Consider the following 115,343-nt stretch of genomic DNA (forward strand, 5'->3'; position numbering starts at 1 on the left):
TAACATGCTTCGCAAAGAGAATCTTGAAAGAATTGTAAGTGAAGAAGGATGCCAGTTAAGAATGAATCGGAGCATTCAAGCTGAAGGTTCTTTTGCAGAAATCAAACAAGATATGAGATTTCGTAGATATCTAAGTAAAGGTAAAAGAAATGTTTTGGCTGAAAGTATGCTATTAGCAATGGCACATAACATAAATAAGCTACATAATAAGATTCAGTCAGATAGAACTGGAACACACCTTTTTTCACTAAAAAAAGGTGCCTAATTTTAAAATATTAAAACTCTACAAGTCAAAAAAGCCTTAATACTAAAGGCTTATTAAAGTGCGACATTTTTAAATTATTAATCTTATAGAAGGTAAAATATTATTAAATTTTCTATAAAACACAAAAAAACGCTGCCGCGTTAGTATAAATTTTTATGCTAATGCGACAGCCCCTTTTTGTTATTTAAATGTCATTTTTCAATAGACGATTAAAATCTTTTAATTTAAGTAATATTTTATTTTTTACAGTATTAAGAGTGTTATCTGAAGCATCAAGCTTTAATTCATATAATAATTTTAGGCAATCTTCTATGTTTTCAATAGAATATATATGAAATAAGTTTTTTTCTATAGCGTCTAAAACTTCATTTTTTAATACTAAATTTTCTAAGTTGCCTTTGGGAATAATAACTCCTTGCATACCGTTTAATCCAAATAGATTACATGTATCAAAAAAACCTTCTATTTTTTCGTTTACTCCCCCTATAGGTTGAATTTGGCCATATTGATTTATAGAACCTGTTATAGCTAAATTTTGTTTAATTGGTATATCTGCAAGAGATGAAAGTAAAGCAACTAATTCCGCACATGAAGCACTATCACCTTCTATACCAGAATATAATTGTTCAAAAACTATACTAGCATTAAAAGAAAGATAAGTCTCTTGTCCTAATAAGTTTCCAATAAATCCAGATAAGATCATAACACTTTTATTGTGTATATTTCCACTCATTTTACTTTCTCTTTCTATATTTACAATACCTTTTCTCCCTGCATAAGTAGTAACGGTTATTTTATGAACCATTCCAAGAGAAATGTCACCAAAATCACATACGGAAAGTCCATTAATTTGGCCTATTTTACTACCATTAATATCAATTAAATATTGATTTTTTTTATACATTTCAAGAATTTTATATTTAATTAAACTATGCATTTCTTGTTCATCATGTAAAGCTCTTAAAACATGAACTTTCTTTATATAGGTACAATTCTCCTTCTTAGCTAAATAATTAGAAATATCTATGATATCTAATAATTTTCCTATAGAGGATGAAAAATAAAATTTATTTTCAGAAAGACGGCAAGAGTAAAGTAATATTTCTTTAATACCAGCTTTTTCAATGTGCAAGAATTTTTTGTTATTTATATAGTTAGTCATGTAGCCTATAACTTCATTTAAATTTTTTTCATTTAACTTAATATTTGAGTCAAATTCTGCCTTAACCTTAAAAAATCTTTGAAAATCTGGATCATGGGCTAAAAGTAGAGAATAAATTAAATCAGAACCTATTAGTATGATTTTTAGATTTATAGGAATAGATTCAGGTTTTAAACTAGCTATTGGCAAGAGCTCTATGGAGTTTTTAACATTTTCTATAGTGATTTCTTTTGTTTTGAGACATCTTTTTAAGTTTTCATATATGTCCATATTTGTTATAAAATCATTAGCATTTAATATTAAGAATCCACCATTAGCCTTGTGAATATTTCCAGAACGAATATGAGTAAAATCAGTAATAAGGTTTCCCATTGAATTTTCATAGTCTATTTGTCCAAATAAATCATAGTATTCAGAGGAATCTTGAAAAATAACAGGAGCACCAGAGTTTTCTTTATTGCTCACAATAACGTTTATACTATAACGTCTATATATGGGATCATCTAAAAAGCCTTCAAATAATTTAGTATTTTTAAGATTTTTTTCTTTATTATTAAGGTTGGAATCTATGTCCCCAAGAAAATAATTTATGTTAGAAATTAAATCTTCTTTTAAATTAATAATATAATTATTAATTTTTTCGCTGAAATTATATTTATCTAAAAGAAGCTTAATTTTTTTAGTAAGAAGTTTGTTTGCTATTTTATTTTCTAATTTACAAAGTTCTTCATCCATTTTTTTCTCTAATATTTTAGTTTCTTTTAGTATTTCAATAGATACAAGTCTGAGATCACTAGCATTTTTATTTATTAGATCTTTTTTTGCTTGAGGTAGTTTATTATACTCTTCCGAATCCATTTCTTTATCATTTAGCATGGGAATAAAGACTATACCTTCAGAAGAATCTTCTTCTATGATTAAATTTTTTTCTAAAGCTAGAGCATTCAATTCATCATTTAAACCTATAATTTGTTCTTCGTATTTATTAATAATTGTATTGCGTTTTTTTTCATAGGTATTAGAGGTGAAATGGATAGGTGCTTCTTCGATTATAAATTTAAGCAAATTGGTTATATCTTTTTTAAACTCTGTTCCTTTATTAGGGGGAAGAGAAAGAGCTACGGGATTATTTTCATCTTTAAAATTATAAGCATAGCACCAATCATTAGGGGTGGATAATGTTTTGGCGTAATTTTCTATTTTTTCTAATATATAAGTGGTTTTACCAGTTCCTCTATGCCCTGAAATATAGATATTATATTCTTTTTTATTAATTTCTAATCCCATTTCAATGAATTTTTTAGCAGTTTCTTGTCCTATAATACCTTTGAAAGGAATTATATCTTCAGTTGTTTTGAAATCGGGAAGATTAAGATTTAATTTGATATTTTCTATAGAAATTTCCTTATTCATATAATATTTTCTCCAATAAAAATGTTTATAAAACATTATATGCTAGATATAAAAATAATATATAAATTACATATTTTTAGTGGTATAATATATACAATATATGCAAAATCTTAAAAAAAATCTAATTACTTAGAAAGTTTGTCTTATCTTTTATTTTGGGGGTACGAGGATGGATATAAAAACTAAACTTCCATTAAGCATGGTTATTTTATTGGTCACTCCACTGATATTATTAGGAATAATATCTTACACATATGCATCTAGTAATCTTATAAAAATAAGTAAGGATAATATGACTCATATAATTAAAATGGGTTCTGGAGAGTTGCAAAATGTAATAAAAAAACAACATATTGAAACTAAACTTATGTCAGAAAAAAAAGAAGTAGTTGATTTCTTTTTTAAATGCAATAATAAAATGTTTAATGAAGAGTTTTATAATAAGCAGACAAAAGCTATTAAATCTATTTTATATGGATCTAAAATAGTATCATATGATTTATTGAATAGTCTAATTATAAATAAAGATGGAAAAGTTGTTTTTAATACGTTACAAAGAGAATATGCTTTTAATTTTAATAGTGTGTTTAAAGAAAATGCTAATATGTTATATGATACTAATATAATAACTAACTTGAAAATCTTATCTAAGTTAGAAGGAAAAGATAGTTATATTATTACAAATCCTATTATAAACGAAGATGGAAAGTTTCTAGGTGTATTTGCTAATGTATATAATTATAAGTACTTAGAAAATTCTTTGAAACAAGTTAAATTAGGTAAATCAGGATGTATAATTTGTTCTAATTTAGATAAAAATTTATTGTTAGAATCAAATAATAAAGGTGCAAAGATTATTAAAAATCCTTCTATAGAAAAACTAATAAATAAATTAGGTAAAGGGAAAACTAGTTCTTTTAACGGTTTTATAAAAATCAAAGAAGGACAAGAAGAAATTTTAATTAGGTATAATTATATTCCAAGATATAAGGAAATTTTAATGGTATGTCAAAGCATGAAAGATATCAAAGAGCCGGCTATGAATATAGCTAAAATGATAATAATAGTAACAATTATTTTTTTGATTATAGGTATAACTCTAACTATATATCTTTCTAATTGTTTAACAAAACCTATAACAAATTTAATGCATGTTATGGAACGGGCATCTAATGGAGACCTAAATGTAAAACATAATTATAATAGAAAAAATGAATTAGGAAGGCTTTCTCAAAGTTTTAATAAGATGATAAGAATTTTAAAAAATAATTATGATGAACTTTCAGAAGTCTATGGAAAATTAAGTATTGCTCAAAATGAATTAAAAGATAAGTATCTGCAGCTTCAAAACAATGAGAAGGAATTGAAAAGAATAAAAGATATATATACTATTGCCGTTAATGGGTCAAATGAGGCCATATGGGAGTATAATAATACTACTAACAAGTTCTATTATTCAGAAAAATGGAATACAATAGTTGGAATTGATATTAATGGAGGATTAAAATTTGAGGAAATTTTAGCCCTTCTTTGTAATGAAGAGGATAAAGAAGATTTTCAGAGAAGTTATTTAAATTATATTAATAATGATGAGGAATTTTTTAAATATGAGTTTAAGTTAAGGGATAGTACAGATCAATGGATTTTGTTAAAGGGAAGTGTAAATAAAGATAAGTTTGGAAATATAGATAGAGTAGTAGGATCAGTTAGTGATATTTCAGAAAGAAAAATAGCAGAAGAACAGATAAGGTTTTTTGCTTATAATGATCCTTTGACGGAACTTCCTAATAAAACATCTTTTAATAGTGACATGAGTAAAATACTGAAAAATTGTAATAGCTGTAAAGGCGAAGGTGGAGTAATTTTCATAGATATAGATGATTTTAATAAGATTAATGATGATTTAGGACATAATTTTGGTGATGATCTTTTAAAATGTGTTGCTAGTAGGTTGAGACACAAATTAAGTAATGAATTAGGATTATATAGATTTGCGGGAGATGAATTCATAGTTACTATACCTCACATTGAGAGTGAAGAATATTTTAGAAAATTTTGTTATGATTTGCTAAGTTACATGAATGGTGAAGTGTGTATACATGGAAAACAAATTTATTTATCGGCTAGTATGGGGGTTTCTAGGTTCCCAAGGGATGGAAATAACATTGATCTTATATTAAAAAATACTCATACCGCCATGTATAGGGCGAAACATTTGGGCAAAAATCAAATTGAATTTTATAGTAAAGTTATGTCTACGGAGTTAAAACGACATAATGAAATAGAAAGTATTCTAAGAAAGTGTATAGATAAAGATAAATTTATTGTTAAATATCAACCACAGATTAATTGTAATAATGGAGAAATTTATGGCTTTGAAGCTCTTCTAAGACTAGATAATAATGATTGTGGGTTTATTTCTCCAGGTGAATTTATTCCTATTGCAGAAGAATCGGGACTTATTATACCGATAGGTAATTTAGTTATGAAAAAGGTATGTAAACAAAATAAAATATGGAAAGATAAAGGGTATAATTATAAAAAAATAGCAGTTAATATTTCTGCAAAACAATTAAAAGATGAAAGATTTTTAGATAGTGTAAAACAAATTTTAAAGGAAACAGATTTAGAACCTAAATATTTAGAATTTGAAATTACAGAAACCTCTGTTTTGGATTCTATGGATAGTAAGGTAGGAATTTTAAGAAAACTTAAGAATATGGGAATTTCTATATCTTTAGATGACTTTGGAACAGGATATTCATCTTTAAATTATTTGAGAATTTTACCAGTAGATAATATAAAAATAGACAAGTCTTTTGTTGATGATATCTGTGACGATAAGGTTAAATCATCAATTATAGATGGATTAATAGTAGTAGCTAAAAATATGAATTTATCTATTATAGCAGAAGGGGTAGAAGAACCTAAACAGTATTCTATGCTAAAAAATAAAAAGTGTGATTTTGTACAAGGATATTTATTCAGTAAACCTATTATGCCTAATGAAGCCGAAGAACTTTTGAAAAAGGGTACTAAACTTAAATTATAAATAGTTTTATTATAAAAAAGGAATTATCTATATTAAAATTTTAATATAGATAATTCCTTTATATATTATTACTTTTTTTAGTAATTATTTAGTGTAGAAATTTCTTATTGTTTGACAAACAAAATCTACTTCTTCTTCCGTAATTTCAGGATATATAGGAAGAGCAAGAACTCTTTCACAAGCTTTTTCAGCTACAGGGAAATCACCTTTTTTATAACCTAAATACTCAAAACATTTTTGAGTATGTAATGGTTTTGGATAGTAGATACTAAATTGTACTTCATTCTGTCTCAAATAATCAACAAGTTCATCACGTTTTTCAGCGAAGATGTTAAATACATAGTAAACAGGTTTTTGATCACCTTTTATTACAGGTAATTTTATTTGTTCAATATCTTTTAATCTATCCATATACCAACCAGCTATGATTTCTCTCTTTTTAATAGATTCTTCCATGTGTCTTAATTTAACTAAAAGAACAGCAGCTTGAATTGTATCTAATCTAGAATTATATCCTAAATGATCATAATGATATTTTTTGCTAGCACCATGAACTCTATAAGATTTAGCAAGTTCAGCTAAGTTATCATCATTAGTTACGATCATACCACCATCACCATAACCACCTAAAGTTTTAGTAGGGAAGAATGAGAATATACCCATGTCACCAATAGTTCCAGCATGTTTATATTCAGAACCATTTCCTTTCCATCTCATACCAAAGGCTTCAGCAGCATCTTCTAATACTCTTAAATCATGTTTATTTGCAATGTTCATAATTTTATCCATATCGGCTACTTGAGCAAATAAATGAATTGGAAGAATTCCTACTGTATTCTCATTGATTTTTTCTTCTATTAAATCAGTATTGATGTTAAATGTTTCTTCATCTATATCAACAAAAACAGGTTTTCCACCATGTCTTGCTATACAAGATGTTGATGCTAAAAATGTGAATGGAGAAGTAATGACTTCTTTACCATCTTTAAATCCTAAGATATCAGAAGATAATACTAATGCATCAGTACCAGAAGCTACACCTATAGCATGTTTTGCTCCAGTAAATTTTTTTATTTCTTCTTCAAATTCCTTAACTTCAGGTCCTAAAGTTGATATACCTCTTGTTATAACATCAAATATAGCCTTATTAAATTCTTCTTTTCTATTTTCATATTCTCTTAAAGATGTATAAAAGTTAACTTTCATAATTAACTATCCTTTCTTTATATCATAAATATTATTTTATATTAGATTATACAATAAGTTATTAAACTTAGATATAAAATTAAAATTTTAAAAGTATTTTAATTTTTTATTTTAAAACTTCTTTTATGCATTTTACTATTTCTGTAGCTACTATTTCAGCATTTTCTAGAGAAAGAGTTGAATAAACAGGTAAAGAAATTTCATTTGCATATTGGTTATAAGCATTAGGATAATCTTCGATTTTATATCCTAAGTTTTTATATAAAGTGAATAATGGTAATGGAATGAAGTGTACATTTGTTGCAATACCCATTTCAGCCATCATTTCTATAACTTTAGTTCTTTGATTTTCTGTCATTCCTTTCACTCTTAAAGGATATAGGTGATAAGAAGTTTCTCTAATTTCATCTTTTATAAATGGAAGAATAGCAAAATCTTCTTTGCTTAAAATATTATTATAGATTTCAAATATTTTACTTCTATGTTTTAACATGTCTTCGTATCTTTCAAGTTGAACAAGACCTATAGCTGCTTGCATATCTGTCATATTACATTTAAATCCATCCGTTACTATGTCATATTTCCAAGCACCAGCTTTCATTTTAGATAATGCATCCTTAGTTTGACCATGAAGAGAAGTAATTTTTAATTCTTTATATAAATCTTCTTTTCCTAGGAAATTATTATCATTAAAAGTTACAGCTCCGCCTTCAGCAGTAGTTAAATTTTTAACTGCATGGAATGAGAATGTATGGAAATCAAATTGACCACCAACTCTTTTACCCTTATATTTCGCACCAAAAGAATGGGCAGAATCAGAAAGTAAAATAATATCTTCCCTATTCATTTCTTTTAGCATATTTTTTATAACATCATAATCTACAGGAACACCGGCAAAATCCACAGTGAATATAGCTTTAGTTTTTGGAGTAATAGCCTTTTTTATTTCTTCTTCATCAATTAAGAAAGAATCCTTTTTTGTGTCTACAAATATTGGTTTAATGCCTCTATGAACTATAACACTAGCAGTAGCTGTATAAGTATAAGGAGTTGTTATAACTTCATCTCCTTCTTTTATATCATAAACTTTTAATATAAGTTCCATAGCAGCTGTAGCACTTGATACGGCAACAGAATGGTTTGCATCACTATATTTTGCTACATTGTCTTCAAATTCTTTTACCTTTGGTCCAGAAGTTATCCATCCAGATTTTAATACTTCAACTACATTTTCAATTTCTCTTTCTGTTACATCTGGAGGTGAAAAAGGTATATTATATTTTTTCATAAAAGTTACATCCTTTCAAAATTTATTTGTTACATCTAAAATAACCAGTATCTTTAGTTATTATAATGTTTTTATTTTTATCTATAATGCTCTCTATATAGTTTACCAATTTAGTGTAAATTTTTTCATCTAAGTTATTTTTTATATTTTCTGGCATAGATAAAATATAATGAGTAAGAGGTAAAGCCTTATTTATAATAAGAGCATCTTCGTAGCGTTTTAAATATATATTTTTAAAATGTTTAGATAAAATGTTTTTACCACTTTCTAGGTTGAAATTACGAGTATTTATAATCCCTTCCCATTTTAAACTTTTACAATTAACACCATTTATAATATTACTAAGTTCCTTCATATGATTTTCACCTACAGTAGAAGCAAAGAAGTATCCATTGGGTTTTAATATATTTTTTATATTTAAAAGTGCCTTATCAAGATTTGTTAAATGATATAGCATATGATTTGCAATTACAATATCATATGTACTTTCTTCAAAAGGAATTTCTAAAGCATCAACTAATTTAAAATTAAAGTTATTAGTATAGTCTTTTAAATTTTTCTTTGCATCTTCCAGCATACCGGGAGAAAAATCAGTAAGTGTTATGTTAAAGTTATTTTTCATAAGGTGTATATTTTTAGCCCAAAGAGAACCATCTCCGCATCCTAGTTCAAGAATTTTAATCTCTTTATCTTTAGGATAAGAATCTGTAATGTTAAGAAGTTCATTAAAAAACCAAGGCATCCATCCCTCTTTATTTTTACTAAATTTATCATGTATAGATATTCTTTTTCGTAAATTAGTAGCATTTTCATATTGTTCTAGCCATTTCGTATGTTTATTAACGATATTCATAATACTAAACATTTCATCCCAATGGGGTTTATCATTTAATGGAATATTTTCTATCATTTCATCTATAGCTTTTGTTACCATATTTAATTGAGCAACTCTATTTTCTATAACTTTTTTTTGGAGTTCTAGAGAATATCTTAGATCATCGTCATTACCTTCATAAATCATAATTCTTTTAATATCTTGAAGCGAAAGACCTATAAATTTTAAGGTTAATATTTTTTGAAGTCTTATAAAATCATCCATACAATATAGCCTGTGACCTTTATCATTAAGTTTAGAAGGTTTTAGTAATCCGATTTTATCATAATATCTTAATGTTCTAATAGTTACTCCAGCTTTACTAGCAAATTCACCAGTTGAAATAAATTTATCCAAAGTAAAATTCACCTCGCTTTATATATATATTAATACATGACGTAAGGTAATGGTCAATAGCTTTATAAAAAATATTCTTAAAGTTTTAAGATATTTATAATATTTATATAAAATTTTAAAATAAAACTATATAAGGTAACAATATTGTTACCTTATATAGTTTTATTTTAATGTATAATAAGGGCAGTAGAAATAGATTATATTTATATATAGAAAATTAAGTTTAGAGGAGTTTAAAATATGGAAAACAAGGTTTTAATAGTTGAGGATGAGGCAAATATAAGAAGTTTTGTTAAAATATTTTTAAAGAATAATGGATTTAATGTTTTTGAATGTGAAAGAGGAGAAGATGCTCTTAAAATAGTTACATTGGAAAAACCTAATATAGTTATTTTAGATGTGATGTTACCTGGTATAGATGGATTTAAAGTTTGTGAAGAATTAAGAAAACAGAATAAAAATATAGGAATTATAATGCTTACAGCTAGAGGACAGGATAATGATAAAATAGAAGGATTTGAAACTGGAGCTGATGATTATATGGTAAAACCATTTAATCCCAAGGAATTATTGTTAAGAATAAAATCTTTATTAAGAAGAGTATCCGAAGAAAATAAGGAACAAGAGGATGCTTGCATAATTTCAGAGCCATTTAAATTAGATATTTATGCTCAAAAATTATTTAAAAATGATACAGAAATTGATATGACCCCAAGAGAATTTTTGCTTATGAAAACTTTTATGGAAAATCCAGGGAAAGCTTTTAGTAGAGAAGAACTTCTAAGTACTGTTTGGGGTTGGGATTTTTATGGGGAATCAAAAATTGTTGATGTAAATATGAGAAGATTAAGAACTAAAATAGAAGATAATCCTTCAGAACCGAAGTTTATAGAAACCGTATGGGGTAAAGGATATAGATGGGTATCTAATATTTAATAAAGTGGTGAGCTTATGAAAAGTATAAGAAAAAAATTGACTAAAAGTTATGTGAAAGTTATTCTTTTTAGTATTGTTGTATTAGAAATAATATTGTTTAGTTTTATTAGATTTTATTTTTATAATAATCTTGAAGAAAATCTTTTAAGTCAAATTAAGACTTCGGCAGAGTTTTATAATAGGTATTTTTCTTCATCTACTCTGGAGGAAAATATTATATCTAATGTAGATATTTTTTGGAAACAGACTCCTGCACAAGTTCAAATTATTGATACAAAAGGGAAAATACTTATGGATTCCATAGGTGTTAGAAATTATGAAAAATTAGATACTACTGATTATAAAAAAGCATTACATAATCAATATGGAGTTTGGACTGGTAAGGTTTCTTATTATGATAAAGGTGTTATGGCCTTATCATATCCTTTAAAATCAGAAAATAATGTTATAGGTGTTTTGAGGTTTGTTACTTCTTTAGAAGAAGTTAATAAAAATATTTTAGGTATAATGATACTATTTTTAATTATAGGGGCTATAGTTATTTTTGTAGGTTCTTTGGTTAGTTTAGTTGTTGCAAATTCAATTGTAGAACCTATAAAAGGGCTTACAGTAGTTGCAGAAAAAATGGCTAATGGTGATTTCAAGGCTAGAAGTGAAGTGAATTGTGAAGATGAGATTGGAAAGCTTTCTCATACCCTTAATTATATGGCAGAAGAAATAGAGAAAAAGGATAATCTTAAAAATAATTTTATTTCCTCTGTATCTCATGAACTTAGAACACCACTGACAGCTATAAAAGGATGGGCTGTAGTCTTAAATTCCGATGGTATGGATAAAGATACTTTAGGTGAGGGCTTGAATATTATAGAAAAGGAAAGCGATAGACTTTCTAATATGGTGGAGGAACTGTTAGATTTTTCTAGGTTCGTTTCTAATAAAGTTACGATTAAGAAAGAAGAGTTCTCGGTGGAAGCTTTGGCTAAGTATTTAGAAACATATCTGAAACCTAGGGCAAATAGAGAAAAGATAAATTTTAAAGTAATATGTGAACATAATTTGCCAACAATAATGGTAGATAAAAACAGATTAAAACAAGTTTGTATTAACATAATAGATAATGCTTTCAAATTTACGCCTGAAAATGGTGAGGTAGCATTTAAAGCATATAAGAAAAATAATGAATTAGTAATAGAAGTTCAAGATACAGGATGTGGTATAAGTGAAGAAGAATTGCCTAAAGTAAAGGAGAAATTTTACAAAGGTAAAAGTAGCAAGTCACAGAATGGTATAGGACTTTCAATTTGTGATGAAATAATTAAATTACATAATGGAGAATTTATTATTGAAAGTGAATTAGGAAAAGGTACTAAAGTACTTGTTAAATTAAAATTAAGTTAAAGAATGTATTATAAGGAGTTGGATTATGAGAAAAAAATATAATTTAAGAAATAAAGTACTTATTTTCCTATTGATATCTATTTTTTTAACTCTTTTAAGTGGTTGTTCTACTAATATAGAGTTAAGTGAAAAAGAAAAAATATTAGCTCCTAGTAATGAAAAAATACCTATTACAGGAATTTGGAAAATAGAATCTTATAAAAATTGGAATAGCAAAATAACAGAAAAGGAATTGAAAAGAATTTTAAAAAATAAAATTGAATTTAATGAGGACGTAGTAAGAGTAGGAAAAGAAGTTTGCAATAATCCTCAATTTAAAATAAAAACAGTAGATGCAGATCAGTATTTAATATATGCATATAAAAGAACTAGACAGGAATTACAAATAAAAAATAAAAATTTGAATATAATATCTGTAACATCAAATGAAAAACATTTTTATGATTTTATGGAAATAGATTCTGATAATATGATATTATATGCATATGATACATTTTTATATTTAAAAAAGGTAAGCGAAAATGAGATAAAAAATTCTAATAGAAAAGAAACTAATGGAAATACAGAGCAATTTAGTAAAATTCACAAAGATGAAAAGGAATTACTAAGGAGTACCTTAGTATTAGGATTAAGAAGTGAAAATAAGATAAAGGTACCTTTAGACAATGATACTAAAAAAGAAATAGTTTCTCAAAAATATAGAACTTTTACTATATATTCTAGAAATAAAAAAATAGAAAATGTAATAGAAACAGATAAAATTTTAATACCTAGGAATATTGGTTTTTGGGGATTAAATAATAATTTGTATACTGAAAATGGAAAAATAATAGAAGAATTAAATGCCTATAATGTGGATCAAAAACTTGAAGAGTTAAATGCCCATAATGTGAATCAAAAATTTAAAGAAAGTAATATAAAATATGATCAAAATAAATCTTATTTTGATCAATTAGCTAATAATGAAAATTTATTATGTAGAGTTAACTTTATAAGCGATAACTATGTTGGAATTGAATATGATACTAAGAAAAATATAAATGCTATAAAATATGATAAATTTGCGGTACTACCTTTAGATAACTTCAATTATGGCAAGTTAGGAATATGGCATGTTATGAGTGGTGGAGAAGAGGGGAATCTTCAGAATTTAGAAAAAGATCTAGATAAACAAGGATATAAATTTGATGATACCAATTTTACCCTTAAAAGAAAAAATGGGTATTGGGCTATGATAGGAAGGGCAGTTGAAAAAGAAGACGAAAATAGGTATAAAGATTATATGATAAATACAATTCCTTCACGAGGAATTGTAAATTATGATACCTTGAATATATCTTGGAATGATATTAAGGCAAAAATCCCAGAGGCTAGAGATGCTTACACATCTCCTAATAAAGATTTATTAGTTATACTAACTAATAAAGAAATATTAATTTATACTGTTACATCAGGAAAAATAGCTCAAAGACAAAGTGTAACAATTCCTTTAAAAGAAGGTGAAACCGCTGTTATGGCAGAATGGGCAACAGGAGAATATGCATTAAGATGGAAAAAAATAAGTGAATATAATGGACAAAATAAAAAATAATCTCTTTTTAGAGATTATTTTTTATTTTATATTTAAAGAGTTTTACAATATCCTAATACTTTTTTTACATAATTACGAGTTTCACTAGGTAGATTTACTATGCCGTCTACTGAAGTGACTCCTCTTCTATGTAAAGTTCCAGGACCTGCATTGTATGCGGCAAGTCCTAATGCTATATTTCCCTTTTGACCTCTAATCATGTCTTTTAGATGGCGGACGCCAGCATCTACATTTTGTTCAATGTTATATGGGTTACTAACGCCATAATCAGTACAATTTTCTGGCATAAGTTGCATAAGTCCCATAGCACCAGCCCAAGATTTACAATTTGGGTTAAAGTCTGATTCCTGTTTGATAACAGATAAGACTAAATTTTTATCCATATTGTATTTTCTGCAAGCCAAATCTACAGCCTGCATTATTCTAGGATTTTTAACTGAAATTTTTTCCATGCCTTTTACGGAACCATTTAAGTAAGTATTTATACCATAATTTTTATTATTGTAACTTTTATAAGTATTTTTTAAATCTAAAGTTGAAATAGTATCAGAAAATCCATTAGCTAAATCTTGTAATTTTACACCAGTAAGACTAGAATTTAATTCTTCACCTAATTGATCACCATTTTTTTCAAGCATTGATGACATAATAGATTGTAAAATCATAGAAAAAGATGAATTGTTTTTAAATGAATTTTCAAATACTTTTTGAATTAAACCTACCTCAACAATTTTTTTTAAAGAGTCTTGATTTATATTGTTGGGTTCTAATTGTTTTTTTACACCTTGTGTATTTAAAGGCATGTTTAAAATATTTTCTATTTTCATAATAGATAAGTTACCTCCTATATTTAATTAAAGTTATAATGTTTAATTAAAATTATATGATAATTCTCAGTAAATATCTTTTTATACTAAAAAATCAAAAATAAATATAATCTAAATAAAATTATCGTCTATTTAGAGAAAAAACTTAAATTTATTTTTTAAAAATTAATTATTGACGTAGATAAAAAATTGATGTATAGTATAACAAGAAACAAAGACAAGTAGTAAACAACAAAATAAATAACCTTTAAAAATAGATCCAGAGAGGTCTAAAAGGAAGAGAAAAGTTCGGATATAGGTGTTCTATATCTATGGCTAAAAAAGAAAATTTTACATTTATGGCGCACATAAATCTTCCTTTAAAAGGAAGATTTTTTTTATGCCTTTAAATCTAGTCCAGCGAGACTAAAAAGGGGGAGTATTAATAATGTTAAAAGGAAGACATTTAATTGATCCAATGGATTTTACAGTAGAGGAGTTAAATGAAGTTTTAGAATATGCTCAGAAAATTATAGAAAAACCTGAAGCATATGCCCATGTATGTGATGGAAAAATTTTAGCAACTCTATTCTATGAACCAAGTACAAGAACTAGACTAAGTTTCGAAGCTGCTATGCTAAGATTAGGAGGACAAGTATTAGGGTTCTCTGAAGCAAAATCTTCTTCAGCAGCAAAGGGAGAAAGCGTAGCAGATACGATTAGAACTATAGAATGTTATGCAGATATAGCTGCTATGAGACATCCTAAGGAAGGCGCTCCAAAAATTGCTTCAATGTATTCACAAATGCCAGTTATTAATGCTGGAGATGGTGGACATCAACATCCAACTCAAACCTTAACAGATTTACTTACAATTCGTTCTATTAAGGGAACTCTTTCAAATTTAACCTTAACTTTCTGTGGAGATTTAAAATTTGGAAGGACAGTACATTCCTTAATAAAAGCCATGTCAAGATATGAAAATAATAAATTTATCTTAGTATCTCCCAAAGAATTAAAAGTTCCAGATTATATTAGAGAAGAAGTTTTAAGAAAAAATAATATAGAATTTAAAGAAGTAGAAAGATTAGAAGACGTAATAGATGAAGCAGACATTCTTTATATGACAAGGGTACAAAGAGAAAGATTTTTTAATGAACAAGATTATATAAGATTAAAGGATAGTTATATTATAAATGCTGATAAAATGAATTTAGCTAAAAAAGATATGATTGTAATGCATCCTTTACCAAGAGTAAATGAAATATCTATAGAAGTGGATAAAGATCCACGAGCAAGTTATTTTAAACAAGCTAAATATGGTATGTATGTAAGAATGGCTTTAATAGCAAAACTTTTGGGGGTGGATAAATAATGTTATCAATAAATGCAATCAAAAAAGGAATAGTTATAGATCACATAAAAGCAGGACTTGGTATGAAAATTTTCTACTATTTAGGCTTAGATAAAGTTGAATATCCAGTTGCTTTAATTATGAATGTTAATAGTGATAAAAATGGTAAAAAAGATATTATTAAAATTGAAAATACAATTAATATAGATCTAGCGGCATTAGGATTCATAGATCCAGGCATTACTATAGACATTATAGAAAATGAAAAAGTTTCTAAAAAACTTCAATTAAACTTACCTGAAAAGATCGAAAATGTAATTCAATGTAAAAATCCAAGATGTATAACTTCAATAGAACAAGAAATTACTCATAGTTTTTATCTTGTAGACAGTGAAAAAGGAACTTATAGATGTCAATATTGTGATGAAGTTTATAAATTTTAATTATATTAGACCATGGGTGTTATAGCTCATGGTCAACTTTTAAATAAATATATGTAAAGTGTTAATATAATTGTAGAGGAGATTAAATTGAATGGAACTTTTGATAAAAAATGTAGAGATTATTGACTGTAATAGTAGGTTTCAGGGAGATATATATATTAATGAAGGAATTATAAAAGAAATAGGAATTAATTTAGATAAAAAGTGCCAAGTTATTCATGGAAATAATAAAATTTTAATGCCAAGTTTTGTTGATTTGCATTGTCACTTTAGAGATCCAGGTTTTACGATTAAAGAAGATTTAAAGTCGGGATCTATGGCAGCATTACACGGAGGATATACAACTGTAAATCTAATGGCTAACACCAATCCAAGATGTAGTGATATGGATACATTTTATAATGTAATGAATAGAGGTAAAGATTTAAATCTTGTTAATATAAATCAAATTGTTACCATAACTAAGGATATGAAGGGACAATCTATAGAACATTTAGATTCTTTAACAGAAGAGGTTGAATTTATATCTGATGATGGAGTGGGAGTAACATCTGATGAAGTAATGTATAAAGCCATGTTAAAAGCTAAAGAAAGAGATATGACTATAATATCTCATGCAGAAACTAAAGAGTTCTCTGAAATAGATATGAGAGTTGCAGAGAATTTAATGACATTTCGTGATATAGCACTATGTGAAAATACAGGTGCAAAACTTCATATGGCTCATGTCAGCACAAAAGAGGCTATGGAAGCAGTTATAAATGCAAAAAGAAGAAATGCAAATTTAACTTGTGAGGTAACACCTCATCATATAGGCCTTATCAATTATGATTACAGAGTAAATCCACCTATAAGAGGCAAAGAAGATGTACAGTATCTAATAGATGCTATAAAAAATGGTTATGTAGATGCAATTGCAACAGATCATGCTCCACATACAGAGGAAGATAAAAAAAATGGAGCACCTGGAATATCAGGTATTGAAACAGCTTTTTCAGTTTGTTACACAAAGTTAGTTAAAGAAGGTTATATAAGCTTAAATAAATTATCAGAAATAATGAGTAAAAATCCATCTAAAATTATGGGATTAAATAGTGGAGAAATAAGACCGGGATTCAATGGAGATTTGGTTTTAGTTGATATAGATAAGAAATATAAAATAGACAGTAAAGAGTTTTTCTCAAAAGGGAAGAATACACCTTTTGACGGACAAGAAGTTTATGGAGAAATTTTAATGACTATAAAAAGTGGAGAAATCAAATATAGAAAATAACTTTATGCCAATATTTAGGAGGAATAAAGATGATAATAGATAAATTATTTAAAGTGGTAGAGGAAAAAGGACATGTATGTCTTGGATTAGATACAGATGTAACTTATCTGCCAACAGGGTATTTAAAGAAATTTGCAAGTATAAGTGATGCAATATTTAATTTCAATAAAGAGATAATAGATAGTACATTTGATGTGGTAGCGTGTTATAAGGTTCAAATTGCTTATTATGAGGCGTATGGAATAGAAGGATTAAAAGCATATTCAAAAACCTTAAAATATATAAGAGAAAAAAATGTAATAAGTATTGCAGATATAAAAAGAGGGGATATTGCTAAAACAGCTGAAATGTATGCTAAGGCTCATTTTACTGGAGCATTTGAAAGTGATTTTATAACTTTAAATCCTTATATGGGATTAGATAGTATAGAACCTTATTTAGAATATGTAAAAAACAAAGAAAAAGGAATTTTTGTACTAATAAGAACATCTAATAGAGGTGCTGAAGATATAGAGTATATAGAAACAAAGGAATGTAGTAGAGTATATAAAAGGGTTGGAGAAAAGATTAAAAATTTAGGTAAGGAATATTTAGGAACATGTGGATATAGTTCCATAGGTGGTGTAATGGGATGTACTCATGCTGATGAAGGTATTGAGATGAGAAAATTATTAAATGATACATTTTTCTTAATACCAGGTTATGGTGCTCAAGGTGGCGGAGCAAAAGATGTTATACCTTATTTAAAAAATGGTAATGGTGGAGTAGTAAATTCTTCAAGAGGTATATTACTTGCTTATAGAAAAAAAGAAAATGGAGAAAAAGAATTTGCCAATTGTGCAAGAGAGGCAGCTATTGCTATGAAAAATGCAATATTAAACGAAATAAATAAGTAAAGGAGAGAATACCTTTGATATGTTCTATAGAAAAAGTTATAAAAAATAAAAAAATACAAGAGGGAATATATGAAATTCATATAGAAGGAAATTTTCAGGGAATACCAGGTCAATTCTATATGTTAAAGCCTTTACAAGGAAATATATTATTACCAAGACCCATTAGTATTTATGATGTTAAAGATAATTATATAAGTTTTTTATATCAAGTAGTTGGAGAAGGTACTGACCTTATGAAAAATTTGAATAAAGGTGATGAAATTCAAATAATGGGGCCTTTGGGTAATGGATTTAATATTGAGGATATTAGTGGAAAAGTGGCATTAGTTGCAGGGGGAATAGGTATAGCACCGATGGTATATCTAAGCCAAAAACTAGGAAAATGTGAAGTAGATTTCTATGCTGGATTTAGAACTGTGGATTATTCTGTGGATAATGTGGAAAAAAATGTAAACAAAGTAGAAATAGCTACAGAACAAGGGATAAAAGGACATAAAGGATATGTTACAGATTTATTGAAACCAGAAAAATATGACATAGTTATAACTTGTGGACCAACGGTTATGATGAAAAAAGTTGTAAAAATGTGCATGGAACAAGAAACAAAGGTATTGGTATCTATGGAAAATAGAATGGCATGTGGATTAGGCGCTTGTCTTGGATGTACATGTAAAACGAAGGAAGGAAATAAGACAGTCTGCAAAACTGGGCCTGTATTTATAGGAGAGGATTTGATATGGAATGATTAAGGTAGATATGTGTGGAATAGAATTTAAAAACCCTGTAATAACAGCTTCTGGAACATTTGGTTTTGGAGGAGAATATGAACCTATTTATGATGTATCAAAACTAGGAGGAATATGTACCAAAGGACTTACTATTAATAAAAAAGATGGAAATGATGGAGTAAGAGTGTGGGAAACTACATCGGGAATGTTAAATAGTGTAGGTCTTCAAAATCCAGGAATACATGGATTTATACAAGACTATTTACCTCATATGGAGAAGTTAGGCAATGTAATCATAGCTAACTTAGGAGGGGCAACTTTGGAAGACTATATTGAGGGAATAAAAATTTTAAATAATACATCGGTTCAAATGATCGAGTTAAATATATCTTGTCCTAATGTAAAAAATGGCGGAATGGCTTTTGGAATAAAATCAAAAGTGGCACATGAAATAGTAAGAGAAGTAAAAAGAGTCTGTAAGAAGCCATTAATGGTTAAATTATCACCTAATGCAGAGGATATTGTAGATATGGCACAAGCATGTTGTGCCGCAGGAGCAGATGCGTTATCTCTTGTAAATACATTTAAAGGGTTGGCTGTAGATATAAAAAGAAGAAAACTAGTTTTCAATAATGGATGTGCAGGTTTTTCAGGGCCGGCTATAAAACCTATTGCCCTAAGAATGGTTTATGAAGTTTGTAAAAATGTAGATGTTCCAGTTGTAGGATTAGGGGGAATAATGACTGCAGAGGATGCAATAGAGTTTATAATGGCAGGAGCTACGGCGATTCAAATTGGAACAGTAAACTTTGTAAATCCTAAAGCTGGAATTGACATAATAGAAGGAATAGAAAATTTTATGATAAAAGAAGGTATAAAAGATTTATCTGAAATAAGAGGGATCTTATAATATAAAGCTGAGTGTTAGATTAAGTAAAGGAAAATATAAATAAAAAAATATAAAAATAATGATAATAAACTAAAAATACAAAAAAAATTAGGAGGATTTAAATAATGAATAAAATTAATGTGATTGATATATTGAAGGAAAGTGAAGCTTTATTAGAAGGACATTTTTTATTATCATCAGGAAGACATAGTGATAAGTATTGTCAATGTGCTAAGTTGCTCCAATATCCTGATAAGGCAGAAAAAGTTTTAAGTGTGGTTTGTGATAAAGTAAAAGACTTAGATTTTGATATGGTTGTAGGACCAGCTATGGGTGGAGTCATAGTTGCATATGAAATGGGAAGACAATTAGGTAAACCAGCTATATTTACTGAAAGAGTTAATGGAGAAATGCAATTAAGAAGAGGATTTGAAATTCAAAAAGGACAAAAGGTTATAATTACAGAAGATGTTGTAACAACAGGAAAATCTTCCATGGAAACAGCTAAGATTTTAAAGGAATTAGGAGCGGAAGTTATAGGAATAACTTGTATAGTAAATAGAGGTGGAGCTAATGTTGAATTACCAATATATAGCTGTATAGATCTTAATATAGAAAGTTTTGAAAAAGAAGAATGTCCATTATGTAAACAAGGAATGGAATATATAAAACCAGGAAGTAGAAATATTAAATAGATTATAGAAAAATTTAAAAATATAATACACCAATGTGGAGAACACTCTACTAAGTATAAACAGTTGAAAATATTGTTGTGAAAACTACTTAGTAGGGTGTTTTTATATTAAGTTCCAAAAAAATTATTAAAAATCATGCAAATAAATTTTTGCTATGTGGAGGTAAAAACTAAAGGTTAATGGGAAAATATATGTATTGTAATAGTGTGTGTTAAAGAGAATAAGAGTACTAAAAAGAAAAATTTAATTTATATTTTTAAATAGTTAATTTAAAAGTTAACAAAAAATTCATATCATGTTCTGAAAATTCACAGTATAATAAAATAAACAATATAAGAAAGACTTAAATCCAAATTATAATATAACTTAAAATTAATTTGAAATTTAAGTCGAAAAATGAGGGGGAATAAATTTGGGTAAAAATTTAAAGGTGCTAATGTCCATTATTGAAAATCAAAGTGGTGCCAGAAAAAAAATTCAAAAAACAGCTCTTGTAACATGTATGACTACAACCATGGTTTTAAATAGTGCAATAGGAGTTATGGCTTTTCCTCAAACAAAAGAAATACCGAATGAAAGGATTGAATGTAATAATAAATCAAAACAAATAACTACAGAAAATGTAGAGGCACTAAAAACTAACAATGAAATAGAAAAAACAAAATCAACTGTTACTTTAATAAATGAACCAGGAAAAATTACAAATAAGATTATAAAGAAATCTTCTAGAGGTTCAGAACAAAAATATACCTTAGAACAACTTTCTAATATGAATTACAAGGAAATGTCAGAAGCAGTTGCAGGTACAACATGGAGCAATATTGAAGGATTATTTAAATATAGTACAGAAAGTTATAAATTCTATTCAAATAAAGAGCGTATACAATATTTATTAAATGATTTAGCACAAAGATCGAAAACGTTTTCTAATACTGATAATAAAGGTATTCCTACAATCATAGAAGTTTTAAGATCAGGATTTTATTTAGCATACTATAATGATTCATTGAGCTATCTTAATAGTTATGATTTTAAGAAAAAATGTTTTATATCTATGAATTCATTATTGGATAATCCTAACTTTCACTTTGGAACTAAAGTTCAAAATGGGGTTATTGCATCCTTAGGTATGCTTATCGGTAATACGGCTTGTGACTCCAATATAATGAATAAGTGTGTTCCTTTAATTAGAGATTATAAAGAAAATCTTAATGAATATAGTAAAGATTCATCAAAGGGAAATGCAATGTATGAGATTATTAAAGGTATACGCTATTATGTAAATACCTGTTCTTATAGTAAGGAAGCTAAGGATATGGAATGGTATGGAAAAATTTCTGGTTTCTTAGATGAACTTAAAAATATAAGTTTAATTAATAATGGTAATGGAAAGTGGCTTATAGATAATGCAATATCTGATTTTAAAGATTGGGCAATATATTATGGAGATGATAAAAAGGCTATAGAAGGTTTAACTGAAATTATGGATAATTCACCTAAGTATTCTGAAAAGTTTTTTTCTATAGCTAGTAAAATATATAGTAATTATAATGGTAAAGATGCTCATGGAAATACTATAGACTACAATAAATTAAAAGAAGAAGGTCTTAAACATCATCTTCCTAAAACATACACTTTTGATAATGGTACCATAATAATGGATGTAGGAGAAAAGGTTTCAGAAGAAAAAGTTAAAAGACTTTATTGGGCAGCTAAAGAAGTTGAATCTCAATTTTTTAGAGTAGTAGGTAATGATAAAGCGTTAGAACCAGGAAATCCAGATGATATTTTAAGAATAAAAATATATAATTCACCACAAGATTATAAGGTAAATTGGTATTTAAGCAATGTAAGTACAGATAATGGAGGTATTTATATCGAGCCTAGAGGAACTTTCTATACATTTGAAAGAACTGCGGAAGAAAATATTTATAGTGTGGAAGAACTATTTAGACATGAATTTACTCATTATCTTCAAAGTAGATATTTAGTTCATGGAATGTGGGGACAAGGTCCTTTATATAATAATAGTAATATGAACTGGTATGATGAAGGAACAGCAGAATTTTTTGCAGGGTCAACTCGTGTAGAAAATATAAAACCAAGAAGTGCAATAATAAATCAATTGTCATCAAATAAAGAAAAAAGATTTAGTATAAAACAAGTACTGGAGTCTACTTATAGTAGTGGATGGGAATTCTATAATTATGGATGTGTTTTTGCAAGTTATCTATATAATCATGATATAGAAACATTTAATAAAATAAATGAAGCTATAAATAAAGAAGATTATAAGGAATATAATAGTATTCTTTCAAGCTTAAAAAATGATACAGAGAAAAATAATAGATATCAAAAATATATGCAAGAATTAATAGATAATAGGCAGAATATAGGAACACCACTAGTATCAGATGAATATATAAAAAATCATGCAAAAAGGTCACTTTCTGAAATTTCTTCTGATATAGTTAATGTTAGTGAGATTAAAGAAGTGAAAAATGAAGCTTTAAAATCCGATAATGTAAATTCTTTTAAGATCTCAGGAATTTATACAGGAGAAAATTCTGTTGATAAATTAACTGATTGGAATAAAATGAATAAAAAAGCTAATGAAATTTTAAGAACTCTTGAAAACAAAGGATGGTCAGGATATAAAACAGTTACATGTTATTTCACTGATTATAAAGTTGTGAATGGTAAGTATCAATTTAATTTAGTATTTAAAGGCTTGTTAAATGATTTAACCTCAATAAAAGAAGATAATAAAAAACCTATAGCTAAAATAAATATAGCTAAAAATAATGTTAAACTAAATGAGGATATACAGTTTAATGGAGATGAATCAACTGATACAGATGGAAATATAGTATCTTATTTATGGGATTTTGGAGATGGAAAAACAAGTAATGAAGTTAATCCTAACCATAAATATAGTAAGGAAGGTTGCTATGATGTCAAACTTAAAGTAACTGATGATAAAGGTGCAATTGGAGAAGAAACAATAAAAATATCAGTAGTAAATAATATTATAACAAAAGAACAAGAACCTAATGATAAGTTTAACGACGCTAATGGTCCTATATATAATAATATGCCAGTAGAGGGAACATTAGAAAGGGAGGATCAAGATACATTTTATTTTAATGTAGATAAGAAAGGGAAAGTTAGTATAAATATAGATAGTGATAATTTATATTATACTTGGGTAGTTTATAAGGCAAATGATACTAGTAAGTATGTTTGTTGGAAACAGCGTACAGAGGGAAACACAACTAAAGGTGAGTTTGATGCTAATGAAGGAAAGTATTATTTAAAGTTATATCCTACGCATAATTTCAATGGTGATATAAATTATAAAATAAGTTTAAAAGGAGTTAAAGAAAATCAGAATAAACAGTTTAAAGGAGATAAACCTATTGATGAGGAATTAGGTTATGATGTCAAAGCTAAAGTAACTGGTGATAAAGGTATAACTAAAAGAGAAATCATAGAAATACCTGTGTTAAAGGATAAACATGATTTTATAGTAAGAGAAGAAGAACCTAATGATGGTTTTAATAATGCTAATGGTCCTATATATAATAATATTTCAGTAGAGGGAATGTTGCAAAAAGAAGATCAAGATACATTTTGTTTCTATGCAGATAAAAAAGGAAAAGTTAACATAAATATAGATAGCAATAATTCCAATTATACTTGGGTAGTTTATAAGGCAAATGATACTAGTAAGTATGTTTGTTGGAAACAGCGTATAGAGGGAAATACAACTAAAGGTGAGTTTGATGCTAATGAAGGAAAGTATTATTTAAAATTATATACTATTCATAATTGTAAAGATAATATACATTATAAAATTAATTTAAAAGGGGTCAGAGCAAATAATTAAGCTATATCAAAAGATAAATATAGGATATTACAATTAATAAACTAAAAAAATAACAGTACTTTTGTAACTAACCTTTTAATTTATGTTAAAGATAAGGGGTGAAAGTTACAGAAGTACTGTTTTATATGTTATTTGATATATTTAAAGTTATATGTTTAATTTCTTATATAAGTAATTTTCAAGTTCTTTAGTCTTTATTTTATCCATAGGAGGTACATTTTCAAGTTTATAAGGAATATTTAAATTTGTATATTTATGTGTACCTATAGTGTGATAGGGTAGTAATTCTATTTTCTCTACATTATCAATGGTCCTTATTATTGTAGCAAGTTTATCAATATGTTCTATAGAATCTGTAATGCCAGGTACTATGACATGTCGTATCCAAACTTTATTTTTATTTCTTTTTATAGCATCTAAAAATATATAAAATTGTTTCATACTTTGACAAGTAAGTTTTTTAAAATTTTCTTCATCTATATGTTTTATATCTAAAAGGACTAGATCTGTATATTTTAAAATTTGATCATAGTATTTAGAAATTCCTATTCCAGATGTATCTATAGTGGTATGAATATTGTTTTCTTTACATAGTTTTAAACAATCTATTAAAAATTCAGGTTGCATAATGGGATCTCCTCCTGAAAAGGTAACTCCTCCACCTGATTTATCAAAATATGGTTTGAATCTTATAAGTTTTTTTAAAAGTGCTCCTGGAGTATATTCTGTTCCGCCAGAAAAATTCCAAGTATCAGGATTGTGGCAATAAGCACATCTGAGAGCACATCCTTGAAAAAATACTACTGTTCTAATCCCAGGACCATCTACAAGTCCCATACTTTCAAAAGAATGAATAAATCCTATGTTCATTATATCCTCCTAAACAAGTGAGAATAGCTTATAAGTATAAGCTATTCTCTAAGGTTATTTATTAAAACTGCATTTAAATTACATACAATCGTGGAAAGTTCTACTAATTACTTCTAATTGTTGTTCATGAGTTAATCTAACAAAATGAACAGCATATCCAGAAACTCTAATAGTTAAAGTAGGGTATTTTTCAGGATTTTCCATAGCATCTAATAATGTTTCTCTATTTAAAACATTAACATTTAAATGGAAAGCACTTTGAGAAAAATATCCATCTAATACTGAAACTAAATTATTTATTTTTGTTTCATCATCTTTGCCAAGAGATTCAGGTACTATAGAGAATGTATTAGATATACCATCTTGACAGAAGTTTCTGTAAGGTATTTTAGCAACTGAATTTAATGAAGCTAAAGCACCATTTTCATCTCTACCATGCATTGGATTAGCACCAGGCGCTAGTGGCTCACCGAATTTTCTTCCATCTGGAGTTGAACCTGTTTTTTTACCATATACTACATTTGAAGTAATAGTAAGCGCTGATAAGGTATGTTCAGCATTTCTATAAGTTGGATGTTTTTTTAATTCATCAGAGAAATGTTGAACTAAATATACAGCTAAATCATCAACTCTATCATCATCATTTCCGAATTTAGGGAAATCACCCTCTATTTCGAAATCAGTAGTTATTCCATCTTCATTTCTAATAGGTTTAACTTTAGCATATTTAATAGCACTTAATGAATCAGCAGCTACAGATAATCCGGCAATACCAAATGCCATGAATCTTTTTATACTTGTGTCATGAAGAGCCATTTGACCTGCTTCATAAGCATATTTATCATGCATGAAATGAATTGTATTCATAGTATTAACATAAAGTTCAGCCACATATGCAAGAACTTTTTTGTAATTTTCCATAACCTTATTATAGTCTAAAACATCATCTTCCATTTTTGAAATATTAGGTATTACCTCGATTAAATCACCATTTTTAGCTCTTTTAACTTCATCTATACCACCATTAATAGCATACAATAATGATTTTGCAAGGTTTGCTCTAGCTCCGAAAAATTGCATTCTCTTTCCAAGTTCCATAGCAGATACACAACATGCAATACCGTAATCATCACCATAAATAGGTCTCATTATATCATCATTTTCATATTGAACTGCATCTGTTGTTATAGACATTTTCGCACAATATTTCTTGAAATTTTCAGGTAATTTTTCTGACCAAAGAATAGTTATATTTGGTTCAGGAGAAGAACCTAAGTTATTTAATGAATGAAGGAATCTAAAAGAACTTTTAGTAACCAATGGTTTACCATTTAAACTAACACCACCAACAGATTCAGTAATCCATGTTGGATCGCCTGCAAATAATTCATTATATTCAGGTGTTCTAAGGTGTCTCACAAGTCTTAATTTTATTACGAATTGATCAATAAGCTCTTGAGCTTCTTCTTCAGTTAGTATACCTGATCTTAGGTCTCTTTCTATAAAACAATCTAAGAAAGTAGTAGTTCTTCCTATAGAAGTAGCTGCACCATTATTTTCTTTAACAGCGGCTAAGTATCCTAAATATACAAATTGAACAGCTTCTCTTGCATTTTTAGCGGGTTCAGAAATATCTATACCATAAGATAAAGCCATTTCTTTAATATCATTCATAGCTCTTATTTGCTCAGATACTTCTTCTCTGCATCTTATTAATTCATCAGTAGCAGGACCTTGAAAAGAATTTAAATCTTTTTTCTTTTGAGCTATTAAAAAGTTCATACCATATAAGGCTATTCTTCTATAATCACCTATAATTCTTCCTCTACCGTATGCATCAGGAAGTCCTGTTAATAAACCAACATGTCTAGCCACTCTAGTTTCTTCAGTATAAGCATCAAAAACACCCTGATTATGAGTTTTTCTAAATTTATTAAAATATTTTTCTATATCTTTATTAAGTTCATAACCATATGCTTTTAGAGATTGTTCTACCATTCTCATTCCACCATATGGATTTACTATTCTTTTTAATGGAGCATCTGTTTGAAGTCCTAAAATTACTTCGTTATCTTTGTCAATGTAGCCAGGTGAAAAATTATTTATACCAGAAACTTCATTAGTTTCAATATCAATAACCCCTTTTTTTATCTCTTCAATAATTAAACTATGTGCTTTATCCCAAACTTTGGTTGTCTTTTCGGTAGGTTTAGATAAGAAAGTATCATCACCTTCATAAAGAGTATAGTTTTTTTGAATGAAATCTCTAACATTGATTTCATCTTTCCAAAGTTGGCCTTTAAAATTTTCCCATTGTTTAAACATTAACATTCCTCCTGACAAATAAATTTATGAAAATAATATACATATAAATTTAAGGTGTAAAATATATGTAAATGAATAATAAATATAAAATGTTAATATAGAATAATTTGTTAAAAAAATATTAAATTTGAAAGCAAAAATTTTTTTGATTTATTTTTTATATAATTATTTTCACAAAAATATTATACACTACTTTAAACAAATTGTTAATAAGTAATTAAAATTTATACTAAAGATACAAAAAATTAAAATGATTTGAAAAAGTTACAGAAAGTTTATGGTATTTATATTAAAACTTATAATCGTGTTGATAAAAATATTGTTAATAAAATAACACTCAAAATCAATGTAATATGATCTAGTAACATCAATAAATATAATACAATAGTATATTATTTTGAATATGCAAAAAATAACTGCTATTTTAAAAAATTTGAGGTATAATAAAAAAGATAATGAAATTTTACAAGGAGGGAGAAAAACAATTGAAAAAACCAGATATTTTTAGTAAAGATTATGAAAAAAAGATGCAACAATTTAAAAGAAGAAAAATAATATATAGTGTATTGGTCATAATTTTAGTGTTTTTAATTGTAATGTCTTTCTTTGATAATTCATATATAGGGAGATATGTGAAAATTGGAATTAATAAAACTAAAAATTTATTTATATCTTCTAATAATGATAATAATAAGGAAGAAAAATTACAAAGTAAAATAGAAGTAAAAGAAAAAACAACTGAAGAAAAATTAAAAGAAGAAAAAGAAAGTAATAAATTAGAGAAAGAAATAAAGAAAAAAGAAGAAAATCAAATTGAAAAATTTAACATACAATTAAAACCACAGGTTGAAATATCAGGAGAAATACAAAAAGAAGATAATAAAAATAAGTTTATTAAAAGTTTAAATATAAAAGAAGGAATGAGTTATGAATTAGTAGAAGATAAAAAGAGTGCACTAATTTTCATTCCTAAGACTAGTGAAATGTTTTTAATTAATGTAAAAAAAGAAGTAGAAGATATATCTAACAATATATTTTATACTAAAAATAAAATGAAAATAGAAAGAAAGGTTAAACTTTCACAAGATCAAAGTTTTATTTGGACAGAAAAACCTCAGTTATATAAAAATAAAGTTTTTTATTTGAGTAAGTTACCTAATCTAAATAATAATAATAAATATTTTGTATGGATATATGATATAAAAAGCAAACAACATAAATGTATATATGATAATAGAATAAGAGGAAATGGTGTTGAATTTGGAGAAAAAACAAGTAAAGGAATCCAAGTGATATTAGATGGAAAATTATATTATTTAAATGAAGAGGGAAGAGTAATTTAAAAATTTACTTTATAGTAATTTAAAAGGCTTTTAGTATTATCGATAAAAGGAGAATTTTATGAAGGTAGGGGTATCATCTGCATGTTTTTATCCAGTAGTAAACACAGAAGATAGTATTGAACTTATGAAAAAGTTGGGGTTTGAGTTTGGTGAACTTTTTATTAATGCTCCATCAGAATATGAAGATGACTTTTTACAAATATTAAAAGAAGAAAAAGAAAAATATAATTTTGATATAGTATCATTACATGCCTTTTCTACGTTTTTTGAAATTTATCTTTTTGATTTACATGAAAAAAGAAGAAAAGATATGATGAAATATTTTAAAACTCATTGCAAGTTTGCTAAAACATTAGGCGCCCAATATTATACTTTTCATGGTGTGAGATGCGAAAAATTAACAAATCAAAGATTAAAGTTTTTAAAAGAAATATATGAAGAGTTAGCGTATATAGCTTTGGAGAATGGAGTAAAACTAGCACAAGAAAATGTATGTTGGTGCCAAAGTAAAGAAATAGATTTTCTATCTTTTTTAAAAGAAGAAATAAAATCACCTATATATTTTACTTTAGATTTAAAACAAGCTTATAGGGCAAAAATTTCATTGAATCAATATCTTAAAGTAATGGGGGATAGACTTGTAAATATTCATATAAATGACTATAAAGAAGATGAAACATGTTTATTGCCAGGTAACGGAAATGTTGATTATAAAAAATTATTCAAAAGTTTACAAAAACAAGGATATTGTGGAAGGACTATTATAGAGGTATATGGAAATAATTATAAGACATATAATGAACTTTCACAGGCTAAGAAGTTCTTAGAAAAAATTTAATATGTTCTAAAATATCACTAATTATAATATTTTATTACAAAATTTATATTTTTAAACTTTTTCAATTGTAAATTGTTGAAAAGTTAGTATATAATGAATTAAGTATATATAGTTAAGCATATATAATAAAATAGTGTATTTGTATATCTTAATAGGGTTATTATCCAAAAGGCTTATAAGGTTGTATGAATTTTATACCTATGGTATAATAACCTAGTTAGAATATGGATTCAGATCTAATAGGAGGAATAAAGGATGAACGTTAAAGTTGAACAAAAAGAGAAAAATATTATAGAACTTGAAATTACAGTAGAAGCAGAAAAATTTAATGAAGGTTTAAAGAAAGCTTATGCTAAAAATGCAAAGAAATTTAATATACCAGGATTTAGAAAAGGAAAAGCTCCTATACATATAATTAAGAAATTTTATGGTGAAGGAGTATTCTTTGAAGATGCTATAAATTATTGCTGTGATGCAACTTACCCACAAGCAATTAGTGAAAACAACATAAAACCAGTTGATTATCCAAAAATCGATATCGTTCAAATAGGTGAAGGAAAAGAATTTATCTATAAGGCAGAGGTTACAGTTTATCCAGAAGTTGAATTAGGAAAATATAAAGGTGTAGAAGCTAAAAAAGTTTCTTATGAAGTAACAGAAGAAGAAATAGACTCTAGATTAAAAGCAACTCAAGAAAGAAATGCTAGAGTTGAAGAAAAGAAAGATGGAGCTGTTGAAAAAGGTGATATAGCTGTAATCGATTTTAAAGGATTTATAGATGGTGTTGCTTTTGAAGGTGGAGAAGGTACTGATTTTGAATTAGAAATTGGTTCAGGAACATTTATTGATAACTTTGAAGATCAATTAGTTGGTTTAAAAGTTGGAGAAAAGAAAGATGTAAATGTTACTTTCCCAGAGGAATATGGCAGAGAAGAATTAAATGGTAAAGCTGCTAAATTTGAAGTAACTGTTAAAAATCTTAAATTCAAAGAATTACCAGAGCTTAATGATGAATTTGCAAAAGAAGTTTCAGAATTCGAAACTTTAAAAGCATATAAAGAAGATTTAAAGAAACAAATGGAAGAAGCAAATGCACAAAGAGCAGAAAGAGAATTCGAAGAAGCTATAATAGCTAAAGTTTGTGAAGATGCAAAAATTGATATCCCAGAAGTTATGGTAGAAAAAGAAATCAACATGATGTTAAGAGATCTTGAAATGAGATTAAAATATCAAGGATTAGATTTAGAATCTTATTATAAATACACAAACAATACAGAAGAAACTGTAAAAGAGTATATGAAAGAGAATGCTGAAAAGAGAGTAAAAACAGATCTTGTAATAAGTAAAATTGCTGAAGTTGAGAAAGTTGAAGCAACTGAAGAAGAAGTAAAAACAAAAGCAATGGAAATGGCTAAACAATATGGAGATAAAGATATTGAAAAAACAGCTGAAAAAATTGCTCAATCTCAAGGTGCTTATTTAAAAATAGATATAGTTAACCAAAAAGTTATAGATATGTTAGTTAAAGAAAGCAAAACTATAGCATAGTATATAATATAGATTAATTTTAAAAGTTGCCAGAGGAATTTGGCAACTTTTAAAAAACCTAAAAAAATTTTAAAAAATTAGTAATTTTATAATAAAATTCTAACTTTTGGTCAATAATTTAATTATTAACCTAATATGTAATTAAATTAAAGGAGGGGAATAAATTGAGTTTAGTCCCAATGGTAGTAGAACAAACAAACAGAGGAGAAAGATCTTACGATATTTACTCTAGACTTTTAAAAGATAGAATAATATTCTTAGGAGAGGAAGTTAATGATGTCTCCGCTAATTTAATAGTTGCTCAATTATTATTCTTAGAATCAGAAGACCCAGATAAGGATATTTATTTATACATAAATAGTCCTGGTGGTTCAATTACTGCTGGTATGGCTATTTATGATACAATGCAATATATTAAACCAGATGTTTCAACTATATGTATAGGTATGGCAGCTTCAATGGGTGCATTTTTACTAACAGCTGGTGCTAAAGGTAAAAGATTTGCACTTCCAAATAGTGAAATAATGATTCATCAACCTTTAGGAGGATTCCAAGGTCAAGCAACAGATATAGATATTCATGCTAAGAGAATATTAAGAATAAAAGATCAGTTAAATGAAATTTTAAGTGAGAGATCTGGTCAGCCATTAGAAAAAATTAAGGCAGACGTAGAAAGAGATAATTTCATGAGTGCAGAGGAAGCAAAAAACTATGGTTTAATAGATGATGTTATATTAAAAAAGAAATAAGCCTAGCGAGGTGTTGAAATGCCAAAATTTGATGATAAGAAACAACTAAAATGTTCTTTTTGTGGTAAAAATCAAGAACAAGTAAAAAGATTGATAGCAGGACCAGGTGTATATATTTGTGATGAGTGTATAGAACTATGCTCAGAAATAATAGCAGATGAATTAGATGAAGATGTAGAAATAGATCTTAAAAATTTACCAAAACCTATAGAAATAAAAGAATATTTAGATCAATATGTAGTAGGACAAGAAACAGCAAAAAAATCTTTAGCTGTAGCAGTATATAATCATTATAAGAGAATTAATTCAAATGTAAACGTAGAAGATGTAGAACTGCAAAAAAGTAATATTTTATTATTAGGTCCTACTGGTTCAGGAAAAACATTACTTGCTCAAACTCTTGCTAAGGTTTTAAATGTTCCATTTGCAATTGCAGATGCTACCACTTTAACTGAAGCGGGATATGTAGGAGAAGATGTAGAAAATATATTATTAAAATTAATCCAAAATGCTGATTATGATATTGAAAGAGCTGAAAAAGGAATAATATATATTGATGAAATTGATAAAATAGCTAGAAAATCTGAAAATCCATCTATTACAAGAGATGTGTCTGGAGAAGGAGTTCAACAAGCATTATTAAAGATTTTAGAAGGTACTGTAGCTTCAGTGCCACCTCAAGGGGGAAGAAAACATCCACATCAAGAATTTATGCAAATAAATACTTCTAATATATTATTTATTTGTGGTGGTGCCTTTGATGGTATAGATAAAATAATAGAGAAAAGAACTATAAAATCCTCTATAGGATTTGGTTCAGAGGTTCTTTCAAAACAAACAAAAGATATTGGTGAATATTTAAAACAAATAATGCCAGGAGACCTTTTGAAATTTGGGTTAATACCAGAATTTGTAGGTAGATTGCCTATAATAGTTACTTTAGAATCTTTAAAAGAGGAATCACTTGTTAGAATTTTAAGAGAACCAAAAAATTCATTAGTAAAACAATATACAAAATTGTTTGAAATGGATGATGTAGAGTTAGAATTTGATGAGACAGCTCTAAAAGCTATTGCAAAAGAAGCTATAGATAGAAATACTGGAGCTAGAGGACTTAGAGCTATTATAGAAGAAACTATGAAGGAAATAATGTTTGATATTCCATCAGATGAACGTATCGAAAAAGTTATAATAGAAGAGGATACTATAAATACGAAGAATCCAAAACTTATTATGGCAGAAAGCGGTGTAAGAACTCCATTAAAAAAAGTTAAAAAGAAAAAACAATTAGAAGGACCAGAAACGGCTTAGAATAGATTTTTATGAGTGAGGTATTTTTACCTCACTTTTTTTATATATTTTTATAAAGGTCCACATATTAATTAAGTAGTTTTGTTTATACCCTTTAAAGTTTGTCAATAATAGAAAATAACATATAAAATTATAAAGGGTGATAACATGCAAACAAATGTTTTGATATTAATAGAATTATTTGTTACTATGATTATAGGAATATATTTTTTTTCAGCGTTAAAAAATCAACAACTTTCTAAGTTTAGTAGTGTAAAAGAAGGGAAAAAAGAAATGGATAAGTTAAAGGAAATGAGAAATGTTTCCTTAACTCAACCATTGTCAGAAAAAAGTAGACCAACTAAATTTGAAGAAATAATAGGTCAGGAAGAAGGTATAAAAGTTTTAAAAGCGGCTTTGTGTAGTTCAAATCCTCAGCACGTTTTAATATATGGACCACCCGGAGTGGGAAAAACAGCTGCAGCAAGATTGGTTTTAGAGTATACAAAATCAATAAAAAACTCTCCTTTTAGAAGCAATGCTAAATTCATAGAAGTAGATAGTACAACTATAAGGTTTGATGAAAGAGGTATAGCAGATCCTTTAATTGGTTCAGTACATGATCCTATATATCAAGGTTCAGGGGCATATGGAAATTTGGGAGTGCCACAACCTAAGATAGGTGCAGTTACAAGAGCTCATGGAGGTATCTTATTTTTAGACGAAATAGGAGAATTACATCCAGTCGAACTTAACAGGCTTTTAAAAGTAATGGAAGATAGAAAGGTTTTCTTAGAAAGTTCTTATTATAATTCGGAAGATTCTAATATACCACAGTATATAAAAGAAATTTTTGAAAATGGACTTCCAGCAGATTTCAGGTTGGTAGGGGCTACTACTAGAAGTCCAGAAGAAATTAATCCAGCTATAAGATCAAGATGTGTAGAGATATTTTTTAAACCACTTATGGAGAATGATGTTAAACTTATAGCCCAAAATGTTCTTGAGAAGATTAATATGAAAATTGATGAAAGTGCACTGAAACTAGTAGGAGAATATTGTAATAATGGAAGAGAGACTGTAAATCTAGTACAATTATCATCTGGTTTAGCAAATGAACAAAATAAGGATAGAATAACAAAAGAGCAAATAGAGTGGGTAATAAATAATGGACAATATGTTAAAAGACCTGAAAAGAAAATCTTAGATATACCTAAAGTTGGATATGTAAATGGATTAGGGGTATATGGGTCTAATATAGGGGCATTGATGGATATAGAAGCCACAGCAATCAAGGCTAAAGTTGGTAAAGGAAATATAAATGTAACAGGTGTGGTGGAAGAAGAAGAAATTTCAACATCAAATAGTAAGCTTATTAGAAAAAGTAATGCAAAATGTTCTGTAGAAAATGTAGTTACAGCACTTAAAAATCTGGTTGGTGTAAATATAAAAGATTATGATATACATGTTAATTTTCCAGGAGGCATGCCAGTAGATGGACCTTCAGCAGGTATAAGTATTGCAACAGCTATATATAGTGCTATAACAGATAAAGTAGTAGATAATAAATTAGCTATGACAGGAGAAGTATCAATTTTAGGAGATGTTAAACCAGTAGGTGGAGTCAAAGAAAAAATAGAAGCTGCCCAAAAAGGAGGGGCTACTAGAGTTTTAATACCTATAGACAACTTTATGGAGGCTTATAAAGAAATGGATATAGAAGTTATACCAGTTAAAAGATTAAAACAGGTTTTAGATTTTGCTATAATGGATTATGGCAGTAAAAATAATATAGAAACTGCAGAAGGCATTATAGAGAAAGAAAAGGATTACGAAATTATATCTGCTAAATCTAGGGGAAAAGATAGAATATAGTTACTTTATCATATATATATAAAGTTAATTGAAAAAAATATTTTTTATAGGTATAATATATTAGGCGTAGTATTTAGTTGTTGAGACAATGTATGAAAAAGATTTAAATATACTCTTCAATATAGATAAATAGTTTAGTTAATATAAATTAACTTAAAGTTAGGGGGAAGAGAATTGGATAAAGAACAAGTAAATGTAGAACAAAATGTGAATGAAAAAATTATAGCTATGATTCCTTTGAGAGGAATCACGGTATTTCCTAATATGGTTATTCATTTTGATGTAGGAAGAGATAAGTCTATAGCAGCTTTGGAAGATGCAATGATTAATGATCAAGAGATCTTCTTAGCTTCTCAAAAAAAGGCAAAAACAGAAAGTCCTGAAGAGAAAGATATATATAAGGTTGGGACAGTTTGTAGCATTAAACAACTTTTAAAATTACCAGGTGAAACTGTTAGGGTTTTGGTAGAAGGTAAATATAGAGCTAAAATTATCAAATATGAAAGCAATGAAGAGTTTTTTAAAGTACAAATAGAGCAAATAGAAGAAGAAATTTTAAAAGAAGAAAAAGACATGGAGGGAATTTTACGTTCGGTACAAGATGCTTTTGAGGAATACGTAAAATTATCAAGCTCAGTGTCTGTTGAATCTCTATTAAGTTTAGAAGAAATAGATGATCCTTCTAGATTTGCTGATAGTATAGCTTCTTATTTAGTATTAAAAGGTGAGGAAAAACAAGAGATTTTACAATTAAATAATGTATATAAAAGACTTGAAAAATTACTTTTAATAATTTTAAAGGAAAATGAAATTTTAAAGGTAGAAAAGAAAATAGGTCTTAAGGTAAAAAGTAAAATAGATAAATCTCAAAAAGAATATTTTTTAAGAGAACAACTTAAAGCCATTCAAGAAGAATTAGGTGAAGATGACGAAGAGAAAAAAGAAATTGAAGAGTATAATAAAAAAATCTCTAAAGGTAAGTTGCCAGCGGAAGTAAAGGAAAAAGCATTATATGAACTTAATAGATTAAAAAGTGCCGGAGGATATTCTTCAGAATCCGCTATTATTAAAACTTATTTAGATTGGGTCTTAGATCTTCCATGGAATAAACTTACTAAGGATAATCTAGAGATTAAAAAGGCAAGGGAAATATTAGATAAAGAACATTATGGACTTGAAGATGTTAAAGAAAGAGTTATTGAGTATTTAGCGGTCAAGAAAAAAAGTCCTAAATTAAGTGGTCCTATTCTATGTTTTGTTGGACCTCCAGGGGTAGGAAAAACTTCTATAGCTAAATCTATAGCTAAAGCCTTAAATAGAAACTTTATTAGAATGTCTTTAGGTGGAGTAAAAGATGAGGCCGAAATAAGAGGTCATAGAAGAACTTATGTAGGTGCAATACCAGGTAGAATTATATATGGTATGAAACAAGCTAAATCTAAAAATCCTTTATTTTTATTAGATGAAATAGATAAAATGAGTAGTGATTTTAGAGGAAATCCTGCAGATGCTTTATTAGAAGTTTTAGATGGAGAACAAAATGATACTTTTAGAGATCATTTCTTAGAATTAGATTTTGATCTTTCAAAAGTTATGTTTGTAACTACTGCTAATTCATTAGATACTATTCCAAGACCACTTTTGGATAGAATGGAAATAATAGAAGTTTCCGGATATACCTTTGATGAAAAGTTCTTTATAGCAAATAAACATTTAATTCCTAAAAAATTAGAGGAACATAGTGTTAATGATGGAAGTATAACATTTTCTAATGCATCTATTAGAACTATTATCGAAAATTATACAAGGGAATCTGGAGTTAGAACACTAGAAAGACAAATTGCCTCTATTATTAGAAAAGCTATTACAGAATTAATTGAAAAAGATAAAAAGAAAATAAGTATTACTGTAAATCATATTAAGAAATATCTAGGACCTGAAATTTTTAAATATGATGAGATAGATAAAGAAGATAAAGTTGGAGTTGTTACAGGACTTGCATGGACTGCTTATGGTGGAGATACCCTACCAATTGAAGTTAGTGTAATGGAGGGTAATGGAAAACTACAGTTAACAGGACAATTAGGGGATGTAATGCAAGAATCTGCAAAAACAGCCTATAGTTATGTTAGGGCACATGCAAAAGATTTTGATATAAAACAAGAATTTTATAAAGATAAGGATATTCACGTTCATGTACCTGAAGGTGCTGTTCCTAAAGATGGACCATCAGCAGGTGTTACTATGGTTACGGCTTTAGTATCTGCATTAAGTGGCAAAAAGGTTAAACATAATGTTGCTATGACAGGAGAAGTAACTTTAGTAGGTAGAGTTTTACCTATAGGTGGATTAAAAGAAAAGTCCCTTGCTGCATACAGAATGGGTATAGAGACTATAATAATTCCTAAAGATAATGAAAAGGATCTTAAAAAGATTCCGGCTTGTGTAAAAAATAGGATAGAATTTATAGTAGCAAGTGATGTGCATGATGTTATAAAAAATGCATTAGTTGGAGAGATGAAAAATGAGAATTAAACAAGCGGAATTTGTATGTTCAGCAGTAAAAACTAATCAATATCCAGATTTGGATACATTTGAAGTGGCTTTTGTAGGAAGATCTAATGTAGGAAAATCTTCTTTAATAAACACATTAACCAATAGAAGGAAATTAGTTAAAGTTAGTGGTGTTCCAGGTAAAACTAGATTAATAAACTTTTTTTTAATAAATGGAAAGTATTTTTTTGTAGACCTACCTGGATATGGATATGCCAAAGTATCTAAAAGTGAGAAGGAAAAATGGGGAAAAATTATGGAGGAATATCTTATTAAGAGAGAAAACCTTAAAAAGATAATTATTCTTGTAGATAGTAGACATAAGCCAACTGGTGATGATGTACTTATGTATAACTGGGTAAAACATTATGAATACGAGCCTATAATAGTAGCCACTAAGGTAGATAAACTAAGTAAAAATGAAATATCTAAAAATTTTAAAGTTATAAAAGAGACTTTAGGCTTAACTAAAGCTGAAAAAGTATATCCTTTTTCAGCTTTAAAAAAGGTAGGCGTAGATGAAGTAATAGATAAGATTTTTGAAGGTATAGAAGTAGAAGAATAAAATGTTTTTAATATCAGCTTTCTTAAGTTAATTAAACTTAAGAAGGCTTTTTTTTTCAACTTTTTATATTTTGTGTGTCAAAAAAATATTATAAGAATAGTATATAGTATAACGATTGAAAAGAAAGTAATGAACAAGAGAAATTAAAAATATTGAAACTTGAAAATTGAATATGGAAAAACTTCTGAAAGGAGGAAGTGAGATGGACATCAACGGCTTAATGAATCAATTTATGTCTAATGGTGGAAACTTCGATGCAAATTCAATAAACGATTTCCTTGGGAAATGCTGTGGTCCAGGTGGTTTTGGTAGTGGAATAGGATTATTCTTTATTCTAATACTTTTACTACTATGTTTTGGATGCGGCAATGGAGGATCTCCATTTGGTAACTTCTTTGGCGGCGGATGTTGCGGAAATAATGGAGTAAACCAAGGAAATAATTCTGATCAACAATGCTATAATTGTTGCTGTGATCCTTATGGTAATTGCTATTGTGAACCTTGCTCTGATTGTAGTTCTGATTGTTGCTGTGATTGTTGTTGTGATCCTTGGGATTGTTGCTCTAAAAAACAACGTAAAAAATTAAAAAAAGCTTATAAAAACTATAAGAAATGTTTATGTGAATGTTCTTGCGATCCTTATTATGACTGTTGTGATTGTTGCTGTAATTGTTGCTGTAATCAATGTTGTTCAAATGCTCAACCTCAAAATATACCCCAAAATAATTGTGGATGCGGATTCGGACCATTCGGCTCAGGAGGATGTGGAGGAGGTGGATTCTGGATATTTATTTTATTCTTAATCCTTATATTCTTTTGTTTTTCCGGGGGCGGATTATTAGGAAGTTGTTTAGGTGGTAAAGGATGTAATCAAGGAACTTGTTAACTGTAACTAACACAAATAATAAATAATATATGATAAATAGGGAGGATTTTATATGTCAAGATGTCGTTGTAAATGTAAAAGATACTGTTGTTGTGAGCCAAGTTATATGATGGAACCAGCATATGTTCAACCAAATTATGTTATGCCAGCTTACACAGAACCATCTTATATGGTTCCAAGTAATTGTGGAAGAAGGGATATGTGTAAAAGTGGATGCAGTTTTTCATGCTTAATAATCTTAATCTTAATCTTACTTGTATTTTCTTGCCAAGGTAACAATGGATATGGATTGTTAGGTGGAGGAGATAACTGTGGAGGATTATGTGGAGGAAATTTAATAGATAAAGGAATAATCTTCATAGTAGCATTGTATTATTTATCTTGTAACTCACCTTGCGCTTAATATAGAAATTCTATGTAATAGCAATATCAAATAGTTTTTAGAATAAAATAAAGTGAAAATTCTTAAATATATGAGAGGGGTGTTCTTATGTCAAGACATTGTTGTTGTAGGTGTAAAACCAAAAGACCAAGTATGTGCTGTATGCCTGTAATGCAAGCTCCAGTAGCACAAAGACGAAATGCTTGTTCAAGTGGATGTAGTTTTCCTTGCTTAATAATCTTAATTTTAATCTTACTTCAATTTGGAGGTAATAGATTTTTAGGAGGATATGGAGGAAATAATTGTAACTGCACATCAAACAATTGTGATGATGAATCAAACATGTGTAGTAACAATACTAACAAATGTGGATTTGGTATAGATAGTGGTATTTTATTTATTATAGCATTATACTATTTATCTTGCTGCAGTCCATGTGCTTAATCTAAAAAGTTTTTTAAGAGAAGGGGCTTATAGAGAGCCCCTCTTTCTTTAGAAAGTGAGGGGTGATAAAATGTCAAAGCATAGAAAGCGTAGGAGACGTGAAGAAAAAAATGATATGTATGAACAAAGTTCTATGCCCAATATGAATATGTATAATAATGGTATGAACAATAACATAAATAATGGAATGAATGAACAAAGTTCTATGTATAATACGGAAAATAGTAATTTAAATGGCAATTCAGAGATGAATAACAATATGGGATCCACAATGAATAATGGAATGAATAACAATATGGGCGGTATGGGTAATGGAATAAATAATAGCATGGGTCAAGATATGAATTCAGGAAATATGATGAATAATTTTATGAATGCCATAAATTCATTAGGTGGAACAAATTATAATCAAGGAATGAATAATAATATGAATAGTAACATGGGAACTTCTATGAATAATAACCCTATTACGAATTTGTTTCAAAGTTTAGCTCAAAATCCATTATTTCAGATTTTAACTAACATAGATTTTAATCTTTTATCTAAAGTGCTTTTAGGTAATAGAAATAATATGAAAAATAACGTAAATAACAATAATAACAATAATAACAATAATAACAATACGGTAAATAACGAATCAAGTAAAAAAGTAGAAGATACTATAAAAGATGTATTAAAAAATCTTAACGAGAGTGAGATTACGATGTTAATCAAGAACGTTGATCCTAAAGAAATAGACTCTATATTAGAAAAACTTAATTTAAATAAAGATTCAAATTTGCAAAAAGAAAATAATAAAAATGAAGTTAAAGAAGCTGCAGATAGTATAAATAGTTCTAAAATAATAAATGAATATGAAGATAGTAGTACTATAGAAATAGCAGAAAAACCTTATGAAGCTTCTCTTATATTAAATATTGTAGATTCTCTCCTAAAACAGGAGGATACAGAATTTCTTGATAAAGTAATAGCTATTTATAAAGACGAAGATTATGAAGAAGAATGTGAATCCATAGATGCTGAAGAAGTATCTATGGAAGAAGAAAACATGCCAGTGGATATAGATGATATAGCTCTTGAAGCTGAAGAAGTTCATATAATGTTAGCTGATGAAGATGATAAGATTACTTCTCTTCAAGAGAAAGGGGAGAAACTATAGATTCAACCTGTTCTTTTTCATAGTTCATAGAACAATTCCCTTCAAAGATTCCACCATCATCTACAATAAGTTTATCAGCTATTATGTCACCTTCAATATGACCAGTAGATTTAATGCTAAGGGTATTTTGACAGGTGACATTACCTTTTACTTTACCGCTAATTAAGGCAGTATTACAAGTTATATTTCCATTACACAAAGAAGTTTCACCAATAATGACAGTATCATTCCAAATTATATCTCCCTCAATATTTCCTTCCACTTTTATAGTATCAGAACCTTTAATTGTTCCATGGATAGTGCATTGGGCACCTATTAAGGTTTGAAACTTAATTATGGGTTGCTGAACTTTTTTTTCGTTATTAAACATACATAAACCTCCTTATATTTTAACATAAAATAAATTTGAATAAAAATATGGAAAAGGGGAAGTATACTAATGAAAACTCTTGAGGTTTTCTCATAGAATAAAATTAACCCCCCATATCCCCCTAAAGGATCGCACTATAGCGGTCCTTTTTTAATCTATTAAATTTTGTTTATTAAAATAATATATTTTATAAAAGTCTTTATCCTTATTTTTAATTTTTCTAAGTTTAAGAGTAAACGTAATATTTTTTTCTTCTTCATCATTTTTACATTTAAAATTTAATATCCACTGAATGTTTTCTATATTACCTTTAGTGTCACATTTTATATCTTCAAAAATTCCATCTTGAAATTTAAAAGAATAACCACTATTCTTCAGTTCGAAAATAGGATTGATTAAAGGTTCCTCCAAAGAACTTACTACATTTTCCTTAAGAGAATCTGAGCCTAACATAAAACTTATAAAATTTTTTATAGTAGCTTTCCCTAAAAAGTTTTCTGGATAATTTACATTAAATCCAGTTGCTTTGTTATTAATTATAATATAATTTTTTAAGTATAATTCATCATTATAAAAATTTCCTGATAATATTTTAGGGGTTTTATTATTAGTTAAATCCATGAAGCCAATTAAGTTATTTTTATTACTAAGTATATCCTCAAAATCATTAATATTCCATGAAAAGATGTGTTGAATAGCATCGCTTTCTTCACCACTTTGAAGAATTATTTCAGGAATATTATCTCTATTTAAATCTTTTATGGTAATTCTCATAGGCCAAGATTTTGAATATGTTCCTAAAGTCTTTAAGTTTTTATTAGCATCTAATTGATAACTTTTATTTTTAGTATTTATTTGAATATAATATTTATTGCTTTCAAGGTCTTTTTTTATATATAAAATATCTTTAACTCCATCACCATCAAAATCCTTTTGAATTATTTTATTATCATCCACTAAATTAAAAGTAGCTTTACTTTTATTGTCTTCTTTATGTTTTATGGTTATACCGAGTAATAAAAATAAAACTATCATTGCTATAAAACCCTTATTATGAAAAAATTTCTTTAATTTCATGCAAATCACCTCTAAATAATTATATGTTACATATATATATTTAATTAATATTGGAAGAATAAAAATAAGTAATATTTTAAGGTGGTGAATCCTGTGAAGAAAAACAAGGTAATGATTTCTTTATTTTTGATATGTTTATTAAGTATAAATTTTGTTTCTTGTATAGGAAAAAAGAAAGAACAGAATAATGGAACTTTAGATGTATATGTAGATATACAAGATAGGCATTCTCTTAAAATTGTTGATTTTTTAATTAAAAGTTTTGAGGAAAAGAATCAAAACATAAAGATAAATATGGTTAATCCTATGAATAAAGACAAGAATATAATGCAAACTATTGACTCAGGTAAAAATGTAGATTTAATTATAAGCAACATGCAAAATGTATTGTTTTTAGAAAATAAGGGGTTAATTTCTGACTTTACTCAACAGTATAATAATTTTATAAATGATAAGTACTATCAAGTTTATATTTCCTATAGTAAGATAGGTGGAATGCCTTATGGAATAGGAATAACCCCATATACTATAGAATTAGCATATAATAAAGATGAATGTAAAAAGTTAATAGGTAAGGAACCTAAAGATGTAAATGATTATTTATTACTTTTAAAAAGTTGTAAGGATAAAGGTATAAAAATTCCTTATCTTTTAAATGAAGATCTAGATATAGGAGAAGTGTTATTTGGAATTTTTAATGGTGATAATGTAAAACAAGAGGAATTAATAAATAATTATAGTGATAAAATTGAGGATTATGCTAAAATAAAAGGGTTTGATGAAACATTTAAAGCTTTGGATAAATATATTAAATCTGGATATATAAGCGAAAGTTCTTTTGAAAAGATGGATGAGAAGGATATAGATAAGTTTATAGGCGGAAAAAGTCCTATTTTGATAACTACGTCTTTTTTTAGTAATAAGTTAAATAAAGGCAATATAAGTTTATTAAAAGAAATGGGAATGATGGGAGAAAGAAAAATCTTAATACCTGTTTATATGAATAGTTTTATATGTGGTTTAGAACAAGGTACAAATAAGGATCAGAAAGATAAATTTATAGAGTATATAATAAGTGAAGAAGTACAAAAACAACTGGTCGAAAATGGATATATAACTGCCAATAAAGCTGCAAATAAGAAATTCACGGGAACAAGTGGAGAAATAGTAGAGCATTTATATGGGGCTAATGCAACTAATATAATTTATAAAGGAAACGTTACAGTGGAAGTTGATAAAAAAGTTAAAGAAATTTTAGATAAAATTTTAAAGGGACAATATAGTGAAAATATGTGGAAAAATAGTTTGATAAAAAAATAAGATAATAAAAAATAAACTACTTTTTATGATTGGTAAACTTTACTTTTATCATAGCTAAGTAGTTTATTTTAATTATAAATTAAGATTTATTTTTACTACACTGTGGACAAATTCCGTAAAAATACACTTGGTTTGATAGTATTTTATAGTCAGTATATTGTTTTGCATCGATATTTAAATGGTTAAACTCGATATTATCGATATCATCTACTTTTCCGCAATTTAAGCATTGAATATGTGGATGTGATATAACATTGGCATCATATCTAAAGTTACCTTCACCTACATTTAATTCCTGTACTAAATTAACCTCAACTAGTGTTTTTAATGCTTTATATACTGTAGCTAGGCTCATAGTTGGATAATCTTCATGTAAAGCTTTATATATAGTTTCTGCAGAAGGATGTTCTTTAGTAGATTTTAAATATTTGTACACAGCTATCCTTTGAGGAGTAAGTTTTAATTTTTTTTCCTTAAATACATTAGAAATATTATTCATATTCACCATCCTATACAGTAATAATTTTTATTACCTACTTATTTATATTTTATAATAAAAATTTTTCGGTGTCAAAAATGTTTGGTGGATGTATATGAAAAAATATCCACTAAGTTTTTGAAATAATTTTTTTAAAACTATTTAATTTTACAATAAATTGAAGTAAAGTGCAATTAAAATGATGTATTATTAAAGAATACATATTTATGGAATTCTTAAATATATGTATCTATATAAATGCTATTATTAAAAATATCTTAAATTTGTTATATACTAATGAAAAATGCTATAGATTTATGGTATAATTTTTCACGTTGAGAATTACAAGATAAATAGCAAAAGTCATGAAAAATAAAGAAAGGTTAAAGGCGAGGTGGCATACTTGCAGATTAATAAAGATAAAAAAGGAAAAAAGAAGGGTATAATTAAAAAAGCACTTATATTTGTATTTTTTCAAATAATGGCAATTTTAATTACGGGACCAACCTTAATATATTGTGGCCCATTTCAACATTTAAAAAGCATAGTAGCACAAAGTGCATATACATCTTCAAGTTTTGTGTTTCTTACAAAAATGTATATGTCAGATGCTAGTATAAATAAGATGATGGGAAATGATAATGATGCTAAAAATGCATTTATAAGTAATAGTAAAGGAAATTTAGTTAAAATAAAAAAGAGTAAAAGTAGTGATGTAGATTTATTAGAAGTAAAGGGAAGAAAGTTCAAGGGACTTGCGATTGTAGTAGATGACCCTAAAAGACTTAAAACAGGATATACAGACAAATTAAAAAAAGAGGGTCAAAGTACTAGTGAAATAGCTAAAGAAAATGATGCCTTTGCTGCTATTAATGGTGGAGGATTTTTTACAAGTGATGATTCTAGTGAGGTTGCATGGACAGGAGCAGGAGGGACTCCTAAAGGGGTTATTATATCTAATGGAGAGTTAATTTTTGCTGATAGTCTAGATTATGATAAAAAAAATGACGTTGCAGCTTTTACAGATAAAGGAGAGTTATTAGTTGGTCTTTATAGTTATAATGAACTTAAAGATAAAAAAGTTAAAGAAGCAATCTGTTTTGGACCGGCTCTTTTAATTAATGGTAAGAAGACTGTTTTAGGTGATTATGGTGGCTGGGGAATAGCACCAAGAACTGCTGTAGGACAAAAAAGAGATGGTTCGGTGGTATTATTAGTTTTAGAAGGAAGAAAATTAAATAGTGTAGGAGCTACATTAGAGGATGTTCAGGATATAATGTTAAAATTAGGAGTGGTTAATGCTACTAATTTAGATGGAGGATATTCTACAACAATGTATTATGGTGGGCAAGTTATAAATAAACCTTACAATGTTTTAGGTGAAAGAGCCGTACCAACAATTCTTTATGTAGAAAAGAAGAAAAAAAAGTAAGGTGATTAAAAATGAAAATAGCAAAAAATATATTAATTTGGGTTGCCGTGGCTTTAATAATTCAGCTACCTATTTATTATTTGGCCGATAGATATATTATGATAAAAGAAAACATAAGAATTTATAAAAAAGATTTAAGTGTAGTTGAAGATAAAATGACTAGAAGCATAAATCTACCTATAAAAGGAAAGTGGAAAAACGTTGACATATCCTATAATGGGAAATACATAAGTTATAAAGAAAATAATGTTTTAAATATACAAAATATGGATAATAATGAAAGAATACAAATACCATTTAAAGATGGGCAGCAACTTGCATATTATAGCTGGATACCTCAAAGAGATAGAATGCTAATAATAGAAAAAGAAGTAAAAGGAAAAGAGGCAGTATTTTCTATAAATTATTATGATGCTGTTAATAAAGAAAAAATAAGGGTAAAGGATATATCGCATGAAGAAAATCCAGCTTATATAAATGATGTAGAGATTTCATTATTAACTGGTATAATATATGTTAATATTGTACATAAAGGGGATAGAAGTAGTCTTTATAGAATAGATATATCAGAAAATATTTTTGCAATTGATACAAAAGAATATTTTATAGATAAACTTTGTTTAGTAGCTAGTAAGGATAGACTGTTATATGAAGATAAATTGTATGATAAGATATTTTATTTAGATTTCCCATCTAATGAAGGAAAAGAGATTAAAATAAAAGGGGAAGATCAATTAGCACTGTTGGGTTGTGATGAAGAAGGAATAGTGTATATAGGAGGTCTTGAAAATGGTAAGGTTAAAAATATATATTATGGAAGAGGCGATGAAGAGTTAGATTCATTTAAAGTTATAAATTTAGACACCTTTGTTGAGGAGAAAAATGTATATGTAAATAATAAAGGTGGTATTTACTTAGTAGATAAATTAGAAAATACAATAATTTTTATCAATGGACGTATACAAACACTTACTCACTTAGATGGAGAATTTATTGATTTTTATAATCAAGGATATATTTATAAAGATACTAAAACTAATACAATCAAAAATGAATTTTTAGGGCAATCTGGACACAATTAAATATAGCTCCTAAAAATAAAAGAAGGAGGGGTAAGATTTGACGGCTAAATTGCTTTCACTAATTATTAGTATACCAGGTATATTGATTGCTTTTTCAGTACATGAATATGCACATGCTAAGATGGCTTATAAATTAGGAGATTCTACACCTAAGTTTCAAGGGAGATTAACCTTAAATCCAATTGCACATGTAGATATTATTGGTTTTTTAATGATTTTAATTATGAATTTTGGATGGGCAAAACCAGTAGAGATTAATAAAAAAGCTTTTAAGAACCCTAGAAGAGATGATTTAAAAGTCTCTATAGCAGGACCTTTAGCAAACTTAATTACCGGTATTATAATAATGGCTATAATAGTTATATTAAATAAAATTTTTAACATAAATAATGCGACAACACCATATATATTATTTTTAAATATATTAGTTACTGCTGCAGAATTGAATATATTATTATTTTTCTTAAATCTTGTTCCTATACCAGGATTTGATGGATATCATATATTAGGTGATTTATTTCCAAAACTAAGTAATGATTTATCAGCTAAATTTGAAGCTTATTGGATATTTATCTTTATTTTTCTTATGATACCAATACCTTTTTTAGGAAACTCAGTGTTTTATTATATAGTACATTTACCGACAGTTAAATTTTTGAGTTTACTAAGTAAGTTCTTTGCTATGATTTAACTGGAATATAAAGTATATTATGGATAACTTGTAAAATATCTTTGATGTTTTGCAAGTTATTTTTTATTTATTTTCAATGAACTTTTGTGTTTACAAAAGAGGCATACTAATGCATAATATAATAGTATTAAAAGAGGGAAACCAAGGAGGAATAAAAGTTATGAGACTTAGAAAAAATTGGTCAGCTAGACCTCAAATGGAGGCTAGTCCGTTCTGTATATATAATCCATACGAATTAAAAGGAAAATGGCATGAGGTTTTTGGAAACAATAACGAAATTCATTTAGAATTAGGTTGTGGAAGAGGAACTTTTATATGTGAGATGGCAAAAAGAAATCCAAATAAAAATTTTATTGCAGTTGATTTAAAAGATGAAGTTTTGATATATGTACTTAGAAAAATTGAACAAGAAGAATTAGAAAATGTAAGAATTATGCCATTAAATATAATGCTTATAAAAGACGTTTTTGAGGAAGAGGAGATAAGCAATATTTACTTGAATTTTTCAACACCATGGCCAAAAGATAGACATAATAAAAGAAGATTAAGTTATCCTACTTTTCTTCAGATATATAAAAAGTTCCTAAAAAAAGATGGATCAATAAGACTCAAAACAGATAATAGAATGTTTTTTGAGGATTCTATAGAATATTTTAAAAAGGAACAGTTTAAAATAATATTTGAAACTTTTGATTTACATAATAGTGAGTATAAAGATGAGAACATAGTAACAGAATATGAAGATAAATTTTCTAAAATGGGAATGAATATTATGTTTTTAATAGCTCAGTATTAATATAAGAGACAAGTATAAATAAAAATAGTATAGACTAACAAAAGGTTATACTATAAAAAATTACTAGCAATTTATGGAGGCAAAAACTAACATGCAGACAAATTCTGAGATTAGAGGTTATGCAAGATATCGTCTTAAAGGGAATTGGGGAAATGCAATTTTAGTATTTATAATTTTTTCCGTTATTACCGGTGTTACAGCAATGATACCGTTTTTAGGTTGGGCAGCAGGCATTGTAATATTTGGACCTATGCTTTTTGGAATTAACGGTTTCTATTTAAGGCTTATAAAAGGAGAACCTATATCTATAGAAAATATTTTTTTCGGTTTTGAAAGATGTTTTGGAGGTTCATTAATAGCAAGTATTTTAATAGCTATTTATACATTTTTGTGGACATTGCTATTTGTAATTCCAGGAATAATAAAATCATTAAGTTATTCACAAGTTTATTTTATACTTAATGATAATCCTGATATGAGCGCCAATCAAGCTATAACTTTAAGTAGACAAATGATGAATGGATATAAAGGCAAACTTTTAATGCTTCATTTAAGTTTTATTGGCTGGGCAATATTATGTACTTTGACTTTTGGAATAGGTTATTTATGGTTAACACCATATATTCACACTTCTTTAGCTAAATTTTACGAGGAGATAAAGAATAATAATCAAATAGAATCAGAATAGTAATATAAAATTATAATACTTTAAAAAGTAAAGAAACACTATTACATATCTTATATAATAGTGTTTCTTTTATCTTTATTTTAAAACATCATCTAAACGTTCTTCTTTTTTTCTATCATTTAATAAATTTCTCATTAATTTAGGATAATTTGTAATTATATTATCAACTTTCATGTCTATTAAAGAGTTTGCATCAGTTTCATCATCTACAGTCCAAACATGTACTTGCCTTCCAAGATTATGTGCTCTTTTTACAAAGGCTTTAGTAACATTAGTTCTTTCTATACTATAAAAATCAACATCCATGGAAGAAAGATTTCCTAATGCTACAAACATAATATACCCTATTTTTATATTAGGATTTAATTTTCTAACCTCTTTTAATACATCGTAATCTAAAGAAGTTACAACACATTGGTCAATAAAGTTTTCTTTTTCAATTAAGTTTACTACAGATGTAACTAAATTTTTCTCATGTCCATTTAACTTAATTTCTATATTTAACTTAATTTTATTTTTTGAAAGTTTAATAGCTTCTTCTAAAGTAGGAAATTTTTCACCTTTAAAAACAGGTGAAAAATTACTTCCAACATCATATGTCTTTATTTCTTTTAATGTTACATCATATACATTTTTATCTATATTAGCTATTCGCTTAAAATTTGAATCATGGGTTAGCACTAGTTTTCCATCCTTGGTCTCTTGTACATCTATTTCAGCAAAATCTGCATTAACATCGATGGCGGACTTTATGGCACTTAAGGTGTTTTCTGGGGCAACAGAAGAGTTGCCCCTATGAGCAGTTATTTGCGTATTGTTTTTTAAGTCTTGGGAATAAAACAATATGGAAACTATTAAGAATAAAAAACAAGTAAGAAACAATATAAGAATTCTAAATAAAGGTTTATTTTTTTTTATCTTTTGTAAGGTTAAATCTTTTTCAATTAGAAAACTTGGATGTAAATTATAATAATTACTATGATGTTTTGAAATATGAAAATATAATCGAGTAATTACTATAACGGTTAAAGGTGTAGTAAATAAAGAAAATATTATTAAAAATGAGCTTTGTAGAGTGCTATAAAGAGATAGAATATTAATAGATGATAAAGAGCTCGGACCTATTTTAAAGATTAAAATAGGTATACTTATAGAAAATATAACCATCAATAACATACTAATAATAAATACAATAATATGAATAAAAATAATTATTGAAGAAATATATATATATTTGCCTTTTGAAATTTTTTTACTTGTTTTTATAGATTCAGTAAAAGATTTTCCTTCTATTATGGATATATGTAGGGCAAATAACCATCTTATTAAAAAAAAGTAAGACGCAACAAATAAAATAATTAATAGTATACTACCTAAAGTACTTTCTTCCAAAGCATTTAATATATAATTAGGAATAGTCAAGGAGCTAATGAAGCTTGAATTAAGCCCTAAATTTAATAGAGGAACTAAAACTAATATATATAAAAGTATTTTTAAAGAACCTATACTAAATATTTTGGGTAAATTTTGTATTGAACCTATGAAAGCCCTTTTTAAATTAGGTTTTATTCCAAAATATATGTCACGAGATATTATAATTAAGGTACCCAGTTCTAAAATAATAGATGCACTAGCAATAATAATTAATACCAATATACATAAGAAACCAGGAATACTTTTGGAAAAATTCAGTAGATCTCCATTAGTTATAAAACTTCTTCCACTTAATGATAAAAAATAATTTATTAAAATGGACATAAGCGGTAGAACAAAAAAGGATGTTATAAGTTTAAACATACCTTCAAATTTCAAATTTATATAAAAACTTCTTCTAAAATCGGAAAAAGAATTTTTTATAATTTTAAAAAACGAATTCAATATATAGCACCTGCCTATCTTTTCAAATATAAATAATAATAATTATATATCTAAAATCTTAATTTATTGTTAAATTTTCATTTTATTTATCATAAAACTTAAAATTATTTAGTATAATTACTTATTATATTAATCCATTGGATAAAGTTAGTCTTAGAAAGTTGTCTTTATTTACAATATATGCATAGTAAATAAAAACAATGTATTAAGTTTTCATAAAAAAATAATCAAAATTTGTTATATGAAATTAGTAGCAATTTTATAGGTTTATAAATATAATAGATATAATATACTTTGAAATTGAGAAATTACTATAGAGAAAAGGGGTTTAATAGCATTATGAATATTTTTTGGATATTTATTGGAGCATTTATAGCAATATTAGGTTGCATAATTAATAGTTTTAAATGGGGAGTAGTTACGATATTAGATGAAAATGCCCAAAAAGGTAATAAGAGAAATGAAAAGGTATTCTCCAAATGGATAGGCGCTAATTTAATAATGACAGGTGGTATAGTAGTTATACTGTCACTTATAGGAATAGTGTTAAAAATTAATTCTACATTATTAGTAGTAGTTGCATTAATAATAAGTGTTTTGAAAATATTTACGGGATGGAGAAGTTTTCAACCTAAGAAATAAGATAAAGAGACAAGTATTTAGAACTTTGAATATAGTTTTAAATACTTGTCTCTTATGGATTTAAGTAAATTTTAACATTTTTTAGATGTCATAATATCTAAGATTAGATTATCGGTTTCTTTCATACCTTCCGAACCAATTTTAGCAAGGTTTTTAATGGTTTCTTCAATATTGTCATTAATAATTCCATCTTGACAAGAAATTTCTATATTATCCATTGCAAGCAGTGCGGATTGCATAGCGGCACTAACCCCTGTAGAAACTTTAAGTGCACAGCCAGTCTTTGCACCATCACAAATCATTCCCACAATATTTCCAGCCATGTTTTTTATGGCGTATTTAATTTTTTTCAAATCGCCACCTAATAAATAAACTATACCTGCACTAGCACCGGAAGCAGATACTACACATCCACAAAGTGCAGATAATCTTCCAAGATAGGATTTTATATGAATAGCGATTAAATTAGCCAAGGCAAGAGCACGAATTTGTGTTTCTTTAGAAACTTTTAGTTTTTCACAAACAGCAACAACAGGTAACATAACGGTAAGACCCTGATTACCACTTCCAGAATTACTCATAACAGGCAACATACAACCAGCCATTCTAGCATCAGAAGCACCTGCAGTTAAAGCCATGGCATAGTTTTGGATATCATCACCAATAAGACCGGATTTCATTTTAGAATAAATTGTTTTCCCGACTTTTAATCCATAATCGTTAGTAATTCCTTCTACACCTATTTTTTTATTCATTTCAGCTCCATCTAAAAGAAAACTAATTTTGTTATGGTCTACATTCATAACGAAGTCGTAAATTTCATCAATGTTAGTATGTTGAATTTCTTCGGTGCAACAACATTGCTGCTCTTTTTTTGAATCTTCTATTTCATTATTAACTATAAGTTTATTATTTAATTTTACTGATACTATATTTGAGTGATTATCTTTAATTATAGTTGTACATTTTCCATTAATACCATTACAAGTAACTTCTACATATAGTTTATTTGGTACTTTTTTAGGTAATACAGTTACTTTATTTTCTTTTAAAAGTTGTTTTGATTTATATATATCTTCTTTATTTATATTTTTTAAAACTTCTAAGCCAGCTTTAGAATTTCCACCTATACAACCTAAAGCGGCTGCAATATTAAGTCCGACCATACCTGTGCCAGGGATACCTACTCCCATACCATTTTTTAAAATATTATTACTTACATATACTTCTATATTATCGATTAATCCACCTAAGGTTTCACTAGATTTGCTAGCTGCAAGTGCAACAGCAATAGGTTCTGTACAACCAAGAGCAGGAACTATTTCTTTAGTTAAAAGTTGTATAAAATAGTTTTCATTATGTGTTTTCATAATACCCATCCTTTCAAATAAAAAATAACTTGTAATGTTAAAAAATATACAATCTATAAAATCATTATAAGCCAAATTAAATAGTTATAAAAGTAAAAAAATAAAATTATAGTAATATATTTAAAAAAATATAGGATGAATACAGAAGTTTACATAAGTTGTTTGAAAAAAATAGAAAACAAATTGAAAATTCTAAAAACAACACATTTTAAAATCAATGAAAGTAAAATACTTTTCCTACTATTGAATCAACAGGATATAAACCTTCCTCTCTACTATCATAAGAAGAATTTCTGTTATCTCCCATGAAAAATATTTTATCTTTAGGAATTTTCAAATTTAAGTTTTTATTGTTAATCATTGTTTCCTTTATATAAGGTTCACTTAAAAGTTTTCCATTTCTATAGACTTTGTTATCATTTATTTCTATAAAGTCTCCAGGTATTCCTATAAGTCTTTTTACAAGTAAGTTTCTTTTATCAGTTTTATCCGTTTTTAAAATGACAATATCTCCAGGTTTTGGTGAATCTATTTTAGTATAAAGTTTGTTAACAAATAAAATTCCTTTATGATGCAAGGTATTATCCATTGAATGACCATCTACTATAGAGATCATAAAAATTTTGCTTAGTAAAAATCCACAGAAACCTCCTATAAAAATGGGAATAAGTAAAGACTTATAAATCTTTTTCTTGTTTTGTATTTTTTTCATATATAACTCCCCTTTAGAATAAATTTCTAGATTACTTATATGTATAAGTAAATAATTTCATAAAGTTAAAAAGTAGTGTAAAGAGTTGAAATAGTTTTGTATATTAAGTATAAAGTATGGTTATCTTGTGGAATAAAATTACAAATTATCAATATTATTAACAAATAATATAAAGTTAATCATAAATTTAAAAAGATTTTATAATATTAATATGAAAGTTAAGAAGAATAGTTACTTAAAATTATGTAATAAGTTAAAGGCGTTTGATATAAATTTATCTCGTATAATTTTAAAAAGTTAGGAGAATATATTATGGAGTGCTAACTTTATAAAGGAGATGAAAAATATGAATGAGGCTCTAGTAGTTTTGGTAAGATCGATTATTGGGTTTTTTTCACTTATAATTTTTGCTAGGGTATTAGGAAAACAGCAAATAAGTCAACTTACATTTTTCGATTATGTACTTGGCATAACAATAGGTTCTACAGCCTCTACATTGACAACCGATTTATCAACAAGAGCGTGGCCACACTGGGTAGGTTTACTTACTTGGTGTTTACTAGGATATTTAATGCAATTTATTACTCTAAGATGGAGATTTACGGCTAAGTATATAGATGGGCAACCAATAGTAGTTATTATGGATGGAAAGATTATGGAAGAACATTTAAAAAAAATAAGATATAGAATGTCTGATATAATGGAACAACTTAGAAGTAAAGGGGTGTTTGATTTAAATGAAGTCCAATGCGCAATTTTAGAGTCCGATGGGGAATTATCTATTTTAAAGAAACCAGAGAATAATCCAGTTACTTTAAAAGATCTTAAACTTAAACCAGAAAAAGATGGTATTAATATAGAATTAATATATGATGGTCAAATTGTAGAACAAAATTTAAAAAATTTAAAAAAAGATAATCAATGGTTAAAGAATGAATTAAGAAAAAGAGGAATAAAAAATCATGAGGATGTTTTTTTAGCAACTGTTAATCCTAAAGGAGATATTTACGTAGATACATACAAAGATAAAATAAAAAAACTTATTGATATTGGTGATTATAAAGGACCGTATTAAAAAAGAGGTGATCTTATGAGAAAGTTTTTAACTATATTTTTACCTGTATTTTCTTTAATAATCTTTGTATTGCTTATGATAGGCGCCCCACTTTTAAAAAAACCTTGGGGTATGGATGATAAAGTAATGGAATATGTGGATAACACCATTAAATATGCTAGTGAGGAGCAATGGGATAAAGCGAAGAGTGAAGTAGAAAAAATAGAAAATGGGTGGAGTAAGGTCATAAAACGAGTTCAATACGCATCTGAATTAGGGGAGGTTGATGATATTTATAATAATATAGCTAGGGTTAGAGGTGGAGTACAGGCTAAAGATAAAGGGATTGTATTAAGTTCATTATATGAAATAAAAGAAAATTGGAAAGGTCTAGGCGAATAATATATTAATCAAAGACTTAAATTATAATATAGTAGAAAAAGGACAAGAAAATTTTTAATATATGCTTGTCCTTTTCTTTTCTATTTTATGTTCAATTCAATATTATCATCTAAAAGTATTTTGGTTATATAATAGGCTACTTCACCGGTTAATTTCATACAGTGATTTTTACGATTTGACTTATTATCTTTAAAATCTTTTGTTAACACACGACAACAGGTACTATTATAAGTACTTTTCATATAATGATGTAATGCAGCAGCCTTTGGAAGCATTTTTTCGTTCATTTTTTCGCCATAACATCTACCATATACTAGCCCAAGAGACATAACTCCACCACTAATTGATCCGCATAAGCATCCAGTAGCGCCAACACCGGCTGCAAATCCAGAAGATAATTTTATAATTTCATTTGGTTGAGGATTAGGTAATAAATCATTAATAGTTTTTAATACAACCTCCGAACAAAATAATTCTTCTTTTTTAAAGTATTCCTCAGCAATGTTTCTAACAATTTCTGACTTTTCTTCTATAGTTTTTGACATAAAATCACCTCAATTATAATTTGATATATTAATTATATACTAATAAGGAAAAATAAGCTAAAAAGATTAACATATAAACAATTTCAATAATATATGAAAAATTATAGAATAAAAAGAAAAATATGAGGTTAATTATAAATTGTGGAAGATTATCTTTATCAAATGATAATATAAATCATAAATAAAAATTGTTGACACATTGAAATATAATGCATATACTGATAATATGTTATTTAATACTATTATCAATTAACAATCTAAATTCTCAATGATAAGGGGATGTGTTATATGAATAATGAAGAAAGATTAGCAATTGGAAATAAAATTTCTTATGTAACAATAATAGGTAATATTTTTTTATCTCTAATAAAATTTATAGCAGGAATAGTGGGAAAAAGCTCTGCTATGTTAGCTGATTCAATACATTCACTGTCGGATGTATTAAGTACCGTGGCGGTTTTAATTGGATTAAGATTTTCAGCAAAACCTGCAGATGAGGATCATCCTTATGGACATGAAAAGCTGGAGGCAATTACAAGTAAGATTTTAGCTGCATTATTATTTTGTACAGGCATTTTTATAGGAGTAGAAGCTATAAAAATTATATTTAGTGGAAACTATATAATTCCCCAAAAGATAGCTATTTATGCTGCTGTATTATCTATTTTAACTAAAGAATGGATGTATAGGTATACTATGAAAGGGGCAAAAAAAATAAAAAGTACAGCCTTAGAAGCAGATGCATGGCATCACCGTTCTGATGCATTATCGTCTATAGGAAGTCTTGTTGGAATTGTAGGTGCACGATTAGGAATTCCTATTCTAGATCCATTAGCTTCTTTAATAATATGTGTATTGATTTTAAAAGTTGCATTTGATATATATAGAAATTCTATAAATCAACTTGTAGACAAAGCAGCGGATAAAGAAACTATTGAGGCTATAAGAAATGAAATAGAATTTATAGAAGATGTGGAAAGAATTGATGAATTAAAGACAAGGATACACGGAAATAGAATTTATGTAGATGTTGAAATATCTGTGAATAAACATTATTCTTTAACTAAGGCTCATAACGTAGCAGAAGCTGTGCATAGGAAAATAGAAAAGTTAGACGGTAGAATAATCCATTGCATGGTACATGTAAATCCATATTAATATAATAAGGTTTTTAAATAAAGATGATTTATTTTATGAAGTATTTAATGTATAACTTGTAAAATATAATATAAAATATATTTTGTAATATAAAGGAAATATATTTTACTATTAAGATTTTGCAAGTTTTTTATATTTTTGTGTTTATTTATAGTTTGTATCATAAATAGAGTGTAATTTGTGTTTTAAAAGGTCATAATTCCAATATTTGAAAATGAATTTGATAAAATTTTAATTAATATATAATATATTGAATTATATAAAAAAGTGGTATAGTATTAAAACAGATATGAATTCATGAATAGGGGGCTAATTGTATGAAAAAGAAAATCATTTCTATATTATGCATTTTTATGTTGATTTTTAGTTTAAATATTGCTGTTGGATGTTCAGGTAAGAATGAAACTAATAAAAAAGAAACTAATACAGAAGTTAAAAAGGAAAAAAATAATACGGTAAAAGAAGAAAATAAAGAAAAGATAAAAATAGGAACTTTAAAAGGTCCTACCGGTATAAGTATGGTAAAACTCATGGATGAACAAAATAATAAGTATGATATAAGAATTTTTGATTCACCGGATCAGATAGTTGCTAAGATTGTTAATGGGGAATTAGATGGAGCAGCAGTACCTTCGAATTTAGCAGCAGTTTTATATAACAAAACTAAAGGAAATGTAAAGTTAGCGTGTGTAAATACTTTAGGAATGTTATATGTAGTTGAAAATGGAGATACTATTAAAAATATAAGTGATTTGAGGGGAAAAACAATTTACTCTAGTGGAAAAGGCGCTACACCTGAATATATTTTAAATTATATTTTGGCTAAAAATAATATAGATAAAGAAAAAGATATAGATATTCAGTATATGAATCAACATAGTGATTTATCAGCAGCATTAGCATCAAAAAAAGCTAATATTGCCATACTTCCAGAACCTTTTGTTACAGTTACTAAGGTCAAAGACAAAAATTTAAAAGTATCACTTGATTTAACAAAAGAATGGGAAAAGGTTTCAGATAAAAATAGTAAATTAGCAATGGGAACAATAGTATTTAGAAAAAATTTTATAGATAAAAATGAAAAAAATCTAGATAAGTTTTTAGAGGATTATAAGAACTCAATAGAATTTGTGAATAATAATACAGTAAAAGCGGCAGAACTAACTGAAAAGTATGGAATAATTGCAAAAGCTAAAATAGCAGAAAAGGCTATACCAAAATGTAATATAGTATTTTTAAATGCACAAGAATCAAAGGAACACTTAAATAATTTTTATGATGTATTGTTAAAAAACAACCCTAAATCCATTGGAGGAAAACTTCCAAATGAAGATTTTTACTACAAGGGTAAGTAAAAAGGTAGGGATTCTAATGTTTTGGTTATTAATTTGGGAGGGTTTATCTCTCCTTATTAATAACCAAATTTTATTACCACAACCTTTAAGTGTTTTAATAACTTTAAGTAAACTAATATTTGAAAAGTATTTTTGGAAAAGTGTTCTTTTAAGTATAATAAGAGTTATTTTAGGGGTTTTAACTTCTATTATTTTAGGTATTATTTTAGGAATATTTTCAGGAGTAAATATATTTTTGGAAGAGATTTTAGATCCGTTTATAACAGCAGTTAAAGCAACTCCTGTTATGTCTATAATAATAATTGCCTTAGTATGGTTCAATTCTAATAGTGTACCTATTTTTACAACAATTCTAATGTGTTTTCCGATGATTTATACAAATGTACTTCAAGGAATAAAGTCTGTAGATAAGAATTTAATTAGTATGGCTAAGCTGTATAAGGTAAGAAAAATCTATATTTTAAAGCAAATATATTTTCCTTGGATTATGCCATACATATATTCAGGAATACTTATGTGTCTTGGGGTTGGATGGAAGGTTTCAGTAGCATCGGAAGTGTTAAGTACACCTAAATTTTCAATAGGGTTAAATATATTAAGTTCTAAATCAAATTTAGATACAGAAGAACTGTTTGCATGGACTATTATAGTTGTTTTGTTAAGCCTAATATTAGAGAATGTGTTTAAAAAATATGTTAATAAAAGGACTAGAATAAATATTAGATGACGATTTCAAAAAAAGGGGGTATCCTAAAAATGCAAGAGAATATAGCGGTTAAACTTAGTGATATTTCTAAGCAATATAATAATGAAATGATTCTTAAAAATTTTAGTATGAAGTTTATAAAAAATAAGATAACAGTACTTTTAGGACCTTCAGGTTGTGGAAAAACAACTTTATTAAATATTATATCTGGTATAGATAAAAATTATAGTGGAGAAGTTTTATTAAATGTAAAAGAAGTATCGTATATTTTTCAAGAATATAGGCTTATACCTTGGCTTACAGTATATGAAAATGTAGATTTTGTTTTAAAGTCTTATATGGAAAAGGATGAAAGAAATAAAGTAATAATAAAATATTTAAAACTTGTTAATCTATATGAACATAAAAATAAATACCCAGGGGAATTAAGTGGTGGTATGCAAAGAAGGGTAGCTATAGCAAGGGCTTTTGCATATAAAAGTGAGCTACTTCTAATGGATGAACCTTTTGTTGGATTAGATAAAGATCTAAAACAAAAAATTATAAAGGAATTTTTACAATTATGGAAATATGATAAAAGAACAATTATATTAGTTACTCATGATATGGATGAAGCTAATTCAATGGGAGATGACATAATTGATTTTAAGACATTATAGAATTGTGTCATAAGAATAACGAGGTTGTTAATAAAATAATAGACATTGTTAAAAAAAACAATAGTTATTATTTATTGTTTTTAAAAATTTAAAATAGACAAATAAAGTAAAATAAAATAAAATATTTGAAAAAAATTTTATTTATATATTATAAAAAACAGAAATAACATACATAAAAAGACTTAATTCGAAGAAATTTCACACAGTAATATTACTTCCTAAGATAGATGTTATTTAAATAACAGCGATTTAAAATGCCTTAGAACGATTGATGAATAAAGGGTTAAAAATACCACAAGGAAAAAAGTTATGTTAATTTTTTAATTAATATTAAAACTATTGAAACAAATTTTCCAGTATGTTAGTATGTGGTTGAAAATTCAGCTGAGTTAAATAAAAGGAATTAATTTTAGGGAGGTAACAATTCTATGGGATTTGCTACTGATAGTGAAATAAGAATTATAGCAGAAAAGTATAATTATTCAAAACAAAAAATGATATTTATGCTTCGTGATATTCAAGAAATAAATGAAAGAAATTTTATTAGTGAAGCACAAGCTAAAGTATTGGCAGATATAATAAAAGTTTCAATCTCAGATGTTTATGAAGTAATAACATTTTATTCTATGTTAAATGATAAGCCTAAGGGTAAGTATATAATAGAAGTTTGTAAAAGTGGACCTTGTTTTGTTAGAAATTCTAAAGTTATTCTTGGTTATTTAGAAGATATATTGAATATAAAAGTCGGAGAAACTACTAAGGATAATTTCTTTACACTTCAATGTACAAGCTGCATAGGCGGATGTGATATAGCTCCTGCCATGAAAATAGGAGAAAAGGTCTATGGTAACTTAACCAGAGAAAAGGTTAAGAAAATATTAGATGAATATAGGAGAGATGTGTCATGTCAAGAACAATAGAATTAATAACTAAGAATTGTGGAAAAATTGATCCTTGTAATGTAGATGAATATGTTAAATATGATGGTTTTAAAGGACTTAAAAAGGCTCTTTCTATGGAACCACTAGAAATCGTTGAAGAAGTTAAAAAATCAAAACTTATGGGAAGAGGGGGAGCAGCATATCCTACAGGTGTTAAATGGGAACAAGCCTATTATGTTGATGGTGATACTAAATATGTTGTATGTAATGCAGATGAAGGTGAACCGGGAACATTTAAAGATAAAGTTATTTTAGATAAAGATCCTTTAAGGCTAATTGAAGGTATGACTATAGCTGCCTATATTTTAGGTTCTAAGAAAGGGTATATTTATATAAGAGGAGAATATGCACAATCTCAAAAAATAGTAAATGAAGCTATTGAAAATGCTAAGAAAAAAGGATATTTAGGAAAAAGTATTTTAGGTATGGATTTTGAATTTGATATAGAAGTTTTAACTGGTGCAGGAGGATATGTAGTAGGTGAAAATTCAGCTTTAATTGAGTCTTCAGAAGGAAAAGCAGGAAGACCTAGAATAAAACCTCCTTATATAAAAATATGTGGACTTTATAAAAAACCTACATTGGTTAATAATGTTGAAACCTTTGCAGCTATTTCATATATAGTTTCAAATGGAGGAGAAAAATATAGAAGTTACGGAACAGAGTATAGTGGTGGCACTAAACTTATATGTCTTTCTGGTAATGTTAAAAATAGAGGGGTTTTCGAAGTACCTTTCGGTATAACTTTAAGAGAAATAATTTATGATATTGGTGGTGGAATTCCAGATAATAAGAACTTAAAGTTCGTTCAAATGGGAGGTTCTTCAGGTGCTTGCATATCAACTGAAATGTTAGATATACCATTATGTTACAATGAATTTAAAAATGCAGGAATAAGTATAGGTTCGGGAGCTATATTAGTAGTAGATGATTCTATATGTACTTTAGAATTTTTAAAGCATATATATGAGTTTTTCCTTCATGAATCTTGTGGAAAATGTACTCCATGTAGAGAAGGAAACAAACAAATTTTAAGAATATTAGGTAAATTCATACAGGGAGAAGCAAAACTTGAGGATTATAAAAACTTTGAAAAAGTTATAGAAACAATGAAGTACGCATCATTTTGTGGTCTTGGAAAATCAGCACCCACTGCGTTGAAGTCCTGTTTAAAAATATTTAAGAATGAATTTGATGAACATATAGAGCGAAAATGCAAAGTGGGATCTTGTTTTAATAATAAGGAGGAGATGTAGTAATGGCTAAGATAAATGTAATTATAGATGGTATTGAGGTTTTAGTAGAAGAAAATACTACTATTTTAGAAGCTGCTAAACAAATAGGCATTACTATACCTACACTATGTTATTTAAAGGGGCAAGAGATTAAGGCTAATTGTCGTATATGTACTGTAGAAATTAAGGGTAGAAATAAAATGGTTACAGCCTGTTCTACTCCGGTATATGAGGGTATGGAAGTACTTACAAATAGCAAAAAAGTTAGAGAATTAAGAAAGAATATTTTAGAACTTATATTAGCAGATCATCCTAAGGATTGTTTGAATTGTATTAAGAATGGAAACTGTGAACTTCAAAAATTGGCAGCACAGTATAATTTAAGAACAATTGAATTTGAAAGAAGAGAAAAATATTTGCCTATAGATGATAGTAATCCATGTATAGTTAGAGACCTAAATAAATGTGTTAAATGCGGAAGATGTGTTGACGTGTGTAAGAAAGTACAAGAAATGAACATAATAAATTATGCATTTCGTTCAGATGGATATACTATTTCAACACCATTTGGAATACCACTAGAAAAGACTTCTTGTTTATATTGTGGACAATGCACAACAGTTTGTCCAGTAGGAGCTTTACATGAAAAAGAGGATATTGATAGAGTTTGGGAAGCCATTCAAGATCCAAACATGCATGTAGTTGTACAAGCAGCACCCTCTATTAGAGTTTCACTGGGAGAAGAATTTGGTGATGAAAGTGGGCATATAGTTACTGGAAAATTAGTAGCAGCTCTTAAGAGATTAGGATTTGATAAGGTATTTGATACTAATTTTGCAGCTGACTTAACTATTATGGAAGAAGGAAATGAATTAATTTATAGAATAAAGAATAATGGAGTAATTCCTATGATGACTTCTTGTTGTCCGGGATGGATAAATTATGTGGAAAAATTAACGCCAGATGTTATACCTAATATTTCTACATGTAAATCTCCACAAGAAATGTTTGGAAGTATAGCTAAAACATATTATGCAGAAAAGGTAAATATAGAGCCTTCAAAAATATTTAGTGTATCTATAATGCCATGTACAGCTAAAAAAGATGAAGCACAGAGAAGAAATATTGAGGGGATGGATGTTAGAGCTGTAGATGCTGTTTTAACTACTAGGGAACTTGCTAGAATGTTTAGAGAAACAGGGATGGATTTTAGTGTTTTAAAAGAAGAAAAATTTGATTCACCATTAGGATTAGGGTCTGGTGCTGGAACTATTTTTGGAGCTACTGGTGGAGTTATGGAGGCGGCATTAAGAACAGCCTATGAGAAAATTTCAAATGAAGAACTAAATAAACTTGAATTTAATGAGGTTAGAGGTTTAGATGGAATAAAAGAATCACAAGTTAATATAGGTGATTTAACTTTAAATGTAGCTGTTGTAAATGGTATAAAAAATGTAAGAAATATAGTTGATCAAATAAGAATGGGTAAATGCAAATACCACTTTGTAGAAGTTATGTGTTGCCCCGGTGGATGTATAGGGGGCGGTGGTCAACCGTTTACAGATGAAGAAGGGAAGAGAGAGAGAATAAAGTCATTATATAAACTAGATAAAAATCTTCCAATACGTAAGTCACATGAAAATCCAGATATACAAATACTATATAAGGAATTCTTGGGAGAACCTTTAGGAGAAAAATCTCATAAACTTCTTCATACACATTATAGTAGTAAAAAAACTATATAAAAAATTATAATAGATAATAGTCAAATTATAAGAAATTACAATACTTTTTAGCTAGTTTTGTCATTTACAGCGATATAAAGGTATGCTACCATAATACTAAACTTAGATTTGTCTAAAATATTTATAATATGGTGGGGAGAAAAATGAAAAAATTAGCTCAGAGGATTCCTGTACCTATAGCGGGATTAATGTTAGCTTTGGCTACTACAGGAAATTTATTATTATCATATGGATCTATATATAGAAATATATTTGGATCTATATCAGGATTAATATTGATACTTTTAATATTAAAGATATTCTTAGATTTTAAAGGAATACTAAAAGATTTAGAAAATCCTATTATAGCTAGTACAATTCCTACTTTTACTATGGGGGTAATGATTTTAACCACATATATAAAGCCATATATACCTTTAGTAGCGAAAGGAATCTGGATATTAGCTATTATACTTCATTGTTTTTTAATAGTTTATTTTACAGTAAAATTTATATTAAAATTTAATATAAAGAAAGTTTTTCCTAGCTATTTTATAGTGTATGTAGGGATTGCTGTAGTGAGTATAACTGCACCTGCATATAAAGCATTAAGTTTTGGTAGAGTTATATTTTGGTTTGGTTTTATTTCTTATTTGATGTTATTACCAATAGTAACTTATAGAATATTTTGTGTAAAACAAATTCAAGAACCGGCATTACCAACTATTATAATAATGGCTGCTCCTCCAAGTCTTTGTTTAGCGGGATATATATCAAGCTTTCAAGAAAAAAGTATTATTATGATAGGTTTTTTAACAATTTTATCATTAATAATGTTTATAGTATCATTATTATATATACCTAAAATATTAAGAGGAAAGTTTTATCCGAGCTATTCAGCACTTACTTTTCCATTAGCTATAACTGCTGTAGCAATGAAACAAACTAATGTGTTTTTAATAAAAAATAATAATTCAATAGGTGCATTAAAATATTTGGTAAAAATTCAAGAATTAATAGCAGTATCAATAGTAATATATGTTTTGATAAAGTATTTTAAATTTATGTTTATTAAGGATAAAGTTGAATTAAATAAGGTTGTATCATAAATAAAAAAGATTATCTCAAATAAAACAGGAGTTTTATTTAGAGATAATCTTTTTTATAGAAAATATAGAAATTATTTAATGTTAAGATGTATTCCATCATCTAGAAGTTTACCAGCCACATAAGAAGCAACTTCGCCAGTTATTTTTATACAATGAGCCTTACGTTCGGCACAGGCAAAATCTTTAAAGTCTTTTGTCATTACACGACAACAAGTACTCTTATACATTTCTTTTATATGATTATGTAAATCGGCGGCGGCAGGAAGCATTTTCTCATTCATAGTTTCACCATGACATCTTCCATAAACCATACCAAGAGCCATAACTCCACCACTTACAGCCCCACATAGACATCCCGATTTACCTACACCTATAGGAAAACCAGAAGCAAGTTTAGTTACTGAATCATCAAAAGGCTTGTCTAATAAATCATTAATAGTTTTTACAACTGCCTCTGAACAGAAAAATTCACCTCTTCTAAAATAGCCTTCTGCAATTTCTCTGACAATTTGCACTTTTTCTTCTCTTGTCATATAATTACCTCCCAAAATTTTATTTATTTTTATAATAAAAATAGCATAATAATTATATTTCATTATATAGTATAGTAAAATTATAATCCAATAGAAAATTATTATTAATGATTAAAATTTAATAGATATAAAAAATGTTAAACTGCATTATTAAAAGAATAAAAACAAAATTATTTTTATAAAGTAATTTAAGTATTAAGCCGAAAAAAGTATTAATAGAACTTTTAGAATAAAAAAGATTTGAATAAATTCTGAAAATTAAAAAAATATTTACAATTTTCGAAAAGATAGTATAATGGAAATAATAGCAAATAATCAATAATAGAGAGATAAAAAATATCAGGATAATTATCAAGTATATTTTATAAAATAAAAATTTAGAGGTGAGTTAATGTATTATGGAGAAAAGGTATGTTTAAGGGCTTATAAGGAAGAAGATATAAAGAAAGCATTACAGTTTATTAATGATAAAGAACTTATGAAAAATTTAACTACAAAGATTCCTTTTCCTATGACTTTATGGGAAGAAGAAGAATTTATAAAATCTCAAAAATCAAATCAAAAAGGAGAGTATAACTTTGCCATAGAAGATTTAGAGGCCAAAAAGTATATAGGTGGTTGTGGTATTAACGATGTTAATTGGCTTACTAGGGTAGCTACAGTTGGTATAATGATAGGAGATAAAGATTATTGGGGCAAAGGTTATGGCTCAGATGCTATGCAAGTTCTTATAAAGTTTATTTTTGAAGATATGAATATGAGAAAAATAAGATTAAGTGCATTTTCATTTAATGAAAGAGCTTTAAAATGTTATACAAAGTGTGGATTTGAAATTGAAGGTGTTTTAAAAGATGAAATATTTAAAGATGGAAAGTATTATGATGAAATGATTTTATCTATTTTTAATAAGTAAATAAATAATTTCTTCTATGTTGGGAAAAATAATAAAAACAAAACATAGGAGGAGTTAATATGGGAAATGCAAAACTTCATGTAATTACAGGTGTAGTTAAAGATAGTAAGGGTGAAATAAGTGCATATAGACTTGAAAATGGAGATATAGTTGTTAAAGAACAAGCTGTTCAAATGGCTAAGGATGGTAAAATAGATGGAGTTACTGTAGCAACATCTAAAACAGGCGAAGGATATTTAAGAAGTTATGGAGATGGAGATCCATCAAATAATTTATCTAATTTATTGATTATTGATTCAAAGGAAATTCATTAAAATTTACAATAATTAAAAAGCTATTTCATAGTAGGGAAAAGTCCTATTAATGAGATAGCTTTTTATATTTAATACGAGTTTATAATTAATTATATAAAACTAGTATTAAATATGATAACATAAGAACTATATAATTTATTATATTAGTTAGGGGTGAAGCAAATGATTTTAGTTACTACTGATTCCATTTCAGGATGTGAAATGGAAACTATTCAATTAGTAAAAGGATCTACTATACAATGTAAAAATTTTGGAAGTGATTTTTTAAGTGGACTTAAAAATTTAGTTGGTGGAGAATTAAAAGCTTATACCGATATGATGAATGAAGCAAGAAGGATAGCTACAGAACGAATGATTGCAGAGGCACAAGGCTTGGGGGCAAATGCTATTGTAGGAATTAGATATACAACAAGTTCTGTCGCAGCAGGTGCTGCTGAAGTTATAGTATATGGAACAGCAGTAAAAATTAGATAATATAAATAAACCGTTATGTTGTTAATATGGATGTGGCGGTTTGTTTTTTAAAAAATTATAATACGAACATTAATTGAATTTTAAAAATAAATGTACTATAATTAGTCTATTAAGATAACATGAAAGGATTGTATATTATGGGACTATTAAATAAAACTTTGAATGAAATAAAACCTGCCTATAAAGAGGCTATAGATAAGGCATGGAAAAGGCTAGATGGATTAACTAAGCCTGTTGGAAGTTTAGGGGAATTAGAAGAAATATCAGCTAAAATGGCTGGAATTACGGGAAAAATATATAATGAGTTTCATAAGAAAAATATTGTAATTATGTGTTCAGATAATGGAGTTGTTGAAGAGGGTGTTAGTAGTTGTCCGCAAAAACTTACATATATAGTTTCAAATAACTTTACAAAGGGAATTACAGGGGTTAATGTACTTTCACGTTTTTCTGAATCAGATATTACAGTAGTAGATGTTGGTATAATTGAAGATGTGGATAATCCTAAAATTTTAAATAGAAAAGTTAGATATAGTACGAACAATATGTGTGAAGGACCAGCTATGACTAGAGAAGATGCTATACGTTCTATAGAAATTGGAATAGAAGTAGTAGAGAATTTAGCACGAAATGGATATGATTTATTTGGAACCGGAGAAATGGGTATAGGAAATACAGCTACAAGTGCAACAGTTTTAAGTGTATTATCAGGTATATCAGTAGAAGAATGTACAGGCAGAGGATCAAATTTAACAGATGAAGCTTTCGAAAATAAAAAAAGAGTTTTAAGAAAAGCTATAGAAGTTAATAAACCTAATAAAAATGATGTTATAGATGTTTTAAGTAAAGTAGGTGGTCTTGATATTGCTGGACTTTGTGGTTGCTTTATTGGGGCGGCTAAAATGAGAATGCCTATTTTAATAGATGGTTTTATAGCTTCTGCAGCAGCATTATGTGCATATAAACTAGAACCTAAAGTAAAAGACTATATGTTTGCATCACATATGTCAGCAGAACCAGGGGCAGTTTTTGCAATGAAAGAAATGGGACTAAATCCTATGCTGGATTTAAGAATGAGACTTGGTGAGGGGACAGGATGTGCCTTAGGATTTAAGATTATGGAAGCTTCTATGTATATGATGAATTATATGGGTACTTTCGATGAAGCAGGTATTGTAACAGACTATTTAATTACTCCAACAGGTGAGAAGAAATAGGTGATTATAGTTGAATATATATATAGTAAGACATGGTTACACAGATGAAAATCATAAGGGAACTTATTATGGTGCATTAGATCCGGGAATTAATAAAAATGGAAAAAAACAATGTGAACTTATAAGAAAAGAAATAGAAAATATAAATTTTGATAAAATTTATATTAGTTCTAAAAAAAGAGCCAAGGAAACAGCAAATCTAATTGTATCTAAGAAAATAGAGTTTTATACTGACAAGAGGTTAGATGAAAGAAATTTTGGTGTTTTTGAGGGAAAAGAATATAAATATCTTATGGAAAATTACAGTGAAGAATACAAGGAATGGGAAGAAGATTGGATTAATTATAAGATTCCAAATGGAGAAAGCCATAAAGATTTTTCACTTAGAATATATGAATTTCTAGATGAAATTTTGCAAATATATAAGGAAAATGATAATATACTTCTAGTTACTCATGCAGGAGTTATTAGAGTAATATATACCTATGTTATGAATAAAGATATTGCTTTATTCTGGAAATTTGCATCGCATAATGGGGATTTATCTCTTATAAAGTATGAATACGGAAATATTTTCATTGATTTTATAAAGCATAATAAGGAGTGAAAAACAATATGTCGAAAATTACTTTAGTAACTGGTGGAAGTAGAAGTGGCAAAAGTACATATGCAGAAAATATTTATGAAGGTAGAGATGATGTTCTTTATATTGCAACTGCTATAGTTACAGATGAGGAGATGAAAGATAGAATTCAGCGTCATAAAGAAAGTAGAAATCAAAACTGGAAAACTCATGAAGGATTTAAAAATTTAGATAAGGCCATAGAAAATTTTAAAGGTGGCGCAATACTGTTAGATTGTATTACTATAATGACTACAAATCTTTTATTTGAAGAGGAAAGAGATTTTGATAATTTTTCTAAGGAAGATATGGACAATATAGTCCTACTTATTAAAAATGAATTTAAAAAATTAATAACTAAAGCTAGAAACATGAACTTAGATTTGGTTATGGTTACTAATGAAGTAGGGTGGGGAATAGTTCCAGAATATAAAATTAGTAGAATATATAGAGATATTGCAGGATTTATAAATCAATATGTGGCATCTCTAAGTGATGAGGTTTATTTAGTGGCTTGTGGGTTACCAGTTAAATTAAAATAGTATTATACAACTATGTAATAAAAAGATATATTATATTTAAAGATAGATATTTTTAATGAGTAATTATTAATTGACTTATGAATAGTAGGTGAAATTATGAAAGAATTTTTTAATAACTTATTACTTTATTTTCAGTTTTTTACAAGAATTCCTATTAATAAGTGCTTAAAATGTGAAAAAGAAAATTTTAGAGATGGTGCTTTCTTTTTTCCAGTTGTTGGGCTTTTTATAGGTTCAATTCAATGGGGGATATATAAACTTTTAAATCCAATTTTCCCTGCAACTATTATAGCAGTAATTGTACTTATAGTTCCAGTTATATTAACAGGAGGGCTACATCAAGATGGACTTGGTGATACTTTTGATGGATTTTTTTGTTTTAAAGGTGAAAAGGAAAAACTTTTAGAAGTAATGAAAGATAGTAGAATAGGAACCTATGCTTGTATTGCAATTATTGCAGATATGTTATTAAGATTTGCGGCAATCACTACCATAATACAAAGTGGAATGACTTATATTTTAATTGCTGCACCTATAATAGGAAGATTATCTGTAGTGTATATATGTAATATCGGAAAACCAGCTAAAAAGATTAGTTCAGCTAATATATACATTCAAAATATAGGGATAAAAGGACTTATATTAAGTATTATAATAACCATTTTATTTTTATTTAAGTTTATAGAAATAAAATATTTACTTATTTTAATAGTAGGTGCTTTAATAGTATCTACACTATTTAATATGTTATGTAATAATAAAATAGGTGGGTTAAACGGAGATACTTTAGGGTGTAATTATGAGATGGTAGATGTATTTACTATGCTTTTATATATTGTATTATTTATAAAATAGGTTAAAAAGATAGTACTTAATTTCTTTAATTTTTAAGAATTTAAGTACTATCTTTTTTTAAACATTATTAGTAATATAAGTATTTACTTATACTTAATAAAATTTTCTTTAATTAGTTACTTAGTTTTTTTGTTTATTTTTCTATGTATAAAGATATATAGGAAAATGTTTTATTTAAATTTATTATAATGAAAAAATTACATAAAAATATACCCATAAAATGATTTTAATTACTATACATTTTTAATTTTACACATATATTTAAGATGTATTAAGGGAATTATAAGTGGTGTAAGAGGTAAAAAAATTTTAAGGAGGTTTTAAAATGAATATGAATATGTATATGAATAATTCTAATAGCACAAACAATACTTCTTCTAAGCCACAAATAGATGCTAAAAACTTAAAAACAATGGGTGACCAATTAAATCACGAATGTTTAATGAATAAAAAATTTAATCTTTATGCTCAATATTGTACAGATGAATGTTTAAAAACTTTATGTAATGAAGCTGCAGCTGTTCATAAACAAAACTTTACAAACTTAAAAAATTATTTAGACTCTCATCAATAATGCAAAAAATTAAAAAAATATATTAGGTAAAATATAGGAAAACATGGAGGGATTAAATATGAATAATATGGCTGATTTAAGTGAAAAAGATTTAATGAATGATTTATTAACTTCTGAAAAACAAATAATTGGTGCATATAGTACAGGGATTACAGAATCATCATGTACAAATTTTAGAAATGTATTAATAGATAATTTCAAAAGAGATCAAGAAGTTCAATATAAAGTTTTTGATGCTATGCACAAAAAAGGTTGGTACCCAACAAAAGATGCTGCAGAACAGGATGTACAACAACTAAAATCACAATCTCAACAAATGATGAATGAACTAAAATAATATATTAAATTTAAATAATACATTGTTAAAACATCATAATACTGATAAAAGAATTTCTCTAAAGCAAAATATATTTATATTAAAAATTATATAAAAGCATTTACTCATTCTACAGAACTTTAACATAGATCAAATATTAATAAACAAGAGGTTATGAAAAGTTTAAAATTACCTTTCATAACCTCTTTAAATTATATGTAACTTTTAGTAGCGTATAATGGGTATAATAATGTATAATAAATAAAAATACTTTTATTTATAAAAAAGAAAGTGAGTTGGAATATATGGGACATAATAGTGTTGATGTAGCTAAAATCTCTGTAAAAATGGCAATTTCAACTAGAGAAGAAGAAAAACAGTTAGATAAATATTATAAAGAATTAGGAATACTAACTACTGCGGTAGATGTAGGAGGAAGTATCAATAATTCTATAGCAAAGGTTATAGAAAGAGCATTAGTAGCGGCTAAAAGAAGCGGCGTTATCAAAGATTGTCATGTTCATGATGGTGCAGTGGCTGGGGCTACTAGAGAGGCATTATCTTATGTTTTAGAAAAAGCTAATGGACTTAATGTAGGAGGGAAAATTGGTATTGCTCGATGTGGAGAACATTTAAGTGTTTGTGTATTTATGAGCATAGGACTTTTGCATCTAAATGAAGTAGTTATAGGACTTGGACATAGATCAATTCCAGATTTATAAAATTTAAATAATAAAGCTTGACAATTTCAGAAAATTTTCATAAAATATTAATTGATTTTATTCAAAAAAGTTATTTTTACTTTGAATGAAAATAATGTAGATATAGTAGAATTGATTTATAAACGTAGAATGGTAGTTTGAAGTAGAAGAGTAGTTTAGTAGAACAATTTTTATTTGTATAAAAGTTGTGGTAGAATAATTAAATTTTTATGTAGGGTATAGCAAAGTAGCTATATAGTGGTTTAAAAATTGTAGGTTTTTGTAGAATGGTAGGAGATAATAAAAAATAACTATAATTATTTATAGATGGGAGCAGTAAAAGTATGCCCTTTTATAGATTTTTATAAGTTTATTTTATTTTGACAAAACTTATCTCCTTACATGGAGATTTTTTTATTTTATAAAGTAAAAAATCTAAATAAAAACCTATTATACAAATTAATAATTAAATATTTGGAGGATGGTAGTATGGTAGGAAAGAAAATTTCTAAGTTAATCGTATGTTCAAGTTTAGTATTGACATGTCTAGGACTAACTGGATACTCAAATTCCAGTTCATCAAAAGAAAACAAAAATAAAGCGGGAATGAAAACTATAGGAATTTCCCAACTAGTAGAGCATCCGGCCTTAGATTCTTCGAGAGAAGGATTTATAGAGGGATTAAGGGAAGAAGGCTTTGTAGAAGGGAAAAACATCTTAATAGATTTTCAAAATGCCCAAGGAGATATTGTTACTGCAGATACTATAGCAAGAAAATTTGTAGGTGCTAAAAAAGATTTAATATTTGCAGTTTCAACCCCATCAGCACAAGCGGCATATAATTGCACAAAAAAAACTCCAATAGTTATGACAGCAATAACAGATCCTGTTGCAGCAGGAATAGTTAAATCTATGAATAATACCCAAACGAATGTTACAGGAACATCAGATAGAACACCAATAAAGGATCAAATTAAACTTCTAAAAAATATTTTACAAAATACAAAAAAAATAGGAGTAATTTACAATACTAGTGAAGCTAATTCAGAAGCACAAGTTAAAGAATTGGAAAGTGCTTGTGAGGAGTATTCAATAAAAGTTATAAAAAAAGGTGTTACAGCAATAGGCGAAGTACCACAAGTTATAGGATCATTATTAGATGAAGTTGATGTTTTATATACGCCAGCAGATAACATGATAGCATCTTCTATGGCTGTGATAACCCAAAATGCTATGAATAAAAAAATACCTGTTTTTGGAGCTGAAAAAGCTCATGTAGAAGGTGGAGCATTTTTAACTTTAGGTGTTAATTATAAAGAATTGGGAAGAGAAACGGGAAGAAAAGCGGCTAAGATTTTAAAAGGGAAAAAGGCAAGCGATATTCCTGTAACCTTACAAAAACAATTTCAAATAGCAGTAAATGAATATGTTATAGGTAAAATGAATATAAAAATGCCTAAAATCATTATGGATAAAGCTATTAAAGTTGGCGGAGGTGTAAAATAATGAATTTCTTTTTAATAAGCACTATAGAACAAGGATTTATATTTGGACTAGTTGCATTAGGGGTATTTATAACTTATAGAATATTAGATTTCCCAGATTTATCTGTAGACGGAACATTTCCTTTAGGAGCAGCTGTTTCAGCTTTATGTTTATCTAGTGGTATGAATCCATTTTTAAGTTTAATTTTTGCTATTATAGCAGGATTTATAGCAGGTGGAATTACAGGGCTTTTACATGTTAAATTAAAAATTACTAACCTTTTATCTGGTATTTTAGTTATGATAGCACTTTATTCTATTAATTTAAGAATAATGGGAAAACCTAATGTACAACTATTTAGCTTGAAAAAAGTTTTTGATTATGAATTTTTTAAAGTAGAAGGACTTAGTTCGTTTTTTATTATAGTTTTATGTATAATCCTATTTAAAGTTTTATTAGACTTATTTTTGAAAACAAGGTTAGGATTTTTATTAAGAGCTGTAGGAGATAATGAAAGTCTAGTTACATCTCTAGGTGTGGATAAAGATATTATAAAGGTATTCGGGCTTATGCTATCTAATGGTATAGTTGCCTTTGCAGGAGCGTTAATGGCTCAATATCAAGGATTTGCGGATGTTACTATGGGTACAGGTACTGTAGTTACAGGACTTGCATCTGTAATTATAGGTTCTACTTTCCTAAAAAATATTGGAGGTATGAAAGGAACAACTATTGCTATAGTAGGAGCAATGTTATACAAAATCATAATAAGTTTAGCTTTGAGTGTGAAATGGTTACAACCTTCAGACTTGAAATTAATAACGGCTGTAATAGTAGTTATGATTCTTTCATTAAATAATACAAATTTTAAGTTATTCAATAGAAAAGAAAAAAATGTTTTAAAAAATAGAAATTCAGATGGTGGTGATTTAGTTGCTTAGTATACAAAATTTAAGAAAAACTTTTAATAAGGATACTGTAAATGAAAACGAGATTTTTAAAGGTATAAATTTAGAAGTAGAAAAAGGAGATTTTATTACTATAATAGGAAGTAATGGTGCCGGAAAGTCAACTTTATTAAATATGATTTCTGGAGCTATATCTGTAGATGAGGGAATCATAACATTAGAAGGTAAAAATCTTAGTAGATTAAAAGAGTATAAAATAAGCAAAGAGATAGCTAGAGTTTATCAAGATCCTAAAAAAGGAACATCACCATCTATGACAATATTAGAAAATTTATCTATAGCAGATAACAAAGGTAAGTGTTTTGGTTTAAGTTCCGCTATAAATAAAAAAGATGAAAAAAGGTTTAAGGAACTACTAGCTACCTTAGATTTAGGATTACAAAATAAAATAAATAATAAAGTTGGTCTTTTATCAGGCGGACAAAGACAAGCCTTATCTTTAATAATGGCAGTAATGAAATCACCTAAATTACTATTATTAGATGAGCATACAGCGGCACTAGATCCTAAAACATCTGAAAAGATAATGAAGATAACAGAGAACGTTGTTAAAGAAAAAAATATTACCACACTTATGATAACTCATAATTTAAAACATGCTATAGAATATGGAAATAGATTAATAATGATGCATAGAGGAAAAATAATTTTTGATTTTAAGGGTGAAGAAAAGAAAAGTTTAACTATGGAAAAGTTGCTTTCTTGTTTTGAGAAAACAGGTTCAGAAGACATGGTAAGTGATCGTCAGTTATTTTCATAAAATAAGATATAATACAAATAACCTTAAAGGTAGTGTTCTTTTAAGGTTATTTATTGTAAAAAACTAAAAGTATAGTTAATTTATATACAAGATTATTAGTTATCTATAAAATTTTTCAATGATTAAAAAAAACCTCATAGTAATTTTCTATATAAGGGATTTTGTGTTGAATTATGGAAAATAAAAGTATATACTTTGTTTTGTTTGTGATAGGTATTGAAAATGGTATAAAAAGTTTTAAAGAAAATTTCATGGGGTGAGAAATTATGAAAAAAAAATTAATAGCTTCTTTAATAGCTTTAACGTTAGGAATTTCTTTAGTAGGATGTTCTAGTAATGCTACCGTTAAGAATGATACATCAAAAGAAAAAAAAGCTAAAGTAGAAGAAAAAACTGAAGGTAAAATCAAAGAAGGCGGGAATTTTATATTTTCTGCTTCAACAGATCCAACGTCTTTAAATCCATTTTTTCAGTTAAATAGAGTTACATTTACAGTAAATAATATTTTATATGATCCTTTATTTGTACAAGATGGAGATAAAACAAGATATTATCTTGCTAAAGATCTAAAAGTTTCTGATGATATGCTTACTTATACTCTAATATTAAAAGATAATTTAAAATGGCATGATGGTAAAAAAATTACTTCCGATGACATCGTATTTTCAATTAAAACCGTCCAAGATAAAAATCAAAATATAAGTTCTAGAGATGGCTTTGTTGTTGGGGGAAAAGATGTACAGGTAACAAAAAAAGATGATTTGACTGTTGAATTTAAATTATCTCAAGTATATACTCCTTTTAAAGCTTCATTAGAAGGATTCAAACCTATTCCAAAGCATATTTTTCAAGGGAAAAAGAATATAGAAAAGGATGAAGCATCAACTTCAAAACCAGTAGGGTCAGGTCCATTTAAATTTAAAGAATGGAAAAAAGGAGAGGCTTTAACCCTTGCAAGATTTGATGATTATTATGGTGGAAAACCTCATTTAGATAATGTTATTTTTAGAATAGTATCAGATAAAAATTCAGCACAAGCAGCTTTTCAAAATGGAGAAATAACTGCATCTTATCTAACAAATGAAAATTATAATAAATTTTCTAAGGATGAAAATTTCAAAACATATACATTTGATGAAAATATGTTAAATTATTTAAATATAAATAATAAAACAAAAGGTTTGGATAAAAAAGAAGTAAGACAAGCTATTGCATATGGCTTAAATAAGGAAGAACTTCTAAAGGCTGATTCAGGAACTTTAGATAATATTAAACCTGCATATTCTTGTCTAACTCCTCAAACAAGTTGTTATACAGATGAGGTTGAAAAATATAAGTATGATCCAGAAAAAGCAAAAGAATTATTAAAAAAATCAGGAACTTCTAATTTAAAAATAAATATTAATTACATGTCTGGTAGTGAAACAGATAAAAAATTAGCACTTTTAATCCAACAACAACTAGGAGACATTGGTATTAAAGTTAATCCAATAGGTGTAGATTCTGAAACTTATTTTGCTAAAACAGGTGGAGATAAACCAAGAGATTATGATATAGTAACTAATGCCTATGTAATGGGGACAGAACCAAGTGCATATTATCCAGCATTTGAAACAAATAATCCATTTAATGCTTCTTGTTATTCTAATCCAGAAATAGATAAATTATTTAAAGAGGCTAAAATAGAAGTAAATGAGGGAAAAAGAAAAGAACTATATGAAAAAGCTCAAAAAATTATAGCAAATGATGTAGCTATATATCCATTGGATTATTCAATTTCTAAAATAGCTACAGTTAAGAATTTAGGTGGCATAAAGGAAGCTAAACTAGTTCCTATTTATATGTTTGAAGATATGTCTAAGTTATATTTTACTGAATAAATTATTGTAAAAATATATGAAATAAAAAAAGACTATTTTGCTTAAGTGTGAAATAGTCTTTTTTGTAAAAAAATGTTTTTAGATTTTAGAGTTTTTTTGGTATATTTAAATAAGGAAATTTAATATGGTTAATAAATAGGTAAGATACAATCTATTCGTAGGAGGACTATTTATGAGTTTAGGATTGATAAATAATGAAAACGTACAAAAGGTAAAAAAGATTTTAATAGAAGAGAATTTAAAGGACAATATCATAATAGAAAAGGATAAGTTAGAATTACAATTAGGAATAGATGAATTGACAATGGCAATGGAAGCAAGTTACCTGGGAAGTTGTTATTTTAGAATGTTCGGAAGATCCTTTAAATATAATAATGATGTTGAAAATATGAAAATAAAAGATAAAGCCTACAGAATGTTTATGTGCGTTGGTCCATGGAAAAAACAGAATAAAGAATGTGAATCATATGTGGTTTTAGGTGCAAATTATAAACAATTCGGAAATGGTTTTTCAGAGTTAGATTTATCAGATTGCCTAGAGGATGATGAATACATATATATAGTAAAAAATCTTTCTAAGTTAGCAGGAGCATCAGCTATTACTAGGTTAAATAAAGGTATTAAGTCTGATAGGGACAAAAAGTACGAAAGACGTCGTATGTTAGTTTCACAATTAAATTTTGAAACACTAGATTATGATAAGTCTGAATGGCTTTGTATAGCAAAAATAAATAAAAGTGAATTAGAAAATAAAGAAAAGTATAATGAAATTCTAAGAAATTTTTTAAATAACTTTATAGAATATTCTTTAAAAGTAGAAGAAATAATAAGTCAATAGGTTAATTAAAGCTTATAAGTATTTTTGTACTTGTGAGCTTTTTTATATAAGAATAAAATTACGAAAAATATTGACAAGATAAATAATTAAGAGTAAAATTAAGACAATCAGAAAACAAATCAAAGAATTAAATTTAATAAAACAATATTTTAGGTGCCTTTTAAAGGATAATAGGGAAGATTGGTGAAAATCCAACACGAACCCATCACTGTAAGCAAGGACGACGCTTGATAAAATCACTGAATTAACTTTGGGAAGATAAAGCGAAGGAAGATTTGTAAGTCAGGATACCTGCCTTAAATGTTTGTAATTAGTGCGAAAGGGGATGAGTAGCGACTAATTGGTGAAGATTTTGTACAATGTGCTTATATGAAGATAAAATGGGAGTCTTTAGCAGCGTGGCTAAGAGACTTTTTTTATTGCACAAAATCATATGTATCATTATGATCTCTATAAAATTAATGTTATAAAAATTCTACAATGATGTAGAATAAGTTATCAAAGAAGATAACAAAGACTAAGGTTTAATAAAAAAAGATAAACAATTAAAAACTAAGGGATAATTAAAAAAGCTTGTTTATATTAAAACAGACTGAATCATATGGTTCAGTCATTTTTTTTGTCTTCTTAAAATAATGAAAGCATTTATAATGAAATTATTTTTGAATAAAATCGTTGCATATCAGGAATTGTTTTATCTGTAATCCTTTATTTATATAAAAAAAGATCGATATAATAAAAGTTATGTTGAAAAATTTCGAACTATATTTATTGTGTGAATATAATAAATGAATATTGACGAAGGATGGTGAAAAGCTTTGGCTATAATGATTCCTGATAGTATTAGTAACTTAGAAAATGTTACTATTGGCGAAAAAAAGGTATTTAAGATATTAAAAGAAATATTACCTGAAGAATACATATGTTGGTTTGAATTAAGAGTAAATAAAAAATATCCAGACTTTATTATTTTAGGACCAGATTTAGGAATTGTAGTTTTAGAAGTTAAAGATTGGGAAGTAGGATCTATACAAAAAGCTGATCTTAATAAATTTGAGTTAAATACTCTAGGAAGTTGTACAAATCCCTTAAGACAAGCTAGAGATTATATGTTTCATATAGTGAATAAATTAAAACAAGACAGCTTTTTAGTTCAGAAGGTAGGCGAATACAAAGGAAATTTGAAATTTACATATGGATACGGAGTTGTGTTTACTAAAATAAATAAAAAGAGTTTTAATACAGTAAAACTAAATAATTTATTTGAACCAGAGATTGTATTACTTCAAGATGATTTAAATAATATAGAAAAGAATAGAGATAGTAAATTACTAAAAGATATCTTAAAGAATATGTTGCCTACAAAATTTGAATTTGAAAAATTAAATCAAAGTACTATAAATAGGATAAGAGGAAACTTATTTGAAGAAGTTAAATTATCCCAAGATAATAATGAAATTTTTAAAGTAATGAATTTAGAACAAGAAAATTATGCTAAGGCATTAGGTTATGGACATAGAATAATAAGAGGGGTTGCAGGAAGTGGAAAGACTGTAATTTTAACTTGTAGAGCTAAATATTTAAAGGAAACACATAAAGACTGGAATATACTAGTTCTATGCTATAATAAAACTTTAGCTGCATTTCTTAAAAATTCTATAAGTGGAACAGAAGAAACTAATAATATTGAAGTAATTCATATGCATGGATGGATTAATAAACTATCAAAAAAAATAGGATTTAAAACGGCTGTTTATGATGAGGATATTACCAATAATATTTTACAAATTAATGAATCTATAATAAAAGAACTTCCTAAATATGATGCTATTTTAATTGATGAGGGACAAGATTTAGAAGCGGAATGGTTTAGATTTATAGTTAAAAATTTAAGAAGTCCAGAACATAGTCATCTTGTAATTGCATTAGATGGAGCACAAAATCTTTATAATAGAAAATATACATTTAAGTCTTTGGGAATAAAGGCAGTTGGAAGAACAATTATACTAAAAGAAAATTACAGAAATACAAGAGAGATTTTAAAATTATCTAATAACATCTTAATGGATAATGTAAAAAGTTGTGGTGAAGATGATAATGATTTTATAATTGAAACTAATTCAATTATAAGAAGTGGTGGAACTCCGAAAATAGTTCAATGTGAAAATTTTCAGGATGAGATAGAACATATAATCAATAATATTATTGATTTAAAAAGAAAAAATATACAATATGGAGATATGGCTATTTTATATCCCTACGGAAAATATAAAGGTATGGAATATGCTAAAATAATTAGAGAAAAATTAAAAGAGAAATCTATAGAATATGATATATTAAATAAGGATTATAATAAGTATAGTTTTAACACAGATAAAAATAGATTAAACATATCTACTATATATAGTGCTAAAGGATTAGATTTTTCAGTAGTTTTTATATGTGGAATTAATGATGGATTGCTAAAAAGAAAAGAAGCATCAAAAAAGTTGTTATACGTAGGAATGACAAGAGCTAGAGATATATTAAATATAACATATAGTGTTAAAAATGAACTTACAGAATTGATAACAAAAGATTATAAAGTATTATATGAGGTTAATGAAATAGAGGAAAAAGATATACAGAAAGAAAAAATAAAAGATGAACCTAAAGGCTTTTTAAAAAAATTAATTAACATGTTTAAGTAATAAATATTAAATTATATTGTAACAAATATTTTGATATTAAATTGAATTAGGTGTGAAAATAAAAGATTTAAAAAATAAAACTATTTTTAAATCTTTTATTTTTTAATGTAACTTAAAAATAATGAAAAGCTATTATATTAATGAATAAAGTATATTAAGCTTGTAAAACTAATCTTAATATGTATGAAAGAAATTTTAATTACTTTCATATATTGAGTTTATACGATATTGTATCTAAATTTATAAAATTTGTAGATTGTTTTATAATTTATAATGGAAAATTATTTTTACTTAAAAATAGTAATATTGACATGAATATAAACTTAATATAAACTTAATATATAAGAATAAAATGTCTTAATTAGGTTGAAATTAAAATGAAAAACTTAATATATAAATAAATTTTAGGTTTCTTATAAAAGATGAAAAGGGAAAGTGGTTTAAATCCACTACAGCCCCCGCTACTGTAATTGATGACAAACTTTGCATTACCACTCTTAAAATTAAAAGGGGAAGGGCAAAGGGAGAGTGAATCATAAGTCAGGAGACCTGCCTAAAGTTTTAGATATCTGCATTCGGTGGGAATTGCAAGTCTAAAAATAAAGATAAATTTTATACCATAAGATAAAAAATAGAAATATTAAAAATAAGTATAAAATTATAGAAATATTTTTGGAATTCCTCAACTAATGTTGAGGTTTTTTTATTTATACAAATAGAAGAGGAATTAGAGGACCTAAAATATAGCATTACATTTTTAAGGAGGGTTTTATTATGAAAAAAGCGATTTTAGTGGTTAGTTTTGGAACAAGTTATGAGGAAACAAGAAAAGCAACTATTGAAGCTATAGAAAATAAAATAAAAGATATCTATAAAGATTTTGAGATAAGAAGAGCGTTTACATCTCATATTATTATAAATAAATTAAAAAAAGTATATAACATGCAAGTTGATACTCCAGAGGAAGCATTAGAGAAGTTGGCTAAAGAAGGATTTGAAGAAATTATGGTTCAACCTCTTCATTTGATACCTGGGGAAGAATTTGATTATGTAAAAAATACAATTACTCATAAGTATAAAAAATTATTTAAAAGAATTGAAGTTGGCAGACCTCTTTTATATTTTAAAGGTGAAGATGATGAAATGCCAGATGATTATACATTAATGGCAAGAGCATTAAAACATCAAATAAAAGATGGAGAAACAGTACTATTAATGGGTCATGGTTCTGCACATTATGCAAATGCTGTTTATGCATGTTTCCAATGTGTACTTCAAGATGAAGGAATGAACAATGTTTATATTGCAAATGTAGAAGGATATCCTTATATAGATAGAGTAGTTGGATTAATGAAAAAACAAGGGATAAAAGAAGTTACCCTAATGCCATTTATGTTAGTTGCTGGAGATCATGCACAAAATGATATGGCAGGAGATGATGATGATTCGTTTAAATCTATATTGGAGTCAGAAGGAATAAAAACAAAAATATATATGCATGGACTGGGTGAAAATGAAAAGGTTCAAAACATATATCTAACTCATCTTCAAGATGCTATAGACGAAAAATATAAAAATTTAGGTAAAACTAAAAAAGGCATGGGAAAAAAATAAAGATTATATATATATATGTATAAAAAGGTTAAGGGTTTATAAAATTTATTTAGCTTAGAATGAAAGGAAGCGACTGTGGGTTATGGCTAGAATAATGTTACAAGGAACAGGTTCATCAGTTGGAAAAAGTATTTTAGTTACTGCATTATGTAGAATTTTAAAACAAGATGGTTATAAGGTTGTTCCGTTTAAGTCACAAAATATGAGTTTAAATTCTTATATTACATTAGATGGAAAAGAAATGGGAAGAGCTCAAGTACTTCAAGCATATGCTTGTGGAATGGAACCAGAAGCTTATATGAATCCTATTTTACTTAAGCCAACTGGAGATAAAAAATGTCAAGTCATTGTTAATGGTAAAGTGTGGGGCAATACTACAGCAATGGAATATCATAAAATGAAACCTCAATTTAGTGAAATGTTAAAAAAACAATTTGAAGAAATGGAGAGCCAATTTGATGTGGTTGTTATGGAAGGTGCTGGTTCCCCAGCAGAAATTAATCTAAGAGAAAATGATATTGTAAACATGGGAATGGCAGAACTTGTAGATGCACCGGTACTTTTAGTTGGAGATATTGACAAAGGAGGAGTTTTTGCATCTCTTGCAGGAACGCTTTTACTTTTCAATGAGGAGGAAAAGAAGAGAGTAAAAGGTACTTTAATTAACAAGTTTAGAGGAGACGTAGAAATTTTAAAGCCAGGACTTACAATGCTTGAGGATATAATACATAAGCCATCTTTAGGAGTTGTGCCTTATTTTAAATTAGATTTAGAAGATGAAGATGGAGCGGTAAATTTAAATAAGAAAATAACTGCACCTATTGATGTTGTTGCAATTAGACTTCCACATGTTTCAAACTTTACAGATCTTGATGCATTGGCAATGGAAGAGGATATATCAGTAAGATTTGTAGATAAAAAAGGAGAACTTGGAAATCCTGATTTAGTTGTTATCTTAGGAAGTAAGAATACAATTGAAGATTTAAAATTTATAAGAGAAGCTGGAATTGAAGAAGAAATTAAGAATTATGCTAATAAAGGTGGCATGTTAATTGGTATTTGTGGTGGATACCAAATTCTTGGAAAGTCCTTAAAAGATCCTTATAAAACAGAATCAGATCTAGAGGAAATAGAAGGAATGGGACTTTTAGATATTGAAACTATTTTTGAAAAAGAAAAGGTGACAACAAGAGTTGAAGCTACAAGTATTAATAAAAGTGTTAAAGAAACACCTTTCCACAGTTTTAAAGGTGATATATATGGTTACGAAATTCATATGGGAGTATGTACTTATGGGGAACATGCAACACCGTTTTTCAATATAGAGAAAAGAAATAAAGAGACTACTAACTCTTTTGATGGCGCAGTAAATGATGAAGGAAATGTTATGGGAACCTATATCCATGGTGTTTTTGATGGAGTTAATTTTAGAGAACATATTTGTAATATTTTAAGAAATAAAAAAAATATTCAAGTTAGAAAATCAGCAGTATATGAAAATATAAGAGAAAGAGAATTAGATAAACTTGCAGATATAGTTAGAAAATCAGTTGATATGGATGCAATATATAAGATTATCAAAGAAAGTAATAAAAGTAAGTAATAAGGAAGTTGATATAAATGTATTATGCGTTAGATATACTAGCTGCTATTATAATTGATTGGATAATAGGAGATCCTTATGGATTTCCACATCCCGTAATATATATAGGAAAGCTTATTTCGGCTCTTCAAAAAAAGGCTAGAGCTTTGAGTAAAGATAATAATAAACTTTTAAAAGCCTTAGGTGGAGGAATTGTTTTAATAGTAGCTTCTTTAAGTTTTTTAATTCCTTTTTTTCTTTTATACTTTACAAGAAGATATGTTGTTTTACATCATATTCTAAATATAATTATTCTTTGGACTACTATTGCTTGTAAATGTTTAAAAAATGAGGCTAAAAAGGTTTATACTGAACTTGAAAAAGACGATTTAAAAGAAGCGAGAGTTAAACTTTCTTATATTGTAGGAAGAGAAACATCAAGTCTTACAGAACATGAAGTTATAAGAGCAGATGTGGAAACAGTAGCTGAGAATTCAGCAGATGGAGTTATTGCACCAATATTTTATGCTATGATCGGAGGACCTTATGGTTCAGCATTTGCCATGATGTATAAGGGGATTAATACTATGGACTCTATGCTTGGATATTTAACTGAGAAGTATAAATATATAGGATTCTTTCCAGCTAAAGTAGATGATCTATTTAATCTTATTCCAGCTAGAATTACAGGAATTTTAATTTCGCTTTCAGCACCTATAGTTAGGGGGAATGTATTAGAAAGTCTTAGAATTATGATAAGAGATAGAAAAAATCATAAAAGCCCTAATTGTGCTTATCCAGAGGCTGCTGCTGCAGGGGCTATGAAAGTGCAATTAGGAGGAACTAATACTTATTTTGGTGAAGTTATAGAAAAACCAACTATAGGTGATAAGATTAAAGAATTAGGAAAACAACATATAATAGAATGTATTAAACTTATGTATACATCAGAAATATTACTTTATATAATATATTTTATTATAATTTTACTTTGTTGGAGGATTAAATAATTATGGTACATGGAGGAGACGTTTATACAGAGGGAATCTTAAAGGGAAAAGAACTTATAGATTTTAGTTCAAATATTAATCCGTTAGGAGTTCCTGAAAGTTTTAAGCTTCATGTAAATGAAGGTGTGGAAGCTTTAGTACGTTATCCAGATATTAAATATAGAAGACTTAAAGAAGCATTAAGTGAATATGCTGAAATAAATAAAGATTATTTGGTATTAGGTAATGGGGCAGCAGAACTTTTAGATTTAGCTATAGGAAGTGTAAAATCTATAGCTTTAGTAGTACCGTCTTTTGCTGAATATGAATTAAGTTGCAAAAAATGGAATGTTTCAATAAAATATATTCATCTTCAAGAAAGAAATATAAAAGACAAATTATATGAAAAATATATTGATTATAATGATATAATTGAGGCATTAAAGTATAATGAAGCACTAATGATAGCAAATCCTAACAATCCTAATGGTTCTATTATAGAAAAAAACAAATTTAAGGATATATTAGAATATGCAGAGGAAAATAATAAAATACTTATAATAGATGAAGCTTTTATTGAATTTGTTGGAGATATAAAGCTTTCACTTAAAGATTATGTGGAGAAATATAAATGTCTTTTTATTGTAAGAGCTTTAACTAAGTTTTTTGCTATGCCAGGTATTCGTTTGGGATATGGGTTTTCTTCAAATGAGGAATTTTTAAATACAATAAAGAAAAAACAAAATCCGTGGAACATAAATTCTTTTGCAGAAATTGCAGGAGTATATGTATTGAAAGATAAAGAATATATAGAAAATAGCTTAAAATGGATCAAAAATGAAAGGGATTTTATGATAAATTCTCTTCTAAAAATTAAAGTTATAAAAAAAGTATATAAAACACATGGAAATTTTGTTTTAGTGGAATTAGAAGAAAACTTAGATTGTAATAAATTATATGAAAAGTTGTTTGAAAAATCTATTTTAATTAGAAAAGCAAATAACTATGTAAATCTTAACGATAAATATGTTAGATTTGCTATTAAAGATAGAGAAAAAAATAAGATTTTAATAGAGGCTTTAAAGGATCTTTAAAGGAGGAATTTAAAAGTGAAGGCTATAGTACTTTCTTCAAATAGCAGTGGTGGAGGAAAAACAACGGTTACACTAGGGCTTATGAAGGCACTTAAAAATAGAAATTATAAAGTACAAGGATATAAGGTAGGACCTGATTATATAGATCCTGCTTTTCATGGAAAGATTACAGGAATTCCTTCTAGAAATTTAGATTTATTTATTATGGGAGAAGAGGGAGTTAAGGCTTCCTTTAGTAGAGGAAATGGAGATTTAGCAGTAGTAGAAGGTGTTATGGGATTTTATGATGGAAAAGGAATTGATACAGAATGTTCTACTTATGAAGTTAGTAAAACCTTAAATCTTCCTACAGTACTTGTAATATCGCCTAAAGCTCAAGCTGCTACACTTTGTGCAGAATTAAATGGTATTAGAGATTTTAGAAATGCTGATATAAGAGGAGTTATTTTAAATAATATTAGTAGTTCATATTATACACTTTTAAAACAGGCAATAGAAACAAATTGTAATTTAAAGGTGTTTGGCTACTTACCTAAAAATGAAGAGTTAAAATTAGAAAGTAGACATTTAGGGTTGGTGCAAAGTAGTGAAATAGAAGATTTAGATGAAAAAATAGATCTTTGTGCAAAACTTTTAGAGGAATATGTTGATATAGATGATCTTTTAAAAGAGTTTAAGGAAGTAGAAAAATATGAAGATAAATTTCATTTAGAAAATAAAAACTTAAAAATAGGTGTAGCTATGGATAAGGCCTTTAGTTTTTATTATAGAGAAAATTTAGAACTTTTAGATGAAATAGGAGAAATTATTTATTTTTCACCACTTAGTGATAAAGAATTACCTAAGAATTTAGATTTTTTATATTTAGGTGGAGGATATCCTGAGGTGTTTTATGATGAGTTAAGTAAAAATACTTCAATGCTAAAATCTATAAAAACTGCTTTAGAAAATGGTTTAAGATGTTATGCAGAATGTGGTGGAATGATGTATTTAACTAACTTTATTTATAAGGATGGGGAAGATACTAATGTTCAGAAAGAATCTTTAGTTTCTTTCTTTAGTGGAAATTCTTATATGACAAAACGATTACAAAATTTTGGGTATGCGCAGGTTTCTATAGATAAAAAAAATTCTATGTTACCTGAAGGGCTAAAAATAAAATGTCATGAATTCCATAAATCTTATGTAGATAATAAGGAAGATGCTATTTATACAGTTAGTAAGGTTAATTATTTAGGTAAGCTTAAAACATGGAATTGTGGATATATAAAAAATAATACATTAGGAGCATATGCTCATATTCATTTTTTTAATAATCTAGAGTTTTTTAAAGCAATAATTAATCTATAAATGTATAGTAAACACAAGAAAAAATAATTTGTTTAGAATTTAAATCATAAAGGAGATAAAATTATGAGTTATATAAAAAAACCTATGGATATAGAAAAAAGAAGTTTTGAAATAATAGGGGAGGAAATGGGACCTCATAATTTTGATGATAGAGAACTTTCTATTATAAAGAGAGTAATTCATACCACAGCAGATTTCGAATATAAGGATATTACATATATAAGAGAAGGCGCTATAGATAGTGCATTAGAAACTTTAAAACAAGGAGTTACTATTTATACAGATACAAAGATGGCCTTATCTGGAATAAATAAAAAAGCATTAGAACAATTAGGATGTAAGGTTATATGTTATGTAAGTGAACTAGATGTTGCAGCTATTGCAAAGGAAAGAGGAATTACTCGTTCTATGGCTGGTGTTGAGAAAGCAGTAGAAGATGGTGCACAAATTTTTGTGTTTGGCAATGCACCGACTGCATTATTTAGATTAAAAGAACTTATGGAAGAGGGAAAAGCTCATCCAAGTTTTGTTGTTGCTGCACCTATAGGTTTTGTTGGAGCTGCTGAATCTAAAGAGGAATTTGAAACAGTTAATATGCCTATGATTACTATTAGAGGTAGAAAAGGTGGAAGCACGGTTGCAGCTTCTATTATGAATGCTTTAATGTATATGATAGTAAAAAGAGACTAATTAACTATTTAAAAGTTAAATTCTTAAACCAAAAGAGGGAAAAAGAATGCTAGATTTATATGTATATAGTGAAGGCAAAAAGCTAAGGTGTGGTTATACTACAGGTTCCTGTGCTGCGGCTACAGCAAAAGCTGCTACACTTATGTTATATGGAACCGAAGATCTTTCAGAAATTACTATAGATACACCTAAAGGTATAAAAATTACGATTCCTATAGAAAAAGTTAATAGACAGAAGGAATATGTAGAGTGTTGTGTTTTAAAAGATGCCGGAGATGATCCAGATATTACTAATGGCCTAGAAATATGGGCTAGAGCAGATAAAAAAGATACAGGATATACCTTGAAAGGTGGAAAAGGTGTAGGCATGGTTATGGGTGAAGGGTTATATGTTCCTAAAGGTGAATGGGCTATTAATCCAGAACCAAGAAAAATGATCGAAAAAGAAGTTAAAGGAGTTCTTCCTGAAAATTGTGGGGTTGAAATTACTATTTCAGTTCCAAAGGGGGAAGAAATAGCTAAAAAAACTTTTAATCCTAGATTAAACATAATAGGAGGAATTTCTATTTTAGGAACTACAGGTATTGTAACTCCTATGTCAGAAGAGGCTTTAAAGGATTCTGTAAAATTAGAAATAAATCAAAAGTTTGCAAATGGTGTTAAAGAACCAGTGCTTATTTTCGGAAACATGGGAGAAGATATGTGTAAGGAATTAAATATAGATTCTAACAAATTAGTTACCATGTCTAACTATGTTGGTTTTACCTTGGAATGTTGTGAAAATCTAGGAATTAAAAAGATTACTATGGTAGGACATATAGGAAAGATGTGTAAAATATCTGCTGGGTGTTTCCAAACTCATAGTAGAGTATCCGATGTAAGATTAGAGGTTTTGGCATTAGAACTTGCCTTAATGGGTGCACCTAAAGAACTCTTTGAAAGAGTATATAATGAAAAAACCACAGAGGGTGCAGTAGCCATAATTGGAGAAGAATATAATGACGTTTATGATAGAATTGGGAAAAAAATAAAGAATAGAATTAAAATCTATTCTCATGATACTATAGAGGCGGAGATTGCTCTTTATTCTATGAAAAAAGGAATATTATATAAATCCTTTTAGATATTTAGTAAGATATTAAGAAGGGGTGTTTTTTATGGAGAATAAAACAACCTTATATGTTATAGGCTTAGGGCCGGGGCATAGAGATTACATACTTCCCAAAGCTATGAAATGCCTAACAAATGTTTCAGCAATAGTTGGGTTTAGTAGAGCTATGGAAAGTATTGATTTTATAGACAATAATAAAATAATAATAAAGTCCCTTAAAGATTTAAAGGACTTATATGAAAATGGTGAATATGAATCATTAGGAATCATAGCATCGGGAGATCCTTGTTATTATGGTATTACTAATTATATTAAAAGTACAATTTCAAAAGATGTAAAAGTAGTACCAGGTATTAGTTCCTTCCAGTATTTTGCTAGTAAACTCGCACTTCCTTGGCAAAATGCATATGTAGGAAGTATGCATGGACGAGAAGAGGACTTTTTAGATATAGTAAAAGAATATAAATTAAGTTTTTGGCTTGTAGATAATAAATTTACTCCACAAACATTATGCAAGTCCTTAGTAGAAAATAATATACGGGGTAAAGCATATGTAGGAGCAAATTTATCTTATGAATATGAGGAGATTTTCAAAGGGAATATAGAGGAAGTTGCAAAAGGAGAATTTTCTCATCTTAGTGTTTTAGTTATTGAAAGGGATTAAATTTAAAAATAAGTGTTGCAAAATAAGTGAGGAATAAATAAATGAAATATATAAGAGATGATGAATTTATTCGTGGTGATTGTCCAATGACTAAGGAAGAAATTAGAATTCTTAGCATTGCAAAAATGGAATTAAGAGAGGATTCGAATGTATTAGATGTAGGAGCAGGAACAGGGTCTGTTACTGTTCAAGCAGCTAAGATTGCAACAAAAGGAAAAGTAATCGGCATAGAAAAAGATGAAGCTGCATTAGATACTATTTATAAAAATATAGAAAAGTTTCAAGCTATTAATTTAAAAGTATTAGAAGGAAATGCAATGGAACATCTTAAATCAATGAATGAAAAATTTGATTCCATTTTCGTAGGTGGAAGTAGTGGAGAACTGGAAGAAATAATTGAAGAATCATTAAGACTGTTAAAAGATGAGGGTATAATGGTTTTAAATTTTATTACAATAAATAATCTTTATACAGCAATGAAAAAGTTAAAAGATTTAAATTCTAAAGTAGAATGTACTCAAATTTCGGTAAGCAAAACCCGTGGTCAAAGTTACATGTTGATGGGTATGAATCCAATATTTATTTTAACAGCAAGAAAATAAGGAGGACTAGAATAGAGATGGCAACTTTATATGGAATTGGTGTAGGTCCTGGAGATAAGGAACTTATAACATTAAAAGCAGTAAATACTATAAAAAAAGTAGATGTAGTTGTAGTACCAACAGCTATGAAGGATGGAGAAAGTATTGCCTATGAAATAGCAAAGGATTATATAGAAGAAGGTACTGAAGTTTTATTTAAGCATTTTCCAATGGGAGGAGCTGAACAAGAACAAAAAATTTATGAGGCTTATGAAGAAGTTGCGGCCATTTTAGCTACTGGTAAAGATGTTGCATTTTTAACTATAGGAGATCCATTTGTATTTAGTACATATATCTATCTTTTAAATCATATGCAAGAAAAAGGATTTGAAGTAAAAACTATTCCAGGAATTACTTCTTTCTGTGCTTCTGCATCACTTGCAGGGCAACCATTAGTAATTGGGGATGAGCCACTTTTAATACTTCCAGCTACTAGACTAGATTCTGTTAAAGATGAGAAGTTTTTAGTTATAATGAAATTTTATAAGGTTGAGGAACAAGTAATTAACTTCCTAGAGGAAAGAGGATTCCAGTATGTATGTGTTAAGAGAGCTGGAAGAGAAGGACAAGAAATTCTAAAAACTAGAGAAGAGATTATAAATTCAAGAGATTATATGAGTTTAATTATTGCAAGACGTAAATAATAAGAGCAAATTTTAGGAGGAATAATAATGATATACTTTATTGGAGCAGGTCCTGGAGATGTAGATTTAATAACTGTAAAAGGAAGAAATACTTTGGCTAAAGCTGATATAGTTATATATGCAGGTTCATTAGTAAGTCCAGAACATTTAAAGTTCTGTAAAGATGGAGTGGAAAAATATAATTCTGCTTCTATGACATTAGAAGAAGTTATTGAGGTTATGTTAAAAGGAGAAAAAGAAGGAAAAATAATAGTGAGATTACATACTGGAGATCCTTCAATATATGGAGCTATAAAAGAACAGATGGATGAACTTGATAAACATGGTGATATAAAATACGAAGTTATACCAGGGGTAAGTTCTTGTATGGCGGCTGCAGCAGCTATTAAAAAAGAGTTTACATTACCATCAATTACTCAAACAGTGATTTTAACAAGAGTAGAAGGAAGAACTCCAGTACCGGAAACTGAAGATCTAGAAAATTTAGCAAGAATAGGAGCTTCAATGGCTATATTCCTATCTATTAGTATGATTGAAAAGGTTGTTGCTAAGTTAAGAAAAGGTTATGGAAAAAATGTTCCAATAGCTATAGTTGAAAGAGCTACTTGGGAAGATCAAAGAGTAATATATGGAACATTAGATGATATAGCAGAAAAAGTACATGAAGCTGGTATTACAAAATGTGCACAAATATTAGTTGGTGATTTTATAGATTGTGAATATGATAAGAGTAAATTATATGATAAAACTTTCACTCATATGTTTAGAGAAGGAAAGTAAGTTTAGAGAAGGAAATAAATAATGAAAAAATCCTTAAGAGAGTTTATGGCTATAATTTGTGTTACTGAAGCTGGAAATAAGCTTGCCGAAAATATAAGCAATATTTATGAAACACATATATATAAAAGATGCGAGGTTAAAGAAAGAGGAATAAAGGACGTTACACAGGAGGCTTTCTCAAAATTTAATTTTGTTATATTTATAAGTTCCACTGGTATTGCTGTAAGAAGTATAGCACCTTTTATAAAATCTAAAACAGAAGATCCAGGAGTATTAGTAATAGACAATAGTTCAAGGTATATTATTTCACTTTTAAGTGGACATATTGGAGGAGCTAATGAACTTACACAAAAATTATCAAGTTATTTAGGTGCTATGCCTATAATAACAACGGCTACAGATAATTTAGGAGTTATTGCACCGGATGTTATAGCTAAGGATAATGAGCTTATAATAGATGATATGAAAATATGTAAGGATGTAGCAGTCTCTCTAGTTCATGGAGAAAAGGTAGCTTTTTTAGATGAAGATAATAAAATTTTACTTCCAAAAGGTTATGAAAGTTATAAAGAGGATGAAAAATATAAGGCAATAGTTATAGTTACCAATAAAGTAAGATTAGATATTGGTGAAAAAATAGATAACATCCCAATTTTAAAACTTATAAGAAAAAATATAGTTTTAGGAATAGGATGTAAAAAAGATTATGATTCTTTTTCTATGGAAGAAAAAGTTTTTAAAAAGTTAAGTGAAATGAATATAGATAAGAGAAGTGTAAAAATTATTGGTACTGCTTGGATAAAAGAAAAAGAAGAAGCTATTATTAACTTAAAACAGAATCTAAATTGTGAAATGAAAGTTTTTAGTAAGGAAGAGATTAAAAAAGTTCAATGCAAATATAAGGGTTCTGACTTTGTTGAAAAAACTTTAGGAATAAGATGTGTGTGTGAGCCTTCTGTGGAATTATCAGGTGGAATCTTATTTACAGATAAAATGCCAATGCAAGGGATGACCTTATGTATAGGTAAACTTTTTAAAACGATCTAGTCCGTATAATATATTAAAATCAATCAACTGTAAATATCTGGTGTTTAAAGCTACGAAGTTTTATATTTTAATTTAAAGTATAAGTTCTTTATATTAAAAAGGAGAAATGAAATGAAAAAATTATATGTAATAGGAATAGGACCAGGAGGTCTTGATTACTTAACAGTTAAAGCGAAAAAAGCTATAGAAGAAAGTGATGTTATTGTAGGATATATTAAATATATAGAAATGGTAAAACCTCTTTTAGAAGGAAAAGAAGTTTTTAAAACAGGCATGAAAGGTGAAGAGGAAAGATGTAGAAAAGCTATAGAACTTGCAGAGGACAAAGTAGTTTCTGTTATAAGTACAGGAGACTCTGGAATATATGGTATGGCAGGATTAATTCTTCAACTTAAAAATGATGCTGCAATAGAAATAATCCCAGGTGTTACTGCATCTTCAGCAGCAGCTTCAGTTTTAGGTGCTCCACTTATGCATGATAATTGCAATATAAGTTTAAGTGATCTTATGACTCCTTATGATCTTATTAAGAAAAGAGTGAAAAATGCTGCTGATGGGGATTTTATAATATCTTTATATAATCCCAAAAGTAAGGGAAGACCACATTATTTAGCAGAATGTATGGACATTATAAAAGAATATAGGGATGGAAAAACTCCAATAGGTGTAGTTAAAAATGCATTAAGAGAAGGACAAGAAGTTCGTATATTTACATTAGATAATTTTGATACTGAGGTTGTAGATATGTTTTCTATAGTAGTTGTAGGAAATAGTCAAAGTTATATTGAAAATAATAGGATTATAACTCCAAGAGGGTATAAAGTAAGATAAAGTTTTACTTATATAAATAATAGGCTATGTTAGAAAAGAATTTCGGCTAACATAGCCTATAATATAATAAGGAGAGATATTATATATGATAGGATTAATTTTAGGTACTTCAGAAGGAAAGAAAATTTTATCATTATTAAATCAATTTACAGAGGATATATTTGTATCTACAGCAACAGAATATGGTGGAGAATTGTTAAAGGATTATAAATATAAGGTGTTAAATACAACTCCATTAGATGTAGAGGGATTAAAAAATGTAATTAAGAAATATAACATAGATATATTTGTAGATGGGTCTCATCCCTATGCATTAATAGTTACTGAAAATTTAAAAAAAGCATGTAACGATATGAATATAAATTATTTAAGATATGAAAGACCTTCTGTAGTAGATAAATATATTTATGATAAAAATGGTGAATTAGATAAAAATAATAATGTGGTAGTTGTACATAGTTATGAAGAATTATTACCAAAGCTTAAAAATTTACAGGGAAATATATTAAATACTACTGGAAGTAGAAATATAAAAAAGATTATAGATTTCAATTTAGAAAATAGAATAATTCATAGAGTACTTCCTACTTTAAAAGTTATGGAGGAATTAGATCATTTAAAAATATTACCAGAGAATATAGTAGCTATAAAAGGACCTATAAGTTACGAACTTAATATCGCATTTATAAAGGAGTGTAATGCACAAGCTATTTTAATGAAAGATAGTGGGGTACAAGGAGGAACAGAGGAAAAAATAAGGGCAGCTATAGATAGTAATATTAAAGCTTATGTAATAGGTAGAAAAAAGGAACAAGGCATTAATATATTTTCTAAAGAAGAAGACTTAGTGAAACAAATAAAGGAACTTAGTACTAGGCAAAAATAAAGAGTATATGTTATAATTTCCTTATATTAACTATATAATGTTAATATAAGTTTTTTTATAGAAAAGGTGATATATGTGCAAATAAGCTTTTGTCAAGAAAATGAAGGTGCTAAAGAAGTAATAGAACTTTTAGAAAAATATCATCCTGAATTTAAAGTTACTATGAATAAATGCCTTGGGGAATGCGGAAAGTGTACTCATAAGTATATAGTACGAGTAGAAGGTAAATTTTTAGAGGCAGATACGGCACAGGAATTATATGATAAAATTATAAAATTTTTTGTTTAGTTATGCTAAATATGATTTACAATTTAAAGAATCCAAAGTTATTTTAACAAATTAAAATAACTTTGGATTCTTTTATTTTAAAATATATAACTATTGAAATTTCATAAAAATATGAAGTATTATACATAAATTCTAAAAAAATAAAAGATAATAATTAAAAATTTAGTATAACTTTAATTAATATGAAATTTCATATATATACAATAATAAATATAGTAAAATAATCATAAAAAAAGATAAAAAAGTAAAATAAAGTAATAACTTTGGAAACCCTATGTTTTTAAAAAAAAGATAAATATGGTATTATAAGAATATGTAAACAAACAAGGCATAAAATATAAAAGTGTATGTAGAAAATAAATTATAAAAGCAACTTTATAATTAATATAACTAGAAAGGAAGATATGTAGTATGGCTATTACTAAGAAAAATTTAAAAGAATTTTTACTTATGAATGTAGGATTAATTTTGGCTGCTGCTGGAGTTTACTTTTTTCTAAACACACATGATTTGGCGGTTGGAGGAGTAACAGGCCTTGCAATGGTTTTGAGTAAATATTTTCCTGTAATAACAATGGGACAGTTTACTTTTATATTAAATACTCTTTTACTTATTCTGGGATTTATTTTTATAGGACCTAAATTTGGAGGAAAAACAATTTATGCAAGTTTTGCTATATCCATTTATTTAGCGCTATTAGAAAAAATTTGTCCTATGAATCATCCTATTACAGAAGATTTATTTATAGAATTGCTTATAGGTATTTTATTAAGTGCAATAGGAATGGCTATAGTATTTGAACAAGGTGCATCTACAGGTGGAACAGATATATTAGCTAAAATACTTAATAAATATGCACATATGGACATAGGAAAAGCATTGCTAATATCAGATTTTATAATAACACTTTTTGCTATGGTAGCCTTTGGCCCTAAAAAAGGAATGTATGCTTTAATAGGGGTTATCATACTAGGATATACAGTAGACATAGTAATAGATGGATTGAATATTTGCAAAAAGGTTGAAATAGTTACCAATAAAGGGGATGAAGTTAAAAAGTTTATTACTAATGAATTAGATAGAGGAGCTACGGTATATACTGCAAAGGGTGCCTATACTAATCAAGAAAAGCAAGTTATTACTTGTGTTTTTTCAAAAAAAGAATTTATTAAATTGAAAAATTATTTAAAAGAAATAGATGATACAGCTTTCGTAATTACTTATGATGTACATGAAATCTTAGGAAATGGTTTTAAAAATATACACGAGGATTAATTATAAATATAAAGCAAATTACCGTAAGTTTACAGTAAAAAAAGTACAAGCTATAATTAAAGTTTGTACTTTTTTAGTATTTTTACATCTAATTTTATACTTAAAAGTTTAGTAATGTGTTATTAACAAAAAAAGTTTTTACATGGATATTAAAAGAAAAAGGTATTTTAGACAAAACTATTTAAGAAAGGGTTATACAAATAAAATAGACTTCATTACAAAATTTATAACTTTATGTAAAGTATAGTAAATTTTATCGTAAGTTTATTAATAATTAAGAAAAATTACTTGAATATTAACAATAATTCAAAAAACTTAAATAATAGGGTTAAATTCATGTAAAAGGTGTTTTTAGAATATCATAAATATGATATTATAGAATTATGTGGAAGAAAGGTGAGGATAACATGCAAGAATCATTTGTACAAGTCTATACTGGGAATGGAAAGGGAAAATCAACGGCAGCATTTGGATTAGCCCTAAGAGCTCATTTTGCAGGTAAAAAAGTTTATATTGGTCAATTTGTAAAGGATATGAAATATCATGAAACTGAAGTAGAAAAAGTTGTAGATGGCATAAAAATAGAACAATTTGGTGCGGGTTGCTTTATAAATAGGAAACCCTCAGAGGTAGATAAAGATTTAGCTAAAAAAGCTCTTGTAAGATGTGGAAATATTCTAAAAAACGGAGAATATGATCTAGTAATTTTAGATGAAATTAATATAGCATTATTTTTTAAGTTATTTTCTCCACAAGAAGTAATTAAAGTTTTAAAAGAAAGAAATCCGAAAGTGGAGGCAGTTTTAACAGGAAGATACGCTCCACAGGAAATTATAGATTTTGCTGATTTAGTTACAGAGATGAAAGAAGTTAAGCATTATTATAGTAAAGGAGTTTTATCAAGAGATGGAATAGATGTTTAAAAATTATGGTAAAGGAAATGATGTGTATGATAAATAAAAAAAATTTAAAAGAATTTTTATTTATAAATATAGGATTATTATTTTTATCAGTGGGAGTTTATTTTTTTCTTAATCCCCATAATTTAGCTATAGGTGGAGTTACAGGGCTTGCTATGGTATTAACTAGATATTTTTCTATTTTAACTCTTAGTGGTTTCACATTAATACTTAATATAATTTTATTTATTATAGGTTTTATTTTTATTGGAGCACAATTTGGAGGGAAAACCATTTATTCTAGTTTAGCCTTTGCTTTTTATTTAAGGATATTAGAAAAGTTTATGCCAATGGCGCATCCTATTACAGATGATTTATTTATAGAGATGGTTATAGGTATTTTATTAAGTGCTATAGGTATGGCAATTGTGTTTGAACAAGGGGCTTCTACAGGTGGTACAGATATAATAGCTAAAATAGTTAATAAGTATACGCACATGGATATTGGTAAAGCTCTATTAATGTCTGATTGCGTAGTAACTCTTCTTGCTCTGATGGCCTTTGGACCTAAAAAAGGAATGTATGCTTTAGTAGGAATTATAATAAATGGTTTTACTGTAGATGAAGTTATTAACGGTTTAAACATATGTAAAAAGGTTGAAATAGTCACAGAAAAAGGCGATGAAGTAATAAAATTTATTACTAATGATTTAGATAGAGGGGCTACTGTATATATTGCTAAAGGTGCATATACTAATAAAGAAAAACAAGTTATAACCTGTGTGTTCTCTAAAAAAGAATTTATTCAATTGAGGAACTATTTGCGGGAAATAGACGAAGGGGCATTCGTAGTTAGCTATGATGTATATGAGATTTTAGGAAATGGATTTAAAAATATTAATGAAGATTAAATATTAAAATAATAGGTTAAAAAAGTACAGGCTTTAAAGCTTGTACTTTTTTAATCCAGATAAGTAAATTATTCAGCTTCTGGAGCAGCTACTGGACAAACGTTTGCACAGTTTCCACAGTCAATACAAGTAGCTGCATCTATAACATATTTAGAATCTCCTTGGCTTATAGCGTTTACAGGACATTCAGATGCACAAGCACCACAACTTACACAGTTATCATTAATTTTATATGCCATAACTAAATCCTCCTCTATAATCTTTTATGAATATAATATCATATTAATGTAATAAAATAAAGTGTTTTTATTACATGGAATTAACTTGAAAATTTAGTGTAAAGCTCATAAATACAAGGGGTTTAATAGAATACATTAGAAAAGGTTTGCGATTTAGAGACAAATTTGTAAAAGTAAAATAACAAAATTATAAATTTTCCAAAAATAATGGTGAGAATTTATAAAAAAACAAAAAACAGAGAAAAATATTAAAACCTATTTTTCTCTGTTTTAAATGAGAAGTTAAAGTTAAAACTAATCTTGTACTGGAGCACCTACAGGACACACAGCAGCACAATTTCCACACTCAATACACTTTTCAGGATCTATTCTAAAAATAGTATCACCTTGAGAAATTGCTTCTGTAGGACATTCAGGAGCACAAGCACCACAACTAATACAATTATCTAAAATTTTATATGACATTTTGCAGGTCCTCCTTAAGCTACGTTCATAATGTATTATGTACATAAACAAAGATTTTAATGCAACAAAACTTTTATAATAAAGCAAATAATTTTAATAAATAAAATATTTATTGTTGCAAAAATAAAAGTAGTAATGTATAATAATTAACAGATGATAATAAATATCAATTTCAACGAAAAGATAGGTTAATGATTAAGGGGTGAAATCGGAAATGGAACTATGTTTAGATAAATGTAAGGTTGGAAATGAATATGAAGTTTTAAATATTAAAGAGGGTAGTAGAGTACGAAGAAGAATTATGGATCTTGGTATAGTAAAGGGTACTAAAGTAAAAGTAACAGGAAAGGCACCACTAGGAGATCCTATAGAAATTGCTTTAAGAGGGTACAAGCTTACTTTAAGAAAAGAAGAAGCAAAGGATATAATTGTAAAATAACAGGATTTTAGGGGAGAAATAAAAAAGCAAATAAATTTCTTCAAGAAGGAGTGAAAAATTATGATGCCACTTAGCTTTGTGAATTCAGGTGAAGTTGTAGAAATTATAAAGATTGTAGGAAATGAAAATTTTGTTAAAAGATTAATGGAAATGGGATTTAATACGGGGTCACAGGTGAAAATGGTTAAAAACTCCGATGGTAATTTAATTGTTGGATTAGGTGAAGGAAGAATAGTTTTGGGACGAGCTATGGCAGGTAAAGTTATGGTAAGTAATTAAATTTTTTAGGAGGATATATTTATGGGTTCAGAAATTGTAGTAGCCTTAATGGGTAACCCCAACTGCGGAAAAACTAGTTTGTTTAATGCATTAACAGGTGCTAGACAACATGTTGGGAATTGGCCAGGGGTTACAGTTGAAAAAAAAGAGGGTAAATTAAAATATAAGGGGAAAACTTTAAGAATAGTAGATTTACCAGGAACTTATAGTTTAAGTGCTTATTCAGAAGATGAAGTGGTTGCAAGAGATTATTTAGTTAAAGAAAAACCTCACGTAGTAATTGACGTTGTGGACGGAACTAATCTTGAGAGAAATATGTATTTAACTACTCAAATCATGGAAATAGGTTGTAAAGTGGTTATGAGTTTAAATATGATGGATGAGGTTGAAAAGAGAAATATAAAAATTGATGCTAAATCTATCTCGCAGGAATTAGATGTAGAGGTTGTTCCGACTATTGCAGCAAGAAAAAAAGGAATTAATGATCTTTTAGATACTATTTTAAAAATAGCTGATAAAGCAGAAAATAATAAAGAATTAGAACTTGAATATGATAATGATTTTCAAGGTCAATTGAAGGAGATTATATATAAGTTAGATATGCATAAAGATGTACTTGATTATCCAAGTAAATGGACTGCAGTGAAACTTATTGAGAATGATTCTTATATGGTTAATTATATAACTGAAAAAGGATTAAAAGATGTATTAAAACAAGTGGAAGAAAGTATTAATTATTTAACAAAAGTTTATGGATTTGAACCAGAAAATGTAGTTGTAGACAAGAGATATGAATATATAGGAAAAATTTTAAATGGAAAAATTCAAAAACAAGATGAATATGCAGAGACCGTATCAGATAAGATAGATAAAGTTGTTACCAATAAATATTTAGGTTTACCTATTTTCGCACTTATAATGTTTATTATGTATCAGATTACTATGAGTTTTGGTAATGACTATTTAGGTGAAAAGGTTGGACAGTTATTTGAAATACTAGAAAAGTATGCCGAAGGGGCTTTATCAGGTGCATCTCCATTCTTATCAAAGTTTATTACTGAAGGGTTAATTGATGGTTTGGGACAGGTCCTAACTTTTGTACCATTAATTTTAGTTATGTATTTAATAATTGGTATTTTAGAAGATAGTGGATATATGGCTAGGGCAGCTTATGTTATGGATAGATTTATGTCTAGTTTAGGACTTCATGGTAAAACAGCAGTTTCTATGATTATAGGTTCAGGATGTAATGTTGCAGGTATTATGTCAACAAGAACTTTGGAAAGTAAAAAAGATAGAATGATTGCTATTTTAGTAAATCCTTTTATATCTTGCTCAGCAAGAATGCCAGTATATGCAACTTTTGCAGCAGCATTCTTTACAGGTAAAAAATTTGGATTCTTATCAGTTAGCGGACTTGTTATATTTTCTTTATATTTAATCGGAATTCTAGTAGCTATTATTTGTGCTAAAATATTTAGCAAAACATTATTTAAAGGTGAAAAATCTTATTTCTTAATGGAGTTACCTCCATATAGAATACCTACAGTAAAAGGTGTTTTACTTCGTATGTGGGAAAAAGCATCTGCATTCTTTAAAAAAGCAGGAACAATTATTTTTGCCATTGTAGTGGTTGTATGGGTATTATCTAATTTACCAATGAACGTTGAACCAGGTTCAGCACAAAGTGTTTTAGGTAAATTAGGAAGTATCATTGCTCCAATATTTAAGCCGCTTGGGTTTGGAACATGGCAAGCAGGTGTTGCATTAATTACAGGAGTGCTTGCAAAAGAAGCTGTACTTGCAACTATGGCAACTGTTTATGCAGTATCAGAAGAAGCTCTTGGAACAGCATTAGGAGCAAATTTCACAGCATTAACAGCATATACATTTATGGTATTTACATTATTGTATTCACCATGTATGGCAGCTTTAGGAACAGTAAAGAAAGAAACCAATTCACATAAATGGGCTATTTTCTCAGCAGTTTATACTACTGTAATAGCTTGGGTAATATGTTTCTTAATTTATAACATAGGAAAATTATTTGTATAAAGTTGTATATGTATTAAATAATAAATGCAAAATGAGGAGGGGGAATATGAGCGTATTAGTTATTGGGGGAGACAGAATAGAACCTATAAGAAAAAAACTAATAAGCTATGGTTTTAATGATATTGAACATGTAACAGGCAGAAAGAAAAATGAAAAGAAAATGGATATTTCTTACAATACTGATTTGGTAGTAGTATTAACAGATTTCATAGGACATACTTTAAGTAAAAACATAAAAAATAAAGTTAAAGAAAAGGATGTTAAAGTAGTTTTTGCTAAACGTTCTTGGATAACTATGGAAGAACAGATTAAAAGTTTTGTTAAAGAATTTAATAATTAATACAAAAATATAAATTATTAAATATTTAAAATATATTATACACAGTTGATTTCCTTTAAAATCTTTTTTAACTTACAAGTCATAAGAGTTAATCTATATGACTTGTAAGTTTTTTTTATTTAGTAATATTTATAATTTTCAGAAAAAATATTTACAATGTAACAAAGTTATGATATTATAACAATATAACGTAACAATGTTACGACAATAAAAAATAAAAGTACAATTTGAGATTATAAACTTAACAGTAATATAGTTTATATATAGGGACTTTAAAGCGTGTATAATCTTATAATGTGTAACTTAAGAATATATATAATTCACAATACTAACAAAACAATGTTATATTTAAGGAGGAAATTAAATGGAAAATAATGAATTGGGGAATTTATACATTTCAGGAAGTGGTAGATGTAGTGGCGGAAAATTCCGAAGTGTAAAAATTTTAGGGAGTGGAAAAATTGTAGGAGACATAGAATGTGAAGATTTCAAGATAAGTGGAAGTGGTAAAGTTGAGGGAAATATATTTACTAAAGATTTTAAAATAAGTGGAAGTGGTAATGTAGAAGGAGCTATTGTTACAAATGAATTTAAGATAAGTGGGAGTGGTAAGGTTGAATCAGATGTCACTTGTACTGATGGTGTTATAAGTGGAAGTGGTCATATACTAGGCAAAGTTAGTTCAAAAAATTTTAAAATTAGTGGAGGAGGAAAAATTGGAGGAAAACTTATAGGAGAAAATATTTATATATCAGGAATAGGAGCTGTGGAACAGGATATAGAAGCTGATAAGGTAGAAGTAAGTGGAGGAATCAGAGTAGAAGGAATGTTAAATGCAGATATGGTTAACATGGAGCTTAATGGAAGTTCACAGGTAAAAGAAATAGGTGCTACCAAGATTAATGTTAAAGAATCTATAGGTAGAGATAGAGGAATATTAGGAAAGTTTTTTAATATAATAAAAGGTTTTGGAAAATTAACTGTAGATGTTATAGAAGGTGATGATATATATTTAGAAAATACCATCGCTAAAGTTGTGAGAGGTGAAAGAATTACTATAGGAAAAGGCTGTGAAATAGATAGAATAGAGTATAGAGAAAACTATAGAAGTGTAGATGAGAATTCTATTATAAAAGTAAACACAAAAGTATAAATAATATTATATATTAAAAAGATATAGAGGTGAAAGTATGAATGGCGAACTTATATCTAAAAAAGAACTCTTGGAAATTACAAAAATTTCTTATGGTCAACTTTATAGATGGAAAAGAAAAAGTCTCATACCAGAGGAGTGGTTTATAAAAAAATCTAGTTATACAGGACAGGAAACTTTTTTTCCTAAGAAAAAAATTATAGATAGGATAGAGAAAATTTTAAAGTTAAAAGATGATGTATCTTTAGATGAACTTGCTAATATGTTTTCTAGTAAAATTAATATAGATGATATTAATATAAATGAAATTATAGAAAAAAATATACTTTGTAAACAAACAATTACACTTTATGAGGAACTTTACGAGAAAAATTTTCTTTATAAATTTAAAGACTTAATTTTTATGACTATTTTAGAAGAAAAGCTATCTAATGGTCAAGCAACTTTAGATGAAATGAAACTTTTAATAAAGCTTATGGATGGTAATTATGATAAACTACAAAAAGATAATGGCAGGATATATCTAATAAGAAAATTAGGTATATCCTTTTGTGTAGGTTTCTATGGAAAGGATATATTTATAGATGAGAAAAGTAAGGTAGTTTTTATTGTAGATATAAAGGAGTATATAGAAAAACTAAAATTAAAGATTCAATTATAAAATTATATTAAGGGATTTAAATTATATAATACTTAATTCTAGGAGGATGGGGTATGGGGAAAGGTAATAATATAATAGATAAAGAAAAAGATAAAATTAAATTATGGAATAAGGATTTCTTTCTTTTATGGCAAGGACAATTAGTATCTATGTTTGGAGATGCTATTTATCTTATGGCACTTAATTTTTGGGTATTAGATGTTACTAAATCCACAGCGTTAATGGGACTTTTAAGTACATTGTCTATGCTACCTAAAATAATTTTAGGCCCTTTTGCTGGGGTATGGGTAGATAGATTAAACAGGAAAAAAATTATAGTTTTAGCAGATTTAATTCAAGGAATTTTTGTAACATTTGTTGGAGTGGCAGCATTGTGTGGGTTTATAAAAGTTTGGATGGTATTTATAGTTGGGATTATAGAAGGATTGTGCACAGCATTTTTTAATCCGGCAGTACAATCTGTAAGAACAGAGTTGGTACATGAGTCAAAATTAGTACAAGCCAATTCTGTAAGTAGTTTAGCACAATCAGGTATGGATATGTTAGGTAATGCATTGGGAGGAATATTATATGCCACAATAGGAGCCCCTTATATGTTCTTTTTTAATGGGCTTAGTTATATATTTTCTGCCTTTACGGAAATGTTTATAAATGTTCCTGAGATAAAGGATAGAAAAGAAGATGTAACATTTATAGAAGATTTAAAAGAAGGATTTAAATTTTTATGGAATTTTAAAACATTAAGAAATGCTTTTATGGTAGCATCAGGATTAAATTTGTTTTTTTGTGCAGGAGTAATATTAATATTACCGTATTTTAAAGAGGCCTCATTTTTAGGACCTAAAAAATATGGTGTTGCCATGGCTATATTATCTTTAGGCATGGTATCAGCGAGTCTTTTATTATCGATAAAAGAAGTAAAAAGAGAAAATAAATTTAAGTTATATTGTATCTCTATGATTTTAAATGGACCTTTAGTAGTTTTTTTTACGTTAACTAAAAGTTTTCCATTAATTCTTCTTTTTTTATATAGTTCCGCATTTTTTAATGTTGTGTTTAATACTATTTTTACAGCTACAATTAATGTAATAGTACCTAGTAATATGAGAGGAAAGGTATTTGGACTCATGGGAACTATAAGTATGGCATTGCAACCTATAGGAACTTTAATAGGGGGAGTATTAGGGGAAGTTTTAGGGATTACTACGGCTATGAGACTAATGTTTATAATAGGTAGCATAGCATTAATGTTTATGGCTGCCATTAAAAAAATGAGATATTTGATTGAGTTTAGTAGTGAAGAGGAAAGCGTAGACGAACTTATAGAAAGGACTAATAAATAAAATAGAAATTTTAATCTTTATAGCTAATTGTGATATAATATATTTAAAATAAATTAAAAATTTTTATTTAAATATATAAAAGAGGTAATACAATTAATGAGTGATTTAGGTGGGAAGGTAGTTTTAATATCTGGAAGTTCTAGAGGAATAGGAAAAGCTATAGCCTTAGCTTTTGCAAAAGAAAATGCGACTATAATTATTAATTATAAAAGTTCAGATAATAAAGCAGATGAAGTAAAGAAAGAAATAGAGTCTATAGGAGGATATGCACATCTTTTAAAGGGGGATGTGAGTTCCTATGAACAATGTAAGAGTATGGTTGAAGATATAATAAAGAAATTTGGTAAAATAGATGTTCTTGTAAATAATGCGGCGGTAAGTAAAATAGATGTATTTTCTTTTTGCACAGAGGAAACTTGGGATTATATTATAGGAACAAATTTAAAGGGTGTTTTTAATCTAACACATAATGTAGTTAAATATATGGTAGATAAAAAAGAAGGGTCTATAATTAATATCTCTTCAATGTGGGGTGAGGTTGGTGCATCATGTGAAGTTATTTATTCTACATCAAAGGGGGGGATTAATGCATTTACTAAAGCATTGGGTAAGGAACTAGCTCCATCTGGTATAAGAGTAAATGCTATTAGCCCTGGTGTTATAGATACAGAAATGAATAATTGTCTATCAAAGGAAGATAAGGAATCATTGGAAGAAGAAATACCAATGAATAGAATGGGAATGCCAGAGGAGATAGGGAAAGTAGCTGTATTTTTAGCTAAAGAAGATTCTAGTTATATGACGGGTCAGGTTTTAAGGGTTGATGGTGGATTTATTTAATTAGTATTAAATTAATAAGTTTAAAATATTGTAATAATATCTTATAAAATAGTTTTAAATTTCTTAACAATAACTTAATACTTTATTATGTGATACATGATACAATATACAATATAACAAAGAATGGGTATTACATAAAAGGTGAGGAGATTGATACTATGGAAAATAGTTTTAATAAAGGAGTAAGAAACTTGAAGAATATATTAATCTATATATTGGTAGCAATTGTAGCTTTATTCTTAATAAACTTTGTTATAAAAGGAGCTTTCTATATTGGAGGAGCCGTTTTAGCTATATATATAATATATAAGTTATATACTAGAGGAAAAGTTTGGTTTTCACAATTATCCAATTCTATTAAAAAGAAAAAATTTGAAAAAGAAATGGCTAAAGTAAAAGAAAATAAAGGTGGAATTAGTTATATAGAAGCTGAAATTGTAAAACAATCTAATTTTGATAAGATAAATCAAAAAGAGTATGAATATATAGATGTAGATTACAAGGATGTTAATAATTAGAATGTATTTAAATTAAAAGTCATTTATTTTATATAGATGACTTCTTTAGCTTTTAAGTATAAAGAATAGCCCATACTATAAAATATAGTATGGGCTAAAAAATTTAAAAATAAGAAAAATTACTATTTAAATATTTCTTTAAATATTTGTCTTTATTTTGAATGATCTCATTAAGAGCACATATAAGTCTATCTATATCATTTCTAGTATTATAAAAACCTAAACTTACTCTTACCATACCAGGTCTACCGTCTTTATTTTTTCTGTAATGTTCAGCTTCTTCTTCAGACACATTTAAAATTCTCTGAACATAAGGTTGTGCACAAAAGCAACCACTTCTAGTTGCTATACCAAATTCATAAGATAAGATTTTTGATAAAATTTCATGATGAATACCATTTATATTAAATGGTATTATTCCAACTGAATTTTCTATATCATTATCTATATAAACTGTAATATCTTTCATTTCCTTTAGAGCATTCATTAAATATGATTTTAATAATTTCTCGTTATTATCAACTTTATCTAAATTCATTGAATTTAGGCTTCTTACTGCAGTTGCAAGAGCCACAGCTCCAATAATGTTTGGAGATCCAGCCTCATCTTTATGAGGAGGTTCATCCCATGTTACCTTTCTATGGGTAACTACATCAACAATTCCTCCACCTTTGTGATCTGGTGGTAACTTTTCAAATTCACATTTAGGTCCAATTAATACACCAGTTCCATAAGGTGCATACATTTTATGACCCGAAAAAGCTAAAAAATCAATATGCTTAGGATCATTATGGTCTAACATAGAAAATTTAGAATGGGGAATTAATTGAGCACCATCGACTAAAATTTTAGCACCATATTTATGAGCTAGCGCAGCTATTTCATGTACAGGATTTTTATAGCCTGTAACATTAGAAGCGCCTGTTACTGTGACTAATTTAACATTGCCTTTAGAATATTTAAGCTTGTTTTTTAAATCTTGTAAATCTAATCTATAATTTTTATCTATTTCAACATATTGAATATTAAAATTTTCTCTCCAGGGTAGGTCGTTGGAGTGATGCTCCATACAAGTACTTATTATAGTGCTTCCTTTATACATATACCTCATCATATTGGCTAATTTGTTTATTGCTTCAGTAGTATTTTTAACGTAAATTACTGTATCTTCTTGTTTATCTCCTCCAACAAAGTCTAAAATGACTTCTTTAGAATACTCATATAGTGCAGAGGATAGCTGAGATTTATAGCCTGTACCTCTATGATATGATGAGTAATACGGAGAAAAACTAGTTATTTCTTTCAAAACTGAATTTAGTGGTGGAGTAGTAGCGGCATTGTCAAAGTTAACTTCCTTAACTAATCTTCCATTTTGAAGAGGAACAAGTGTATCTACCCCGGCAACATTATATACATTTGCACTAAACATTCTTGGATTAAAACATATATTTTTTTTCATAATGTTACCTCCCTATAAGCATAAGCTTATGGTATTAGTAGATAAATTCTTACCATTTATTATATGTGTAAAATTATAAGAATGTGAAAATTATTAAAATCTAAAAATAATTAATAAAACTAATAACATTTTTGTGACTTAAGTAATATATTATAAGTGTGTAAGTTACAGACATAAGATTAAAAATCGAGGAATGGAAGGAGAGAAGGATTATATGTATTGCTGCTGGTGGTTCTTAATAATAATTCTAATATTTTTCTTTTGGTGGTGGTGTACACCATCATTCTACGGATTAGGTTCCGGTTATCGCAACTCTTGCTGTTGTTGTCAATAAACAAATATTTGGGGTATAATACTTGTTTTTGGAGTTCTAAATTTTTAGAACTCCTTTTTTTAGTTAAATTTTGTTTTTTGGTATATGTTTTTATGTAATAAATAAAATATAGTATAAAGGATTATAAATTTAGGAGGAATATATGAACACAGGAAAGAGCAAATTTAATCTTTTTTATTTTCTATTATCATTTATTATAACATTAGGTACTGGATTTTTAAGTTATATATTTACTAAAAGTTCTATGGTGCTTTATGAGAAATTAAAGAAACCTTCTTTTACCCCTCCAGATATTATATTTTTCATAGTGTGGACAGTGTTATTTATATTAATGGGTCTAGCTTTATATAGAATTTTAAAGTTAAAAGATGAAGGGAAAAATATAAAAAAGGCAGTACTTTTATTTTCTATACAACTAGTACTAAATTTTTTATGGTCTATAATATTTTTTAGAAAAAGACTTATTTTTATGGCATTTTTAGAACTTATATTGTTGGTTATATTTATAATATTAACTATTATAGAATTCTTTAAAAAAGATAAAATTGCTGGTATATTATTAATACCCTATGTTTTATGGTGTATTTTTGCAGGAGTTTTAAACTATTTTGTTTGGTTTTTAAATGCATAGTGTAATTGTTTAGTTAATAAAAATAAAACTAAAAAACTGTTTAAATTATGAGAAATAAGTTATTTTTACAAATAATGTGTAGCTAAAAGAAGATGGAAAAATATTGGAAAAAAACTTCCTATAGTATATAATAATATTATGAATTTTATTCCAAAATTTGTAATAAAATTATAGGGAGAGATGAATATGGTAGCCTATAAAGGAGATTTAAATTTTAAAAATTTAACCCGAAAAGAAAAATTGGTATTACAAAAAAGTAAGGCTAGGGTTAGAATAGTAAAGATTTTGCTTGTTGTAACTATGGTTGTAGGAATTTTATATTTTAATCCTAATATAATTGTAAATTTAAAAAGTAACATTATGAACGTATCTATAGGTACAGGAATATATAAATCAAAGGTATTAAGACTGCAAAAAGAAGAATATGTGTATCAAGAAGCAGGTGGAAGCACCAAAAAAGGAATTCAAAAGATAAGTGTACAAATAAATCAAGGAAAGTTTAAAGGAAAGATTCTTACTATAGAAAATAATTATGATAATTCTAATCCTTATAGTTATGTTATGAAAAAAGGGGACAGATTATACTTATCTGTTGAGGAGAAGAATGGAGATATAAAAAATGCATATATATATGATTATGATAGAGGAATGTATATAGCTATTCTGAGTGCAACTTTTATTTTAAGTGTCATATTAATTGGAGGGAAAAAGGGTATAAAAACTTGTTTATGTATAGCTGTCACACTTCCTATTGTAACTAAGATAATTCCTTATTTTATATTAAAAGGATATAATTATATTATTGTGATTTTAATGTTTTCACTTATTTTAATAGGCATTTTGACTGTAATAATGGAAGGAATAAGTAAAGAATCTATAGCTACAATGTTAGGGTCCGTTGGAGGAATGCTAGTTGGAGGAGGTTTTATTTATGTATTTCAATATCTATGTAAAATAACAGGTATATCTTCTGATCAAATTCAGTTATTATTATATAATGGAAAAAATATTAATTTTACAGGAGTATTATTTGCAAGTCTTGTTATAGGATCATTAGGTGCTATAATGCATATGAGTTTAAATGTAACCAGAGCAATGCAAAAAGCTGATTTAGAAACTATGAATATAAAGGTTACAGATCTTATGAAAATTGGATTTAAAGAAGGAAAGGCATCTTTAGGGGCAATGACAAATACTTTGATTTTGGCCTATTTGGGAGCCACGCTGCAAGTTATAATAATATTTATGGTATCTAACAATGTTACATTATTACAAGGAATAAATGGGGAAACAATAGTATTAGAGATATTAAGAATTATTACAGGGGTTTTAGGGTTTATGGCAGCGATTCCCGCAACTACACTTGTATATGGATTTTTATATAAAAAAGAATTTTTAAATAAGAAATATGTTTAAAAACATTAATTAATAATTATGATTTCATAATTCACAGTTATGAAATCATATGTTACAATAAAATTAAAAAATTGATAAAAAGTTAACATTAGAATAAACATTAAAAAGAGGAGAATGGAAATGGAAGAAGCTATAATTGTACTTATGGAAAAAGAAAAAGATACAGGAAAATTTATAGGAGAAAAAGGGAGTTATACTATAGAAAAAGGTGACTTGGTTCATAGCTTTTATGTTCTTAAGGATAACAAAGATGAAGAAGTATATATAACATTAACAACAGATAAGGATTTAAAAGATTGGGAGTACACGGCTTTTTATGATTATATTAATTTAGATAATTTAAAAAGTTTCTATGAAGATGTAGAAGAAGTTGATGACGAATTTAACCCAGCGTTTAGATTTAAAATTGACTATAATGAGGAAGAAATGGAAGATAAGTTAAATCAGTTTATAGATGTATATTATGAAGAAATTTTAAAAACTTATGAAGAAATTAAAGATTTAGAAGAAGAATATATATAAAAATTTATACTTTAGGTATTATAAATAGAAAAAAAGGAATAATATACTTATAATATCTAGAGGAGTGGTAACATGAGAATACCAAGACATGTTGGAATAATTCCTGATGGCAATAGACGATGGGCTGTGACTCAAGGAATAAAAAAGTCAGAAGGATATGATAATGGTTTAAAGCCAGGGCTTGAAGCACTTAGAATTCTACAAGATGCAGGAGTAGAAGAAGTTACTTATTATGGATTTACTACAGATAATACTAAAAGACCTAGAGAACAAAGGGAAGCTTTTACTAAAGCATGTATAGATGCAGTGAAATTAATAAGTTACGAAAGTGCCTCGCTTTTGGTTGTAGGAGATAAAGAATCACCAATGTTTCCTAAAGAATTAATTCCTTTTACTAAAAGAGTTAATTTCAAAGATGGTGGAATAAAAGTGAATTTTTTAGTCAACTATGGATGGAATTGGGATTTATATTCACTAAACGAAGGAAGTTTTACAAATAGAAAAGAAATTTATGACAATATAAAATCTAATGAGATTTCCAGAATAGATCTTATTATAAGATGGGGTGGTAGAAGAAGATTAAGTGGGTTTTTGCCGGTCCAATCAGTGTATTCTGATTTCTACATAATAGATGAATTGTGGCCAGAATTTAAACCAGAACATATATATGAAGCACTAAACTGGTATAATACTCAAGATGTTACGTTAGGTGGATAAAAAGGTGAAGAAATTAAACTTCACCTTTTTGTGTTATATAGATTAAGGAAAAAAGTTTATAGACCTAATAAAGAATCAATTTTATTTTGATCAAAGCCGGAAACGGCTTCATCATCTATTAATATTACAGGTACACCCATAAATCCCATAGAAATTAATTTTTTTCTATTTTCAGTTTCTTTTACATTTCTTTCTTCAAATTCTATACCTTTTTCCTTTAAATAATTTTTAGCAGTAATACAATGTGGACAAGTATCTGATGTAAAAACTATAACTTTTGACATAATATCCTCCTTAAACAATACACTTTAGTTTATATTATATAATAGTTATTATTTGTTGTAAATCATTATCGATAAAATATATAACATTACTTAAAAATATATTTTGTAAAAAACAAATTTCTATACAAAAAATAATTTTTTATAAAATAAAAGTCTTTTAGTTAATAATGTATAGATATAGTTATTTTACATATTATAAATGTGTAGTTGCAATAGAATAGATAAATTAATAAAAAAGGAGATATTTTTATGAATAAACCATTTATGACAGTACAAAATGGAAAAGGTGAAACCGTGGAATTAGAATTAGTTGATACTATAACAATAACACCTAATAAGTATGTAATAGTATCAGAAGTAAATTCAGATAATGCATTTGCATATAAAGTTAATACAAAAAGTGGAGAAGTAAAATACCAATCTATAGGTGAAGGTGCTGAATTTAAGAAAGTGCTACAAGCATATAATGAAAAACACAAAAATGACTAATAAAAATACATAGAATATAAAAAAGGCTCTGTTTTTATTAAACAGGGCCTTATATTATATAAAAAATATTTACTTAATTTTCATTTTTAATGTATGGTCAATAATTTTTTGAATTGTTGAACCACAACATTTTCCTAAGGGGTTTTTAGTTAAACATTTTCCATTTTTCATTGCTCCAGTTAGTTCTACGATATCTTTCATGTTTTTAGCGTCTTTGTTTAAAATTGCATTTGTAATCATTTCTTCTGTTACTTTATTACAGTAACAAATATATTTAGGATTAGCATCTTTTTTAAACCATATGGGAACGCTAAGGTCCTTTTTATAAAAAATATGTGTATCTTTTTTATTAAAATAAACTACATTACAATCTTCATTTAAGCAAATGTAATATGGGGAACTTGTAACGAGATTTTGAAGATTCTCAAGTACAAGATGTTTAACTGTGACATGACTAACAAGTTGTGATTTTTCATTGCAACAAGGGCAATGAGAAAAGTTTTCTACCGAACTAGTAGAGGTTTTTGTACTTTCTCAACAAGATGTTGATTTTTGTTTTTCCATAGTAATTTCCTCCAGTGTATTTAGATGTATTAAAATTTAAAAACTATACTGATTAAAATTTTAAAAAATTTTTAATATAGAAATTATAGCATATATTAAAAAAAATAGTGTAATTAATGTGTGAAATTATAAATTAATATCAGGATACTTAAAAGGTTAAAATTAAGTATAAATTTAAAATAATTATAAAATAAATTAATATATCCGTTGACAAATTCGATTTTATAATATTATAATAGTTACTAACAAATAGAAATAAAAAAATTCAATGAAGAGGAAAGTACTTTTTTAGTATAGATTTCATAGCGAGCAGAGTAGAGTGGGAGTCTGCAGATCTTAAAGAAGGAAAAGAGCCTCGGAGAAGCTACTGGAAAGCAAATAAGTAGTATTTGTAAGTAAGGTATGCCGTAATAATGCGTTAAATTTTTAAGAGGACTAGGATAATTATAAATTTTATTAAATTGTAATATAAGTTTATGAAATTTAATAAAACACCTAATATGGTTATTTTAGTCAATTAGAGTGGTACCGCGATTTTACTCGTCTCTATTATAGAGATGAGTTTTTTTATATTCTTTTTTAATTTTAATGTATAAAATAAGTCTTATAAATTTGATTAAACTACTAATAGAATAATAAATTGGAGGTTTTAAAATGGATTATAAAAAAATAATAGCTGAAAATATAGGAAATCTTGTAGAATTAGATAAAGAAACTTTGGAAAAATTAATTGAAATACCACCTCAATCAGAAATGGGAGATTATGCATTTCCTTGTTTCCAACTTGCTAAAACTTTAAGAAAAGCACCTCAGATGATAGCTGCAGACCTTAAAGAAAAACTTACAATAGAAGGATTTGAAAAAATTGAAAATATGGGACCATATTTAAACTTCTTTGTAAATAAGGGTGAATTTTCTAAGAATGTTATAGAAAAAATATTAAAAGAAAATGAAAGTTATGGTCATACTAAAGTAGGAGAGGGAAAAAATGTTATAGTTGAGTTCTCTTCTCCAAATATTGCAAAACCATTTCACGTAGGTCACTTATTTAGTACAGCTGTAGGAAATTCACTTTATAAAATTCTTTCAGCACAAGGATTTGATTGTACTAGAATCAATCACTTAGGGGATTGGGGAACTCAATTTGGTAAGTTAATCTCAGCTTATGAAAGATGGGTAGACGAAGAAGCTTTAGAGAAAGATCCAATAACAGAACTTTTAAGAATATATGTTAAATTCCATGATGTTGCAGAGGAACAACCAGAATTAGAAGATGAAGCTAGAATGCACTTCAAGAAACTTGAAGATGGTGAAGAATATGAAACTAAGCTTTGGAAGAGATTCAGAGATTTAAGTTTAAAAGAATTCTCTAAAGTTTATGAAATGCTTAATGTAGAATTTGATTCATACAATGGAGAAAGTTTCTATAGTGATAAAATGCCAGCTATAGTTGAACATTTTGAAAGATCTGGAGTATTAACTGAAAGTAATGGTGCACAGGTTGTTATGCTTGATGAATACAATATGCCACCATGTATTCTTAAGAAATCAGATGGAGCAACTATTTATGCAACACGTGATTTAGCAGCTGCAAAATACAGAAAAGATACTTATGACTTCCATAAGAATATATATGTAGTTGGTAAGGACCAATGTTTACATTTTAGACAATTCTTTACAGCATTAAAACTTGCTGGATTTGATTGGGCAGATGATTGTATACATGTTCCATTTGGACTTGTAAGATTTGCAGATAAGAAGTTATCTACAAGAAAAGGTGATGTAATCTTATTAGAACAATTATTACAAGAGGCAATAGATAAAACTCTTGAAGTTATAAATGATAAAAATCCAAATCTTGAAAATAAAGAAGAAGTTTCTAAGAAAGTTGGTATAGGGGCAGTAGTATTTACCTACTTAAAAAATAGTAGGGAAAAAGATATAATATTTAATTGGAATGATATCCTAAGCTTTGATGGAGAAACTGGTCCATATGTTCAATATACTTATGCACGTGGTAAGAGTATATTAAGAAAAGTAGGAGAAGCAAAGGGAGAAGTAAACCTTAATTTATTAACTTCAAAAGAGGAATTTGGAATTGTAAAAGAGTTATCAAACTTCCATAAAGCAATAGTTACAGCAACAGAGAGATTAGAACCTAGTGTAATTTCAAGATATGTATTAGATGTAGCTCAAGCATTTAATAGATTCTATAACAATTGTAATATTGCTAATACTGAAGATGAAATACTTAAAAATACAAGAATTGAACTTGTTGAAGCAACTTGCATAGTAATTAAAAATGCTCTAGAATTATTAGGAATAGATGTAGTTGAAAAAATGTAATTTACTTTTATGATTGTATAAAAACCACCCTTTTAATTAGGGTGGTTTTAAATTGAGCATGAATTTTAAATGGTTTTAGTGTATAATAACATATGATGACCTAATTAGTTTGGAGGAAGAGGATGTATATTAGAGAATATAATGATGAGTTAGTGGTACCTAGTGAGGTATATGAAAGGTATGATTTATCAAAAATAGCATTTTTTGATATAGAAACCACTGGCTTTAATAAAGTAAATGATGTAATAATGTTAGTATCTTTAGGATATTATACTGAAGAAAAGAAGTTTTATACAAAACAATATTATGCAGAATACATAGAAGATGAAGAGTGTATAATGGAAGAATTCAAAAAAGATATTGACGGATTTGATTATTGGTGTTCATATAACGGAATAGCTTTTGATGAACCTTATGTGAAAAAGAAAATGGAGATGCATAAAATTGAATTTAAAGCTCCAAGTAATCATATAGATTTATACAGACTTATAAAACCTTATTATAC

The 115,343-nt window shown here is 27.4% G+C and carries 111 protein-coding genes, 1 pseudogene and 2 riboswitches (1 of these 114 running past the window's edge); of the genes and pseudogenes, 92 read left to right on the forward strand and 20 right to left on the reverse strand.

What is annotated here, in order from left to right:
• Positions 1–265 (forward strand): transposase (locus QOZ93_RS05075; RefSeq protein ID WP_307355374.1); only part of this gene is annotated, 265 nt, incomplete at its 5' end.
• 184 nt (positions 266–449) lie between these two features.
• Here the strand turns inward: QOZ93_RS05075 and QOZ93_RS05080 are convergent.
• Positions 450–2,840: an ATP-binding protein gene (locus QOZ93_RS05080; protein ID WP_307355376.1), complete on the reverse strand. Its 2,391-nt coding sequence runs from the start codon at positions 2,838–2,840 to the stop codon at positions 450–452.
• 169 nt (positions 2,841–3,009) lie between these two features.
• On the opposite strand from QOZ93_RS05080, the gene QOZ93_RS05085 reads away from it, so the two are divergent.
• On the forward strand, positions 3,010–5,892 hold the full coding sequence (locus QOZ93_RS05085) for an EAL domain-containing protein (RefSeq protein WP_307355377.1): 2,883 nt from the start codon (positions 3,010–3,012) through the stop codon (positions 5,890–5,892).
• A gap of 84 nt (positions 5,893–5,976) precedes the next feature.
• Here the strand turns inward: QOZ93_RS05085 and QOZ93_RS05090 are convergent, their stop codons facing one another.
• The 3 genes from QOZ93_RS05090 to QOZ93_RS05100 all read right to left on the reverse strand — a co-directional run bounded on the left by QOZ93_RS05090 (position 5,977) and on the right by QOZ93_RS05100 (position 9,629).
• Complete coding sequence (locus QOZ93_RS05090) at positions 5,977–7,098, reverse strand: DegT/DnrJ/EryC1/StrS family aminotransferase (protein ID WP_307355378.1); 1,122 nt, start codon at positions 7,096–7,098, stop codon at positions 5,977–5,979.
• Between the two features lie 106 nt (positions 7,099–7,204).
• Positions 7,205–8,386, reverse strand: a complete 1,182-nt coding sequence (locus QOZ93_RS05095) for a DegT/DnrJ/EryC1/StrS family aminotransferase (RefSeq protein WP_307355379.1) — start codon at positions 8,384–8,386, stop codon at positions 7,205–7,207.
• A 22-nt stretch (positions 8,387–8,408) separates the two neighbouring features.
• On the reverse strand, positions 8,409–9,629 hold the full coding sequence (locus tag QOZ93_RS05100) for a MerR family transcriptional regulator (protein ID WP_422723870.1): 1,221 nt from the start codon (positions 9,627–9,629) through the stop codon (positions 8,409–8,411).
• Between the two features lie 228 nt (positions 9,630–9,857).
• On the opposite strand from QOZ93_RS05100, the gene QOZ93_RS05105 reads away from it, so the two are divergent.
• From QOZ93_RS05105 to QOZ93_RS05115, 3 genes are read left to right on the forward strand one after another with little or no spacing between them, the layout of a single operon-like run.
• The gene (locus tag QOZ93_RS05105; RefSeq protein ID WP_307355381.1) at positions 9,858–10,553 is read left to right on the forward strand and encodes a response regulator transcription factor; all 696 of its coding nucleotides are present in this window, start codon (positions 9,858–9,860) and stop codon (positions 10,551–10,553) included.
• 15 nt (positions 10,554–10,568) lie between these two features.
• Positions 10,569–11,951 carry a HAMP domain-containing sensor histidine kinase gene (locus QOZ93_RS05110; RefSeq protein ID WP_307355382.1) on the forward strand — a complete coding sequence of 461 codons (1,383 nt, stop codon included), beginning with the start codon at positions 10,569–10,571 and terminating at the stop codon, positions 11,949–11,951.
• Positions 11,952–11,976: 25 nt separating this feature from the next.
• Positions 11,977–13,542: a hypothetical protein gene (locus QOZ93_RS05115; protein WP_307355383.1), complete on the forward strand. Its 1,566-nt coding sequence runs from the start codon at positions 11,977–11,979 to the stop codon at positions 13,540–13,542.
• Positions 13,543–13,574: 32 nt separating this feature from the next.
• On the opposite strand, the gene QOZ93_RS05120 is transcribed toward QOZ93_RS05115, so the two are convergent.
• Entirely contained in the window at positions 13,575–14,369 is a 795-nt protein-coding gene (locus tag QOZ93_RS05120) for a lytic transglycosylase domain-containing protein (protein ID WP_307355384.1), read from the reverse strand.
• A gap of 427 nt (positions 14,370–14,796) precedes the next feature.
• Here QOZ93_RS05120 and pyrB point away from each other — a divergent pair, with 427 nt between their 5' ends.
• From pyrB to QOZ93_RS05160, 8 genes are all read left to right on the forward strand, one after another.
• The gene (pyrB, locus tag QOZ93_RS05125) at positions 14,797–15,723 is read left to right on the forward strand and encodes an aspartate carbamoyltransferase (protein ID WP_111941300.1); all 927 of its coding nucleotides are present in this window, start codon (positions 14,797–14,799) and stop codon (positions 15,721–15,723) included.
• Positions 15,723–16,145, forward strand: coding sequence for an aspartate carbamoyltransferase regulatory subunit (locus QOZ93_RS05130; protein WP_111941302.1), 423 nt, complete (start codon positions 15,723–15,725; stop codon positions 16,143–16,145). The genes pyrB and QOZ93_RS05130 overlap by 1 nt, the downstream gene beginning before the upstream one ends.
• A 91-nt stretch (positions 16,146–16,236) precedes the next feature.
• Positions 16,237–17,418 carry a dihydroorotase gene (locus QOZ93_RS05135; protein ID WP_307355385.1) on the forward strand — a complete coding sequence of 394 codons (1,182 nt, stop codon included), beginning with the start codon at positions 16,237–16,239 and terminating at the stop codon, positions 17,416–17,418.
• Between the two features lie 29 nt (positions 17,419–17,447).
• Positions 17,448–18,314 (forward strand): orotidine-5'-phosphate decarboxylase, encoded by an 867-nt coding sequence (gene pyrF, locus QOZ93_RS05140; RefSeq protein ID WP_307355386.1) that lies wholly within the window; start codon positions 17,448–17,450, stop codon positions 18,312–18,314.
• Positions 18,315–18,322: 8 nt separating this feature from the next.
• A complete protein-coding gene (locus QOZ93_RS05145) occupies positions 18,323–19,063 on the forward strand; it encodes a dihydroorotate dehydrogenase electron transfer subunit (RefSeq protein WP_422723873.1) in 741 nt (246 codons plus the stop codon).
• On the forward strand, positions 19,056–19,952 hold the full coding sequence (locus QOZ93_RS05150; protein ID WP_111941310.1) for a dihydroorotate dehydrogenase: 897 nt from the start codon (positions 19,056–19,058) through the stop codon (positions 19,950–19,952). Before QOZ93_RS05145 ends, QOZ93_RS05150 begins: the two co-directional genes overlap by 8 nt.
• Before the next feature lie 104 nt (positions 19,953–20,056).
• Positions 20,057–20,626, forward strand: coding sequence for an orotate phosphoribosyltransferase (pyrE, locus tag QOZ93_RS05155; RefSeq protein ID WP_111941312.1), 570 nt, complete (start codon positions 20,057–20,059; stop codon positions 20,624–20,626).
• Positions 20,627–21,038: 412 nt separating this feature from the next.
• Positions 21,039–24,515 carry a collagenase gene (locus QOZ93_RS05160; RefSeq protein WP_307355388.1) on the forward strand — a complete coding sequence of 1,159 codons (3,477 nt, stop codon included), beginning with the start codon at positions 21,039–21,041 and terminating at the stop codon, positions 24,513–24,515.
• A 147-nt stretch (positions 24,516–24,662) separates the two neighbouring features.
• On the opposite strand, the gene pflA is transcribed toward QOZ93_RS05160, so the two are convergent.
• Both pflA and pflB read right to left on the reverse strand, forming a co-directional pair.
• Positions 24,663–25,385 (reverse strand): pyruvate formate-lyase-activating protein, encoded by a 723-nt coding sequence (gene pflA, locus QOZ93_RS05165; RefSeq protein ID WP_307355389.1) that lies wholly within the window; start codon positions 25,383–25,385, stop codon positions 24,663–24,665.
• Positions 25,386–25,463: 78 nt separating this feature from the next.
• Positions 25,464–27,710 (reverse strand): formate C-acetyltransferase, encoded by a 2,247-nt coding sequence (pflB, locus tag QOZ93_RS05170; protein WP_307355390.1) that lies wholly within the window; start codon positions 27,708–27,710, stop codon positions 25,464–25,466.
• Positions 27,711–28,195: 485 nt separating this feature from the next.
• On the opposite strand from pflB, the gene QOZ93_RS05175 reads away from it, so the two are divergent.
• The 12 genes from QOZ93_RS05175 to QOZ93_RS05230 all read left to right on the forward strand — a co-directional run bounded on the left by QOZ93_RS05175 (position 28,196) and on the right by QOZ93_RS05230 (position 41,342).
• Positions 28,196–29,053 (forward strand): hypothetical protein, encoded by an 858-nt coding sequence (locus QOZ93_RS05175; protein ID WP_307355391.1) that lies wholly within the window; start codon positions 28,196–28,198, stop codon positions 29,051–29,053.
• A 58-nt stretch (positions 29,054–29,111) separates the two neighbouring features.
• Positions 29,112–29,891 carry a sugar phosphate isomerase/epimerase family protein gene (locus QOZ93_RS05180; RefSeq protein ID WP_307355392.1) on the forward strand — a complete coding sequence of 260 codons (780 nt, stop codon included), beginning with the start codon at positions 29,112–29,114 and terminating at the stop codon, positions 29,889–29,891.
• A gap of 255 nt (positions 29,892–30,146) precedes the next feature.
• A complete protein-coding gene (tig, locus tag QOZ93_RS05185) occupies positions 30,147–31,439 on the forward strand; it encodes a trigger factor (RefSeq protein ID WP_307355393.1) in 1,293 nt (430 codons plus the stop codon).
• Between the two features lie 164 nt (positions 31,440–31,603).
• The gene (gene clpP / locus QOZ93_RS05190; protein WP_111941324.1) at positions 31,604–32,188 is read left to right on the forward strand and encodes an ATP-dependent Clp endopeptidase proteolytic subunit ClpP; all 585 of its coding nucleotides are present in this window, start codon (positions 31,604–31,606) and stop codon (positions 32,186–32,188) included.
• 18 nt (positions 32,189–32,206) lie between these two features.
• Positions 32,207–33,499 carry an ATP-dependent Clp protease ATP-binding subunit ClpX gene (gene clpX, locus QOZ93_RS05195; protein WP_307355394.1) on the forward strand — a complete coding sequence of 431 codons (1,293 nt, stop codon included), beginning with the start codon at positions 32,207–32,209 and terminating at the stop codon, positions 33,497–33,499.
• A gap of 147 nt (positions 33,500–33,646) precedes the next feature.
• The gene (gene lonB / locus QOZ93_RS05200) at positions 33,647–35,353 is read left to right on the forward strand and encodes an ATP-dependent protease LonB (RefSeq protein WP_307355395.1); all 1,707 of its coding nucleotides are present in this window, start codon (positions 33,647–33,649) and stop codon (positions 35,351–35,353) included.
• 174 nt (positions 35,354–35,527) lie between these two features.
• Positions 35,528–37,888 (forward strand): endopeptidase La, encoded by a 2,361-nt coding sequence (gene lon, locus QOZ93_RS05205; RefSeq protein WP_422723871.1) that lies wholly within the window; start codon positions 35,528–35,530, stop codon positions 37,886–37,888.
• The gene (yihA, locus tag QOZ93_RS05210; RefSeq protein WP_307355396.1) at positions 37,878–38,471 is read left to right on the forward strand and encodes a ribosome biogenesis GTP-binding protein YihA/YsxC; all 594 of its coding nucleotides are present in this window, start codon (positions 37,878–37,880) and stop codon (positions 38,469–38,471) included. The genes lon and yihA overlap by 11 nt, the downstream gene beginning before the upstream one ends.
• Before the next feature lie 202 nt (positions 38,472–38,673).
• The gene (locus tag QOZ93_RS05215; RefSeq protein WP_307355397.1) at positions 38,674–39,357 is read left to right on the forward strand and encodes a hypothetical protein; all 684 of its coding nucleotides are present in this window, start codon (positions 38,674–38,676) and stop codon (positions 39,355–39,357) included.
• Positions 39,358–39,409: 52 nt separating this feature from the next.
• On the forward strand, positions 39,410–39,760 hold the full coding sequence (locus QOZ93_RS05220; RefSeq protein WP_307355398.1) for a hypothetical protein: 351 nt from the start codon (positions 39,410–39,412) through the stop codon (positions 39,758–39,760).
• Positions 39,761–39,847: 87 nt separating this feature from the next.
• On the forward strand, positions 39,848–40,183 hold the full coding sequence (locus QOZ93_RS05225; protein WP_307355399.1) for a hypothetical protein: 336 nt from the start codon (positions 39,848–39,850) through the stop codon (positions 40,181–40,183).
• 70 nt (positions 40,184–40,253) lie between these two features.
• Entirely contained in the window at positions 40,254–41,342 is a 1,089-nt protein-coding gene (locus tag QOZ93_RS05230; RefSeq protein ID WP_307355400.1) for a hypothetical protein, read from the forward strand.
• Here QOZ93_RS05230 and QOZ93_RS05235 read toward each other — a convergent pair.
• Both QOZ93_RS05235 and QOZ93_RS05240 read right to left on the reverse strand, forming a co-directional pair.
• The gene (locus tag QOZ93_RS05235) at positions 41,308–41,712 is read right to left on the reverse strand and encodes a bactofilin family protein (protein ID WP_307355401.1); all 405 of its coding nucleotides are present in this window, start codon (positions 41,710–41,712) and stop codon (positions 41,308–41,310) included. The genes QOZ93_RS05230 and QOZ93_RS05235 overlap by 35 nt on opposite strands.
• A 150-nt stretch (positions 41,713–41,862) precedes the next feature.
• Positions 41,863–42,789 (reverse strand): FG-GAP repeat domain-containing protein, encoded by a 927-nt coding sequence (locus QOZ93_RS05240; RefSeq protein ID WP_307355402.1) that lies wholly within the window; start codon positions 42,787–42,789, stop codon positions 41,863–41,865.
• A 93-nt stretch (positions 42,790–42,882) separates the two neighbouring features.
• On the opposite strand from QOZ93_RS05240, the gene QOZ93_RS05245 reads away from it, so the two are divergent.
• A complete protein-coding gene (locus tag QOZ93_RS05245; protein WP_307355403.1) occupies positions 42,883–44,109 on the forward strand; it encodes an ABC transporter substrate-binding protein in 1,227 nt (408 codons plus the stop codon).
• A 79-nt stretch (positions 44,110–44,188) separates the two neighbouring features.
• On the opposite strand, the gene perR is transcribed toward QOZ93_RS05245, so the two are convergent.
• Entirely contained in the window at positions 44,189–44,608 is a 420-nt protein-coding gene (gene perR, locus QOZ93_RS05250) for a transcriptional regulator PerR (RefSeq protein WP_111941342.1), read from the reverse strand.
• A gap of 382 nt (positions 44,609–44,990) precedes the next feature.
• On the opposite strand from perR, the gene QOZ93_RS05255 reads away from it, so the two are divergent.
• The 5 genes from QOZ93_RS05255 to QOZ93_RS05275 all read left to right on the forward strand — a co-directional run bounded on the left by QOZ93_RS05255 (position 44,991) and on the right by QOZ93_RS05275 (position 49,276).
• On the forward strand, positions 44,991–46,019 hold the full coding sequence (locus QOZ93_RS05255) for a phosphodiester glycosidase family protein (protein WP_307355404.1): 1,029 nt from the start codon (positions 44,991–44,993) through the stop codon (positions 46,017–46,019).
• Positions 46,020–46,030: 11 nt separating this feature from the next.
• Positions 46,031–47,101: a hypothetical protein gene (locus tag QOZ93_RS05260; protein ID WP_307355405.1), complete on the forward strand. Its 1,071-nt coding sequence runs from the start codon at positions 46,031–46,033 to the stop codon at positions 47,099–47,101.
• A gap of 37 nt (positions 47,102–47,138) precedes the next feature.
• Positions 47,139–47,792 carry a site-2 protease family protein gene (locus QOZ93_RS05265; protein WP_307355406.1) on the forward strand — a complete coding sequence of 218 codons (654 nt, stop codon included), beginning with the start codon at positions 47,139–47,141 and terminating at the stop codon, positions 47,790–47,792.
• Between the two features lie 160 nt (positions 47,793–47,952).
• Positions 47,953–48,588 (forward strand): tRNA (guanosine(46)-N7)-methyltransferase TrmB, encoded by a 636-nt coding sequence (trmB, locus tag QOZ93_RS05270; protein WP_307355465.1) that lies wholly within the window; start codon positions 47,953–47,955, stop codon positions 48,586–48,588.
• 91 nt (positions 48,589–48,679) lie between these two features.
• Positions 48,680–49,276 (forward strand): DUF975 family protein, encoded by a 597-nt coding sequence (locus QOZ93_RS05275; RefSeq protein WP_307355407.1) that lies wholly within the window; start codon positions 48,680–48,682, stop codon positions 49,274–49,276.
• 75 nt (positions 49,277–49,351) lie between these two features.
• Here the strand turns inward: QOZ93_RS05275 and QOZ93_RS05280 are convergent, their stop codons facing one another.
• Entirely contained in the window at positions 49,352–51,154 is a 1,803-nt protein-coding gene (locus QOZ93_RS05280) for a glycerophosphodiester phosphodiesterase (RefSeq protein WP_307355408.1), read from the reverse strand.
• A 339-nt stretch (positions 51,155–51,493) separates the two neighbouring features.
• On the opposite strand from QOZ93_RS05280, the gene QOZ93_RS05285 reads away from it, so the two are divergent.
• The gene (locus QOZ93_RS05285; protein ID WP_307355409.1) at positions 51,494–51,796 is read left to right on the forward strand and encodes a hypothetical protein; all 303 of its coding nucleotides are present in this window, start codon (positions 51,494–51,496) and stop codon (positions 51,794–51,796) included.
• A gap of 71 nt (positions 51,797–51,867) precedes the next feature.
• On the opposite strand, the gene QOZ93_RS05290 is transcribed toward QOZ93_RS05285, so the two are convergent.
• Positions 51,868–53,166, reverse strand: a complete 1,299-nt coding sequence (locus QOZ93_RS05290; RefSeq protein WP_307355410.1) for an L-cysteine desulfidase family protein — start codon at positions 53,164–53,166, stop codon at positions 51,868–51,870.
• Positions 53,167–53,380: 214 nt separating this feature from the next.
• The gene (gene lepB, locus QOZ93_RS05295; RefSeq protein WP_111941362.1) at positions 53,381–53,878 is read right to left on the reverse strand and encodes a signal peptidase I; all 498 of its coding nucleotides are present in this window, start codon (positions 53,876–53,878) and stop codon (positions 53,381–53,383) included.
• Positions 53,879–54,224: 346 nt separating this feature from the next.
• Between lepB and QOZ93_RS05300 the strand changes: the two genes are divergently transcribed.
• On the forward strand, positions 54,225–54,953 hold the full coding sequence (locus QOZ93_RS05300) for a DUF421 domain-containing protein (protein ID WP_307355411.1): 729 nt from the start codon (positions 54,225–54,227) through the stop codon (positions 54,951–54,953).
• Positions 54,954–54,968: 15 nt separating this feature from the next.
• Positions 54,969–55,334, forward strand: a complete 366-nt coding sequence (locus QOZ93_RS05305; protein ID WP_307355412.1) for a DUF4363 family protein — start codon at positions 54,969–54,971, stop codon at positions 55,332–55,334.
• 80 nt (positions 55,335–55,414) lie between these two features.
• Here QOZ93_RS05305 and QOZ93_RS05310 read toward each other — a convergent pair whose 3' ends face one another.
• Positions 55,415–55,879, reverse strand: a complete 465-nt coding sequence (locus QOZ93_RS05310; RefSeq protein ID WP_307355413.1) for a C-GCAxxG-C-C family protein — start codon at positions 55,877–55,879, stop codon at positions 55,415–55,417.
• A gap of 288 nt (positions 55,880–56,167) precedes the next feature.
• Between QOZ93_RS05310 and QOZ93_RS05315 the strand changes: the two genes are divergently transcribed.
• The 8 genes from QOZ93_RS05315 to QOZ93_RS05350 all read left to right on the forward strand — a co-directional run bounded on the left by QOZ93_RS05315 (position 56,168) and on the right by QOZ93_RS05350 (position 64,766).
• The gene (locus tag QOZ93_RS05315) at positions 56,168–57,037 is read left to right on the forward strand and encodes a cation diffusion facilitator family transporter (RefSeq protein ID WP_307355414.1); all 870 of its coding nucleotides are present in this window, start codon (positions 56,168–56,170) and stop codon (positions 57,035–57,037) included.
• A gap of 317 nt (positions 57,038–57,354) precedes the next feature.
• Positions 57,355–58,392, forward strand: a complete 1,038-nt coding sequence (locus QOZ93_RS05320) for an ABC transporter substrate-binding protein (protein WP_307355415.1) — start codon at positions 57,355–57,357, stop codon at positions 58,390–58,392.
• Positions 58,364–59,119, forward strand: a complete 756-nt coding sequence (locus tag QOZ93_RS05325; protein WP_307355416.1) for an ABC transporter permease — start codon at positions 58,364–58,366, stop codon at positions 59,117–59,119. The genes QOZ93_RS05320 and QOZ93_RS05325 overlap by 29 nt, the downstream gene beginning before the upstream one ends.
• 29 nt (positions 59,120–59,148) lie before the next feature.
• Positions 59,149–59,757 carry an ABC transporter ATP-binding protein gene (locus QOZ93_RS05330; RefSeq protein WP_111941376.1) on the forward strand — a complete coding sequence of 203 codons (609 nt, stop codon included), beginning with the start codon at positions 59,149–59,151 and terminating at the stop codon, positions 59,755–59,757.
• Positions 59,758–60,185: 428 nt separating this feature from the next.
• A complete protein-coding gene (locus QOZ93_RS05335; RefSeq protein ID WP_111941378.1) occupies positions 60,186–60,677 on the forward strand; it encodes an NADH-quinone oxidoreductase subunit NuoE family protein in 492 nt (163 codons plus the stop codon).
• A complete protein-coding gene (locus QOZ93_RS05340; protein WP_307355417.1) occupies positions 60,662–61,954 on the forward strand; it encodes a complex I 51 kDa subunit family protein in 1,293 nt (430 codons plus the stop codon). Before QOZ93_RS05335 ends, QOZ93_RS05340 begins: the two co-directional genes overlap by 16 nt.
• A 2-nt stretch (positions 61,955–61,956) precedes the next feature.
• Positions 61,957–63,678, forward strand: a complete 1,722-nt coding sequence (locus tag QOZ93_RS05345) for an NADH-dependent [FeFe] hydrogenase, group A6 (RefSeq protein WP_307355418.1) — start codon at positions 61,957–61,959, stop codon at positions 63,676–63,678.
• Between the two features lie 143 nt (positions 63,679–63,821).
• Complete coding sequence (locus QOZ93_RS05350) at positions 63,822–64,766, forward strand: TDT family transporter (protein WP_111941384.1); 945 nt, start codon at positions 63,822–63,824, stop codon at positions 64,764–64,766.
• 71 nt (positions 64,767–64,837) lie between these two features.
• On the opposite strand, the gene QOZ93_RS05355 is transcribed toward QOZ93_RS05350, so the two are convergent.
• Entirely contained in the window at positions 64,838–65,299 is a 462-nt protein-coding gene (locus QOZ93_RS05355; RefSeq protein ID WP_111941386.1) for a C-GCAxxG-C-C family protein, read from the reverse strand.
• A 391-nt stretch (positions 65,300–65,690) separates the two neighbouring features.
• Between QOZ93_RS05355 and QOZ93_RS05360 the strand changes: the two genes are divergently transcribed.
• From QOZ93_RS05360 to QOZ93_RS05525, 34 genes are all read left to right on the forward strand, one after another.
• Positions 65,691–66,212 (forward strand): GNAT family N-acetyltransferase, encoded by a 522-nt coding sequence (locus tag QOZ93_RS05360; protein WP_111941388.1) that lies wholly within the window; start codon positions 65,691–65,693, stop codon positions 66,210–66,212.
• Positions 66,213–66,271: 59 nt separating this feature from the next.
• Positions 66,272–66,526: a DUF3892 domain-containing protein gene (locus QOZ93_RS05365; RefSeq protein ID WP_111941390.1), complete on the forward strand. Its 255-nt coding sequence runs from the start codon at positions 66,272–66,274 to the stop codon at positions 66,524–66,526.
• A gap of 162 nt (positions 66,527–66,688) precedes the next feature.
• A complete protein-coding gene (locus QOZ93_RS05370; RefSeq protein WP_111941392.1) occupies positions 66,689–67,000 on the forward strand; it encodes a YbjQ family protein in 312 nt (103 codons plus the stop codon).
• A gap of 137 nt (positions 67,001–67,137) precedes the next feature.
• Complete coding sequence (gene cobT / locus QOZ93_RS05375; RefSeq protein WP_111941394.1) at positions 67,138–68,217, forward strand: nicotinate-nucleotide--dimethylbenzimidazole phosphoribosyltransferase; 1,080 nt, start codon at positions 67,138–67,140, stop codon at positions 68,215–68,217.
• A gap of 10 nt (positions 68,218–68,227) precedes the next feature.
• Positions 68,228–68,824 (forward strand): alpha-ribazole phosphatase, encoded by a 597-nt coding sequence (gene cobC / locus QOZ93_RS05380; RefSeq protein WP_307355419.1) that lies wholly within the window; start codon positions 68,228–68,230, stop codon positions 68,822–68,824.
• 8 nt (positions 68,825–68,832) lie between these two features.
• Entirely contained in the window at positions 68,833–69,381 is a 549-nt protein-coding gene (gene cobU / locus QOZ93_RS05385; RefSeq protein ID WP_307355420.1) for a bifunctional adenosylcobinamide kinase/adenosylcobinamide-phosphate guanylyltransferase, read from the forward strand.
• A gap of 96 nt (positions 69,382–69,477) precedes the next feature.
• On the forward strand, positions 69,478–70,236 hold the full coding sequence (gene cobS, locus QOZ93_RS05390; protein ID WP_307355422.1) for an adenosylcobinamide-GDP ribazoletransferase: 759 nt from the start codon (positions 69,478–69,480) through the stop codon (positions 70,234–70,236).
• Positions 70,237–70,561: 325 nt separating this feature from the next.
• The gene (locus tag QOZ93_RS05395; protein WP_307355423.1) at positions 70,562–70,810 is read left to right on the forward strand and encodes a hypothetical protein; all 249 of its coding nucleotides are present in this window, start codon (positions 70,562–70,564) and stop codon (positions 70,808–70,810) included.
• 58 nt (positions 70,811–70,868) lie between these two features.
• A complete protein-coding gene (locus tag QOZ93_RS05400) occupies positions 70,869–71,147 on the forward strand; it encodes a spore coat protein (protein WP_111941402.1) in 279 nt (92 codons plus the stop codon).
• Between the two features lie 284 nt (positions 71,148–71,431).
• On the forward strand, positions 71,432–71,848 hold the full coding sequence (locus QOZ93_RS05405) for a HutP family protein (protein WP_111941404.1): 417 nt from the start codon (positions 71,432–71,434) through the stop codon (positions 71,846–71,848).
• A gap of 468 nt (positions 71,849–72,316) precedes the next feature.
• On the forward strand, positions 72,317–73,333 hold the full coding sequence (locus tag QOZ93_RS05410; RefSeq protein WP_307355424.1) for an ABC transporter substrate-binding protein: 1,017 nt from the start codon (positions 72,317–72,319) through the stop codon (positions 73,331–73,333).
• Complete coding sequence (locus QOZ93_RS05415; protein WP_307355425.1) at positions 73,333–74,253, forward strand: ABC transporter permease; 921 nt, start codon at positions 73,333–73,335, stop codon at positions 74,251–74,253. The genes QOZ93_RS05410 and QOZ93_RS05415 overlap by 1 nt, the downstream gene beginning before the upstream one ends.
• Positions 74,246–75,040 carry an ABC transporter ATP-binding protein gene (locus tag QOZ93_RS05420; RefSeq protein ID WP_307355426.1) on the forward strand — a complete coding sequence of 265 codons (795 nt, stop codon included), beginning with the start codon at positions 74,246–74,248 and terminating at the stop codon, positions 75,038–75,040. Before QOZ93_RS05415 ends, QOZ93_RS05420 begins: the two co-directional genes overlap by 8 nt.
• A gap of 266 nt (positions 75,041–75,306) precedes the next feature.
• On the forward strand, positions 75,307–76,920 hold the full coding sequence (locus QOZ93_RS05425) for an ABC transporter substrate-binding protein (RefSeq protein WP_307355427.1): 1,614 nt from the start codon (positions 75,307–75,309) through the stop codon (positions 76,918–76,920).
• A 172-nt stretch (positions 76,921–77,092) separates the two neighbouring features.
• A complete protein-coding gene (locus QOZ93_RS05430; protein WP_307355428.1) occupies positions 77,093–77,758 on the forward strand; it encodes a hypothetical protein in 666 nt (221 codons plus the stop codon).
• 134 nt (positions 77,759–77,892) lie between these two features.
• A riboswitch (cobalamin riboswitch) is annotated at positions 77,893–78,071 on the forward strand.
• A 514-nt stretch (positions 78,072–78,585) separates the two neighbouring features.
• A complete protein-coding gene (locus QOZ93_RS05435; RefSeq protein WP_307355466.1) occupies positions 78,586–80,448 on the forward strand; it encodes a 3'-5' exonuclease in 1,863 nt (620 codons plus the stop codon).
• Positions 80,449–80,837: 389 nt separating this feature from the next.
• A riboswitch (cobalamin riboswitch) is annotated at positions 80,838–81,019 on the forward strand.
• A 203-nt stretch (positions 81,020–81,222) separates the two neighbouring features.
• Positions 81,223–82,062, forward strand: a complete 840-nt coding sequence (locus QOZ93_RS05440; RefSeq protein ID WP_307355429.1) for a sirohydrochlorin cobaltochelatase — start codon at positions 81,223–81,225, stop codon at positions 82,060–82,062.
• A gap of 82 nt (positions 82,063–82,144) precedes the next feature.
• On the forward strand, positions 82,145–83,665 hold the full coding sequence (locus QOZ93_RS05445; protein ID WP_307355430.1) for a cobyric acid synthase: 1,521 nt from the start codon (positions 82,145–82,147) through the stop codon (positions 83,663–83,665).
• 17 nt (positions 83,666–83,682) lie between these two features.
• Positions 83,683–84,654, forward strand: coding sequence for an adenosylcobinamide-phosphate synthase CbiB (cbiB, locus tag QOZ93_RS05450; protein WP_307355431.1), 972 nt, complete (start codon positions 83,683–83,685; stop codon positions 84,652–84,654).
• A 2-nt stretch (positions 84,655–84,656) separates the two neighbouring features.
• Positions 84,657–85,727: a pyridoxal phosphate-dependent aminotransferase gene (locus QOZ93_RS05455; protein ID WP_307355432.1), complete on the forward strand. Its 1,071-nt coding sequence runs from the start codon at positions 84,657–84,659 to the stop codon at positions 85,725–85,727.
• A gap of 15 nt (positions 85,728–85,742) precedes the next feature.
• On the forward strand, positions 85,743–87,077 hold the full coding sequence (locus tag QOZ93_RS05460) for a cobyrinic acid a,c-diamide synthase CobB (RefSeq protein ID WP_307355433.1): 1,335 nt from the start codon (positions 85,743–85,745) through the stop codon (positions 87,075–87,077).
• A 63-nt stretch (positions 87,078–87,140) separates the two neighbouring features.
• A complete protein-coding gene (locus QOZ93_RS05465; protein WP_307355434.1) occupies positions 87,141–87,767 on the forward strand; it encodes a precorrin-8X methylmutase in 627 nt (208 codons plus the stop codon).
• A 46-nt stretch (positions 87,768–87,813) separates the two neighbouring features.
• Complete coding sequence (gene cbiD, locus QOZ93_RS05470) at positions 87,814–88,890, forward strand: cobalt-precorrin-5B (C(1))-methyltransferase CbiD (RefSeq protein WP_307355435.1); 1,077 nt, start codon at positions 87,814–87,816, stop codon at positions 88,888–88,890.
• A gap of 34 nt (positions 88,891–88,924) precedes the next feature.
• Positions 88,925–89,542, forward strand: a complete 618-nt coding sequence (gene cbiE, locus QOZ93_RS05475) for a precorrin-6y C5,15-methyltransferase (decarboxylating) subunit CbiE (RefSeq protein ID WP_307355436.1) — start codon at positions 88,925–88,927, stop codon at positions 89,540–89,542.
• Positions 89,543–89,583: 41 nt separating this feature from the next.
• Positions 89,584–90,144, forward strand: coding sequence for a precorrin-6Y C5,15-methyltransferase (decarboxylating) subunit CbiT (cbiT, locus tag QOZ93_RS05480; RefSeq protein ID WP_307355437.1), 561 nt, complete (start codon positions 89,584–89,586; stop codon positions 90,142–90,144).
• Positions 90,145–90,161: 17 nt separating this feature from the next.
• Complete coding sequence (locus tag QOZ93_RS05485; RefSeq protein WP_307355438.1) at positions 90,162–90,827, forward strand: cobalt-factor II C(20)-methyltransferase; 666 nt, start codon at positions 90,162–90,164, stop codon at positions 90,825–90,827.
• Between the two features lie 27 nt (positions 90,828–90,854).
• Positions 90,855–91,607, forward strand: coding sequence for a precorrin-4 C(11)-methyltransferase (cobM, locus tag QOZ93_RS05490; RefSeq protein WP_307355439.1), 753 nt, complete (start codon positions 90,855–90,857; stop codon positions 91,605–91,607).
• A gap of 21 nt (positions 91,608–91,628) precedes the next feature.
• The gene (cbiG, locus tag QOZ93_RS05495) at positions 91,629–92,654 is read left to right on the forward strand and encodes a cobalt-precorrin 5A hydrolase (protein WP_307355440.1); all 1,026 of its coding nucleotides are present in this window, start codon (positions 91,629–91,631) and stop codon (positions 92,652–92,654) included.
• Between the two features lie 111 nt (positions 92,655–92,765).
• Positions 92,766–93,485, forward strand: a complete 720-nt coding sequence (gene cobJ / locus QOZ93_RS05500; RefSeq protein ID WP_111941440.1) for a precorrin-3B C(17)-methyltransferase — start codon at positions 92,766–92,768, stop codon at positions 93,483–93,485.
• Between the two features lie 85 nt (positions 93,486–93,570).
• Complete coding sequence (locus tag QOZ93_RS05505; protein WP_307355441.1) at positions 93,571–94,371, forward strand: cobalt-precorrin-6A reductase; 801 nt, start codon at positions 93,571–93,573, stop codon at positions 94,369–94,371.
• Positions 94,372–94,446: 75 nt separating this feature from the next.
• Positions 94,447–94,659, forward strand: coding sequence for a DUF1450 domain-containing protein (locus QOZ93_RS05510; protein ID WP_162630354.1), 213 nt, complete (start codon positions 94,447–94,449; stop codon positions 94,657–94,659).
• Between the two features lie 411 nt (positions 94,660–95,070).
• Complete coding sequence (locus QOZ93_RS05515; RefSeq protein WP_307355442.1) at positions 95,071–95,934, forward strand: YitT family protein; 864 nt, start codon at positions 95,071–95,073, stop codon at positions 95,932–95,934.
• Between the two features lie 383 nt (positions 95,935–96,317).
• Entirely contained in the window at positions 96,318–96,857 is a 540-nt protein-coding gene (locus tag QOZ93_RS05520; RefSeq protein ID WP_422723872.1) for a cob(I)yrinic acid a,c-diamide adenosyltransferase, read from the forward strand.
• Positions 96,858–96,862: 5 nt separating this feature from the next.
• On the forward strand, positions 96,863–97,744 hold the full coding sequence (locus QOZ93_RS05525) for a YitT family protein (protein WP_307355443.1): 882 nt from the start codon (positions 96,863–96,865) through the stop codon (positions 97,742–97,744).
• Between the two features lie 68 nt (positions 97,745–97,812).
• Here QOZ93_RS05525 and QOZ93_RS05530 read toward each other — a convergent pair whose 3' ends face one another.
• Both QOZ93_RS05530 and QOZ93_RS05535 read right to left on the reverse strand, forming a co-directional pair.
• Complete coding sequence (locus QOZ93_RS05530) at positions 97,813–97,983, reverse strand: DUF362 domain-containing protein (RefSeq protein ID WP_111941450.1); 171 nt, start codon at positions 97,981–97,983, stop codon at positions 97,813–97,815.
• A gap of 294 nt (positions 97,984–98,277) precedes the next feature.
• Positions 98,278–98,448 carry a 4Fe-4S binding protein gene (locus QOZ93_RS05535; RefSeq protein WP_111941452.1) on the reverse strand — a complete coding sequence of 57 codons (171 nt, stop codon included), beginning with the start codon at positions 98,446–98,448 and terminating at the stop codon, positions 98,278–98,280.
• 214 nt (positions 98,449–98,662) lie between these two features.
• On the opposite strand from QOZ93_RS05535, the gene QOZ93_RS05540 reads away from it, so the two are divergent.
• The 9 genes from QOZ93_RS05540 to QOZ93_RS05580 all read left to right on the forward strand — a co-directional run bounded on the left by QOZ93_RS05540 (position 98,663) and on the right by QOZ93_RS05580 (position 106,076).
• Positions 98,663–98,887 (forward strand): FeoA family protein, encoded by a 225-nt coding sequence (locus QOZ93_RS05540; protein WP_111941454.1) that lies wholly within the window; start codon positions 98,663–98,665, stop codon positions 98,885–98,887.
• 60 nt (positions 98,888–98,947) lie between these two features.
• Complete coding sequence (locus QOZ93_RS05545) at positions 98,948–99,166, forward strand: FeoA family protein (RefSeq protein WP_111941456.1); 219 nt, start codon at positions 98,948–98,950, stop codon at positions 99,164–99,166.
• 21 nt (positions 99,167–99,187) lie between these two features.
• Positions 99,188–101,221 (forward strand): ferrous iron transport protein B, encoded by a 2,034-nt coding sequence (gene feoB / locus QOZ93_RS05550; RefSeq protein ID WP_111941458.1) that lies wholly within the window; start codon positions 99,188–99,190, stop codon positions 101,219–101,221.
• A gap of 46 nt (positions 101,222–101,267) precedes the next feature.
• Entirely contained in the window at positions 101,268–101,561 is a 294-nt protein-coding gene (locus QOZ93_RS05555; protein ID WP_111941460.1) for a DUF2325 domain-containing protein, read from the forward strand.
• Between the two features lie 364 nt (positions 101,562–101,925).
• Positions 101,926–102,714, forward strand: a complete 789-nt coding sequence (locus tag QOZ93_RS05560; RefSeq protein ID WP_307355444.1) for a polymer-forming cytoskeletal protein — start codon at positions 101,926–101,928, stop codon at positions 102,712–102,714.
• A gap of 37 nt (positions 102,715–102,751) precedes the next feature.
• Positions 102,752–103,375: a DUF4004 family protein gene (locus QOZ93_RS05565; protein WP_307355445.1), complete on the forward strand. Its 624-nt coding sequence runs from the start codon at positions 102,752–102,754 to the stop codon at positions 103,373–103,375.
• Between the two features lie 53 nt (positions 103,376–103,428).
• Positions 103,429–104,718 (forward strand): MFS transporter, encoded by a 1,290-nt coding sequence (locus QOZ93_RS05570; RefSeq protein ID WP_307355446.1) that lies wholly within the window; start codon positions 103,429–103,431, stop codon positions 104,716–104,718.
• A gap of 96 nt (positions 104,719–104,814) precedes the next feature.
• Positions 104,815–105,558 (forward strand): elongation factor P 5-aminopentanone reductase, encoded by a 744-nt coding sequence (gene ymfI / locus QOZ93_RS05575; RefSeq protein ID WP_307355447.1) that lies wholly within the window; start codon positions 104,815–104,817, stop codon positions 105,556–105,558.
• Between the two features lie 158 nt (positions 105,559–105,716).
• Positions 105,717–106,076 (forward strand): hypothetical protein, encoded by a 360-nt coding sequence (locus QOZ93_RS05580; protein ID WP_307355448.1) that lies wholly within the window; start codon positions 105,717–105,719, stop codon positions 106,074–106,076.
• A gap of 103 nt (positions 106,077–106,179) precedes the next feature.
• On the opposite strand, the gene QOZ93_RS05585 is transcribed toward QOZ93_RS05580, so the two are convergent.
• A complete protein-coding gene (locus tag QOZ93_RS05585; RefSeq protein ID WP_307355449.1) occupies positions 106,180–107,535 on the reverse strand; it encodes an aminotransferase class V-fold PLP-dependent enzyme in 1,356 nt (451 codons plus the stop codon).
• Between the two features lie 476 nt (positions 107,536–108,011).
• Between QOZ93_RS05585 and QOZ93_RS05590 the strand changes: the two genes are divergently transcribed.
• The 4 genes from QOZ93_RS05590 to QOZ93_RS05605 all read left to right on the forward strand — a co-directional run bounded on the left by QOZ93_RS05590 (position 108,012) and on the right by QOZ93_RS05605 (position 111,155).
• Positions 108,012–108,500, forward strand: coding sequence for a TspO/MBR family protein (locus QOZ93_RS05590; protein WP_307355450.1), 489 nt, complete (start codon positions 108,012–108,014; stop codon positions 108,498–108,500).
• Between the two features lie 186 nt (positions 108,501–108,686).
• A complete protein-coding gene (locus QOZ93_RS05595) occupies positions 108,687–109,916 on the forward strand; it encodes a YibE/F family protein (RefSeq protein ID WP_307355451.1) in 1,230 nt (409 codons plus the stop codon).
• Between the two features lie 120 nt (positions 109,917–110,036).
• The gene (locus QOZ93_RS05600) at positions 110,037–110,438 is read left to right on the forward strand and encodes a DUF6762 family protein (protein ID WP_307355452.1); all 402 of its coding nucleotides are present in this window, start codon (positions 110,037–110,039) and stop codon (positions 110,436–110,438) included.
• A gap of 72 nt (positions 110,439–110,510) precedes the next feature.
• The gene (locus QOZ93_RS05605) at positions 110,511–111,155 is read left to right on the forward strand and encodes an undecaprenyl diphosphate synthase family protein (RefSeq protein WP_307355453.1); all 645 of its coding nucleotides are present in this window, start codon (positions 110,511–110,513) and stop codon (positions 111,153–111,155) included.
• A 56-nt stretch (positions 111,156–111,211) separates the two neighbouring features.
• On the opposite strand, the gene QOZ93_RS05610 is transcribed toward QOZ93_RS05605, so the two are convergent.
• The gene (locus tag QOZ93_RS05610) at positions 111,212–111,439 is read right to left on the reverse strand and encodes a glutaredoxin family protein (RefSeq protein ID WP_111941480.1); all 228 of its coding nucleotides are present in this window, start codon (positions 111,437–111,439) and stop codon (positions 111,212–111,214) included.
• A gap of 249 nt (positions 111,440–111,688) precedes the next feature.
• Here QOZ93_RS05610 and QOZ93_RS05615 point away from each other — a divergent pair, with 249 nt between their 5' ends.
• The gene (locus QOZ93_RS05615; protein WP_307355454.1) at positions 111,689–111,928 is read left to right on the forward strand and encodes a DUF1292 domain-containing protein; all 240 of its coding nucleotides are present in this window, start codon (positions 111,689–111,691) and stop codon (positions 111,926–111,928) included.
• A gap of 69 nt (positions 111,929–111,997) precedes the next feature.
• Here QOZ93_RS05615 and QOZ93_RS14070 read toward each other — a convergent pair.
• Positions 111,998–112,459: pseudogene (locus tag QOZ93_RS14070) on the reverse strand (Csac_0668 family 2Fe-2S cluster-binding (seleno)protein); the annotation flags it as partial.
• Positions 112,460–113,146: 687 nt separating this feature from the next.
• On the opposite strand from QOZ93_RS14070, the gene argS reads away from it, so the two are divergent.
• Positions 113,147–114,838 carry an arginine--tRNA ligase gene (argS, locus tag QOZ93_RS05630; protein ID WP_307355455.1) on the forward strand — a complete coding sequence of 564 codons (1,692 nt, stop codon included), beginning with the start codon at positions 113,147–113,149 and terminating at the stop codon, positions 114,836–114,838.
• A gap of 122 nt (positions 114,839–114,960) precedes the next feature.
• On the forward strand, positions 114,961–115,343 hold the start of the coding sequence (locus QOZ93_RS05635) for a ribonuclease H-like domain-containing protein (protein WP_307355456.1). It continues 415 nt past the right edge of the window; 383 of the gene's 798 nt are visible here — the first part of the coding sequence; the start codon lies at positions 114,961–114,963; the stop codon falls past the right edge of the window.

The sequence above is a fragment of the Hathewaya limosa genome (assembly GCF_030815255.1).
GTDB classification, from domain to species: Bacteria; Bacillota; Clostridia; order Clostridiales; family Clostridiaceae; genus Hathewaya; species Hathewaya limosa.

Bases quoted from the DNA above. Each gene is read 5' to 3' on its own strand.
- QOZ93_RS05080 (WP_307355376.1), bottom strand. From the start codon at position 2,840: ATGAATAAGGAAATTTCTATAGAAAATATCAAATTAAATCTTAATCTT.
- QOZ93_RS05085 (WP_307355377.1), top strand. From the start codon at position 3,010: ATGGATATAAAAACTAAACTTCCATTAAGCATGGTTATTTTATTGGTC.
- QOZ93_RS05090 (WP_307355378.1), bottom strand. From the start codon at position 7,098: ATGAAAGTTAACTTTTATACATCTTTAAGAGAATATGAAAATAGAAAA.
- QOZ93_RS05095 (WP_307355379.1), bottom strand. From the start codon at position 8,386: ATGAAAAAATATAATATACCTTTTTCACCTCCAGATGTAACAGAAAGA.
- QOZ93_RS05105 (WP_307355381.1), top strand. From the start codon at position 9,858: ATGGAAAACAAGGTTTTAATAGTTGAGGATGAGGCAAATATAAGAAGT.
- QOZ93_RS05110 (WP_307355382.1), top strand. From the start codon at position 10,569: ATGAAAAGTATAAGAAAAAAATTGACTAAAAGTTATGTGAAAGTTATT.
- QOZ93_RS05115 (WP_307355383.1), top strand. From the start codon at position 11,977: ATGAGAAAAAAATATAATTTAAGAAATAAAGTACTTATTTTCCTATTG.
- QOZ93_RS05120 (WP_307355384.1), bottom strand. From the start codon at position 14,369: ATGAAAATAGAAAATATTTTAAACATGCCTTTAAATACACAAGGTGTA.
- pyrB (WP_111941300.1), top strand. From the start codon at position 14,797: ATGTTAAAAGGAAGACATTTAATTGATCCAATGGATTTTACAGTAGAG.
- QOZ93_RS05130 (WP_111941302.1), top strand. From the start codon at position 15,723: ATGTTATCAATAAATGCAATCAAAAAAGGAATAGTTATAGATCACATA.
- QOZ93_RS05135 (WP_307355385.1), top strand. From the start codon at position 16,237: ATGGAACTTTTGATAAAAAATGTAGAGATTATTGACTGTAATAGTAGG.
- pyrF (WP_307355386.1), top strand. From the start codon at position 17,448: ATGATAATAGATAAATTATTTAAAGTGGTAGAGGAAAAAGGACATGTA.
- QOZ93_RS05150 (WP_111941310.1), top strand. From the start codon at position 19,056: ATGATTAAGGTAGATATGTGTGGAATAGAATTTAAAAACCCTGTAATA.
- pyrE (WP_111941312.1), top strand. From the start codon at position 20,057: ATGAATAAAATTAATGTGATTGATATATTGAAGGAAAGTGAAGCTTTA.
- pflA (WP_307355389.1), bottom strand. From the start codon at position 25,385: ATGAACATAGGATTTATTCATTCTTTTGAAAGTATGGGACTTGTAGAT.
- pflB (WP_307355390.1), bottom strand. From the start codon at position 27,710: ATGTTTAAACAATGGGAAAATTTTAAAGGCCAACTTTGGAAAGATGAA.
- QOZ93_RS05180 (WP_307355392.1), top strand. From the start codon at position 29,112: ATGAAGGTAGGGGTATCATCTGCATGTTTTTATCCAGTAGTAAACACA.
- tig (WP_307355393.1), top strand. From the start codon at position 30,147: ATGAACGTTAAAGTTGAACAAAAAGAGAAAAATATTATAGAACTTGAA.
- clpX (WP_307355394.1), top strand. From the start codon at position 32,207: ATGCCAAAATTTGATGATAAGAAACAACTAAAATGTTCTTTTTGTGGT.
- lonB (WP_307355395.1), top strand. From the start codon at position 33,647: ATGCAAACAAATGTTTTGATATTAATAGAATTATTTGTTACTATGATT.
- yihA (WP_307355396.1), top strand. From the start codon at position 37,878: ATGAGAATTAAACAAGCGGAATTTGTATGTTCAGCAGTAAAAACTAAT.
- QOZ93_RS05215 (WP_307355397.1), top strand. From the start codon at position 38,674: ATGGACATCAACGGCTTAATGAATCAATTTATGTCTAATGGTGGAAAC.
- QOZ93_RS05220 (WP_307355398.1), top strand. From the start codon at position 39,410: ATGTCAAGATGTCGTTGTAAATGTAAAAGATACTGTTGTTGTGAGCCA.
- QOZ93_RS05225 (WP_307355399.1), top strand. From the start codon at position 39,848: ATGTCAAGACATTGTTGTTGTAGGTGTAAAACCAAAAGACCAAGTATG.
- QOZ93_RS05230 (WP_307355400.1), top strand. From the start codon at position 40,254: ATGTCAAAGCATAGAAAGCGTAGGAGACGTGAAGAAAAAAATGATATG.
- QOZ93_RS05235 (WP_307355401.1), bottom strand. From the start codon at position 41,712: ATGTTTAATAACGAAAAAAAAGTTCAGCAACCCATAATTAAGTTTCAA.
- QOZ93_RS05240 (WP_307355402.1), bottom strand. From the start codon at position 42,789: ATGAAATTAAAGAAATTTTTTCATAATAAGGGTTTTATAGCAATGATA.
- perR (WP_111941342.1), bottom strand. From the start codon at position 44,608: ATGAATAATATTTCTAATGTATTTAAGGAAAAAAAATTAAAACTTACT.
- QOZ93_RS05260 (WP_307355405.1), top strand. From the start codon at position 46,031: ATGAAAATAGCAAAAAATATATTAATTTGGGTTGCCGTGGCTTTAATA.
- trmB (WP_307355465.1), top strand. From the start codon at position 47,953: ATGAGACTTAGAAAAAATTGGTCAGCTAGACCTCAAATGGAGGCTAGT.
- QOZ93_RS05275 (WP_307355407.1), top strand. From the start codon at position 48,680: ATGCAGACAAATTCTGAGATTAGAGGTTATGCAAGATATCGTCTTAAA.
- QOZ93_RS05285 (WP_307355409.1), top strand. From the start codon at position 51,494: ATGAATATTTTTTGGATATTTATTGGAGCATTTATAGCAATATTAGGT.
- QOZ93_RS05290 (WP_307355410.1), bottom strand. From the start codon at position 53,166: ATGAAAACACATAATGAAAACTATTTTATACAACTTTTAACTAAAGAA.
- lepB (WP_111941362.1), bottom strand. From the start codon at position 53,878: ATGAAAAAAATACAAAACAAGAAAAAGATTTATAAGTCTTTACTTATT.
- QOZ93_RS05300 (WP_307355411.1), top strand. From the start codon at position 54,225: ATGAATGAGGCTCTAGTAGTTTTGGTAAGATCGATTATTGGGTTTTTT.
- QOZ93_RS05305 (WP_307355412.1), top strand. From the start codon at position 54,969: ATGAGAAAGTTTTTAACTATATTTTTACCTGTATTTTCTTTAATAATC.
- QOZ93_RS05310 (WP_307355413.1), bottom strand. From the start codon at position 55,879: ATGTCAAAAACTATAGAAGAAAAGTCAGAAATTGTTAGAAACATTGCT.
- QOZ93_RS05315 (WP_307355414.1), top strand. From the start codon at position 56,168: ATGAATAATGAAGAAAGATTAGCAATTGGAAATAAAATTTCTTATGTA.
- QOZ93_RS05320 (WP_307355415.1), top strand. From the start codon at position 57,355: ATGAAAAAGAAAATCATTTCTATATTATGCATTTTTATGTTGATTTTT.
- QOZ93_RS05325 (WP_307355416.1), top strand. From the start codon at position 58,364: ATGAAGATTTTTACTACAAGGGTAAGTAAAAAGGTAGGGATTCTAATG.
- QOZ93_RS05330 (WP_111941376.1), top strand. From the start codon at position 59,149: ATGCAAGAGAATATAGCGGTTAAACTTAGTGATATTTCTAAGCAATAT.
- QOZ93_RS05335 (WP_111941378.1), top strand. From the start codon at position 60,186: ATGGGATTTGCTACTGATAGTGAAATAAGAATTATAGCAGAAAAGTAT.
- QOZ93_RS05340 (WP_307355417.1), top strand. From the start codon at position 60,662: ATGTCAAGAACAATAGAATTAATAACTAAGAATTGTGGAAAAATTGAT.
- QOZ93_RS05345 (WP_307355418.1), top strand. From the start codon at position 61,957: ATGGCTAAGATAAATGTAATTATAGATGGTATTGAGGTTTTAGTAGAA.
- QOZ93_RS05350 (WP_111941384.1), top strand. From the start codon at position 63,822: ATGAAAAAATTAGCTCAGAGGATTCCTGTACCTATAGCGGGATTAATG.
- QOZ93_RS05355 (WP_111941386.1), bottom strand. From the start codon at position 65,299: ATGACAAGAGAAGAAAAAGTGCAAATTGTCAGAGAAATTGCAGAAGGC.
- QOZ93_RS05360 (WP_111941388.1), top strand. From the start codon at position 65,691: ATGTATTATGGAGAAAAGGTATGTTTAAGGGCTTATAAGGAAGAAGAT.
- QOZ93_RS05365 (WP_111941390.1), top strand. From the start codon at position 66,272: ATGGGAAATGCAAAACTTCATGTAATTACAGGTGTAGTTAAAGATAGT.
- QOZ93_RS05370 (WP_111941392.1), top strand. From the start codon at position 66,689: ATGATTTTAGTTACTACTGATTCCATTTCAGGATGTGAAATGGAAACT.
- cobT (WP_111941394.1), top strand. From the start codon at position 67,138: ATGGGACTATTAAATAAAACTTTGAATGAAATAAAACCTGCCTATAAA.
- cobU (WP_307355420.1), top strand. From the start codon at position 68,833: ATGTCGAAAATTACTTTAGTAACTGGTGGAAGTAGAAGTGGCAAAAGT.
- cobS (WP_307355422.1), top strand. From the start codon at position 69,478: ATGAAAGAATTTTTTAATAACTTATTACTTTATTTTCAGTTTTTTACA.
- QOZ93_RS05395 (WP_307355423.1), top strand. From the start codon at position 70,562: ATGAATATGAATATGTATATGAATAATTCTAATAGCACAAACAATACT.
- QOZ93_RS05400 (WP_111941402.1), top strand. From the start codon at position 70,869: ATGAATAATATGGCTGATTTAAGTGAAAAAGATTTAATGAATGATTTA.
- QOZ93_RS05405 (WP_111941404.1), top strand. From the start codon at position 71,432: ATGGGACATAATAGTGTTGATGTAGCTAAAATCTCTGTAAAAATGGCA.
- QOZ93_RS05410 (WP_307355424.1), top strand. From the start codon at position 72,317: ATGGTAGGAAAGAAAATTTCTAAGTTAATCGTATGTTCAAGTTTAGTA.
- QOZ93_RS05415 (WP_307355425.1), top strand. From the start codon at position 73,333: ATGAATTTCTTTTTAATAAGCACTATAGAACAAGGATTTATATTTGGA.
- QOZ93_RS05425 (WP_307355427.1), top strand. From the start codon at position 75,307: ATGAAAAAAAAATTAATAGCTTCTTTAATAGCTTTAACGTTAGGAATT.
- QOZ93_RS05430 (WP_307355428.1), top strand. From the start codon at position 77,093: ATGAGTTTAGGATTGATAAATAATGAAAACGTACAAAAGGTAAAAAAG.
- QOZ93_RS05435 (WP_307355466.1), top strand. From the start codon at position 78,586: ATGATTCCTGATAGTATTAGTAACTTAGAAAATGTTACTATTGGCGAA.
- QOZ93_RS05440 (WP_307355429.1), top strand. From the start codon at position 81,223: ATGAAAAAAGCGATTTTAGTGGTTAGTTTTGGAACAAGTTATGAGGAA.
- QOZ93_RS05445 (WP_307355430.1), top strand. From the start codon at position 82,145: ATGGCTAGAATAATGTTACAAGGAACAGGTTCATCAGTTGGAAAAAGT.
- cbiB (WP_307355431.1), top strand. From the start codon at position 83,683: ATGTATTATGCGTTAGATATACTAGCTGCTATTATAATTGATTGGATA.
- QOZ93_RS05455 (WP_307355432.1), top strand. From the start codon at position 84,657: ATGGTACATGGAGGAGACGTTTATACAGAGGGAATCTTAAAGGGAAAA.
- QOZ93_RS05465 (WP_307355434.1), top strand. From the start codon at position 87,141: ATGAGTTATATAAAAAAACCTATGGATATAGAAAAAAGAAGTTTTGAA.
- cbiD (WP_307355435.1), top strand. From the start codon at position 87,814: ATGCTAGATTTATATGTATATAGTGAAGGCAAAAAGCTAAGGTGTGGT.
- cbiE (WP_307355436.1), top strand. From the start codon at position 88,925: ATGGAGAATAAAACAACCTTATATGTTATAGGCTTAGGGCCGGGGCAT.
- cbiT (WP_307355437.1), top strand. From the start codon at position 89,584: ATGAAATATATAAGAGATGATGAATTTATTCGTGGTGATTGTCCAATG.
- QOZ93_RS05485 (WP_307355438.1), top strand. From the start codon at position 90,162: ATGGCAACTTTATATGGAATTGGTGTAGGTCCTGGAGATAAGGAACTT.
- cobM (WP_307355439.1), top strand. From the start codon at position 90,855: ATGATATACTTTATTGGAGCAGGTCCTGGAGATGTAGATTTAATAACT.
- cbiG (WP_307355440.1), top strand. From the start codon at position 91,629: ATGAAAAAATCCTTAAGAGAGTTTATGGCTATAATTTGTGTTACTGAA.
- cobJ (WP_111941440.1), top strand. From the start codon at position 92,766: ATGAAAAAATTATATGTAATAGGAATAGGACCAGGAGGTCTTGATTAC.
- QOZ93_RS05505 (WP_307355441.1), top strand. From the start codon at position 93,571: ATGATAGGATTAATTTTAGGTACTTCAGAAGGAAAGAAAATTTTATCA.
- QOZ93_RS05515 (WP_307355442.1), top strand. From the start codon at position 95,071: ATGGCTATTACTAAGAAAAATTTAAAAGAATTTTTACTTATGAATGTA.
- QOZ93_RS05520 (WP_422723872.1), top strand. From the start codon at position 96,318: ATGTGGAAGAAAGGTGAGGATAACATGCAAGAATCATTTGTACAAGTC.
- QOZ93_RS05525 (WP_307355443.1), top strand. From the start codon at position 96,863: ATGGTAAAGGAAATGATGTGTATGATAAATAAAAAAAATTTAAAAGAA.
- QOZ93_RS05530 (WP_111941450.1), bottom strand. From the start codon at position 97,983: ATGGCATATAAAATTAATGATAACTGTGTAAGTTGTGGTGCTTGTGCA.
- QOZ93_RS05535 (WP_111941452.1), bottom strand. From the start codon at position 98,448: ATGTCATATAAAATTTTAGATAATTGTATTAGTTGTGGTGCTTGTGCT.
- QOZ93_RS05540 (WP_111941454.1), top strand. From the start codon at position 98,663: ATGGAACTATGTTTAGATAAATGTAAGGTTGGAAATGAATATGAAGTT.
- QOZ93_RS05545 (WP_111941456.1), top strand. From the start codon at position 98,948: ATGATGCCACTTAGCTTTGTGAATTCAGGTGAAGTTGTAGAAATTATA.
- feoB (WP_111941458.1), top strand. From the start codon at position 99,188: ATGGGTTCAGAAATTGTAGTAGCCTTAATGGGTAACCCCAACTGCGGA.
- QOZ93_RS05555 (WP_111941460.1), top strand. From the start codon at position 101,268: ATGAGCGTATTAGTTATTGGGGGAGACAGAATAGAACCTATAAGAAAA.
- QOZ93_RS05560 (WP_307355444.1), top strand. From the start codon at position 101,926: ATGGAAAATAATGAATTGGGGAATTTATACATTTCAGGAAGTGGTAGA.
- QOZ93_RS05565 (WP_307355445.1), top strand. From the start codon at position 102,752: ATGAATGGCGAACTTATATCTAAAAAAGAACTCTTGGAAATTACAAAA.
- QOZ93_RS05570 (WP_307355446.1), top strand. From the start codon at position 103,429: ATGGGGAAAGGTAATAATATAATAGATAAAGAAAAAGATAAAATTAAA.
- ymfI (WP_307355447.1), top strand. From the start codon at position 104,815: ATGAGTGATTTAGGTGGGAAGGTAGTTTTAATATCTGGAAGTTCTAGA.
- QOZ93_RS05580 (WP_307355448.1), top strand. From the start codon at position 105,717: ATGGAAAATAGTTTTAATAAAGGAGTAAGAAACTTGAAGAATATATTA.
- QOZ93_RS05585 (WP_307355449.1), bottom strand. From the start codon at position 107,535: ATGAAAAAAAATATATGTTTTAATCCAAGAATGTTTAGTGCAAATGTA.
- QOZ93_RS05590 (WP_307355450.1), top strand. From the start codon at position 108,012: ATGAACACAGGAAAGAGCAAATTTAATCTTTTTTATTTTCTATTATCA.
- QOZ93_RS05595 (WP_307355451.1), top strand. From the start codon at position 108,687: ATGGTAGCCTATAAAGGAGATTTAAATTTTAAAAATTTAACCCGAAAA.
- QOZ93_RS05600 (WP_307355452.1), top strand. From the start codon at position 110,037: ATGGAAGAAGCTATAATTGTACTTATGGAAAAAGAAAAAGATACAGGA.
- QOZ93_RS05605 (WP_307355453.1), top strand. From the start codon at position 110,511: ATGAGAATACCAAGACATGTTGGAATAATTCCTGATGGCAATAGACGA.
- QOZ93_RS05610 (WP_111941480.1), bottom strand. From the start codon at position 111,439: ATGTCAAAAGTTATAGTTTTTACATCAGATACTTGTCCACATTGTATT.
- QOZ93_RS05615 (WP_307355454.1), top strand. From the start codon at position 111,689: ATGAATAAACCATTTATGACAGTACAAAATGGAAAAGGTGAAACCGTG.
- argS (WP_307355455.1), top strand. From the start codon at position 113,147: ATGGATTATAAAAAAATAATAGCTGAAAATATAGGAAATCTTGTAGAA.